The following is a 111,530-nucleotide window of genomic DNA, read 5'->3' as shown; positions in this document are numbered from 1 at the left end:
TCAGTGAGTAAAGAACAAAAAGTTTCCCTTAACCTTTAGAACCTACAGTCCGAACAGGTTGAGATGACGCTTGCCGGAGTAGGAAAGTACGCTTTTCGTTTCCATGTAAAGGTCAAGAGTTTCCGCGCATACTTCCCGTCCGATCCCGGACTGTTTGTATCCGCCGAATGGCGTACCTGCAAACACAGAGATCGGACAGTTTACCATAACCGTACCGGCCTGAAGACCGCCTGCTACTCTGGTGGCGCGCCCGTGGTCCTTCGTCCAGACAGCCGCAGCAAGGCCGTATTTGGAATCATTCGCCATTGCCAGACCCTCTTTTTCATCCTTGAACGGCATTACAACAACGACCGGACCGAAGATTTCCTCCTGTGCAATTTCCATGTCGTTTGTGACATTGGTAACGATCGTCGGCGCGTACCAGAATCCTTCTTCGTGGCCATCAGGTCTGATCTGCTCTCCACCGGTTACGACTTTGGCACCGTCCTTAACAGCACGCTGAACGTACCCGTCAATCACATCAACCTGATCCTGGCTGATAATGGACCCGAGGTGTGTCCCTTTGTCCAGAGGGTTTCCGACCTGAAGCTTTTTCGTTTTTTCCGTGAACTTCTCCATGAATTCATCATAGATGTCTTCGTGAACAAACAGGCGGGAACGGGCTTCACAGGACTGACCTGTGTTGTTGAAAATTCCGAACAGGCTGCCGTCTACGGCTGCATCCAGGTCTGCGTCTTCAAAAACGAGACTCGGAGATTTTCCGCCAAGCTCGAGAGTCACCCGTTTCAGTGATTCAGAAGCTTTCGCCATAATGTCTTTCCCTGTCTTTGTTTCACCTGTGAATGCAACTTTGTCCACACCGTCGTGGTCGATGAGAGCAGAACCTACGGTCGATCCCGGCCCGGTAATGACGTTTACAACACCTTCAGGGACACCTGCTTCATGGCAGATTTCAGTGAGAATAATAGCTGTGAGTGGTGTCAGGCTTGCAGGTTTCAGTACGATGGAACATCCTGTTGCAATAGCGGGAGCCACTTTCCATGAAGCCATCATGAACGGATAGTTCCACGGAATAATCTGTGCGGCCACACCAATCGGTTCTTTCTGGGTGTAATTCAGAAAACCGCCCGGCACATTGTTAACTGATCCTGTATTTGTACTGATGGCACCTGCGTAGAATTCGAACACCTCGATCGAAGCCATCACCTGTCCCTGGGCAGCACCGAGGCTCTTACCGCTGTTAAGCACCTCAAGTTCCACCAGTTCATTAAACCGGGAACGCATAATTCCGGCAATCTTATTCAGTACACGTGCCCGTTTCCCCGCCGGGAAGCGCTTCCACTTCCCATGATCAAAAGCCTGTCTGGCAGCAGCAACCGCCCGGTCCACATCTTCTGTGCCTGCCTTCGTTACTTCGGCAAGAGGCTTGCCTGTTGCGGGATTATACGTGACAAATGTCTCCTTGGACGTACTGTCCGTAGACTCTCCGTTAATAATCATCTGGTACATGTCACGCTTCATCGTTTCACTGCCAATTGTTTTCTCTTCTACACTTTTTACCACAATCGATCCCTCCAGGTAATGGATTACGGCTGATGCCGTTATGTTATTTTCCAGAATATTCCGGTGTGCGCTTGGCGAAAAAGGCGGTCATTCCTTCTTTATGGTCCTTTGTCAGCCCTGCCGTCCGCTGGGCATATGCTTCATATTCAAGCATATCGTTTAAATCATGGTCCCAGCTTTTGTATAAGTATCGCTTAATAAGTCCTACAGCCTTGGTCGGCATCGAAGCAAGCCTTTCAGCAAACTGCTTCACTTCATCGTGGTACGAACCTTCAGGATAAACAGCAGTAACAAGACCGATTTCCTTTGCCTCCGCCGCCTTGATTTTTTCACCCAGTACGGCCAGTTCCATCGCTTTTGCGTGACCGACGAGACGCGGAAGATAAAAGAGGTTCCCCGAATCCGGTACAAGCCCTATATGGATAAAAGCTTCCACAAAGCTTGCTTTTTCCGATGCAATCCGGAAATCAGATGCCAGGGCCACACTCATACCGGCGCCGGCTGCCACTCCGTTAACTGCTGCAACAATCGGCTTTTCAAGAGCTGCCATCTCCCTGATCATCGGGTTATACCTTTTGCGGAGAAATTCTGCATGATCGGTTTCCTCGTTTACTCCTGCGAGATCCTCCCCTGCCGAAAATGCACGGCCGCTCCCGGTAATGACAACACAGCGGATATCATCGTCTTTTCGGATCAGCTTCAGCGCCTTCGTGACTTCTCTGTTCATCGTTTCAGTAAAGGCGTTCAGCTTGTCCGGGCGGTTCAGCGTGATCCAGGCAACATGGTTTTCAACCTGATACTCAATTGTTTCAAACATGTATTTTCTCCTCTCTACTTTCCTGTAAACCGCGGTTTACGTTTTTCGAGAAACGCCTGCATGCCTTCTTTCTGATCAGCAGATGAAAACAGAAGGTAGAAGTTTTTCCGTTCCAGTTCCATTCCTTCCTGGAGCGGATGATCCACTGCTTTGTTGGCAGCTTCCTTAATAAGACGCAGGGAAAGAGGCGGCTGAGCGGCAAGACGGCGGGCAAATTTCATCGTTTCCTCCATGACAAGTTCAGGAGCGATCAGCCGGTTAACAATGCCATTATGCAGGGCTTCCTTGGGCGGAATCGGGTCACCTGTCCAAAGATACTCCAGTGCTTTTGTTTTACCCATCAGTTTTGTAAGCCGCTGGGTGCCGCCTGCACCCGGCATCACGGCGAGGTTCACTTCGGGAAAGCGGAAATCCGCCGTTTCCGAGGCAAACAGAAGGTCACAGTTGAGTGCCAGTTCAAATCCCCCGCCAAACACAAAGCCGTTTGCAGCCCCGATCAGCGGCTTTTTCAAGTAGGACAGTCTGTCCCACTGAGCAAACTGATTTAAAAGTTCAAGGCTCACTGCATCATCGTTGGCCATTTCCTCAATGTCGGCGCCGGCTGCAAACGCCCGCTCGTCACCTGTAAGAACCATAACTCTTATCGACTCGTCCCGGTCAAACTGAAACAGCTGTTCAACCACTTCGTCCACCATCTGCCGGTTTAATGCGTTATACACCTCCGGCCGATGAAGCTGGATGACGCCCACCGCTCCGTCTGTCCAGTATCTGATCGTTTCCCTACTCTTCATCAAGCTCTTCCCCGATCATGAGAGTGACCAGGTTTCCTGCAAAGCCCATCAGGTCCTTTCCGCTTGCTTTTGCTTCATCTGTTTTCATTGCTTTTTTCAATGCTTCGTGGTCGTCATAGTACATTTCACACATTAGGTGGTATTCGCTTTCTCCCATTGGGGAGCCGACTACTTTTGTAACTTTCATTTTTCTGAGTCCCGGAATTTCCTTTGTTATTGGAGTGTGGGTGTTAAAGTAATGCTCGTCAAATGCTTCCTTGTCTTCGGGCTGTCTGTAAAGTGCAATAAGTTTTACCATGATTGTTCATCCTCTCCTGGGAATAAGTTTATTCATTTATTGCTCTGCTTCACGCCGTACGCTCGCTTTCCGCGGCGGTCCGGGGAGCCTCCTCGGCTTCGACTGTGGGGTCTCCCCCCTGGCCCCTGCTGCCGCAGGAGTCTCGCTCCCGGCGTGGAGCTCCGCTCGTAATCACAAGAATATTTCTCCCCTAATGAAAAGGCTGTTTTCGGAAAGATTGTTGTTTTATTCCGCTGCAGGCGGACGCTTTCCGCGGGCATCGCTTCAGCCTCCTCGGGAGAATTCCTGCTTCTTCCTCTGCCTGATAAGCTACGCAGCCAGGTACGTCGAAGCAACTCGAAGATTAATCACGCAGTAACCGCTCGTCGCTGGAGTCGCCGCCTTTCGCTGCATCATTAATTTGGTCAATAACAACAATCAATACGAACACAGCAAATGAAAAAGAGGGGAAGGCGGTGGCCTTTCCTTAGATCATCCCTCAGCAACGGAATGCACTACTGGCTGTCCCTGTTTAAATGCCGGCATACAGTAACCGGGAATTTAAAGATCCAGGTCGGCTACCGGTTTCATGGCTTCGAACGGGTTTTTACATGACCTGCAGTACAGAATGCTTCTGCAGGCAGTCGGGCCAAAGATATTTTCCATCGTGGTATACGTGGAGCCGCAGTAAGGGCAGTCAATCTTCCAAGGTTCGCCGGGCTCATGTTCAGCCGGAGGCGGGGAAATACCGTACTCTTTCAGCTTTTCCCTTCCTTCACTGCTGATCAGGTCCGTCGTCCATGGAGGATTGTATACATACTTCACTTCTGCTTCGTCAATTCCTTCCACCTTTTTGACAGCGTTTTCAATATCCCTCTTAATAATGTCGAGTGCAGGGCAGCCGACAAATGTAGGAGTGGCTTTAATCAGGGCTTTTTTACCCTCGATGGAGACTTCCGCAATCATTCCCAGCTCCATCACGCTGATAGACGGAATTTCCGGATCCTTTACATTCTGCAGAGCGTGCTGAACCGCCTGTTTCAGTTCGATTCTGTCAATCACCATCGAATCACCCTTTCCAGATGCCTGTTACCATTGTGCTGCCGGGTCCTTACGGTATACTTCTGACAGGATGGCCAGTGCTTCAGTGAGATCCTCTGTATGTTCACCGGTCCGTCCGTTTCCACTTTTCATACCCGGTTCACCTTCCGGCTGAAATCCTGTTTCATTAAGAATTGCTGAAACTTTTTGGATCCACCTTTCAGTGAGTACCTCTTCACTTTCCATCAGTCCGGCAGCTGCAATCTGTTTCCCTTCAGGGCCTGTTGTCAGGACGCCGCCAAAATCACTCCATACCCGCCGTATTGCCTGTTCCATGCGCTCCCTCGCTTCCGGAGTGCTTGTCATGAGCTGTCTGAACCACATTTCCCAGTGCATGAGATGATAGTACTCTTCACTGATAATCCGTCTTGCCATATGAGCGAGCGGCTCATAGGAAGAGGATTTCAGGGACTGGAGTCTGATCATTTTGGCATAGTCATAGAAGAGATTTCTTACAACTGCAAAAGCCCAGTCATAATCAGGTTTTTCCACATAGCTTCCTTCCCCGTTTTTCATCTCAAGAAGAATCGCGTTTCTGAATTCAGCCGGTGTACGGAGGTGGCTGATCCGGTCAGCTTCACCCTCACCCAGTTCCTCCAGCAGCTGATAAAACATTACAGCATGGCCCATTGTGTCCTGACTGATGGAGGAAAAAGCCACATCCTCTTCAATATGAGGGGCCAGACCCAGCCATTCAGACCCTCTGTACGCCAGCAGAAAATCATCATCGGCAAGCTGGTACAGCAGGGCTTTACAGGCAGATAGTGCTTCTTTGTTCTGACTGAGTGTTTCTGCATTTTCAAACGTCATCGGGTCAACTCTCCTTTAACAGGTTCTTTTCGGTAAACTGTTCCTGCTCATACTGGCGCCATTTCTTTTTTAAATAGCCGTAGCCGGCCGTTTCACGGTATTTCTTATTATCCAGCCGGGTGAGTACCTGCCGCTCGTCTTCCCCGAGACCGGCAATATCACTGCGTTTCACAACCCATATATTGACGCAGGGCTCACGGCGCAGAAAATTCTCCTTGGCCATCATCATTGCCATTTCACGATTGGGCGCGAGCAGGCTGAACTGATGCTGAAAGGGTGCCATCTGGTTACGTTTACTGAACACTTCGTATTCTTCATAGAACTGACTGCTTTTTTCCTGATCCATTCCTTACGCCTCCTTTCCCCGTGAAGCAAGGGCATCACGGACCCACCGTGTGTTTTGGTACGAATCCCTTCTCAGGCTTAGCCGCTGTTCTGACATTGGCCCATGGCCTGTCACAATCTTCTTGAATTCGTTCCAGTCAGGCTGCTCATACACCCACTCGCCTTTTTCCTCATCGAAATGTATCGTTTTATCCGGAATCTCCAGCCCGATGGACTTGATACGCGGAATGTATTTATTGAAGAATTCCTGACGGAGATCTTCATTTGTCTTCGTTCTGATTTTGTATTTAATGTTTTTGTTTACGTGCGACTTCCCGACATTTTCCTTCGATTTTGGTCCAAAGAACATGAGGAGAGCCGGCCACCACTCTGTAAGGGATTTCTGGAGCATACTGCGCTGCTCCTCCGTTCCTTCAGCGAGAGCGAGAATGATGCTTTCCCCGTGCTGGGCATGAAAAACCTCCTCCGCACAGATCCGCTGCAAAGCCCGGGCATAGGGACCGTAGGAACTGTTCAGGGACATGCTCTGGGTAATGATGGCAGCTCCGTCAACGAGCCAGGCAATAATACCTGCATCTCCCCATGTAGGCGCTTTCATATGAAACACGTTATGAAATTTCAGCCGCCCGCTGAAAAGATCCTGCATTATATCCTCACGGTTTTTACCGAGAGGTTTCATCAGATCCTCCGCCACTCTCAGAAGCAGCTGGCCGTGGCCCATTTCATCCTGTACTTTCGCCATGATAGCCAGTTTTCTGTGAAGCGTCGGTGCTTTCGGGGTCCATTCCTTTTCCGGGAGGGCCCCCATAATTTCACTTACTGCGTGCATACTGATCAGCCTGATCAGTGCCTCCCGGTAGTCATCCGGCATCCAGTCGTCCGCTTCGATCCGCTCTCCTGCTTCAATCCGTTCCATAAACCGTTCGTATTTCTCCTCGTAGGAAAGGTCCCGCGTAAGTTCGAGCACCATATCCATTCCTCCTTGATATAACGTTTTCTTAACGACATTATATTTTACTGCAATACAAAAATCAATCGTTATCAGAAAATTAATTCACTTTAAACCCGGTTTTTTCAATTGTTCACTCTATAACAACGGTTGGAATATGACCAAACTGTCACGGCAAATACAAAAAAACACCGGCCGAATGACCGGTGATTCTCGTTAATTCAGAAATTACTTCAGAGGAGGTCGGCTGCCATCTGTGCAAGACCTGAACGCTCTCCTTTTTCAAGTTTAACGTGGGCTGTATCACCCTGGGATTTCAGCCGCTCTGCTACATAGGTCAGCCCGTTTGTATATTCGTCCAGATAAGGATGATCAATCTGCTTCGGGTCACCCATGAGGACAATCTTACTTCCTTCTCCCACCCTCGTAAGAATGGTTTTCACTTCATGCTTTGTCAGATTCTGAGCTTCATCAATAATTATAAACTGGTCGGGTATACTGCGGCCCCTTATATAGGTGAGGGCCTCAACCTGGAGCGATCCCATACCTGCAAGAATTTTATCAAGTTCACCGGGCTTCTTTGCATTGAAGAGATATTCAAGATTATCGTAAATCGGCTGCATCCACGGCCTCAGTTTCTCTTCCTTCTCCCCGGGAAGGAATCCGATGTCCTTGCCAACAGGAACAACGGGTCTTGCAACGAGCAGCTTCTTATATTTCTGAAGATCCTCCGTCTGATAAAGGCCTGCAGCCAGAGACAGCAGAGTTTTTCCTGTGCCGGCTTTTCCGGCGAGAGTAACCAGCGGAATGTCATCTCTGATTAAAAGATCCAGAGCCATTCTCTGCTGTACGTTTCTCGGACGTATACCCCAGATTGGTTCTTCACCCGGAATAAACAGAGAAATCGATTCATTATCCCTGTCCACTTTGCCGAGAGCAGAACGGGAAGGAGATGATTCATCCCTGAATACGAAAAACTGATGGGGCTGCGTCCCCGTTCGAATCAGATCTTTTTTGGGAAGTTTTCGTTTCTCGTACAGCTCATCCATCTTTTTCGGAGCAAGAAACTTTTCATCGTATCCTTTATACATCCGGTCAAACTGTACAACTCTGTCACTCAGAAAATCTTCGGTAAAAAGCCCAAGGGCATCTGCCTTAACCCTCATGAGAGCATCTTTACTTACAAGAACAACTCTTCTCCCGTCTGACGGTTTCTCTTCTTCTTCTATTTTAATATTCAGCGCGACAGCAAGAATGCGGTTATCGTTGGTCACTTCAATAAATGTCTGCTTCATTTTTTCAAAAGACCGGTGGTTCAGTTCCACAGTAAGCGTGCCGCCCGAAGGAAGGTCAACGCCAAGATGAAGTTTACCTTTCTCCCTGAATTCATCCAGCAGTCTGGCAACCTGACGGGCATTTCTTCCTATTTCATCCATATAGCGCTTTTTGGAATCCACTTCTTCCAGAACAACAGCCGGTATGATCACGTCATTCTCGTGAAAGGAGTAAATGGCCAGTGGGTCCTGCAGCAGGACGTTAGTATCGAGGACGTAAACGTTCTTCAACTTCTCGCCTCCTGGTTCCGGATCGAATGTAGTCGGTGCCTGATTGAAATGGTTATCTCTCTTTTAAGCCCTTTCCTTACTCCAAATGTATGTGCCTGAGAATAAAGATAGACGCCAAAACAGACAATAGGTAAAACAGCTTTTGAAAAGAGGGATTTCTGTGAAAAAGTGGATGATAGCATTTCTTGCAGTATCAATAGGAGTAACAGGCTGTCAGGCCGGCGGCAATGGCGATGAAGACCCCCTTGAAGGGCAGACAGTTAATGAGCATGGTACAACGGGTTACAACGACTGGGACGGACACAGTCCCAATGAAATCGCTAATCACCTTGCAAACCTCTGTACTGAACTCCCAGAAGTCAGACACGCAACTGCAGTCGTTATTGGACCTTATGCTGCTGTAGGTCTTAATCTCGATGCTGAAATGGATCAGTCTGATGCCGGTGCAGCTAAATACGCAGCGGCTGAAGCTCTGCAGGATGATCCGTATGGAGTTAATGCATTTGTAACAGCAGATCCGGATATTACAGCCCGCCTGGGAGAAATGCAGCAGGAGATTGCTGCCGGTCACCCGGTGAGCGGTATAATGGAAGAGCTTGCGGCAATCGTAGGACGGATAATGCCTGTGACACCGGGTCCTGAACACCGGAAGCACCAGGGTGATGAAAGCGATGCCAATGATGACAGACTCGAAGGACAGGATCAACGGGAAATGGATGATATTCAGAATAAACAAAGCAAGGGCCGGAAAAAAGAAGTGAAAGACAATAACTGACCCGGATGGTGTCCCTCAGGTTATTCAGCCTTTACGGGGGGCACCTTCTTCCGGATAAAGCCGGAAAAAAGCGGTCCCCTCCTTCAGCCCCTTACATTCGCCGTTAAAACGCCCTCGGAACACATAAAAGCTGCCTGTAACGGGATCCATCCCGTTCAGACAGCCTGTTTTTTATTCACTGAACGTACGCATAGCGTTTAATACCTGACGGTCAAGCTTATCGGCAGCTTCTTTGTCGTACGTTTTTTCATACTTCGGTTCCTGGGAAATACGGGATCCGTAGAACATCACATCGCGGACTTCCTCAATCCCCATTTCAATCAGAGCAAGCTTAAGGGGAACATCCTCCAGGGAGTCCGCCAGTACCTGTGCATGTCCGGTGACTGAATATGTGGAACCCGCACCAATCACCGTAAGTGTGACAAGCGGCTGGTTCCGGATATTTTCTGCAATCCTGGATCTTTTATCAACACAGAAACGAATGGAATCCTTATCCGGAGCATAGATCCAGGAGATTGCATTTACGTTCGGTCCTCCGGTTTCGTGATCCACTGTTGCGATTGTTACGAAGCGTTCCTGCTGCAAAAGGGGAAGCAGTTCTTCGGAAAGAGATGTTTCTACCTGATTTGCCAAGATAATCGCCACCTTTATTCAATATACCTATACTATACCTTTTTTATTTTGCAGTTTAAACTGCAGGTCCGTTAGAAAACGGTAAAGAAGCCTATCAGTGTTTAAAGGGAGGCATGCTGATGAAAAAGCAGGATACGCACGAAAAACTGGATGAAATTATTCGTCAGCTTGATCGTTACACAGCAAAGCTCGAGAAGGAGGAAAAGACAGCCAGGCGGCTGGAAAAGCTATCCTATGCCCTTGAAAAAGCACGGATCAGTGACATTCTGATCAACTATACGAGCCCGCACCGGATTTTCTGGCTTAACATCCTGGTCGGGATCGGCCGCGGCCTCGGCCTGACGATTGGTACAGTTATTGTTCTCTCTCTCCTTGGACTCATACTTCGCCAGTTTGTCGACCTCCCCCTTATTGGCGACTGGATTAACACCCTTCTTGAGTATGTAAATGCGAACCGGGATTCAGACCGTTAACAAACACTGAGATCGTGTTATAATTAGTGAAAAGAGATTATGATTGAGGTGCCGCATGAGAGTACAGTGTGTTTTATGTAATGTAGTGGAAGATATTGAAGATTATTCCCCGCTCGCAAAACGCCTCAGAAACAGACCGATTCATACTTATATGTGTGACTCGTGTTATGACAGAATTGAAAAACGGACCAACGAGAGAAAGAGTACGGGGAATTTTAAAACCTATGAGGAAAAAAAAGACGAAGACGAGTGGCTGATTTAGCTTCGTCTTCGTCTTTCTCTGAATATAAAGGGTTATTTTGCCTCGCCGTCTGTTTCAACGGGATTCTGCTGATTCTCGTCCCTGCGCTGTTTCATACGCAGCCGGTAAATACCGAGCACTAAAGCCGCTACAATCAGGGACTCGGCTATTGGAAGAAAAATAGCCAGAACCGTCAGAAGTATATTTCCGATAATCATGACAGTATAAACGATTATATTTTTCAAAAGAGGAAGTTTGCGGGCGAATCCGAGATTAAATACAATAATGGACAAAACAGTGACAATCAGATATAAAACCGGAAATACGAAAGCAAAATTCTCGGGGTTTGATCCGCCGATAAAATCAGCCATCGGTGACACATTAAAATTCGTCTGCTGTGCAGCAGCAGTATATAACATCCTTCATTCCTCCAGTCAGTTTCACGTTGCACATTCAAAACATGCTCATTATACCACATTTAAACGATCCCGGAAAACAGGGTCACCGTCTTTTCAAACAGCGCGATTTCAGGTAGTATAATGGAAGAAAAGAGAGGAGTGTCCCGTTATGAAAACGTTTAACTGGCCCATTTTTTTCGTGGCTATTATAACTGCATGCAGCGTTGCCGGCGTTGGAATCGGCCTTGCTGAAAGAAGTTCGTTTATTGTTATCCTGTCCATCGTCACAGCACTGGCTGGTGTTGCTGCCGGGCTGAGAATCCGTAAAAAGAACTTCGAAGCCGAAAGCCGTTCATAAATCAGCAGCTCAAACGCCCCGAGGGGCGTTTTTTGTTAATCACTCTCTGTGACACTTCCGTGTGGCGTCTGAATACCATAATATAAATGAAGCGCGGAAGGTCGTGAACGTGTATGTACTATAATTATGGTCAATTCCCTTACCGCCCCGATCACTCCTATCCCCCTGTGGATATAGGCGCTTTTCACGAGTCTCTCTCGGCCAATATCCTGCTTCTGCAGCACGGATACCTGATTGTCAGCCGGCTCTCATCATCCCCGTCTCTTATGCACAGACTCATGAGTGCAGCACAGGAGGGCAACGATGAAGAAGTGGACAGGATTGTTGACTCAACCGGGGTACCTACTATCGTTGAAACAACCTATACACCTACTTCGGTCACGTTCCGCCTGCAGACGGATGCCCAGACATTCCCCAGGTGCTGCACTCTGACCATGAATCTAGTCTGGGGGCTGAGACAGACCGGATTTTACGGAATAATGGGCTGATATATACAGAAAATAGTTGTGCATGACTATTTGAAGGGAGCTGCACTATGTATGAGTAAAAAAAACGTTCCATTTGAAAACGAGGCCTACCCTGCTGCACAACTGAACGAGGATGGACTCACAAAGCTCCGGGCTCTTGAGGATGAACTCCGTAACGAAACGGGCTCTGATGTGGTGCTGATTGCCTATGAGGATCACCGTGATCAACTGTAATCAGCCGGAACGGCAGGCGCACAAACGCCTGCCGTTTTTATAATTTTTTCCTGCGGAAAAAAGCGGCACGGAAGTTCCCCTCCGCACCGCTGAATTGAGCCTATCGGGTTTCATTTCCTGCCTGTTCAAGAAGGTCTGTAATTGTATGATACACTGATGCATTCGCTGCAAGCAGCGTATCTTTTTTCAGGAATGTGAGCGGTTCCCCGGTATAATTCGTGACAGTCCCTCCTGCTTCAGTAATCAGCACATAGCCGCCCGCCACATCCCAGGGGGCCAGGTTAAAGCTGATGTAGGCTTCAATTCTGCCGCAGGCTACATAAGCCATCTCCAGAGCGGCTGCTCCGTAAGACCGGATTCCCCTTGACTGACGCACAAGCTCTTCAAGCCGTCTGTCCTTCATCATCCACCCGTTATTGAAACTGAGCAGAGCTTCATCAATGGAGGTATCTGCAAGTTGAGGAAGAGGCTTTCCATTCAGCCACAGTCCCTTTCCGGCGAGAGCAGAAAACATTTCGTCAGCCATAACATCATAGACGATGCCTGCTACCGGCTCACCGTTATGAAAAATTCCGACGGAAACTGCAAAATAACATCCCTGATGGACAAAGTTAACGGTTCCGTCAATAGGATCAATAATCCAGACTGTTCCTTTCAGATCCTCCACATTTTCTCCAAGACCTTCCTCACCCATAATTCTGTGGGCGGGAAAGCTTTTCTTCACCCTGTCCCGGAAAAACTGTTCCACAGAACGGTCCACGTCCGTGACAAGATCATGCTGGTGGGCTTTAATGTCCACGTTGTATGTATTCTCCATTTTTTCACGTATATGTTTCCCTGATTCATAAGTCCACTCAAGTGCGGTATCGTAAAGTGCCTTGCGGCTCTGTTCATTCATCAGTAATTTCCTCCCCTTTTATCCAGGTACTTCTATCAATTTATCCTAAAATGCTTACCTGATGCAAATTTACGACAGCATTCGATCCAAAAAAAATGAACCCGGAAAGGCTCATTTTTCAGCATCTTCGATTTTTATGCTTCCAGTCGCATAAGTTCACTGCGAAGTCGCTCCAGGATGCGCTTACTCTTTTCAACCTGTTTCTGATCGCTGGCTTGCATTGCGTCAAAGAGCGTCTGGAGTTCGTAGTCTATTTCCATTTTCAGAACTGGTATACGTCGTTCTCCGTCTCTTCGCTTTAACGTTTGAATGACTTTTTCCATCTCTCCACACCCCTTTTCGTTTACTGTGTCGCGACCAGCGATACTGTTCGCGCCGTATTATGGATTACTATACTTTATGAATATAATCTGCATGTTGCAACAATTTATTTGATTTATTTTTTTCATTCCACTTTTTCGGTCAACTTAAACCAATGGTGCTCACAGAGCGCAACTTTTTTAAAAACCAGGTCCCTGTGATAAACTATCCACATACAGCCGGATCATCACGTTTCACAAGGAAGGAGCCGCAGGAAGATGTCATTTCAGGGTTTTACCGAAAAAGATTTTAACGTATTTACCATTGATGGCCTCGAACCGAGAATGGATGCAATTAAAACCAGTGTCCGTCCTAAACTGGAGGAACTCGGTAATCATTTTGCCGGGTGGTTAACTGAGAAAACAGGTGAGGACATGTTTCCTCATGTAGCAAAACACGCCCGCAGGAAAGTGAACCCTCCTGACGATACGTGGGTGGCGGTTGCACATAACAAGCGCGGCTACAAAAAACTGCCCCACTTTCAGATCGGACTTTTCGAATCACATGTTTTCGTCTGGTTTGCTGTCATTTATGAATCACCGATTAAAAGCCACTTTGCCGGGCTTCTTAAAGAACAGAAAGATGAACTGATCAGTCACATTCCGGATGATTATGTGTGGTCTGCCGATCATACTAAACCGGAAGTTTCTGTTCAGGAGGAAATGGCTGAAGCGGATCTTGATCAGCTTTTTAACCGGCTTGAAACAGTAAAAAAAGCCGAAATTCTGTGCGGCCGCCATTTTCAGAAGAATGATCCAGCTCTTGGTGATGGGGAAACATTTATCAGGGAAGTTGAGAGGACATTCGAAACCGTCCTTCCTCTTTACCGGATTGCAAGACAGGCTGAAGAAGAATAGCATACTGAACCACTGGGGGTGCCGAAAAAGGCTGAGACAACTGCGGTTGATCCCTTTGAACCTGATCCAGTTCAAACTGGCGTAGGAAAGTGGGAAAATGAAAGCCTGCGTATAATCAAAGGTGCCATTTCCCTCTGGAAACGGCACCTTTTTTCATCTGATTTTCCAGGCTTTAACGAATCCAGCTTAAGGGTAACATGAAAGACAGAAGAAACTTTATCAGTAAAGGGTGATACGAAATGGATGAAAAATTACTGTCACTAAAAGAGAAGATTGTCACACAGTCTCCGCTGATCCACAATATGACCAATGTAGTTGTTACAAACTTTACTGCAAACGGCCTTTACGCTCTGGGTGCATCACCTGTAATGGCCTATGCTGAAGAGGAAGTCGGGGAAATGGCGGCAATCTCCTCCGGCCTTGTTCTGAATATAGGGACATTGACAGCAGATCAGGTGGCGGCTATGCATCTGGCCGGCCGGGCTGCAAACAAACACCGTGTTCCTGTCTTTGTAGACCCTGTGGGAGCAGGAGCCACATCTTACCGGACAGAAACATCCCGTCAGCTGCTGGAGGAGCTTGATATCTTTTTTCTCCGTGGCAATCTCGGGGAAATCAGTAACCTTGCTGGAGAAGAGGTGGAAATGAAAGGTGTGGACTCCCGGGAGAACCGTGCAAACGCAGCAGAGATTGCAAAAAAAGCAGCCCAGATGTACAGAACCAACGTAGTTCTTACAGGTGAAACCGATATAATTACAGACGGGGAAACGGTATATTACGGCCATAACGGCACCCCCGAACTTACGAAAGTCACCGGTACAGGCTGTCTCCTCACTTCCGTCCTTGCAGCTTTCATGGCAGTCGATTCAGAAGCACCCCTGGAAACAGCCGTCTGTGCACTCGGCTATTATGGTATCGCAGCAGAAACGGCAGCCGCTGGAAGTGAAGGACCCGGCTCTTTCCAGGTCCGGTTTCTTGACAAGCTTCACAGCCTCAGCAGCACTGATATTAAACAGCGTTTTCGTTATTCCGGAGAGGAGGATCAATAATGCAGAAAACCGCTTTAACCATCGCGGGATCTGATTCAGGCGGCGGCGCAGGAATCCAGGCAGACCTTAAGACATTCCAGGAACACCTCGTTTTTGGTACCAGTGCCCTGACTGCAGTCACTGCACAGAACACAGCAGGCGTCCAGGGAGTTTATCCGGTGGAAACGGAAGGACTGAAGAAACAGCTTGAATCAGTCGGGTCTGATTTTCAGGTTGATGCCGTCAAAACCGGCATGCTCTTCGACGCAGAGAGAATCGAGGCGGTCGTCTCGGCCATCCGTCAATATAATTGGAAAAATATCGTCGTAGACCCTGTTATGATTGCAAAAGGTGGCGATAAACTTCTTAATGACGAGGCACATACAGCTCTTATCGAGCGTCTCCTTCCAGTGACGGATGTCATTACCCCGAACATACCTGAAGCGGAAGTGCTGACGGGAATGGAAATCCGGACACTCAGTGAACGGAAAAAAGCAGCTGAAACCCTGTATAAGGCAGGCGCCTCCAATGTCGTCATCAAAGGTGGGCATGCGGAAAGCTCGGGCTCAGACAGTGTAATCGATCTCCTGTTTGACGGAAGTACGTTCACTTCTTTCGAACTGCCCCGCATACCATCAAAAAACACCCACGGAACAGGCTGTACTTTCGCAGCTGCCATTACGTCCCGGCTTGCACTTGGCCATCCGGTCAAAGAAGCTGTCAGGCATGCTAAAGTTTATGTACAGCTGGCAATCAAATACACTTCCCCACTGGGGAGCGGGCACGGGCCAACCCATCACGGGGCGCACCGCCAGTTTCCTGACAAGGGTGTTGAATTGATGGAAGAGGTCAGACAATGGGAGGATTAAACCATTCTTCTGTCCGGGACCAGCTGAAAGTTTACCTTGTGGCCGGTACCCGCGACTGCAGCAGTCCCCTCCCTCACGTTCTTAATGAAAGTCTTTCTGCCGGAATTACCATGTTTCAATTCCGGGAAAAGGGGCCGGGCTCTCTGGAGGGAGAAATGAAAAAAGCTCTGGCTCTTCAGCTGTTTAACCAGTGCAGGGAGGCGTCCGTTCCTTTTATTGTTAATGATGACACAGATCTTGCGGAGCAGATTGATGCGGATGGCCTTCACGTCGGGCAGGAGGATGATGACGCTTATGAAGCCCGAAAAAGAATAGGAAAACACAAAATACTCGGGGTATCTGTTCATACCGTCGAAGAAGCTTACAAAGCCATCGAAGCCGGTGCAGACTATCTCGGAGCCGGCCCTATTTATGCAACCGGCTCCAAAGCCGATGCAGAAAAAGAATCAGGACCGGAATGGATTTCGGAACTTCGCCGGAATGGCGTTGACATTCCAATCGCTGCCATCGGAGGAATCAGCCAATCCAATGGTACTGCTGTTATCCGGGCAGGGGCTGACGGTCTGGCAGTAATTTCGGCTATTACAAAAGCCGGTTCCCCGTATCAGGCAGTTAAAGAGTTCCGGGGACTGTTTACAGAGTAACGAATCTCATTCTGACCTGAAAATAGAATGAGGCTGGGATAAAAGTATTTAGGAGAGAACCCGGACAAAATGCGAAGAAAGCGGATGAAAAATGCGCAGGTGAGCCCCCGCAGTGCAAAGCACGTGGAGGCTCAGCCTCATATTTTCTGTTTGGGATACTGCGTACGGTTACTGGGCTGTGTAGCCGCCGTCAATAATGACCGGCTGGCCGGTCATGCCTTTTGCTTTGTCGCTTGACAGGAAAATGGCCAGGTCCGCAATTTCCTCTACCTGAAGAAGGCGGTTCTGAGGGACAAGGGGATAAATAACTTCCTCGAGTGCCCCTTCAAGATCAACTCCGCGGTTCTTTGCCAAATCTTCCAGCTGATTTCGTACTAGCGGTGTATCCACATAGCCGGGACAAATCGCGTTAACAGTAATTCCGTGCTCAGCTCCTTCAAGTGCCGTTACCTTTGTCAGGCCAATAACCCCGTGCTTTGCACTGTTGTATGCGGCTTTTCCTGCAAACCCAATCACCCCATTAATGGAAGCCATATTGAGTATGCGTCCGAACTTCTGTTCTTTCATATGGGGAAATACTACTTTTGTGGCGATGAATGGGCCTGTAAGCATAATTTTAAGCATGAGCTCGAACTTATCAACAGGAAAATCCTCCACTGCAGCCACGTGCTGAATTCCTGCATTGTTAATAAGAATATCAATGGTTCCATAAGTATCGATCGTTTCATTTACAGCACGCTTAATATCTTCTTCATCGGTTACATCGCAGGCAATTCCCATCACATCGTGACCTTTACTTTTGAGTTCTTCGACTGTTTTATTGAGCTCCTCTTCTTTTACGTCAGAAAAAACCACTTTTGCATTCGCTTCAGCAAACCGGATGCCGACTTCAAGACCAATACCACCGGCAGATCCTGTAATAAAAGCCACTTTCCCTTCTACCATTCTTAATCATCCCTTCTTTTAATTATATTCAGAACGCTGTCCAAATCAGTAAATCCCTATTGCCCCCATGATGACTGCAACTATTACAGCAATAGTCGGTATGATCAGACCTACAGCTGCAATATCACCATAGGAGTCTTTATGCGTAAGACCAGTTACAGCAAAAAGTGTAAGCAGCGCTCCGTTATGGGGAAGGATGCTTGCTCCGGAAGCTACTGACGCAACACGGTGAAAGGCATCGAGATTGTATCCCTGCTCCTGGGCAATCTGATAATACTGCTCCCCAAGAGCTTCCAGCCCAATCCCCATACCGCCCCCGGCGGAGCCTGTAATTGCGGCCATCACCTGGATGGAGAGGGCCTGGGAAATCAGCGGATGCCCCGGTATTCCGAGCAGTATGCCGGCCAGGTCATCAAAGGCGGGGGTGGCTGTGATTACCACACCGAATCCTACAGCTGCACTCGTATTGATAACGGCCATTACAGATCCTTTTGCCCCGTCGTTCACCGATTCACTGAACTGCTTATATCGCTTATAGTTAAAAAGCATCAGCAGTAAACTTCCTGCGATCAGAGATACAATAATCGACCAGTTCAGTACATTGAGCGTCAGTACAACTACAAAGAGTGGGATAAGGGAAAGCCAGACATTCGGCAGTTCGTCCTCATTTACTCCCTCCACAGCATTTTCCTCCTGTGGCTCAGTAAACCTGTCATCTTTTCGAGTCAGCCTGTTCTCCCGCCACTTCAGATATAAATACCCGCCAACGGCCATCACGATGGCTGATGCAATTCCCATAAATGGCGCTGCCAACGGAGTTGTGCCGTAATAATCCATGGGGATCAGGTTCTGAATCTGCGGGGTTCCCGGAAGTGCCGTCATTGTAAACGTAAAGGCGCCAAGTGCAAACGTGCCGGGAAGCAGCTTTCTTGATATATCTGCCTCACGGAACAGTGCTACCGCCAGAGGATAGATCGCAAAAACAACAACAAAGAGACTCACGCCGCCATATGTAAGAACAGCAGCTGCGATCAGTACGCCCAGAATCGCCCGTGTTTTCCCGATCACCCGGGTAATGGAAAATGCTACAGACTGCGCTGCACCTGTATCTTCCATTAACTTTCCAAAAATAGCTCCCAGAAGGAAGACAGGAAACCACTCCTTCGCAAAGTCAACAAAACCTGCCATGTAGGTTTCACGATAGGTTGCAAGTATGTCCATTCCGCTCATCAATGCTACAATTCCACTGATCAGCGGGGCAATCCAGATGATGGACCATCCAAGATATGCGAGAATAATGAGGAGTACCAGACCAATTAGAATACTTAACACGTAACTTCAACCCCTTATGCCTCCAGTTACCGTTAGTTTCCATTGTTAACTGAATTTTATTCGGCGCATCTGCCACTGGAGATTTTTGGAGGTTTGGAAAGAGGCCGGGTAAAATCCGGCAGATAAGAATGGTGGCCGGGTAAAACCCAGCCATTAAGAAGGGCCCCCACCAACGGTGAGAGCCATTTCCTGTATCCAGTATGCTATAGTTGATTATTCAATATTACACGCGCATTTTACATTCATCGACTGAAAAGTTAACCCGGCAAAACTTCCCCAATTATTGAAAGTCGATAATCAGAAACGTATCTAAACTGTGGGAGGCTGTATACCCCAAAATCCATTTAATGCATTTTTACCAGTTTTTCCTCGGTTTCCCTGGCCTTTTTCACTACGTGGTACGGAGATTGGCCTGTCTGTTTTTCATACTCCTTAAAGGCCTGTTTTTCTTCGGATTTGGATGGTACAACTTCTTTGTACCGCTTGTAGAGCGCGGCGATTACCTCGCGTTCGGCTCCTTTCCCGTATGCGCTGTCCACGGTTTCAAAAAAATTGACGACATCAATGACTTCATCTTTTGACCAGTCTGTTGAGATCGGAATACTCACTTCACCTTTCATGGTCTTCACCTGCCTTTTGAAATACCTCTGCTGCAGAAGTAAAGAAAGCTTTTACTCCTGGCTGTAATCTGGTATACTCTGTGTGTTTTTATATTGCTGTTTTCAGAAAGATTGTTGCATTATGACGCTGCAGGCGGACGCTTTCCGCGGGCATCGATTCAGCCTCCTTGGGAATACTTCTGCTTCTTCCTCTGCAAGGTAATCATCGAAGCTGTATGCGTCGAAGCAGCTCGAAGCGATCACAGGATGTAACGCTCGCAGCTGATGCTATTCCCGCTGGAGTCGCCGCCTTTCGCTCCATAATTAATTCGTCTATATGAACACAGCCTTTTATATTAAGGATACCAGAGAGTCCGGATGTTTTAAAATGTCCGGTACTGACTGCTCACGAGGTGATCGTATTGAAAAATAACAACCAGGAGCGGATGCCGCTTTTTGAAGGCCTTCTCACCCATAAACAGGCAGGGCCGGTTCAGTTCCATATTCCCGGCCATAAGAAAGGGACAGGCATGGAACCGTCATTCAGGGAATTCATTGGTGAAAATGCCCTGGGAATTGATCTGATAAACATTGCTCCCCTTGATGACCTTCACCACCCCCAGGGAATGATTAAGGATGCACAGGACCTTGCTGCTCAGGCATTCGGGGCGGATCACACTTTCTTTTCCGTTCAGGGAACCAGCGGCGCCATTATGACTATGATCATGAGTGTCTGTGGTCCGGGAGATAAAATTATTGTGCCACGTAATGTGCACAAATCCATCATGAGTGCCATTGTATTTTCCGGTGCCACTCCCATTTTCATCCACCCGGAAATCGATCCTGAACTGGGAATCTCCCATGGAATTACAACCAGTGCTGTTGAGAAGGCTATCCGGACCCATCCCGATGCAAAGGGTCTGCTGGTCATTAACCCGACATATTTCGGTGTCTCTGCCAACCTGAAAGAGATTGTCACCATCTCCCACAGGGCCGGAATTCCCGTTCTCGTTGACGAAGCCCACGGTGTACACATTCATTTTCATGATGACCTTCCTCTTTCCGCTATGCAGGCAGGAGCAGATATGGCTGCAACCAGCGTGCACAAACTCGGAGGTTCACTTACTCAGAGTTCAGTGCTTAATGTGAAGGATGGACTTGTTAATGCGGACAGGGTTCAAAGTATTATCAGTATGCTTACTACAACGTCCACTTCCTATCTTCTGCTGGCTTCACTTGATGCAGCGAGGAAACATCTCTATACGAGCGGACGAGACCTGATCGAACAAGCCATTAAGCTGGCTGACGAAACAAGGGAGCGGATTAACCGTATTCCCGGTTTCACATGTTACGGAATGGAAATGCTTGACGATCATGCGATCTATGACATGGATCCGACAAAATTGACGATTTCAATTAAGGAACTTGGCATCAGCGGCTATGAAGTTGAAGTCTGGCTGAGGGAAAAGTACAATATTGAGGTTGAACTGTCCGATCTGTACAACATTCTCTGTATTATTTCTTTCGGTGATGATTCAGCCTCTTCTGACCTCCTGGTTGAAGCACTGACGGTGCTCTCCGAACAGTACCGGGAAAACATCGCAGTATACAGGAAAAAGGACGTTCCGGTGTCGGTGCCGAACATTCCCACTCTTGCATACTCTCCCCGTGAAGCATTTTATGCGGAAACCGAACAGGTACTGCTGGCCGAATCTTCCGGGCGCGTGAGTGCAGAGTTTGTCATGGTGTATCCTCCTGGAATACCCATTTTAATTCCAGGCGAAATCATTGAAGAGGAAAACCTTGACTATATCTCAAAGAACATAGAAGCGGGCCTCCCCGTTCAGGGGCCGGAGGATGCAAGTCTCACATATATTCGGGTAATCAGGGAACGAAAGCCGATTCTTTAATCCCTCCTGCCGAATACAGGGTTCACTTCTTTAATGAAGTTTCCACGGACCAGCCTCACAAAAAAAGCTGAATCGCACGCAGGTTATTGGCCCGCAGCGATTCAGCTTTTTTATTCTTTGACAGCGATTTATTCTTCGGAAGTGCCAGTTAAGGATGCTTCGTCGGCGCACTGCTCACAGCAGTTACCGTAAAGCGTGGAAACCTTCTCGTTCTCAAAATGTTCGATTACCTGGTCACAGCACTGGCATACAATAACACCCATTTAAGCTCCACTCCTTATGTTTTGTTTGAAAGCGCTTTCTGTCTTGTTGATTTAATTATAGTATAGCCTAATTTACAAGTCAACATATTTTATACATTATAATATGATCAATCAGCGTTAATGTGTCATACTAATTAATCAATCTCGTCCGTAAAATTAAAAAAATGTAAACAAAAAGCGCCTGGAGCAGGCGCCTGAAAAGTGATAATTTCTAATTATCGGAAAAATAATTGCGTAGTGAGTATCCTATAACAGCTTTCCTTTGGCTTCAATAAACCTGGAAAGCTCTTCAGCAAAAACAAAATCCTGTTCTGTCAGTACATAAATGTCTGCTGAGATCCGCAGTGAAAGAATATGTTTTACTCCATCCGCTTCACGAACCGGCAGCAGTATTGTCTGGTCCCTGTCCCTTTTCAGCACAATTGGCTTTCCACTTCTGCAGACCTTCAGCCAGCCTTCGCCGAATGTTCCTTCTCTACCCAGCATCATGGAATTTCCGAAATAATGTACCGGTCTGATTTTTTCTTCCTTCTCCACAAAGTAAATGGATATCGTAATGTTTCTCCAGGCACCTTCAAACAGAGCGCGTCCAATTCTGCCTATAAAATCATCACGATCGCGGGCATAGTCGTAAGCCAGCCCCACTTCAAGCCTTAATTCATCCAAAAGATCTGATTTGTTCACTTCCATCACCTGCCGTATTATCCTTTATCCGATCTTTTAAAGATGCTAAGAGCATATCACAGCTAAGTAAAAATTGAAGTCATCTTTTGTCGAATGTGTTGAATTCACAAAAAAGAATTAGAGCTTTTCCCACATTGTGGTAATAAATGTGTAATGTTTGAAAACTCCCCGTAAATAACCTTTTCTGTTCACTGATCTGCTTCTATTTCTATGCAGACCTCTGCAGTTTAATCCAGATAAAATAGAAGATGGGACAGAAGTGTTTAATTCATAAGAAAACGACCAGCGGCCATGCGGTACAAATAAGCCCCTCCTGAAAATCACCCCGCTTTCAGCGGGAAGCCGGTGAGCCTCCCCGCGCTTCGCACTGTCGGGTGCTCATCGTCCTTTTTACCCCGCAGAAGCTGCATCTGCTAAGACGGTTCACTCTCAGGATTCTCTGATAAACTTTCTTTCCTTCTATCCCAGCCTCACTTATCCCTGGGGTCCCCAGATTTCCTGGAGGATTTCCCTTGTTTCCTCAAGTGTAAATGGTTCCCAGAAAAAGTCCCCGTACACAAGAAGATCGTGATGCAGGTGAAGTCCGCTTCCATCCTGATTGACCGCTCCGCTCGTGCCGGAGTTGCCGACGAATCCAATTACAGTTTCGGCGTCCACACGATCCCCAAGACTGAGATCTTCCGGAATATCGTCGAGATGAGCAAATCGGTTCATAACTCCATTGTCATACTGTACCCAGACCTGCTGTCCTCTCAGTTTATCCAGAAGATATTCAGGAGTAAATCCAAGCTCGTAAGTAATACTGAGCCTCTGGTTACGTGCTTCGGGTGATTCAAACTCTTCATAGCCATGATCCACTCTTACAACCGTGCCTTCTCCCATTCCGTAGATTGGCGTATCCGTATTGATCACTGCATAGGTTGTCCAGTCATACCAGTCAACTCCCTCGTGATACCCGTTCCTGTAATCCCTTGGTGCTCCTGGGAGGTGGCTGGCCTGTGTGCTGACTTCTGCTCCTTTAATAGGATAATCGAGGAATGAAAGATAGTCGATCATCTCCTCAACTGTTTTACTGTGAAGGTCGAAAGTCTCATCAGGAGCTGCCATTGCTGCCACTGCTTCTCCATTTGGGAATACTTCGGCACGTTCATTTTCCAGGTTAAATTCCGCTCCCAATCCGTATTCCAGAAAGCTCACGGGCAGATAAGGCGTTTTCTCTTTCTCATCAAGAACAATAAAAACCTCATCTGTGTCAAGGTATATTCCGTTTTGTTCAAGAACGGGCACACCATAAACAAGGTAGTATCTGCTGCCGCCAACTGTCATTTCAAGCGTTCTGTGAATTTCATCGTAGGAAACGGAACCACCAGTCTTTTCTGCAAGTTCCACCGGTGATATAACCTCTAATTCATCCACGGTGTAAACATCCAGAATAAAATCCGGTTCTTCCTGTTCACGTTCCGCTTCTGCTGTATGCTCGTCTGTGTCATAGTCCAGAATTTCGTCTGGATCCTGGCCGGCTTCCCCTTCCTGATGCTGGCAGCCTGCAAGCACCAGCGGGACTGCCGCCAGTAAAATAATCCTTTTCATGATCCTAACCTTCCCTTATATAGTAGTCCCTGTAATTATTCCCGTACTATTCAATTCTCTCCGGATCAAGAGGTTCGTATCCATTCTCACGCAGACCTGTCACTATCTGCTCAAGGGCTTCACTGGTAAATGAGCGGTCATGCATAAGCAGGTTTGCTCCGTTTCTCAGAAGTTCTGTTTCAACCATGATTTCGGCAAGAGGCTCTGCCTCCATATAGTCGGCATCAAAATCATACCCGTAAGTCCAGTTCATCCACTGCATTCCCTTTTCCTCGATCAGTTCCTTGGAATAGTCAGTATTCACTCCAAACGGCGCCCGGTAAAACCTTGGCCTTTCACCGGTGATCTCCTCTATGAGATCATTCAGTTCGACAATCTCGGCGTACTGCTCCTCTTCACTCAGATTACTCATGTTTGGATGGTTCATTGTATGATTACCGATCTCAAACCCCAGATTATGTATAGCCTGCAGCTGCTCCCTGCCTTCCTCGGAATTAAGGAAATGACCATTCACAAAGAAAATAGCCCCTGCCTCAAGCTCTGCAAGAGTTTCTGCCATCTCCACGCCGTGTTCGTCCGGCACATCATCGATTGTAAGCAGAACAACCTGTTCGTCGTTTTCCTCATCGAGAGGGCGGACAGTATGATCTGACGCAAGATAATGAGTTACCTCAGGTTCGTCTGTCTCATCTTCTGCGTTTTCATCATCTTCGTCCCCGGTTCCAGCAGCGGACCCCTGCTCTTCCCCTTCAGGATCCTCAGCGTCAACTTCTTGATCTTCTTCCCCGTTTTCGCTGTCTTCTGTTTCGTCCGTATCTACAGATTCTTCGTTTTCCAGCCGGTCCGCTGCTGGGTCTTCACCATCATTAGCTGTACATGCTGTAACAAGCAGCGTCGAAATTGCGATTCCCCCGATAACTTTTTTCAATTGTACCGTCTCCTCTGTTTTCTAATTCCTACTTAATTTTAACAGATTTACCACACCGATTGAACTGTACAGGGATATGATTTGACAAAATCCGAGATAATACGGGTAGATCTCCAAACATATGGGACAATCTGCTTATTTGGTCGTTTGATAAGGGTAGAGTCGGGTATGTATATACGTGTAACGGGGAAGAGGTCCGTCTTATGGATTTACCTGAATAGACAAGTATGCTATTTTAAGGATTGCTGATTTATTATCGATGCAATTATCACATTAACACAACAGAAAGGTGGACTTACAATTGAAAAAGCTGACACCAGTTTTCTGGATCTCTCTTGTCATAGCTGTTGCCTTTATTATCTGGGGTGCACTTCTTACAGATAATATGAATGCTGTTACAGGCGAAATTCAGGCTTTTATAACCGGACAGTTCGGCTGGTTTTACCTGCTGGCAGCAACGATTTTTGTGGCATTTGCCATCTACCTGATTTTCGCTCCGGTTGGCCGGATCAAGCTCGGGGATCAGGACGAAGAACCTGAATACAATTACTTAACCTGGTTTGCATTTTTATTTACAGCCGGTATGGGAATCGGTCTCGTGTTCTGGGGAGCCGCGGAACCTCTGTACCACCTGTTTGACCCGAACCCTGCCGAAAGTGCTGCTGATGATGCCGCAGCAGCCGGGCTGGCTCTCAGGTATTCGTTTTTTCACTGGGGAATTCACCCATGGGCCATTTATTCCGTCGTAGCCCTTTCACTTGCCTACTTCAAGTTCCGCAAAAAATCACCTGCAGTCATGAGTGCGGCATTTGAACCACTGCTCGGAGACCGTGTAAACGGAGGAATCGGTACAGCAATTAACACAATCGTCGTTTTTGCCACGGTTTTCGGTGTAGCCACATCCCTCGGCTTCGGTACCGCGCAGATCGGTGGGGGGCTTTCTGAACTAGGCTTATTTGATAACACGACGTTTCTACAGCTGATGATTGTTCTCGTAGTGACTGTTCTGTACATGATTTCTTCTCAGACCGGTCTGAATATGGGAATTAAATATCTGAGCAGAGCCAACATCATCCTTGCCGGTCTACTGATGCTTTTCCTTCTGTTTGCAGGGCCGACAAATTACATTATGAATGCGTTCACCCAGACTCTGGGGGGCTATTTCCAGAACTTTGTCGGTATGAGTTTCAGAATTGATACATTTAACCCGGAAAGCACATGGGTTGAAGACTGGACAATTTTCTACTGGGCATGGTGGATTTCATGGGCTCCATTTGTAGGAACATTTATCGCCCGTGTTTCCAGAGGAAGGACCATCAGGGAGTTTGTTCTGGGCGTAATCGCAGTACCGACAATCTTTGGTGCCCTCTGGTTCTCTGTCTTTGGTGGAACGGCGATCAACCTTCAGCTCGAACAGGGTATTGACATCTACAGCACAATTGCTGATTCCGGCGAAGAATCCGCTTTGTTCGCCGTACTTGCCCAATTTAATTTCGGTACAATTATGAGCGTTATTGCTATTCTGCTGATCGCTTCATTCTTTATCACGTCGGCAGACTCGGCTACCTTTGTTCTGGGGATGCAGACAACCAACGGCAGTCTGAACCCTCCAAACTCCGTGAAGTTTGTATGGGGAATTGTCCAGTCCTCCACAGCTGCGATTCTTTTAATGGCGGGCGGACTCGGGGCGCTGCAGACAGCTGCCATTATATCAGCCTTCCCGTTTGCAATCATCATGATCTTTATGAGCATCAGTCTCATGAAAGCACTGAGAGCAGAAAGTCTGCCACCGAAGAGAGACAGAAGATAAAACTAATATTTGTGAAGACTGACCGGAGGCAGAGACTGCCTCCGGTTTTTTATTCTCAAGCTGACGGGCTGGTACTGCTGTTACACTGTTTGAACATTTGTGGCATTGCTTTCAATTAAGTAACAGTTCTATTACGTTGGATTTTTTTGCTTCCCGGCATGTTAGGATACGGGTATCCAAGAAAAGAACAGCTGAGAAATCAAGGAGAGGATAAAACATGCTCCGAACAAAAATGCTGATATTCAGCGGTGTACTGGCAGTTATCTGGTTATGCTCAGGCTGTGATTCAGCCCGTACCAGCGCCGATCACTCTCTTTTGGGAAAAGAGAATGAAACCGTAACCGTTCTCTTTTCCGATAAAATGCAGGCCAGGGAAGAAGCCGATTACTATGACGCCATTCTTGACCTGCACCGCACCTATTCAGACGAAATCAACCCGGTAAAAATCATAGAGGCAGATGAATCCGATTTGATTGCGTCATATGAAATCGAGCGATTCCCAACACTTGTCATTATTGAAGACAATAAAGTTACTAAAAAAATTGAAGGTGATCTGAGCAGCGATCAGATCCTCAGTGAATTAAAATCAGGCCTTCGTCTCAACAGAGCAGTTGATGAGCCTGAAGAAAACATCACGTATTTAAATCGAAGTGAATTAGAATGACGCCGCAAAAAACCAGCTAGATAGGAGGCTGGGACAAAACTCAGCTAAAGAGAAAGGCCCTCACCGACGGTGAGGGCCTTTTTCTGCAGGCAGTATTATAACGGTTGATTGTTCAAAAATACACTCGCTTGCCGCGGGCAAGGCTTCAGCTAACCGGGGAAGATCGCCCCGGTGGATCTTCAGCTCTTGCTTTTCCCGCAGGCGTCTCGTGATTTTTAAACAATCAACGAATCTGCAGGTTTTATATCAGCAAAAAAAACGGCCCGATTATCAAATCGGGACCGTTTTACTAATCAGAGGCTTTTTTGTCTCAGCCTCGTCATTTTCATCCTGTTTAAGGGATGTCTGTGTTTATTTTACAATGTGGATCGGCATGCCGAGAGCCACTTCTGCAGTTTCCATTGTGATCTCTCCCAGTGAAGGGTGAGCATGGATTGTAAGGGCAAGGTCTTCGGCAGTCATGCCGGCCTCAATTGCCACACATGCTTCTGAAATCATATCTGACGCATGCTCTCCGGCAATCTGAACGCCTAGAACAAGACCGTCTTCTTTACGGGTAATCATTTTCACAAAGCCTTCGGTTGCATTAAGGGAAAGAGCACGGCCGTTTGCTGCAAACGGGAACTTGGCTACTTCAACATCGTAGCCCTGCTCTTTTGCTTCTTTTTCCTTAAGGCCAACGGATGCAAGCTCAGGACCGGAGAATACGACTTCAGGAATAGCTGTATAGTCGATTTCAGCAGGTTCCCCTGCAATGGCTTCTGCTGCCACTTTCGCTTCGTAGGAAGCTTTGTGTGCAAGCTGAGGACCTTTAACAATATCACCGATCGCATAAATGTTTTTCACAGATGTGCGGCACTGGTTGTCGATTTCGATAAGTCCTTTTTCAGTAAGGCTGACACCGGCCTGTTCAAGACCAAGTTCATCAGTGTTTGGTACCCGGCCTACTGTAACAAGAAGATAGTCGCCTTCGAACTCTTCTTCCTTGCCTTTAATTTCGGCTTTCACTTTCACACCGCTGTCTGTTTCTTCAACACCCTGAGCCATCGCCTCGGTTTTAATGGTTACACCGTTCTTCTTAAGGCGCTTGGAAACAAGCTGGCTCATCTGCTTTTCGAAACCTGGAAGTATGGCTTTGCCGCCTTCAAGGATCGTTACTTCAGCACCGAGGTTCGCATAGGCAGAACCAAGTTCGACCCCAATGTAGCCGCCGCCGATAACAACAAGCTTTTCAGGTACTTCCTTGAGGTTAAGAGCACCCGTGGAAGATACGATACGATCACTGTATTTGAAGTTGGGAAGCTCGATTGGACGTGAGCCTGTTGCAACGATACAGTTGTTGAACTTGTAGGTCTGTGAGCTCTTTTCGTCCATGATGCGTACTGTTGAATCATCCACAAAGTACGCTTCACCTTTTACGATATCCACGCTGTTTCCTTTAAGAAGGCCTTCTACCCCGCCTGTCAGCTTTTCAACAACGCCCTGCTTCCATTCCTGAACTTTTGAAAAGTCCAGGCTTACTTTATCGACGCTGATTCCCATATCATCAGAATTGCCGGCATCATGAAAACGATGACCTGCCTGGATAAGTGCTTTGGACGGGATACAGCCTACATTCAGACATACGCCGCCGAGGTTATCTTTTTCTACAACCGTTACCTTCTGTCCGAGCTGTGCAGCACGGATTGCTGCAACGTAGCCTCCCGGACCGGAGCCGATGACGAGCGTATCTACTTCAACCGGAAAATCTCCTACTACCATGAATTAGCCCTCCATTACTAGTAATTGTGGATCGTTCAGTAAACGCTTGATGTGATTCAATGCGTGCTGAGCAGTCGCACCATCAATGATACGATGATCAAAGCTTAATGACAAGGCAAGAACTGGAGCAACAACCACTTCCCCGTCACGTACAACCGGCTTCTCAGCAATGCGGCCAAGACCGAGAATCGCTACTTCAGGGTGGTTAATGACCGGTGTGAACCACTGTCCGCCTGCAGATCCGATATTCGTAATTGTGCAGGAAGCACCTTTCATTTCATCCGACCCAAGAGAACCTTCGCGGGCTTTGCCTGCAAGTTCATTGATCTGATCGGAGATTTTGAAAATGGACTTACGATCCGTGTCTTTTACGACTGGTACGAGAAGCCCTTTATCAGTGTCTGCAGCAATACCAATGTTGTAGTAGTGCTTATGCACGATCTCGTCTGTTGAATCGTCCACAGATGTGTTCAGCGCAGGGTACTCACGCAGAGCAGATGTAAGAGCTTTTACCACGTACGGAAGGTACGTAAGTTTAACCCCTTTGTCTGCTGCAACAGGCTTGAATTTCTTACGGTGAGCAACGAGTGCAGAAACATCAATCTCATCCATAAGGGTCACGTGTGGTGCTGTGTGCTTGGAGTTAACCATTGCTTTGGAGATCGCTTTACGGATTCCGGACATCTTCTCACGTGTTTCAAGCTCTTCATTTGCAGGCTGGTAAGCGGCAACGCTCTGTTTCTCCTGCTTCGTATCTTCTGATTTCTGCTCTTCCTGTGCAGGAGCCTCGTCAGCCTGTCCTCCTGAAAGGAAGCTGTCAATGTCATCTTTCAGGATGCGGCCGTTTTTACCGGATCCTTTCACTTTGCGGATATTAACATCTTTTTCACGAGCGTACTTGCGCACGGAAGGCATGGCGATAATACGGCGGTCTTCGTCCATGTCTTCTTCCTGTGCAGCAGGCTCGGAATCTTTTTCAGTCTCCGCCTGTTCATTTGAAGCTGCTTCTTCTTTTTTCTCGTCTTTTTTCTCTTCTTCGGCTTCCTCTTCACCGCCGCCGTGAGCATCTTCCGGCTGTTCGGCGTCTGTGTCGAATGTAATGATTACTGTTCCGACCGTTGTTACTTCGCCTTCTTTTACGTGAAGTTTCTGGATGGTTCCATCTACCGGAGACGGAATTTCAACAACGGCTTTATCGTTCTGGACCTCAGCCAGGACATCATCTTCCTTGACTTCGTCCCCTTCTTTCACTTCCCACTTTACGACTTCACCTTCGTGAATTCCTTCACCGATATCCGGCATTTTAAATTCGTAAGCCACTCTAAACGCCTCCGTTTCTTATAGCTGAATCGCTGAAAGGGAAGGCCGCGTGCAGTTTCCTGCCCGGCCATCCCGAATATGGTCTGTTATGAATTAAAAGTTGATAACCTGTTTTGATTTTTCAACAATATCCTTGTAGCTTGGAAGCCACACATCTTCCGCTGCACTGAACGGGAATACGGTGTCAGGTGAGGTGACACGCAGTACTGGTGCTTCGAGACTGAGGATTGCGCGGTCATTAATTTCAGCAACAACGTGTGCAGCAATTCCGGCCTGTTTCTGAGCTTCCTGTACCACGATAGCACGGTTTGTTTTTTCAACAGACTCGATAATGGTTTCAATATCAAGCGGGCTGATCGTACGGAGGTCGATGACTTCGGCATCGATACCGTCTTTTTCAAGCTCTTCCGCAGCCTTAAGAGAAGAGTGAACCATCGCACCGTAAGTGATGATAGTGATGTCTTTACCTTCACGTTTTACGTCCGCTTTTCCAAGTTCCACTGTATATTCTTCCTCAGGAACTTCATCACGGAAAGAACGGTAAAGTTTCATGTGCTCAAGGTAGACAACCGGATCGTTGTCACGGATCGCAGAGATGAGAAGACCTTTTGCATCGTAAGGATTAGAAGGAATGACAACTTTCAACCCAGGTGTCTGTGCCATGAGACCTTCAAGACTGTCTGCGTGTAGTTCAGGTGTTTTTACACCACCGCCGAAAGGAGCACGGATTGTTACCGGTGAATGGTAAACACCGCCTGAACGGTAGCGCATCCGCGCCATCTGAGCTGCAATTGCGTCAAATGTCTCGAAAACGAAACCGAAGAACTGGATTTCCATAACCGGACGGAAGCCTGTCACACTGAGACCGGCTGCAAGTCCGCCGATTCCGGACTCCGCTAGTGGCGTGTCAAACACACGATCTTCGCCGAATTCCTTCTGAAGACCTTCAGTCGCACGGAAAACCCCGCCGTTTTGACCTACGTCTTCTCCGAACACGAGCACATCTTCATTATTTTTCAGTTCTGTGCGCATCGCATCCGTAATTGCCTGAATCATTGTCATTTGCGCCATAGCTTACTTCGACTCCTTTTCTTTGTATTCTTCCATTTGCTCCTTAAGGTTGTATGGAAGCTCTTCTCCCATAATGCTGATGAGGTCCGTTACTTTCTGTTTAGGAGCGCCGTCTGCATCTTTGATTGCTTTTTTAATATCTTCTTTTGCCTGTTCCACAATCTTCTCTTCCTCTTCTTCCGTCCAGAGATCTTTGCTTTCAAGGAACTTGCGGAAACGGACAAGCGGATCTTTCTTCTCCCATTTATCGTCCTCATCGCTCGTACGGTAACGGGTAGGATCGTCGCCTGCCATTGTATGCGGACCGTAACGGTAGGTAAGTGTTTCAATCAGTGTTGGACCGTTTCCGTCAAGACCGCGCTGGCGAGCTTCTTTTGTCAGGGCGTAGACAGCGAGGATATCCATGCCGTCCACCTGAACACCGTGAATACCGGCTGCGACTGCCTTCTGGGCAATCGTTTCGGCAGCACTCTGCTTTTCAACAGGGACAGAGATCGCATAACGGTTGTTCTGCACAACAAATACAGCAGGCACATTAAAGGCCCCTGCGAAGTTGATCCCTTCGTAAAAGTCTCCCTGGGAAGCTCCGCCGTCACCTGTATATGTGATCGCAACAGAATCCTTCTGTTTACGCTTAAGACCCATCGCCACACCTGCAGTCTGGGTAATCTGGGCACCGATGATGATCTGAGGCATCATAACGTTTACGCCTTCAGGCATCTGGCCTCCCTGATAATGACCGCGGGACCAGAGAAATGCCTGGTGAAGCGGTACTCCATGATAGACAATCTGAGGGATGTCACGGTAACCCGGAAGGATCCAGTCCTGTTTTTCAAGGGCAAACTGGGAACCGATCATAGAGGCTTCCTGACCTGCTACAGGCGCATAAAATCCAAGACGGCCCTGACGGTTTAGGGAAATCGCACGCTGATCCCAGATGCGCGTATAAACCATGCGCGTCATGAGCTCCTTAAGTTCTTCATCTGAAAGGTCCGGCATCGCATCTTCGTTTACGATTTCACCGTCTTCATTAAGTATCTGGAAAGTTTCAAACTGGCTTTCAATGTTTTGCAATTCTTTCGTTTTTTCCATGAATCCTTTCACCTCTTCCTTTCTTTTCACGTTAAGGCTGCCTAAAACAACACTGCTGCAGATCCGCACGCAAATCCAGGGCATATTCAGGAAGCCTTGAGGCCTCTGTATACCTTCTGGTCCCGCGTATTATCTGCACTCTGTGAAATAAGCGCTGTTCATCATTGTTTAGAATACCCATCTTCCAAAAAAACAATGAGAAATCCGGCTGTTCCGACAAAAACCTATAAAGGTTGTATACCCAATACGTTTCTCCCCTAATCAAATGGGAGGGTATGTGTCATGAGAACCACCCGACTGTATCAGTCATAATCGTTTTTGAGTAATACAACTTTCTTTTCGTTGATAAGTTTACATGAACGTTTTTCCTTTCGTCAATCCTTTTGCACAGGTTTTATCGTTAAATTGAAATCCAGAAAGCAAACGGACTTTTAAAACTGTTATATCAACAAAACAATACTGTTATATATTCCGGTCTTCATTTACCTATGACAATTATCACAAAAAAAAGACACCCTTGGCGAGTGTCTTAAACCGGTTCTTCCACATTAAGTTCGGCTTCCTGATAAAACGTGCGTTTAGCTTCATTGTACTCCTGTGTACGTTCATTAAACTCCGAATTGAGCTGATTCACTCTTTCATAGGCTTCGTTGACACGGTCATGCTGGCCCTGGAGTTCCTCAAGAAGTTCGTCAGGACTGTTAACCACTTCCTGTGAAATCAGGTTGTAAAGCTCTATATCAAGCTCAATTGTATTCAGATATTCTTCATAAAGTTCCTGATAAACCTCATAGCGGGCATCCATTGCCGCAGTCATATCCTCAGCTGCATTCCGGGCCTCTTCTTCCAAGTCCTCAGTGTAGCCTGTAATTTCCTGAAACTCGCTGTAAGCATCATCAATACTCTGCTTTTCTGTCTCAATTATGGAACGGCGTTCTTCAGCAGACTCGATTGCCTCTTCAGCCAGCGGTTCGATCTCCTCCACCTCTGAAAGCTCAAGCATTTCCTCGTAAAGTTCATGCTCCCTGACTTCGGCCTCAGTCAATGGTGACTGCTGCTCCTGGAAAACCTGCTCTTTTTCCACGGCATTCTCGAGATGCTCATGAATATCCATTGCGGCACTGTTACCGAAGCATCCGCTCAGTACTGCTGCAAGACCAATTGACCCGAGCATCATAAAACCTTTCTTCACTTAAGATATCCCCCTTTTATGTATCGTCCAAAATGACATCCACTAACAAATTATCCTATTTTCATGCAATTTACAAGGTATTTCTGGAATTGTACCGATCTTCCTCTCCCCTTTATTCTGCACTTAATCCGGAATCCGCCAGCCTGAAAGTTAAAGAAGGATCTGCTGCAGATCTGGGTATTCATCCATTCACTATCGGGATGAGCGCATAGCATGTAGTAAATCGCTGAGTAACAGCGGTGAACAAAAAGGAGGAAATGCAATGTACGGACATGGATACGGATGCTGGGACCCTTGCGGATACGGACATGGATACGGTGGGCAGGTGGCAGGAGCAGGATACCCTGGACACCATGGAGCAGGTAAAGGATTTGCCCTGATCGTCGTTCTGTTTATCCTGCTTATCATTGTCGGCGCGTCCAAATTCGGATGCTAATGCCAGCACGGGAGCGTCCTGCTCCCGTTTTTTTATTTCTCGGTTCATTTTGACCTGTTCCCAAAGTTTATAATAGTATAGTATTAACATTGGCCCGGATTAATCATGCAGACGCGGCCTGGAACTGAGTTTTTACATATCTGCAGGGCACCGCCCCTGCAGCACGGTAAAAGGAGTGCAGACAGATGATAACTATGGACAGTATTATCCGTGAAGGTCACCCGACGCTGCGAAAAACCGCAGAAAAAGTCGCTATGCCTCCAACGGAAGAAGAGAAAGAAGTTCTCCGCAGTATGTTGGAGTACCTTATTAACAGCCAGGACCCTGAAACAGCTGAAAAATTTGGCCTGAGACCCGGCGTCGGACTTGCTGCACCACAGATCAATGTAAGTAAGCGGATGATCGCCGTACGCACAACAGACCACAAAGAGGAACTGCTTGAACTTGGGCTTTTCAACCCGAAAATCGTCAGTCATTCCGAAGAGACCACATACCTGGAATCCGGAGAGGGGTGCCTGAGCGTGGACCGCATGGTTGAAGGGGAAGTTCCGAGATATGCACGGATAAAAGTAAAAGCCACGACACTCGAAGGAAAGGAAATTACACTGCGGCTGAAAGGTTTTGCTGCAATCGTCTTCCAGCATGAGATCGACCATTTAAACGGTATTATGTTTTACGACCGAATTGATAAAAGCGACCCTTATAAAGAGCCGCTCCCACCTAAAGAAGTTATTAAAATCAGCAAGTTTCATGGACCTGCCTCGTGATCCGGAGGCAGGTTTTTTCTTTTTACTGTTTTCGGATAGATTGTTTTTTATTGCGCTGCAGGCGGATGCTTTCCGCGGGCATCGCTTCAGCCTCCTGGGGGAGTGCTTCTGCTTCTTCCTCTGCAAGGTAAGCTTCGAAGCTGTATGCGTCGAAGCAGCTCGAAGCAATCACAGGCTGTAAACGCTCGCACCTGATGCTTTTCCCGCTGGAGTCACCGCCTTTCGCTCCATTAATAATGTGACTAATAGCAACAATCTATACGAACACCGCTTTTCTTTTAAGTCCTTGGACAATGGACGCTTTACTTCACGTCCTGATCCGCCGGCAGCCTATTTACTGATTAAACCGAGCTTTACAAGGCCATTGAACAGGCCGTCCTCATCGACGTGATCCGTTTCCATATCAGCAGCCTGTTTTGTTTCGGCAGCTGCATTACCCATTGCAACTCCGGTTCCCACAAAACGGAGCATCTCAACATCATTCAGGCCGTCCCCGAACGCAAATGTGTTCTCCGGGCGGATGGCCAGTTTTTCAAGCATGGCTTCAATTCCCTTTGCTTTGGAACCACCCGGAGGCAGTACGTCGATTGCCTTTTCATGCCAGCGCACATAATCAAACCCAAGGTGGTTATCGTAGTAGTATTTTTCGTGATGGTCTTCACAGAAAAGCAGTGCCTGATATATATGACGGTTTTTGTGAAACTCAGGGTCATGCGGTGGGTGAGGCATTTCGAGACTGCCCATTGACTGCCTTATAAATTCGTGGGATCTGTGATTTGCCCGCCCGGTTTCATGATCCAGGAATACCATTGGATGCTCGTTACTCCATGCATCATTTTCAAGTTTGTGCAGGTGTTTTTCCGCCAGCGGGGAATCAAAGATAACTTCACCTTTATAAACAACGTAGGACCCGTTAAAGCTTACGAACGAGTCAATCTCAAGATCTTTCAGTATATCTTTAAACATAAAAGGGGCTCTGCCTGTTGCAATAGCAACATTTACGCTGTTTTCACGCAGTCGCCTGACAGCTTCCCTGGTAGGGTCGGGAATCCGGTTCCGGTGATTTAGAATTGTTCCATCTATATCCAGAAATACAACTTTATCTTCTCCCGTAGTCACTGTAATCGCCTCTTCCTGCTTAATAGTCACATAAATCGTAACATGCAGGCTGCATACCGTCTATTACACTCTCCTGAAAAGAGAGTTATACAGACGCCGGCACCATCACTGATATTCCCATGTTCTGCACAGGAGAGATATAACACCATAAAAAAAGACCGGAAAGCGTACAGCCGCCTTCCGGCCAATAGTCAGGCACCGGTATTCTGTTTCTGAAGCTCTTCCAGTTCCCTGCGCGTCTTTTCAGTCCCGTGTTTATAGATCAGCTCATACAGGTAGCGCGTATCGTATTTCACACTTTCTTTCTCCCTGTCCGATGCAGGTTCATCGAATGGGTGGGAAAAAATCTGCTGTGGTTCAACATCTTTGTCCCTGAATCTTTCGATCAGCTGTTTAAATTCCTCCACCTCTGCCTCGTCCACTTCCACGGCAAACTGAATCAGCTGGGGATCCGTTTTTTCTGTATACAGTTCCACCCGGCTTCCCTGGTTTATGGATACATAGAATGTCTGTTTCATCATAATCCCTCCCGTTTATGCTTGGTTACCCTTTACCCTTTCCAGGCCTATCATATTCGTGAAATTTCTCTGAACGGTTCAACGTGGGTCTGGCAACGATTTCCTCGTAACGTAAACCAGTTTCACTCCCATACTAAAAATAAAATAGGAGCGCCACTCTTGAATAAGTTGAAAGGAGGGTTTAAAATGTTGAAAAGGTGGAGAGAACGGTTATTAAAACGATGTCGCGATTTATTTCCAAAAAAGATATACGCGTAGCCATCGTAATGATCCTTCTTTCTCGATCCGAGAAAGAAGGTTTATCATTTATGGCTTCGCACCAAGCCGGCACCTGATCAGTGCCGCTGAGCACCGGACTTCACGGGACAGAAGGAACCGGTGACCGCAGCTGTAAAAAGGCATACATACGTATAATCCATTATCTTAACACTTACATCATGAAAAATTATAAAGGAGAGGATCCTATGATATTTAAGGTGTTTTACCAGGAGACTACGAATGAAGTACCTGTCCGCGAAAATACGCACGCGATTTACGTGGAAGGCACTTCTGTTGAGGATGTCCGGAAAAAGCTTTCGGACCGCAAATACAACATCGAATTTGTTACCCCGCTGAGTGATGATGTATTGGCTTATGAAAAAGAAAATGAAGATTTTAAAGTGGAGCAGCTGTAAACGATGAAAGCAAAAAATCATCAGGCTGCCGTATTCGCTCTCGGGGGTCTGGGCGAAATCGGAAAAAACACATATGCAGTACAGTTCCAGGATGAAATTATCCTGATTGATGCAGGTATTAAGTTTCCGGAAGACGAGCTTCTCGGAATCGATTATGTTATCCCGGATTATACGTATCTTGTTAAGAACGAAGATAAAATTAAAGGCCTGTTCATTACACACGGCCATGAAGACCATATCGGCGGCGTTCCCTACCTTCTTCGCCAGATTAATGTCCCAATCTACGCCGGCAAACTGGCAATTGGTCTTCTGCGGAATAAGCTGGAGGAGCACGGCCTTCTCCGTACAACCAAGTTCCATGAAATCCAGGAAGACGATGTAGTTAAGTTTCAGAAAACGTCGGTGTCTTTCTACCGTACTACCCACAGTATCCCGGATTCCTTTGGAGTAGTCGTGAAAACACCTGCTGGTAACATTGTGCACACTGGTGACTTTAAATTTGACTTTACACCTGTGGGCGAACCTGCAAACCTTAACAAAATGGCCAAGATCGGCGAAGAAGGTGTACTCTGTCTTCTCTCCGACAGTACAAACAGTGAAGTGCCCGGCTTTACAATGAGTGAACGCAAAGTTGGTGAATCCATTGATTCAATCTTCCGCAGTGTGGAAGGTCGTATTATCTTCGCTACCTTTGCCTCAAATATTTACCGGCTTCAGCAGGCAGTGGAAGCTGCTGTTAAATACCGCCGGAAAATTGCTGTTTTCGGAAGAAGTATGGAATCAGCCATTAATATCGGCCTTGATCTCGGTTATATCCGTGCACCGAAAAACACGTTTATCGATGCATCACAGCTGAACAAAATTCCAAATGACCAGGTTGCCATTCTCTGTACGGGAAGCCAGGGAGAGCCAATGGCTGCCCTGTCAAGAATCGCCTTTGGTACACACCGTCAGATCCAGGTCATTCCGGGAGACACAGTCGTATTCTCTTCTTCTCCTATTCCGGGGAATACACTGAGTGTCAGCAAAACGATCAACCAGCTATACCGTGCCGGTGCAAATGTTATTCATGGATCTCTTAACGACATTCATACTTCCGGTCACGGCGGTCAGGAAGAACAGAAACTTATGCTTCGTCTTATGAAGCCTAAATTCTTCATGCCGATTCACGGGGAATACCGTATGCAGAAAATGCATGCGCACCTTGCTGAGAGCTGCGGAGTACCTGAGGAAAACTGCTTCCTTATGGATAACGGGGACGTTCTTGCCCTGGATAAGGAAGATGCACGTCTTGCAGGCAAGGTTCCTTCCGGGTCTGTCTATGTAGATGGCAGCGGGATCGGCGATATTGGAAACATCGTTCTTCGCGATCGCCGCATTCTATCCGAAGAAGGCCTTGTTGTCGTCGTGGTAAGCCTTAACATGAAGGAATTTAAAGTCACAGCCGGACCTGATCTGATTTCACGGGGATTTGTTTATATGCGTGAGTCGAGCGACCTTATTAATGAGGCACAGAAGATGCTTGCTGCACACCTTCAGGGTATGATGGACCGCAAAACAACTCAGTGGTCGGAAATCAAAAACGAGATCAGCGATGTTCTCGGTCCGTTTCTGTACGAGAAAACCAAGCGTAAACCAATGATCCTTCCAATTATTATGGAAGTCTGATGTATAATGCCGGTACAAAAACCGGCTGATAAAAAGGGCCCTCACCATAGGTGAGAGCTCTTTTTTGTATTCGGTATTCTAATGTTTGATGGTTCAAAAATACACCCGCTTGCCGCGGGCAAGGCTTCACCCAGCCGGAGAAAACCGCCTTTTTCAATTGCATACACTGGCTTTAATCATCATCATCAAACAGGGACTGCTCGAGACGGTTTATATCGCTGTCCGCTCCAATAACAATCAGAATGTCTCCTCTGTTGAGTATTTCATCAGCCTGGGGTGACACATTGATATGATCTCCCCGTTTAATTGCCATAATGTTACAACCGTACCTGGCACGAATATCGAGATCGATTATCGTTTTTCCATGTACAAGACCTCCAGCCATCAGTTCAACAATACTGTATTCATCCGAAAGCTCAAGATAATCAAGTACGTTTTTTGAGACCACGTTGTGCGCTATACGAATCCCCATATCCCTTTCCGGATGAACGACCTTATGTGCGCCTATTTTATTCAGTACTTTTTCATGGTAATCATTCTGGGCTTTGACTGTAATATGGTTCACTCCCTGCTCCACAAGCATGAGTGTTGTAAGAATACTTGACTGGATGTTGTCCCCGATCGCGACAATTACGTGGTCGAAGTTGCGGATACCCAGGCTTTTCAGTGTATTATCATCTGTTGCATCCGCAACAACGGCGTGCGTGGCGATACTGGCAAATTTATTAATGCGGTCCTCATCTGTATCAATCGCCAGAACTTCCATCCCCTGTTTGGAAAGAGCCTGGCAGATACTGCCACCAAAACGGCCGAGACCGATTACTGCAAACTGCTTCTTCATATTGTCCCCCATCTTCACTGTTTTCCTTAATCATAGCAATCCGCCGGGATGAAAACAATCATCATATCATACTTGGAACGGCGTTTATCACTGGCCGGTCCAGTTTTGGTATAGATATTCACCGCCACCCGTTAATAATGTAAATCCAGGTTTTACTTCCTACAATGCCGTCGGGTGTTAACCTTCTCGATCGCTGATACCCTTTAACGGAAGCCGCGGTTTGTGGACCGAATATACCGTCCTGCTTTACATGAGTGGTCTGCTGTACAATCAGGACATCGTACCCCCTCTGCATGGGTATTTGTTCCCTGAGCGTGCGCCTGGCGGCTCTCAGTGCTTCATTGGTGGTACTTACGTAGACACCATCCGGTATAATTCCGGCAGAGGACTGAAACTTCTTCAGTGCGGTTTCGGTGAGCGGTCCAAATATCCCGTCTATCTGCCCGGGGTTGATTCCCGCCGCCATAAGCTTTTTCTGAAGCCGGATTACGCCTGCTCCACGATCTCCTTTTCCGATGCGGAAAAAAAGCGACTCCCCGAGCTGCTGACGGAGCACAGCCACATCGAAACCCGGACAAATGGTAGCGGCTCCAGGCTGCTCACGGTGACCAAGAATCCTGTTATCGGATATGGAAAAATCGGAGCTCAGTTTTCTGCACAACTCTTTCAGGGCTGTCCATTGGGAGTAACCCGGCTTTCCTGAAGTAAAATCCCCTGTGAGACAGATCCCGATACTGAAACGATTAGCCTGACCTGCGTGGTAGCTGACCGTGTCCGCACTGTTTGTCTTCACGATCGTGCCGTCGTGACTTATGACGTAGTGATAGCCTATTCCCGGCCATCCCAGCCTGTTAACATGGTAGGAAGCAAAAGATTGGGCGCTCCCGCCTTCCGTTCCACTGTGATGAATGGTCAGGGACGTTATATTCCTTAATGAGCGTCTGCTGTACTTTTTTGTACTGTGTTTTTCAAGTGCAGCGGAAATATCTCTTATATACATTTCAATCACCTCACTCTCTAAGTAAGCGTGAGGGCTGATTAAAGAGGAAAAGAGACTGAACAAAAAGCAATTCACCTGCTTTTCGTTCAGTCTCTTTTAATTTGGTCATCTGTTTTACTGCTTTATTCCGAGAACGCGATTTACCCTTTTGGTAAGCATCTTCATACCGCCGCCGCCTGCCTGAAAATGACGGAGGTTCCCTTCTTCATCAAATACATAGTAGGCAGGTACGTACTGATTTTCAAACGCGTCAGTCAGTTTGTGCTCACTGTCAACGAATGTCGGCTGGGTAATATCGTGCTCGGCTGCGGTCTTTTTGATCTCCTCAAGATCAAGATCCTTTTCCGACCGGGGCATATGGACACTCATAACATTCAGTTTGTCCCCGTATTCATCCCTGAACTGGTTAATGTCAGGCATGGCTTCCTTACAGAGATGACAGCTGATGGACCAGAAATGAATAAGTGTTGGTTTATCTCCCACGAGGTCCTCCCGTGTTAACTGTCCATTAAGCCATTCTGTGGCACCATCCAGTTCCGGCATTGGTGAACGAAGTTTCATACTAATCCCTCCATACAGAGTTTGTTTTAAGCGCTTTCTTTATGTAGCGAAAGAAAAGGCCTGACATCGCTGCAGGCCTTTTCCATTTAACTTATTTTATCCATGCCGGTGGTTAATTACACTTTTAGTGTATCCTGACCAGGCTTCCAGTTTGCCGGGCAAAGGCCGCCTGTCTGAAGTGCCTGAAGTACGCGAAGTGTTTCATCAACGTCACGGCCAATGTTGTTGTGGTTTACAACAGAGTACATGAGCTCTCCTTCAGGACTGATGATGAACAGTCCGCGAAGCGCTACACCCTCATCTTCAATCAGTACGCCATACTCGCGGGAAACCTGATGGTTGGTATCCGCAGCAAGAGGGTATTTAAGGTCGCCGAGACCGTTGTCGTCGCGGTCTGTGTTAATCCACGCAAGGTGCGTGTGGACAGTGTCCGTTGACACCCCGATTACTTCTGCATCAAGGTCTTCGAACTCATCATAACGGTCGCTGAGCGCTGTGATTTCTGTCGGACATACAAATGTGAAGTCCATTGGGTAGAAGTAAAGAACAGTCCACTTGTCTTCTTTCATGTTCTGCTCGAGGCTTACTTTACCGAATTCCTTATTTGGAAGTACAGCATCCATTTCAAAGCGTGGAGACTGTTTTGCAACCATACGTTTTTCTGACATATGTAATCCCTCCTGAGTTGTGTTTGATGTTTAATAACAATGATTATTATAAGAAAAGTATTATAATCAGTCAACATCCGACTCGATTTTGTACTTTTCCTGATAATCATCACATTCCGTCAGTATTTCCAATACGGCAGTTTTTAACCGGATCCGGACACCAACGTTTCCCATTATATCGAACGTTTCTGTTCATTTAAAGTAAAATGCCTTTCTGTTTTCTTTTAAAGCCCGTATGGGTATGATAGAATGTGTGACATTATTCGTCAAAAGTGTATACATACCACCCTGGAAAAAGGAGTGACGCAGGTGAATGATTTTATTGCCAACATAAACTGGGAAGCCATCCTCGTGGCAGCAGGAATAATTGCTCTTCAGCTGATCGCCATCTTTATTGCCTATTTTATTGTAAAAGCCATCGGAGGCAGGATCATAAGCTCAGGCTTTGAGCGCATGAGCAGACAGAAAAATATGTCTCCCGGGAGAACAAAAACACTTGAAAAGCTGACTCAGAATGTCTTTGCCTATGTACTTTTATTTATTTTTGTAACGATTGTAATCGGCCTTTTTGATTATAATGTGACTGGTCTGATTGCCGGTGCCGGTATTGTGGGCCTTGCCATCGGATTTGGAGCCCAGGGTCTCGTGAGCGACGTTGTTACAGGGTTTTTCCTGCTTCTTGAAAAACAGCTGGAAGTGGATGAATACGTTACAGTTGCCGGGATTGACGGTGTAGTAGAGGAAGTGGGCCTTCGTACAACAAGAATCCGCGGTTTTGACGGGACGGTTCACTACATACCGAACCGGGAGATCGGAACACTGAGCAACCATTCCCGCTCCAACATGCGGGCCCTTGTGGACATTGGTATTTCCTATGACGATAATATTGATGAAGCGATGAAAGTGATTCAGATCGCCTGTGACCGTGTAGCAGCAGAGGAAAATGAACTAATCGTCGACGGTCCCAACGTAGTTGGCGTACAGGCACTGGATGACAGCGATGTAGTGATTCGTGTGATCGCCCAGACAGTCAATATGGAGCAGTGGGGAATTGAGCGTAAGCTGCGTAAGGAAATCAAGGAAGCCCTTGATGCCAATGGAATTGAAATTCCGTTCCCACACCAGGTTTACATCGAGAAAAAAGAAGCGTAAGACACAAAAGCTGACTCTAAGTTCGAAGAGTCAGCTTTTTTAAGCATTTAAAAAAGCCGGGAGAACCCGGCTTCCACTAAACGATTACTGCTGCTGGGTGCGCTGTTCCACCTGCTGGCATACTTCATCGGCTGACATACCGTGAGCATTAATTACAGAACCCTGCTGCTGGGTATCCTGCATGCCCATTACATTCTGATCCTGTCCGCTGATGACACAGCAGTCACAGCCGTCCTCGTCACCCTGCTGCTGAAGCTGAACGATTTCGTGCCCTTTTTCCTGCAGTGCCTGCTGAATCGCAGACAGCGATTGTTCCACACCAACTCTGGCCATTGTAAATTCCTCCTTGGCTGTAATAAAATCAGGAATCATCTTCCAGAGTTTACTATCTCCAAAGAGCGGGGATTTATGCAGATGTTCAAAAAACACCTGATTAGATGTTTTTTGATACTGTATTTTGCCTCCTGACTGTTACACATGCTTTAAAGCATTCTCAATGCTCTCCTATTTTCACTCCTCCGGATTACACATGCTTTTTAGGCGGTCTTAATGCTCTGCTTTTTTACCCCTTCTGATTACACATGCTTTAAAGCTTTCTTAATGCTCCCCTATTTTCACTACTCCTGTTTACACATACTTTATAGCATCCCTAATGCTCTCCTATTTTCGCTCCTCCGGATTACACATGCTTTAAAGCTTTCTTAATGCTCTGTATTTTCTCTCCTGCCCAATACAGGTCCATTTCAATAACCTCACCTCATCAATTTCTCCCCTTAAATATAAAAAAGTCTCACCCGTCAGGATGAGACTGAAGATAAGTATTCGCTGATAAAATCCACTGCCACCGGAATGGCTCCTTCATCCGGGTTCAACCCCGGGGTGTGAAGGCCGCTTTCGCTCGCCACACCAAGCCAGAACATCAGTCCGGGCACTTCTTCAAGGAAGTAGCCGAAATCCTCGCCTGTCATGGCTTTCTCGCATTCTACCAGGTTCACACCGTTCCGGCCGGCGGCGAATTGCATAAACCTCTCTGCAATGGCCGGATTATTGTATACCTGGCAGTAATTTGCCCCATAATCAATGTTGGCCGTACAGTTATAACCTGTTTCAATTCCGGCTGTCAAAGCTTCAATACGGTCCTTAACCGTTCTCATGGACTCGATGGATAATGTACGAATCGTCCCTTCAAGCCTCGCATGCTCAGCGATGATGTTCTGCTTTGTGCCGCCGGTAATTTTTCCGACTGTCACAACAGCCGAGTCAAGAGGGGCAACGTTACGGGCCACGATTGTCTGGAACTGGGTGACAAGCTGGCTGCAGGCAACAACCATATCATTAGCCAGGTGCGGGAGTGCCGCGTGGCCTCCCCTGCCTTTAAGATCAATGAAAAGCTCACTCGTATTGGCAAAGAGAAGTCCGGGCTTTGTGGCCACTGTGCCGACCGGATATTCCGGCGCGATGTGCAGAGCCAGCATTTCATCGGGTTTCCACTGTTTAAATTCATCGGATTCAAGCATTGGCTGCGCTCCGCCGGGTCCTTCTTCTGCAGGCTGGAAAATAAACAGAATGTTATCTTTCGGCCTGCTTGCGGAAACACGGGCCAGAACACCGAGGGCAATCGTCATGTGAAAATCATGGCCGCACGCATGCATATACCCCTCATGCTCGGATGCAAACGGATAACCTGTTTCCTCCGTAATCGGAAGCCCGTCGATATCAGCACGGTAACCGAACGTTTTTTCGGGAGAATGGCCTTTTACCATAACAAAAAGACCGGTACGCCACTCCTTCATTTCAAGGTGGCTGCCGGCAAAAGAAGCAATCGTTTTTTTCAGATAGGACTGTGTTTTAAATTCCTCAAATCCGCCTTCCGGGATCCGGTGAAGATCCCGGCGGATTGAGATCAGACGAGCCTGATCGAGTGTCATGTCATATCTCCTTTTTACTCGTCGTTAAGCTTGCGGAGCTCCTGCTTGATTTCTGTTTTGCCCTTTGTTTTCTCATCAATTTCCTTGATGACACGGGCAGGCGTGCCGGCAACGACACTGTTTGGAGGAACGTCTTCTGTCACGATGGCACCGGCTGCCACAACAGAACCTGCTCCCACAGTAACCCCTTCAAGGATGACTGCATTTGCACCAACGACAACGCCGTCCTCGACAACAACAGGCTGTGCGGATGGCGGCTCGATTACGCCGGCAAGTACAGACCCTGCACCGATGTGACAGTTCTTCCCGACTGTTGCACGGCCACCCATCACAACGTTCATGTCGATCATCGTACCTTCTCCGACTACAGAACCGATATTGATGGAAGCGCCCATCATGATGACTGCCCCGTCACCGATTTCCACCTGGTCCCGGATAATCGCACCAGGCTCGATACGAGCTTTAATATTTTTCATGTCAAGAAGCGGAATCGCTGAGTTTCTGCGGTCGTTTTCAACAACGTAATCCTCAACCTGGCCGAGAGCTTTTTCGATGTCTTTCCATTCACCGAAAAGAACCCCGGTGTTCCCCTGAATAAAGGTTTTTGTATTTGCACCAAAGTCGATGCTCTCAAGGTCGGATCCCTTGATATGTACTTTTACCGGTGTTGATTTTTCAGCATTTGAAATGAACTGGATAATTTCGTTTGCATCCATTTGTTTCATTTGTAAATCCTCCTCATTGTTAACGTAGTAAAGACTCTCCCTAATGATAGTCACTGCAGGGACAAATTGCAATCATGAAACTTTAACGGCAGGCAGGAAAGGACTGGAATCCTTTCCTGCGGACAAATCCGGTGCCTGCACCAGGGAAAATGAGTACTAAAAAGCCCTGAAGGCTCAATCGCGCCTTAAGGGCTGAATGTATTCGTTATTCGTCGTGAAACAGGCCCGGTTCGGTTAGCCAGATGAAGGCCGGAGCAAGATCCTTTTCCTCTCTTTCAACAACCAGGTCCCCGCCTTTGACACTGTATATTTCCATCCATGTTCCGTCCATTTCGTTCCATCCGGAAGTAACGAGTTTACCATCCAGCTGATCGAAGAATAGTTCTTCATCGATATCGGCAGCTGTTTCATCCCTTACAGCTACAGCATTAATCCGCTCTTTTTCAGGATCCGCAAAATAGGTGAAGGTTCCGAAGTCGTAGTAATTGCCGCCGTTATACATGCCTTCCTCCATCGGTTCCTCTCTCGTACTGTGCACCGCTTCCTCATTTTCTCCTATTCTGAATGACGCCTCATGAAAAAGCCGTTCATACTCAAGTGTTTCCTGGGTGGAAGCCCCTTTTACCTCCGCAGTGGGCTCAGTCAACTGTATTTCTTCCTGCGTATAATCAGAAGCTGCTGTCAGATCACCGGTACTGGGCTGAACGACTGCAGCTGTAAATAACAGCATCAGACTCAAAGTTAAGAGGCTGCAGGTGATGTGTAGTTTTTTCATATGTAGTCCCTCCTCTATGGTTATTTTCTACCCGTTTTACCGGGACTTTAATCGGTCTATGTACAAAATGATATTTTTATGCATGAAAATTACCATCTGTGGCATAACTAATTCCAACACGGGATGAAGCCTCCTGTAAGGCAGTGTGCCGTTTTCATGCAAATCGGCCGTATCAGGTGCAATCCCTGACCATCCCGCCACTTTTTGAGTGTGGGCTTTATGCTTGTATAGCCCCACAGCTGCCGGTGCTTAAGACCTTTCGTACCTGTGCAGCAAAAAAGAGAGCCTGCCGTGATGGCAGGCTCTCTTTTTATATACGCACTTTTCATAAAGAATACTGTTCCAATTCCGCTTCAGGTGGACGCTTTCCGCAGGCATCGCTTCACCCTCCTCGGGAATACATCTGCTTCTTATTTGGAAGCTTTTATTAACTGTGTTCCCTTTCACCTGATTTTTCCGCGCTCGTCTCATGGTGAAGATACAGACTCTGGCTTGGAAAGGCAACTTCCACATTTTCTTCCTCAAGGATCTTCATGACTTCAAGGTTCAGTTCCTCTTTTGCTTCAAGGTACTCCGTCCAGGCGGTAGTTTTAGTAAAGAAATAGATGAAAATATTCAGGCTGCTCGATCCAAATCCATCGAAACGGACCATAATGAGCTCCTGGTCCACCTGGGGACTGTTTTTCAGCAATTCCTCTATCCGGCTGACACATGTCTGAAGCTTCTGCCTGGAAGTGGAGTATTTCAGACCGAGCTTAAACGTAATCTGACGTTTCCCCATTTTGGACCAGTTCGTAATCGGCTCGTTAGCCAGTGTCGAGTTTGGTACTGTAACAAGAGCCTGGTCAAACGTCCGGATCTTCGTACTTCTAAACGATATATCCTCAACAATTCCCTCCACGCTCGGGGATTGAACCCAGTCATCAATGGAAAACGGCTTTTCCGTGATAATGACGATCCCGCCGAAAAAGTTACTGATCGTATTCTGAGCCGCAAGGGCAAAGGCAAGACCCCCAAGACCGAGACCGGCAACAAATCCGTTCACATCATAATCCCACTCGCTGGCAATGATGCTGAGCGCCATGGCAATAATGGCAAAACGCACGAGTTTGGAGAGAAACGGCAAAAGGATCTGATCGATCTCAATGTCCAGCCTTTTTCCCACTTTTGTAAATACCTTCGATGTAGAGGACGAAAGGTTAAACAGCCCCCATGAAATCAGAGCGATGACCACCGTCCTGAAAATCTGCACCATAGGCTCGTTAAATCCCTCAGGCAGCGGCAGGTAAATAAGGGATGCGTAAATACCGATAATAACGAGGAAAAAACGCATCGGCTTTTCAAAAGCAAGGAGTGCATAGTAAAGAAGGTCTGTCTTCCCCTTGTTTGACACCGTAACGATGAATTTGAACAGATACCGGGTAAACAGCCTCCGGAAAACAAAAAACAGGATGAAGATAGCAAGAGCTATCCCGTATTCCTGCAGCGTTATACCGGTTACAGTCTCCATCACAGCTTCTGCATCAATCAGTGGTTCGTCTTCAACGACTGCTTCATTGCCGTTTCGATTTATGCTTTCATTTCCATCATCTATCATGTACAGCTCATCCTTTATCGCGAAAGTAAGAATCAATACTGTATATTGTACAGAGAAACATGCTCCTGTCCATAGTTCGACAGTGCTGTTTATGGCTGAAATAAAATCTCGGGCCGGCCAGCAAGGGACCTTAAGGAACGCCTTGATACCGCCTGTTCAGGAGTGGTATACTTCTTCCAATGATATCAGAGAGTAGAGGGAACCATCCATGAAAAAACAGTTTGTCATCATCGGAATGGGCCGCTTCGGTTCTAGTATGTGCAAAGAACTGCACCGCATGAATCACGAAGTGCTGGCCATAGATAAAGACGAAAACAAATTAAAGGCCATTAAGGATTATGCCACGCATACAGTTAATGCCGATGCAACAGATGAAAAGGTGCTTCTTGATGCCGGGATCCGCAACTTCGATCATGCAATTGTAGCGATTGGAGAAGACATTCAGGCGAGTATCCTCTGTACCCTGCATCTGAAGGATTTCGATATCCGCCAGGTCTGGGTAAAAGCACAGAATGATTACCATCATAAAGTTCTTGAGAAGATCGGTGCCGACCGAGTCTTCCATCCGGAATCGGATATGGGACAGAGAATAGCGGAATTTCTCACGTCGGAAAAAGTGATCGATTATATTGATCTGTCCAACGATTACAGTATCGTGGAAACACTGGCCACCACTAAGGTAAAAGGTAAATCACTGGCCGACCTCGATATCCGGGCGCGCTACGGCTGTACAATTATCGCCATCAAGCAGAAAAACAAAGTGGATGTAACCCCTCATCCGGAAGACACGCTGAACCCCGGTGATCTTCTCGTTGTGATCGGCCACAAAAACGACCTTCGCCGCTTTCAGCAGGAGGCCCTGTAATCAGTGGCACCAGGGGTTATTTCAGAGGCTCACACGAAAAAAGCAGTTCCCGATTTAATTGGGAACTGCTTTTCCCTTGTCGAATTCCGCCTGCTGTCAGGCTCGCTCATCCTTATCCCGCAAGGCCTGCCACGATCGAAGCACCAATCATCACTACATGAGCCATGATGTGCGCAGCCATAGCCGTTTCCAGCCCTTTTTTCCAGTACAGCCAGCCGAATATGATTCCGGCCGCGCCGTTAAGAAGCATCATTCTCAGGAAGACGGTTCCCGTCATCTCAACAGAGGCAGCTGTAACACCGAAATGACCGAGAGCAAAAAAGAACGATGATACGAAAATAGCCACCCAGAACACAGCAGTTCCCGGTACTTCCCTCTTCCTTTGGAACAGCTTCCAGATGAGCCACACAATCACGGTCATCATTCCCCAGCGGATCATCAGTTCTTCCACGATCCCGCCATAGACGAAAGCCATAAGCACATGGGACAACCCGGGGAACTCCCCACCTGTTACGAGTTCATCAGGCACCCACGGCCGGAAAATGATGTCCGCCACCACAATAATCAGCCCCGCTGCTGCTCCTCCTGCAATCCCGGTTTTAACTGCTGGAAGAAACCGCGAAAAAAACGGTGTTCCACGGCGGTCCCAGTCGTAGGTAAAAGAAGTCAGGCCTGTTTTCCTGACCGTCAGGTGACCTGCTGTAACAGCAGCAAAAGCAATCAAAAACGGATTGATAAGTGAAAGCCATGCCAGAGTTTCAAGTGACATTGGTATTTCAAGATCAAGAGTCTGAAGCTGCACTTCCACAGTTTCCAGCATCATAGGGTAAAGTGTCAGTGTACCTGCTGCTGCGAGTGCAAGGAAAATAAGATAAGAGCGCCATGGTTTTCGATCTCTTCGATCTATTCCATCTTTTCCTGTGTTTTCTGCTGATTTATTCATAAACTCCCCCAGCCTTTCCATGTTCGATTGCTTCCCATGAAAGACTATACGTCTAAATCCGGCAGAAGTTTCACAGAAAAACCTGTACTTGTCCTGCCTGTTTCCACATACAGATCAATAAACAGGGCCTGCAGGACGAAAATGGAGGTGAGTAGTTTGTATGCCGTTGAATTATCAGACGTTTTAAAAAGGTTTGCATGTGAGGGCGGACTTAAAACCGTGTTCACCCAGGCAGATCTTAAAGTAAGAGAAGGAGAGTTTATTGCAGTCCGGGGCAGCAGCGGGTCCGGCAAAACGACGCTGCTGAATATGATTGCCGCCATGACCCCACCAAATAAAGGAACCGTTTCGGTATTTGGAGAAAACCTTCTGAAGATACCGGACAGACCCGAATGGCGTCTTAAAACGATCGGATTCATTTCCAGGGAGGCCATTCTCGCACCGTACCTGTCCCCGAGACAGCACCTTCTTCAAGGTATTCCAGCCGGAAGCACGAGCTATAGAAATGCTTCAGCAAAAGCAGACGGAATTTTAGGGGACCTCGGCCTTGGGGCTGTTTCAGATGAAAGTCTGGAGGGGCTCAATGAAAGGGACAGGGTTCTGACTACGATTGCCCTTGTGCTGATGAATACACCACGCCTTATTCTTGCCGATGATCCAGCCCGAACCCTGACAGGCAGTCAGGGAACGGATGTCCTCTGCCGCCTCATTACGTTCGCAAGAAGAAACCGTATTACTGTCATCATTGCAGGGAATGACCGTATACTCCATGAGGAGGCGGACAGAATCTTTACATTAAAACAGGGAAGAGTCGTTCCTTATCCGGAAGAAACTCCCCTCAAACAGGCAGAGTAAATATCGGAAATGAAAAAAGAAGCTCACCTACTGCCCTGGTGGAGCTTCTTTGTTTTCCACACCAAACAGCAGACCAAAGATCACATAGACAATGTACATGACCATTACAGCCCCCGTTCCGAGCAGAAAGAATAATATAAGAAATTTGTGGAACTTCTCCATTGGCCCGGCTCCTTACTGAATAACGTTACCTTCTATTTTAGCTGGAATTACCGATGATTTAAAGCATTGTTCTATCCGGCTCTTCCTCGGTATATTTGAGTATTTCTTTCATAAACAAATCCTCCTCGTCCGGAGATGTGATGTCCAGAGTTCCAAAGCGTCCGTAGGTAATCCGGATCTGCCTTGACTTGAAAGCAGGCGGCCAGGTACTGTGATACCATCTATTCTGGATAATTTCAGCAGACCTTACATCCTCAAGTGAAATCTCCCATTTTAAAACACCGTAGTAAACGGTCAGCACGCTGCCTTCGATCCGGTGATATCCCCGGAAAAAGACGCCGCAGAAAAAAATGAGAAGCGGAAGATCAACTAACAGTACAATCCCAATTATCAGCCGCGCCTCTCTGTCATCAGTAAAAAACAGCAGACCGATGATGAGAAGAAAAGATGCCGCCACCAGGATCATCACCCATGCCGGTTTATGTATATCAAATTTCAAATGCCTCTCCCCCGTTTTAATTTCCTATTCCGGTAATAAAGTAGGCAAACATGGAAAAACCGATAACCAGCAGCATGCAGGCTGCGTTCTGCCGGTAAAATGTTCTGTTCTCACGCTCAGACCTTAAACGTAAAAAAAGTTCCTCCTCGGCCCTCTGGTAACTGTACGCACTTTCATCTTTCGTAAAAGTAAGTCTGGCGTTGTCCGGCCTGTTGTCATTTAAAAATGATGTCGACCATTTAATCTCGAGTTTCGCCTTTGACTCACTGTGGCTGTAGATTACCTGTTTCCCATCAACTTTCTCCTCTTTTTTATCAAAGGGGAGAATATCCTTATCTTTTATTGCTTCAACTGCATCCACAACTTCCCCGCGGGAACAGTTCTTTACATTTATCACACTTTTAAACCCGGACCCGATCACAGCTGCCGCCACACTCAGCAATACGACGCCGGCAATAAACCACGGGTTTGATTCCAGAATAAATGCAGATGAAAACGCGATCAGCGAACCGGCCTGAAGGATCAGATTTACAGGTTCTCCAAATCTGGAAACACCCCGTGTTTTCAATACGAACATTTTCTCGTACATGTACACCCCCAGGCACATCAATCCGACCATGTTCCAGAATCCCATTACATACCAGCCACCTTTTCCATTGTTTCTCTCTACTCCATGTACGCAGAGCCCTTACATAAGGTTCCGGTTCAGGAAAGTTTCGGGATGTCCGCCTGAACCGCCCGCCCGTTTCTGCATATAGTAATTATGGAATCTATGGTTGAGGTGAGAAGCATGAAGGAACCAAACAGCGGAAAAAATGTGCCTAAACCGATTCATGAACAGCCGTTTGGCGATATTTTGAGCTCACTGGACGGCTTCTTTCAGAACACGGTCGAAAAAATCAGTATCCCCCGTTCAATTCCGGTATACGAATACGAAACAAAAAAAGAATATATTATCGAAGCAGAGCTTCCGGGAATTAAAAAAAGCCAGCTGTCTCTGGATGTGTACCATAATTACATTAAAATATCCGTAAACAGCAGAGCCGACACGGAAACCCGAAACGACAGAACCGGCTTCCGATCACGAAGCAGGCAGTTTCAGCATGCTGAAAGAACAATTACACTTCCTTTTTACGTTAACGAAAAGGAAGTCAGAGCTACGCTGAAAGATGGTCTTCTTACCATCCGTATTCCGAACCGGCGGAAACGTATCCCAGTGGAATAAGGAGGAATTATGAATGCATCCTCACGAATATCGATGGCAGACTCATCCTCAGTACTTTCAGCAGCAGAACACGCCGGCATATACGGGTTCACCTTCGTTTAACGGCTATTATCCCCATCAGGGATGGCAGCAGCACTACAGTCAGGGAACCTTCCCTGCACACCCTCATCAGCAGTCCGGCTACCCGGGTCAGCCCCCCCAGCCTTACGGAGGGTATTACCATGGGTATTATCCCGGACAGCAGGTAAAAAACGTCGGTCTGCTGGCCGCTTTTCAGACGAAGGACGGCAAATTTGATTACAACAAAGCTTTCGTTGCCATGGACCAGGTCATGAAAACAGCCAATCAGATTGGTCCTTTTATGAAGCAGGTTGGCAGCTTATTTACGATGCTCTCCCCCTAAAAGCCTGAAGCTGATCCTGCTTCCGGCTTTTACTCTGTTAAAATACCTGTCAAAATTACTGCAGCTGTCATTATAATGACAACGACCAGTCCCCACATCATCCATTTCTGTTCCTTCATATGTATCATGCCGCCTTTCTTTTTGAATCTTCATGGCTGGATTGTGCGCGCGGGGTTTGTAGTGCGTTACTGGCGTATACCTCACCTTATTTTACCACCATCTCCGCCTGTTTTCGAACGGACGAAATTGACACTGCCTCCATTCGCAAGTATAATGACTGATAGTCAGTCATTATTGGAGTGGTTGCAGAATATGAATAAAAAAGACGGCAAGTATAATCAGATTCTTGACGCCGCCATGAAGGTTCTTTCGGAAGGCGGATTTGAGAAAACACCTGTTTCAAGGATCGTAAAAGAAGCCGGGGTGGCTCAGGGGACATTTTATCTTTATTTTTCCTCCAAAAGTGAAGTTGTTCCTGCTATTGCAGAGAGGATTTTTAACGAACAGATGGCTGCGATTGCCAATCGTGATGAAGGCAGCCGCAGTTTTAAAGACACTCTGTCTGTTATGATCGATGAAACATTCAAGATCACTGAACGATACAGAAATGTGATCATTTTCTGTTATTCCGGCATGGCATTTTACCAGTCTTTTGACCGCTGGGAACAGATTTACCGGCCTTATTATGAATGGGTTCACGAACGGTTTGAAGCAGCCTGTACCCGCGGTGAATGCCACCCGGCCATCGACTCCATGAGCCAGGTGAAAATGATGATTAATACGATTGAAAATACTGCTGAGAACCATTTCTTTTCCCACTCACAAACCAGTAAACAGACAGTGGAAGAATTAAAAGATAACGTGTGGATCTTCCTAAAAAATACATTCTAAAGCTTGTCCCTTATGGGGAAAGCTTTTTTCACACACACGAATGACTGATAGTCAGTCATAAATTTCAGGAGAGTGAATTTATGTTTAAGTCAAAAGAAGACAGGCTTCTTTTTATATCCGTTGCCGGGGCACTGCTTTTCGCCGTTACCGGACTTGTATGGGGGCTTTCAGCGAATTCCCGGATGATCTTTTTTGACGGCGTGTACTCTTTTATCAGTGTCATCCTTTCTCTGATGACCTTTCTTGCAGCCAGGTACGTGAAGAAACGAGATGACAGAAACTTCCCGTACGGGAAACTGATGATTGAACCGTTTGTCATTCTGATTAAATACGCTGTCATTACAGTACTCATTCTGCTTGCCGGTATATTCGCTGTCTCCGATCTTGCTGCCGGCGGCCGTGACGTGGCGCTTGGCTCCGCTCTTGCATATTCGGTTTTATCGACCGTGGCCTGTTTTGGCTACGTCTTTTATATCAGATTTAAGAACAGGGAAGCGATTACGAATTTTGTCAGAGCCGAAATGAATCAGTGGCTGATGGACGGTTATCTGAGCCTTGGTGTTTTCGCAGGATTTATTGGTGCCGTTCTGCTTCAGGGCACAGGTCTGGATGCACTGGTTCCGTTTGTGGATCCGATACTTGTACTCATCGTTTCCCTCCTTCTTCTTAAAGTGCCTCTTGTCTATATGTACAGGAGTTTCCGCGAAATCATAGGAATGTCCGATACTGACGAAACGGCAGGAAGAGTAAAAGCGGTGGTACAGAAAATGGAAAGGCAGTATAAAATGAAAGAATCGTTCACCAGAATTTCAAGGGCCGGAAGTGGAATCTATATTGATATTGACTTTGTCATCACAGCATCATGCTCCGCTGCATCCGTCAGGGAACAGGACAAACTGCGGGAAATTCTTTCAGCTGAGCTTAAAGAAATCACCGGGGACCCCTGGCTCACTGTCACATTTACGGCAGACCGGAAATGGGCACTATAGAAGGCACTTCGCTCCTTTTATGGTAGACTGAACGTAAATGCCCTGTCTATGGAGTGATGTCATATGAACCCTACTATTCAGACCCTGCTTTCGCACAGGTCCGTGCGGCAGTTTACAGAGAAAAAACTGTCTCAGGAGCAGATTAACACAATTGTGGAATGTGCCCAGATGGCCTCCACGTCAAGCTTTATCCAGGCTTATACCATCATCGGAGTTAAGAACCCCGATACAAAAGCCCGCCTGGCCGAGCTTGCAGGTAATCAGCCCTACGTGGCAGCAAACGGGCACTTTTTTGTTTTCTGTGCCGATCTGAACCGTCACGAAGCAGCCGGCGAAATGGAACAGACCGACGTCACCGCCTCCCTTGAAAGTACAGAGAAGTTTCTGGTGGCTTCGGTGGATGCTGCACTGGCTGCACAAAACGCTTCTATTGCCGCCGAATCGATGGGCCTCGGAATCTGCTACATTGGAGGAATCAGAAATAATATTGAAGAAGCTGGCGAGCTTCTCGGACTTCCGGACCGTGTGGTGCCATTGTTCGGACTTGCTGTGGGAGAACCTGCAAAAGAAACATCCCAAAAACCACGCCTTCCGTTGAAGAACGTGTATCATGAGGAAAAGTACGAACAGGATCGGGAGCAGTTCAAAAAAGGTCTCGAAAAATATAATGAAACCATCTCCTCCTACTACAGCGACCGTACAGGCGGCAAACGGTCGGACCGTTGGACGGAACAGATGAGCGGCATGCTCTCTGAACCTAAGCGTATGCATATGAAATCATACCTTGACAAAAAAGGATTTATGAAAAGCTGATACAAAAACAGCTGAAAAAAGAGAGCGGGAACAGTATCCTGCTCTCTTTTTTTAATGCTCTTTTCGCAAAGATTGCTGCTAATGGTATTAATAAATTCGGAGCGAAAGGCCGCGACTCCAGCGAAGAGCGAGCACCTCGAAGTTAGAGCATGATGCGGATGCTCGCCACTGCCGCAGGTGTCTCGCTGCTGGCGTCAGCTGCGCAAGAGATCGATTTGCTGACTAAGAGTAATACTCATTATTAAATTTAAGCATGAACGGCTGCAGCAGAAATGCCGGATACAGTCATAATAAGAGACTGATTTTTCACTTTACCTCCGCTCTGTCCATGCCGATTCATGCATCCCCCTCCAGCTCTCCGTGAATACTCGTAATCGTCTGATCCAGCGTATGTGCTGCAAACATGTGCGGATACTTCTTCTTCCAACCTGCTCTCTCCAGCAGATCGCGAACGGGACCTTTAACTTCAGTAAGATAGATGGAGATTCCCTGTTCTTCCTGGTCATCAATCCATTTCTCCATCTCATCAATCGCGACAGCATCCATGTCATTTACACCTGAAAAATCAAACACCACTTTTTCAGCTTCTTTTTCCTCCAGAAGAAATGAACGGAGCTGCTCTTCAATATACCCCATGTTGGCAAAGTAAACCGGTGCATCAATTCTGACTAACAGCAGTGCCGGATCAGTCACAGCATCCGGAAAACGCTCTGTATTTCTGTAGGCCCCGATACGGTCCACCCACCCGAGTCTGGCCATATGGGGACTACCGCTCCGATAGATAAAAGTCAGCAGGGAAAACACGATACCCGCAGCAATTCCTGCCTCAATACCAATCACAAGTGTGGCAGCGAACGTGATGATAAATGCGGCCGCATCGGCCCGCTTGATTTTCCACAGATGCAACAGTTCCCTGAAATCAATCAGGGCATATACAGCCGTAAAAATAATCGCCGCCAGCACGGCCTGAGGTAAATAGTAAAACCAGGACGTGAAAAATAAAAGTGTCAGTACAATAAAGATTCCTGTAATGACTGTGGCAAGACCGGATCTTGCACCGGCAGAATAATTGACCGCTGAACGGGAGAATCCCCCGGTGACCGGAAAACCTGAAAACAACCCGGCTCCGGCATTGGAGATCCCCAGCGCCCGCAGTTCCTGATCGGCACTGATTGGATAACGCTCTTTTCCTGCAATGACTTTAGCCATGGCATAGGACTCCACAAAACCGATAATGGATATAGTAACTGCGATCGGGAGCAGAGTCTGTAAAACACCAAAATCAAATGCAGGAATTGAGAATGATGGAAGGCCGGCAGGGATCTCCCCTACAATACTTACCCCTTTTTCATCAAGACCCGCGCTCCAGACAAAAAGGATGGAAATGATAACTACAGCAAGAGGGCCGGGAATCTTTTTTACGTATTTTTTCAGAAGAACAAGGGATACAATGGCAGCCGCTCCGATGGCCAGTGTCGGAAGATGTACACTGCCGGCCTGACTGAGAGCTTCATAAAGAATTACAAAAACATTCTTGGATTCCCCCAGATCCACACCGAGCAGGTGCTTGAGCTGACTGAGTCCGATAATGATGGCTGCAGCGGATGTAAATCCGCTGATTACCGCATGGGAGATAAATTTAGTCACCTTACCGATTCGAAGAAGCCCCATTACCAGCTGAATGATCCCGGTCATTACCGCAAGAAGCACCACATAGGATATATATTCAGAGGAACCCGGTTCCGCCAGTCCCGAAACTCCGGTAAAAACAAGAAGTGACACCATTGCAACCGGTCCCACGGCCAGCTGCCGCGACGTTCCGAAAAGCGCGTATAAAAAGAGAGGCACTGTTGAAGCATAAAGCCCCATTACCGGCGGAAGGCCGGCAAGCATGGCATAGGCCATCCCCTGCGGGATCAGCATAATCGCCACAATCAGACCTGCGTTCAAATCCCCTTTCAGATCACGCCTTAAGTCATAGTCTCCTTTTAACTGCTGAAACAGCGGAAACCATCTGCTCATCAATCACTCCTCCTTTCATAAAGGAAGAGGGACCCCGCAGTGAGGTCCCCTTCCAAGACAGCTGCTGCTATCTTTCTTGTTGGCATAATCAGGACTTTTTAAACCAGAATTTCAGCACACCTTCTTCTTCTGTTTCCTTGAGAAGTTCGTGACCTGATGATTTGCTCCATGCAGGCAGATCGGCTTTGGCCCCTTTGTCGGTGACGTGCACTTCAAGAACGTCGCCTGTCTCAAGTGTATCCATTTCCTTTTTCACCTTTACTACAGGCATTGGACATGCCAGTCCTTTTGCGTCGAGTACTTTAGTGTTTTCCATGTTTATCTCTCCTTTTTTTGTTCACTTATAAAATGAGCCGCTTTCTGAAAGGCTGCTGTTTTATGACGCTTTCCGCGGGCATCGCTTCAGCCTCCTGGGGAGTGCTTCTGCTTCTTCCTCTGCAAGGTAAGCTTCGAAGCTGTATGCGTCGAAGCAGCTCGAAGCAATCACAGGCTGTAAACGCTCGCACCTGATGCTATTCCCGCCGGAGTCGCCGCCTTTCGCTTCGTAATTAATTTGGTGAATAGCAGCAATCTGTACGAACACAGCTTAAGGGTTATAACCGGCAAAATCCCAACCGTTTCTTTTTTCAGGTATAAAAGCTGCTGACCATCAACTTACAGCGCAGCGGTTCGGTCCTGTTTCCATATCCGTCTGCTCTTCTTCTGATGGATCCATTTTCCCCATGTTGGTCTGACGGATTTCCTGATAGGCATTCGGCTGCGGCGGCAGGTTCTCCGATACGGTTCTGCGGAATTCTCCCTCATCCTCAATGTTCAGCCCGCTGTTTTTTTCGAAAAGAACAGCGAGTTTTTCCATTACACGGCCCCGTTCATCCATTTCACTCTGCTTTGCGAAGTGGGCGGGAAGTACATACAGTTCATTGCTGAGATCCGCATATACCCGGTAGAGGGTATCGCGCAGATCGCCAACCCAGTCCTCTGCCTTTCCAGCGAGATCAGGACGTCCGATGGAATCAACAAAGAGAATGTCACCTGAAATCAGGTACTCCCCGTCAATGACCATCGAGGTGCTTCCGATCGTATGCCCCGGAGAGTATACTGGATGAATCGCAACTTTCGTTTTACCAACAGTAATATCACGTCCGTTTTCGAGAGCCTCATATTCAAAGGTAACTTCTTCTGCATCCTTTGGAGGAAGCCAGTAGGAAGCACCTGTTTTGTCACGGAGTCTGCGTCCGCCTGAAATGTGATCCGCATGCAGGTGCGTATCAATGACATGCGTTAATGTGAGCCCTTTTTCCTTAAGAAACGTTTCATAAGGTTCGGTCGTTCTGCTTGAATCAATCAGTGCAGCTTCTCCTTCTGAAGCAATCAGATAGGAAAGGCACCCTTTTCCGATTCTTACAAACTGGTAAAGCTCTCCCCCGTCTTTCAGGTCCCCTACTTTCACAGGTTCCAGGTGTTCACTCCATGCACGCATTCCGCCTGTGAGGTAGAACAGTTCCCGCCCTGCTGCTTCAGCAATCATCTCGCCTACAAAAACAGATGACTTTTCCTTGGCACAAACCACAACGACAGGCTTATCTTCCGGAAGGTCTCCAAGGATTTCCTCCACTCCGTCCATTAGATCGAAGTATGGCCGGTTCATGATGCTGACGCCTTCACCTTCAATTTTCCAGTCTTTAAATGCTTCCTCAGCACGTACATCGAGAATAAAAACTTCCTCATTACGGTCCATTACCAGACCGGCAAGTTCTTTTGCTGACATCGGTTTAAGACTCATTAAGCATACCTCCTGAAATCTTCTCTGATTTTTTAAAACAGACCTGAAAAACTCCGTCTCTACTGATCAGACTCTGTATCGCCCGACCAGCCGCTCATACCCGGTTTCACATTGGTCACTTTTTCAAATCCTGCTTCTTTTAAAAGTCCTGCTGCCATCCCGCTGCGGTTACCTGTACGGCAGACCACATAGATCTGCTCCTCTTTGTTCAATTCACCGGTTCTGTTTTCAAGTTCTCCAAGTGGGATGGAAACGGCTTTTGGAATCCGGGTGAATGCATACTCAGCCGGTTCTCTTACATCCACAAGTGTAAACGTCTTGTTGGCTTTCAGCTCGGCTTCCAGCTGTTCATTTGAAACTTCCGGTTCGTAAGGGCTGTCTTCCTTCACTTCATCGGGATTTGCCTTCCGGATGTAGTGGATCAGAACATCCCCTTCTTCTTTCGTTCCGAGATAGTCATGTCCCGTGTTTTTTGCCCAGCCTTTCATGTCTGCAAGTGACCCTTTGTCGGTTGCCTGGATTTCGAGAACAGCACCTGGAGTTAATCGATCGATTTCCTTTTTCGTTTTGACGATTGGCATCGGGCATGCAAGTCCTCTGGCATCCAGTACGTGATCTGATTTTATTGTCATTACCTGTTCCTCCTTTATACCCCAACGGGTATAATTTTATTTAAATTTTTTTGGTGACCATGTCACCGGCTTTTTACAAGCATCTTTACTGCTTCTTCAATAAGTTCTTCACGCTGTGTGTCAGTTTCCGTCTCCTGCTCAAGACAGTTTTCAAGGTTTTTGGCCACGACATAGGCGGTAGCACGGTCTACGGCCGACCGCACAGCTGCCATCTGTGTAATGATCGCCTTGCAGTCTTTCTCATCTTCCATCATCTGCAGAACTCCGCGGATCTGACCTTCCGCTCTTTTGACGCGGTTTTTCATTTCCTTTGAGTATTCCATTAATACGGCCTCCTTTCTGCCGCAGGGGTCCTCTTCCGGACTGCAGCTTCTTTTATTCAACTAAATGAACAGGTTAATGTTGGCATCTTCAGCTTCTGAAAGGTACGATGCAACTCCTGCGTACTCAAGGCCTTCGATCAGCTCTTCTTTCTGAAGACCCATAACGTCCATCGACATTGTGCAGGCAACCATTTTAACGTCCATTTCCTGAGCCAGTTCAATAAGTTCCGGAAGCGAAGTCACATTGTGCTGCTTCATCATTTTCTTCATGAGTTTTGAACCTGCACCGCCGAAATTCATTTTTGATAGGCCAAGTTTTCCAGGTCCCCGCGGCATCATCTTCCCGAACATTTTCTCAAGGAAGTTCTTGTTTTTCACGTTGACTGCCTCGTCTTTTCTGAGAACATTCAACCCCCAGAATGTAAAGAACATGGTCACCTGTTTACCCATGGCAGCTGCTCCCGTGGCAATGATGAAACTCGCCATCGCTTTATCAAGATCACCATCAAAAACGATCATTGTTGCATTGTTTTTTGTGTTGTTTTCCATTTTATATTCCCCTTTCGTTCTTTCTGCTTTATACCCGATGGGGTATGTCGCTTACATGACTATCATATACCCTCATGGGTATATTGTCAACCGCAGTTTTTTATTTTTTTCTTAACCCGTACGAGGCTATTCTGCTTCTTTTCCCTTTCAATATACCCCACGGTGTATTTTCCGGACAGTTGCATTTTATACCCCTCGTGGTATAGTGTCAACCATGGAAACTCTACCGGGGGAGAAGGATATTCATCCATTCATCAAATTTTCATATTCCTCTGTTACACTTCCAAGCGGAAAGGATGTTCAATTGTGTACAACGTTTTTCAGGCAGGTTCACTTCTTATTCCATACTGGATGTTTTACTTGGCAGGTTCTCTTGCAGCAGGTTTCCTTTATCTGAAGTTTTTTTCTTCATATAAAGAAAGCAGATGGCATCATGTACGGGACAAAACAGCCGATACCGTGATTATCTTTGTGCTCGTGTTTCAGTTTGGTACCGCTGTACTTCATCTGCCCATGCTGCTGGAAGATCCTCTGGCTGTACTCAGTTATCCAAGTGGATCAGCGGAATTTTACACAGCTTTGCTTTTCACTTCTGCTTATGTGATTTACCTTCACTTCAGAAATATCAGCCGGCTGAAACATACCCTGACCGGCATCTTTCTGGTGCTGGTTGTATCCGATTTTGTTTTTTCTTTCCTCGCGCAGCGCAGTGGAGAGGAGATCGGCACTCCCCTTCAAGCCCTGTCCCATCATCCTGTCGGCCTTTACACAATGCTGCTCTGTACGTTGGTTCTTGTTCTTACCTCACAGAACCTGTTGAGTATTAAACACGCATTCGCTTTATGGGCTTTTGGGAAATGGCTGATCAGCCGGGCAGACCCTTCGAATATGTTTTTTCATTTATATGGAATGAACTATTTTCTTCTTGTGCTCTTATTTGCCGCGATTGTATTGAATGCAGTTTATTTTGGCAGAAATCTATTGAAAAAAAGCAGGTGATTTTTATATGGAAGAATTCGCAAACTTAACAATCTGGGCTGCCTTTGCAGCTGGAGTGATCTCATTTATATCTCCCTGCACACTGCCCCTGTTTCCGGCCTACTTGTCGTATATAACCGGAGTCAGTGTCAAAGAACTGGAAGAAAGGAAAGATGTCAGGATTCGCAGGCAGCTGATGACACACAGCTTCTTCTTTCTTCTCGGTGCGTCATCCATCTTTCTTGCCCTGGGTGTAAGTGCCACGTACTTTGGACAGTTTCTTCAGGAACTCATCTTCGGGCAGACGGGGAATCTGATTCAGCGTTTTGCCGGTATCTTTATTATCTTCATGGGACTCGTTGTATCAGGAGTCATTCAAATCGGGTTTCTGCTCCGGGAAAAACGTTTGAATGTAATGAGAAAACCAGCGGGCTATGCCGGGACAACTTTCGTTGGAGTCGGGTTTGCTGCCGGCTGGACACCGTGTATCGGTCCTATTTTTGCATCCGTTCTGCTTCTCGCTGCCAGTCATCCGGCGCAGGGGCTCACGTTTACCATTGCTTATATACTCGGCTTTACTATACCTTTCTTTGTGCTCACATTTTTTATCGGTTCGGCGAAATGGATCGTTAAATACAGCAGCATCATTATGAAAGGCGGAGGAGCTTTAATGGTACTTATGGGTGTTCTTCTGTTCAGCGGAAAACTGACGGAAATCTCCATATTCATTCTCCGTCTTATTGAAGGTACCCCGTTTGAAAATATTGGCTAACTCGGAAAGGAAGTATGCTAAAATGAAAAAAACAGTGCTGATCCTGGCTTTTACCGTTCTTATTGGGTGGACTATTTATGATACGGTAGACTGGGAGACTGACGGCGAAGAGTCGGCACAGGAAACGGAAGAATTCGAAGCAGTACAGGAAACGTCCGGTACAGAAGCTGAAGAAACAGTCGAGGAACCTGGAGAAGAAGAGAGTAATACCGGGCTTGAACCGGGAAATACAGCCCCGGATTTCACCCTGACTACATTAAGTGGTGAAGAGACCAGCCTTTCTGACTACCGCGGAGAAAAGGTAATGGTAAACTTCTGGGCTACCTGGTGTCCTCCCTGCCGGGCGGAGATGCCGGACATGGAACAGATTTATACAGAAAACGACGTTACCATACTTGCCGTAAATCTTACGGAAACAGAGCCCGGTAAGGACTATGTGGAATCATTCAGGGAGGAACTGGATCTTTCTTTCCCTATCCTTCTCGATGAAAATATCGAGGTTGCCGGACTGTACAATATTCAGCCGATCCCTACCTCCTATTTTATTGATACAAGTGGCAGAATCCACAGCGCCTCATTTGGTCCGATGAATCACGAAATGATCAGGGAGCGCTTTAATGAGATGGATTAGCCTCCGTCAGTATTAGAAATGATGTGCTCTTTTCGTAAGGATGATTGTAATTACTCCGCTGCCGGCGGAAGCTGTCCGATCCACATTCTAAATTGTGGAGCAGGACCAATCTTTACGGAAAAAGCCTGATGTAAAGGGGATGACGATGAAACAGAGGGTACTTGTAGTGGAAGATAACGACAGAATTCGTTTCCTCGTATGCACCTATCTGAAAAAATACGGTTACGAGGCGGTAAATGCCTCAAATGTACAGGAGGCTAAAGATATTTTCCTCGCTTCCTCCCCCTGTCTTGTCATTCTGGATCTGAAACTTGGGGGTGACAGTGGTGAAGACCTTTGCAAATGGATTCGGGATCAGGAAAGAAATGAGGTATCTGTCATCATGCTGACTGCAAAAGCCAGCAGTGACGAAAAAATAAATGGTCTCAGACTGGGTGCAGATGACTATGTAACGAAACCATTCAGCCCGAAAGAACTTATGGCCCGTGCCGAAGCGGTTCTCAGAAGGGGTGGCCAGTTCTGTCAGAAGATCAGTCATTCAGGCCTTGTTATCAAACCCCGTAAAGGCCAGGCTCTTCTGTTCGGAAGACCTCTCAGCCTGACAAAGCACGAATTTAATCTGCTTTATTATTTCATGGAAAATCCGGGGCAGGTACTCACAAGGGAACAGCTGGTCAATCAGATTCATCCTCATAACGGCCGTGCCATCCTGGACCGTACAATCGATGCCCATATAAAAAAGCTGAGGGAAAAGATTGAAGATGTCCCCTCCAATCCAGAACGTATTGTTACAGTAAGGGGAATGGGCTACAAGTTTAATAACCGGTAAATAAAGGCCGGGACAAACTCCGGCCAATAAGAAGGGCCCTCACCATCCAGTGAGAGCCTTTTCCTTATTCAGAATTCTCATTGCACTTTCTGTTGGAAACCACACCAATAAAGCATTCAGTGGCTTCCTGCCTTCCACGGCTGCTGAAAATTAACTCTCAATGGACTGTTCGGCATTAACATACCCTGCCCCGTACACATACGAATCACGGTTCCGCCATTGAACTGTCCCTTTTATCAGGTTCTCTTTCACTTCATCAGGTGTCAGATCAGCATTATGCTGGAGCATAAGCGCTGCAATACCCGCAACAATTGGTGTTGCCATTGATGTCCCTGAAAGTGCCACATAGCCGGTGCCTACGCGGGCCTTCTTCTGCATTTTATCGAGGAAGGATCCCGGCGACCGCAGAGAAACGATATTTACTCCCGGTGCAAGAAGATCCGGCTTCGGCTCACCGTAAACTGTCGGGCCCCTGCTTGAAAAGTCAGCGACTTCATCATCAGCACGGGTAATTGTGTCATTATCATCCAGGGCTCCCACAGTCAGAATTGTACTGCTCACTCCGGGAGTTGCAATTGACCCGGCTCGCGGACCTTCATTTCCAGCAGCAGCACAAACAACAATACCGCTTCTCCAGGCTTCATTAACAGCTTTCACCACAGGATCTTCTTCTTCTGAATCAAATGATTGAGCCGTGCCGCCAAGGGAGAGGTTCATAATCCTAATCGGCCGGTGCGGAAACTCTTCATTATAATCCATACACCAGTCAATTCCCCGGATCACAGTTTCCAATGAGCCAGCCCCTACTTTATCAAGCACTTTAACACCGACGATATTTGCCTCCGGTGCTGATCCTTTGTAACGGCCATTTGAAGCTGTACCGTTACCGGCAGCATCACCGGCACAGTGGGTGCCATGACCATTATCATCATATGGTTCCGCCTCGTCGTTAATAAAATCCTTAAATGCGGTTATTCTCCCGTTAAGATCTTCGTGTGGATCTACACCCGTATCCAGAACAGCGATTGTGATCCCCCTGCCGGTAAGCTTTTCGCCATCCCTGACTACATTTTCGGCCCCGGAAGCGGGCACAGCAGTATCAAGCAGGGCCGTAACCTTTTTGTTCAGGTGAACTTTTTTCAGGGTTGAGCAGCCGTCAAGCAGCTTTTCAAGTCCCTCCAGAGTAATGTCGGCGCTGCAGCAGGAAATGCGCGTAAACGTGTGGCGCACGGAGCAGCGGAAATGAGCGGCAAGAACCTCAGCAGCCTCGTTCACTCCTTCATGACACTTTCCTTCTTCAAATTCCAGGATCACTGATACAGCCTTTGTTTTACTGACCCACTTTTCATAGAGAGAATGAAAGAAGCAGGGCATCCAGCGTAAAGGCCTGATGGATTTCAGCAGTTCATTTTTAACTTGATGGTCAACCCGGTTCCCACGGGAACGAAGCAGTCTGACCATACGGTAATGAAACATTATGTTCCCCCCTTTCACACAGTTTTTATAAACTATGTAAATTCAGGGGAACAGGAACGGCAAAAACACTACGGCATGTACACTAATCATTTTTGCCTTCAGGCATGGTTAAAAGGGGAGCTGATCCTCCTGATAATCAATGCCAAGTTCCTCAAACCAGATATTCAGCCCGGTCCAGAGGTTCTCGCAGCGGTCGTACACTTTATGAGAGGGGTGCAGCTGTCCTTCCAGAAGAAGTTCCAGCAGGCGTTCGTAGCCTTCCGGTCTTGAAGGGAACGACAGGGAATCTTCAAACATACGCGCCCGTGTCCGGTAATACCGCCTGTTTGCAAGACCGATCAATTTTGCTGTCTGATAGGCAAGATCCTTCGCTGCCAAAGGAAGATAACGGTGGTTACCGGAGGCATAGTTGTTTCTGATTTTACCCATGGTTTCATAAGGCTCCCAGATCATAAACTCCCTCATTACTGTCTTCACCTCTTCATATTTGATATTCTGGACAGTTTTTTGAAGTTCGTCAAAAAAGCCATCCGGATCGTAAAGAGGCTTTACATGCACGTACGCCCCAGCACGAATCGGCCAGCTGTCGTCAACGCGGCAGGCTTTTTCCAGGAGTTCGGTCTCCTGGGCAGTGCTCAGTTCAATTTTAAATCCGCCGTATATGAACTCATACTCCTGAATGGTTTTACCCTCTTTAGTGACAACGTGAATTTCAATATCAGAAAACGGACCTTCGCTTTCCTGACCCACCGACCCGTAAACACCGACAGCGGTAATATCCTTTCCGAACCTGTCAAGGAGCCGGCGGCTGATCACCTCAATCATTTCGCTCTTTTCCTTCCTGGTTGACGCCTTTGGAAAAGAAAGCCTCTCCTTCTGGCGTTTTACAGGATTAATCGGCTCCACCTCTTTTCCTTCCAGCCGGAAACTGAAGCGGCGATAGGGGTCACTATCAAGAATTTCTTCTATAAACCTGGCTTTTCTGTTTCGGTATTCGTCCATGTCCAGACCTTCCGCACTCTGTTTGAGTGCATTATACTGCTCATTAAATTCCGGGTGTGTCTGCAGAAACGCGGTCAGTTTCCAGAAATGATCCACTTCTGATGAAATCACGGTAAGCTGAACACCCAGAGGCAGTAATTCATCTTCTTTTTCAAAAGCACAGAAACAGGAACTCTGAAAGCTTCCTTCGTTTATTTTGTAGTGGCGTGCCAGGGCTTCCTTTGCTTCGGGAAAATCCCTCTGGCTTACTCTCACCTGAAGATCCACGTCTCCCTTAGTGAGGGACCCCGGCACTGCAGTACTTCCGATATGATAAATCAAAGCCGCAGGCAGGATACTTTTAATCAGCTTTTCATGCCTTTTGGCAATTTCACTTGCTTTTTCCCTGTAGAGATTTTCATCGGCAAACGTCACGATATCCGGCATTGCTTTTTCCTCCCTGTTCATTCAGATCATTTATGTATTCCGGCCTGCACCGGGACTCAGAATAAGGTTTCGAAGTAAATAAAAATAGGCCGTACGCCGGCCTATACCCTGTTTTAAGGAGTTGAAATCACGATTCAGGTGAACCAATAGTAAAAAGGGGCATTTCGCCTCACTAATCAAATACACCTCTTATTTTCTTTACAAGGTTGAGGTAATATTGATGGCCATGGGGAAGAAAATCGTCAGCGGATGCTTCTTTATCAGGGCCAGCCGGTACGCTGCAGCACTGCAGAAGAGCGGTCTCCTGTTTTCCCTCGAACAAAGCTTCCACTTCATCCAGTGAAACTCTGTAAAATCCATCAACCTCCCCCTGCTGGGGCACAAGCCGATCAGTGCCGCCGGTATATTTATAGAGGAAAGTATGAGCAAACTCGTTGTCGGAAAATCCTCTCCTTATACCGGGATCTGTCAGGCGGATCACTCCTAAAGAAATGAGATCGTCCATTGAAACGGAAACGCCTGTTTCCTCCTTCACTTCCCGGACACCGTCTCTGACAGATTCATCGGCGAGAAGATGTCCCGCAGCTGTTATATCGAGGAGCGAGGGATAGTCTTTCTTTTCGCTGCTCCTCATTTGAAAATAAAGCCCTATGTCCTCTTTTTCCTTCGCCACGAACCAGCAGTGAAACGTCTCGTGCCAGAAGCCTTTCCGGTGAACCTCTTCACGGGGGGCGGTCCCGGTCTGTTCGTGTTTTTCATTAAATGTTTTCAGGATCTCCACCACTTAATCACTCCTACTGTGCCCTCTGAAGTTTTCCCGGCTTTTAAACAGGGCCCGGATGCCTTGCCCACTGTATCGTTCATCACTGTATCTTGGTAAAACATGAAAATGGGCATGGGGGATATGCTGTCCCGCCATCTCCCCGCAGTTCCATCCGAGATTGTATCCATCAGGAAGGTGTCTTGAATCGATATAAGCTCTAGCTTTATGCAGCAGTTCATAAGTAGCCTGCCATTCTGCAGGAGTAAGCTCAAAGGGAGTCTCTTTATGTAACTTCGGTACAATCAGGCCAGCGCCTTGCAGGGCTTTTCCCGGTTCAGCTGAATGTCTCAGCTGCAGGAAACGGCAGTGAGTGTTTTCAAAAACTATTCTCTGATCGGGATTTTGTTCCGGTACACACAGCTCACAATCGATAATCATCCATCATACTCTCCTTTACCGGAAGAATGCCGTGCTCATGCCCCCACTTGAGAACTGCTTCATACGGGTCTCCCCTCAGGTGCAGTACTGAGGCAAAAGCAGGTTCGGTTTTCATGCCCTTTATTTTAAGTTCAATGACCTTCTCTTTTATTTCCGGATGCATCCGAAGCATGGCAGCTTCAGTGACCATATGCTCAAATGCGCGCTGCCTGTGTGAGGGGACCGGCTGACCGAAAAGTTCAAACTCAAAACCGGCGAATAGGAAATTGGCTTTTACTACAGACGTGCCGTGAACGTCTTTTTCCTCAGCAGTAAATTCCTCCATAGTACCGTACAGAGAAGTAACTTCCTTTTGAAACCTGTTAAAGTTTCTTTCGGAAACAAACAGTACAACATCCAGATCCGAGTGTTCAGTTTGAATTCCAAGAGGGATCGTCCCGCAGACCAGTGGAGTGTACCCCGCCAGATCGTGCAGAATGTTCAGCTTTTGTACAGCATCGTATGCTTTCTGCTGAATGGTACTTCCTGTCTTAAGTGTGCCGGGATATCTCTTCAACGGCGGACTGCCTCCCTTCATTGTAAAATCCATAAGTAAAAATATTCCAGATAAAGCGTAAATACCGGCAGCCGGGAAAAAGTGTTAAAAATTGATCTGTAAAAATTTTACCACTTGCCGGCAGTACCTTCCATTTATTTATCTGAGCGTCAATCAATAACGTTGAAGCAGACCTTTGCATATGATAAAATAAATCTAATCCCGACCTTTTCAATGCGGATTATCAGGTTTTTATATTCAAAGGGGTTACTCCCCGGGAGGGAACGAACATGGGAAGAGAATTTGTTGATCTGTTTGACCGCTGGGCCGAAAGCTACGATGATACGGTTCACGGTGTTGACGAAGAATATAAGGAAGTTTTTTTAAATTACAATACAATCCTTCAGGCTGTTGCCGACAGTGCACGCGGCCATGTTATTGAATTCGGCGTCGGGACCGGGAATCTAACGTCAGTGCTCAAAGCAAAAGGTCTCCGGGTTACCGGCGTGGAGCCCTCCGGCAAAATGCGGGACATTGCCCGGGAAAAGCATCCTGACGTAACGATTCACGAAGGAGACTTTCTATCCCATCCTGCTGTCGAACGCGGTGCTGACACGTACGTGTCCACCTATGCTTTTCACCATCTGACCGATGAAGAGAAAAAAGAAGCGGCTAATCTGTATTTCCGAACCTTAAACCGTGGCGGAAAAGTGGTATTCGCTGATACAATGTTTACAGATGACACCGCAAAGCAGCGAATGATCAGGCGGGCAGAAAACCACCAGTTTTACAATCTGGCTGAAGATCTGCGTACGGAATACTACACGACCATTCCTGTTCTGTCCGACATCTTCCGTGAAGCCGGCTTTGAGGTTGAGTTTACAAACCTTAACCCGTACGTCTGGCTCATGAGTGCGGTGAAGAAACACGACAATTAATTTACAGGAGGCTGTTAATGATGAGTAAGAAAATGAATGTTGAAAGCTTTAATCTGGATCACACGAAGGTAGCGGCACCTTATATCCGCCTCGCAGGTACGACGGAGGGAGCAAACGGAGACACCATTTACAAATACGACCTCCGCTTCTGCCAGCCGAACAAAGACCATATGGATATGCCGGGTCTTCATTCCCTTGAGCACATGATGGCCGAATTCAGCCGAAATCATCACGGACAGATTGTAGATATTTCCCCAATGGGCTGCCAGACAGGTTTCTATCTGAGCATTATTAACGACGAAAGCTACGATCACGTAGTGGAACTTGTTGAAAATACACTGAACGACGTGCTGAAAGCCGATGAAGTGCCGGCATGTAACGAAGTACAGTGCGGCTGGGCCGCCTCCCACTCTCTTGAAGGAGCAAAAGAGATTGCCCAGCGGATGCTTTCCAGAAAAGATGAGTGGACGCAGGTATTTGCGGACGAGCACCTCTAAGCCGGAGTCTGCTCATGACAATCTACCAGGGAATACACTCACTGATCGGAAATACACCGTTATTTGAACTCACCCAGGTCCCCCTTCCCAACAACTGCCGGCTGTTCGCCAAACTCGAATATTTTAATCCCGGCGGCAGCGTAAAGGATCGTCTCGGTCAGGAATTGATCCGCGATGCAATTGAAGGGGGACATATTTCCGAAACGGGAACCATTATTGAACCGACAGCCGGCAATACCGGTATTGGGCTCGCCCTTGCCGCTGTCGGTAAAAAAGTAAAAGTTATTTTTGTCGTGCCCGAAAAATTCAGTCAGGAAAAACAGACACTTATGCGGTCACTTGGCGCAACTGTGGTGAATACGCCGACTGAAAAAGGAATGAAAGGGGCCATTGCCCGTACCAGGGAGATGCTGAAGGAAATTCCCGACTCCTATTCCCCCGCCCAGTTTAACAATAAAGCAAACCCTGATACTTACTATAAATCTCTCGGTCCGGAGCTGGTCTCTGACCTGGACGGAAAAATTGATATTTTCGTGGCAGGTGCCGGTACCGGTGGAACATTCATGGGTACGGCTCGTTACCTGAAGGACCACCTGAAAAATGTGAAAACCGTGATTGTGGAACCTGAAGGCTCAATCCTTAACGGGGGCGAATCAGGCCCTCACCGTACAGAAGGAATCGGCATGGAATTCCTTCCTCCGTATATGGACACATCCTATTTCGATGCGGTTCATACAATTACTGATAAGGAAGCGTTTAGGCGTGTAAAGGAGCTTACAGAACAGGAAGGGCTCCTCGTGGCAAGCAGTTCCGGAGCTGCCTATGCTGCGGCTCTCAGGGAAGCGGAAACAGCACCTGCAGGATCACATATCGTAACCGTATTTCCTGACAGCAGCGAGCGGTATTTAAGCACAGGTATTTACGAAGGGAATGAATCCGAATGAAAAAGAAAACTCAAATGATTCACGGGGGCGTATTTGGAGACAAGCATACCGGCGCAGTGAGCACCCCGATTTACCAGGTATCCACCTACAAACAAAATGGTGTCGGCAATTTTTCCTACGAGTACTCCAGGACGGGCAACCCGACACGTGAAGCACTCGAGAAACTGATTGCGGATCTTGAAGGCGGACACCGCGGCTTTGCCTTCGGTTCGGGTATGGCTGCCATCAGTGCCGTTATGCAGATGTTTAAAGCCGGTGACCACGTTGTTTTTACCGACGATGTTTACGGCGGCACGTTCCGTCTTATGAGTAAAGTGATGAGCCGCTTCAATCTTGACGTGACGTTCGTCGACACGAGTGACGAAAATAGTGTTCGTGAAGCCATTCGTGACAATACTGTAGCCATCTACGCGGAGACACCTACAAATCCGCTGCTGAAAGTCACCGATATCAAGGCAATGCGCAGTCTTGCAGACGAACACGATCTGCTTTTAATCGTGGATAACACGTTCAGTACACCTTACTATCAGACTCCTATTGCACTTGGCGCCGATATTGTCATTCACAGTGCAACAAAATACCTGGGCGGTCACAGCGACGTAGTAGCCGGCCTTGCTGTCGTCAACAGTGACCAGCTCGGCGAGGAACTGCATTTTGTCCAGAATTCATCAGGCGGTGTGCTCGGTCCCCAGGATTCCTGGATCGTTATACGGGGAATTAAGACACTTGCCCTTCGAATGGAACAGACGGAAAAAAACACTGCAAAAGTGGTCGAGTTTCTTGAAAGCCGTGAAGATATCGAAAAAATCTACTACCCGGGTCTGGAGAGCCACAAAGGCCATGATGTTCATAAATCACAGGCCACTGGATTCGGCGGAATGATCAGCTTTGATGTAGGCAGCGGTGAGCGTGCGGAACATATTCTTGCACAGACGCGGTACTTCACCCTGGCTGAAAGCCTCGGAGCCGTTGAAAGTCTTATCAGCCTGCCTGCAAAAATGACACATGCGTCAATCCCGGCTGACCGCCGTAAGGAACTTGGCATCGCCGACGGACTGATCAGGGTATCCATCGGAATTGAAGACGCTGATGATCTCGTGGAAGATCTTCGCCAGGCACTCGATAGTAAAAAAGACTAACTGGAACGTTTAAGAGCCTCCCGGCAATGGATTATGCCGGGAGGCTCTTATTTACGCAGCATTTGTGTCCTCAGGAACCGATTGTTCCTTCATTTCTTTTCTTTTGGACAGGCATAACGGATAGGATGCTTTCACGCCTGAAAGTTCTAAGTGCCTTACGAAGGTGACAGAATGCCGTCACCTTTCCTGCACTTACACAGTGAATCGAGACTACCCGTTTCGTTACTGTCCCGGATTTATTCATATAAATCATCTCCACCGGTTCACGGCTGATCATGGCGCGCCTGAATATTCCTTCCATCCTGCATCCCCCGTTCGTTTTTTCTACTATCCATTATACGAACAAACGTTCTGTCACTCAAGAGGATTCCCCTGCCAAATCGTGGTTAAACCTTACTTTACCAGATTTAAGAGCAGCCCTTATGACCGGAACTCTCTTTCCTCGTCCTGTTTTGCACGCATGGCAAGAATGTGGTTCATCCTGAGGACCCGGGCTCTTTCTGGAGCTCTAAACTGGTTCTTTTCATCCTGTTCCTCACTGATTGCGATCATTTCATCGATCATCTCCCCTGCAGTAACGAAAGAGTTTTCCCGGGGGGAGTCGGCTTCAGAGAGCACCTTTTCAGCAGCGATTCCCATCATCCCGGGTGTACACTCGTGAACAAGGGGATGCTTTTTCAGCCGGAGGATATTCTGCTCTTCCTGTCCCGGGAGCGGAGCGGTCACGAGGATAGGTATTTGCGCGTGTAATGCTCCGGTGACGGTAACGCTGTCGGGTCTTGTTATGAGTAGATCCGCAGCTTTTACGTAATCCTCATAAGCAGGCGTAAAAGGAAATACCCGCACGTCATGACTGGAATCTGCTTTAATGAGCCTGCGGGCATCCCGTCTGTTTTCCCCGGTAAAACAAAGGAGAGTCCACCCTCCTGCTGCATCGCGGTCAAATGCACGGATGATTTTTCTGAAAGGCAGAAGTCCTTCCCGTCCCCCGCTCACAGCAGCTGCCTTAGCGTGCAGCGGCAGACCAATCTGCCTTCGCAGTGCCTCTTTGTCCACAGGTTCAGACCACGTGCCACGAATGCTGATGCAGCCACGTGCGAACCTGGAAAACGGATAGCTGTCCTGCCCACTTCTTATTTCCTCATCATCCGGAAGAAACACGCCATTCACTTCCTTTGAGAGACTCATCCCATGCATGGAATAGTCATTCACCACGGAAAAAAGTGCAGGTCTCTCATTTGTCCTGCACCGCCCAACCCAGCCGCCAGCCACAGCGGCAGCCAGAGGATGCGTGGTAACAAGCATATCAGGCTGTATACGGTCCAGTGTTTTACAGGCCTCTTTACATAGAGGGGAAAGTAACGGTGAGAGAGGTGTATAAGGTCTGTTACTGCGATGGTAAAGCTTCCGCCACAGTGCCGGGGCATGCTGTATCATCATTTTATAAAGCTTCGGAAGGCAGCTGCCCAGTCTTTCCGGAAGACAGGTGATTAAGTTGATTACGGTACAATCCGCGCCCCGTCTGTCCCATTCACGTTTTAATTTTCCCCAGACAGCCTCGCCGTCTGCTTCAGCCGAAAAGATCAGTAATACCACCTTTTTTCTCAATTCTCTCACCCGCCCCTCTGTTATTGTCCCCCTGTAAAATGGTCAGTGAAAACAGGGTATTATTAGTTTAGTGTAGGATCAGGTAAAAGATTCCATACATAGTGGACTGCTTTCCCGATGGCAGGTTTAAGTTCTGCAGTGCAGGGCATGAATGGAATAAGTACATTCAAAAGGGAGCCTCTGCATAGGCATAGACAGAGTGTTCCAATCTGATGAGGGAGGTGTGCAGGATGCTGAAAAAGTATCTTCTCTACTTTGCTGTCGGTACCGGGATCGGCTTTCTGTTCCAGATTATCGGCTGGGCTCTTTATCATATGCCGGAAGGTGCCCTCAATCATGCCGGTATTTATGCTCTGGCTGTGCTTCCAATGGCACTGATGCTGTATTTTCTTTACCGGAACGGAACAAAAGCCGGAAAAAAAGGGACCTGACCACTTTCTGCGCGTCAAAAAAAAAACACCCTCTTAATTAAGAAGGTGTCTTACCCGGTATTTTACGCATAGCCACGTGAGGAATTCCTGCATCGAAAAACTCGCCGGAAATGGTTTCGTAACCAAGGCGTTTGTAGAAGCGCTCGGCCTGAACCTGTGCATTAAGCTTTAGTTCTTCAATAGGATGGCGCTCGGCTTCTTCTTCAATTTTCTGCATAATTCGATCTCCCACGCCCTGTGTCCGGAATTCCTTCAGCACACAGATCCGCTCCACTTTCCCGATATCATCAAGAATCCGCAGTCGTCCTGCACCTACGGGTTTTTCACCCTCGGAATCTGCATACGCCACAAAGTGAACAGCCTCTTCTTCAAATTCATCGATTTCCTCTTCTTCAGGTACATGCTGCTCGTCCACAAAAACGGTCCGCCGCACCTGAAAAGCATCCTCTTTTTCCTTTTCTGATTTCACAACTCTTATATCCACAATTACTCTCCTTTTCCAAGCCGGAACGTTTCGTATACAGTCCACATATTGTTGTCCAGCTGATACAGAAGTGAGATCCGGTCCACTTTCTCTTCATGGTTGATCGATTCGAGTCTGAGACGGCCAAAAACATCCGAACACTCGTCGTTGTCAAGTTCCTGCCCGATTGTGATATGAGGGACAAACTGGTACTCATAATGATGTTCCAGTGGTCCTGTGTTCAGCTGTTCACGAAGGGAACCCAGTGCTTCATTCTCTCGGACTTTCATGTAAATTGTATTTGTTACCGGATGAAAAGAACCAAATTTATAAACCTCCAGGCTGAATGGCTCCACAGTGTCCGCCACTTTCCTGATCTCTTTCAGAATGGCCGGCAGCTCTTCCTCCTCAGCTGTAAATGACTCCTTGAGAGTCACATGCGGTGGAATGAGGGAGTAGTGGGAATCATAGCGCTTTCGGTATGAATTCGCGATATCCTGAAGTTTTTTTGATGGGAATATAGCAATGCCGTATTTCATGTAGAATGCCCTCCTTCTGTGTCCTACTTTATCTTTTTTCCTCTGCTTTTTCCAATCATATACGAAACGGATGAAAAATAAAATCCTGCCTCTGTCGCTAATTCAACACTCACCGGGGAAATCCCTTTTTTTCTTCCCATGTTTGCACATTGTATTTCCGGGAATACCCCACAGGGACAGTATAACGCCCTTTATTTGTCAATCTATTTTGAAAATATGCTACAATAAGCTCATACTACAGGAGATACAGGAGGAATACATTATGACCAGAGAACGAACACCTGTACACTGCCACGTCGTCGAGAACGCAGCCCGTAAACTGATTGAGGAACGGGGCGTCACACTGGAGGACATTGCGCGCATCGTGTACGATATGCAGGAACAATACAACCCGGACCTCCAGATGGAAGACTGTCTCGACAGTGTCGACAAAGTACTTCAGAAACGTGAAATTCAGCATGCTGTACTGGTCGGCATTGAACTCGATAAACTTGCAGAACAGAAAAAGCTGTCCGAACCGCTTCAGTCCATCGTGGAAATGGACGAAGGCCTGTTCGGCGTAGATGAAACCATTGCCCTCGGATCCGTCTTTGGCTACGGAAGTATTGCTGTCACCACTTTCGGTTACCTGGACAAGGAGAAAACCGGGATTATCCGAAAACTTGATCAGAAAACAGACGGTCAGTGTCATACTTTCTTCGACGACCTGCTGTGCAGCATCGCTGCCAACGCGTCAAGCCGCCTGGCACACCGACTGAGGGACCGCCAGGAGCGTCTCAGAGAGGAAGAAATTAAGGAACGCGACCGGGAAGAGCGCATCGGATAATGTTGTTTACCGGCTCGGGGTCGATGTCTGAGGTCTGACAGTAAAATCAACCCAAGCCGCTTTTAAAGGGTACGAGCCGGGAACTAAACTAAGCTGTTAAGAATGGCCTCACCGCAGGTGAGAGCCATTTTTTTCAGGACTTTTCCTGTTAAATTCCCGAAGGCGCGCCAAGTACCCTTTTCGCTTCTTCCCACTCTCTTGCTTCAACTGGAAAGAGGTGGTATTCTTTCTTACAATGCATATACTATCGACAACAGCCGTACAGAATGAACAGAGGTGAAGCAGATGGAAACGACAGTAAAAACGCCGAGATGGATCTATTTAAAGGAGATTTTCACATCCAGATTCCAGGCAGGCTGCCTGAAAGCAAAACTTGAAGAAAACTGGCATAATGGGTATGAGCGTCCACCCTGGGTTGAAATCCGTAAAAGAAAAGATAACCGCTACGTCGTCCGTTATACGTTCGATGAGTAATAAATCTATTGACACTTAAGCAGTTTTCCATTATATTATTAATTGTCGCCACCGTAACCGGTAGGCGGCTGAATAGATTTTATCAAGTTGTGAGAGCCGTTAGCTCAGCGGGAGAGCACTTGCTTGACAGGCAAGGGGTCGTTGGTTCAAATCCAATACGGCTCACCATTTATCTGAAAATTATTCTCATTACATAGCAGCAGCGCTTCACGCGCAAATACTCCGTTATTCTGTTAAATCAGGATAGCGGTTTTTTGCATTCTTTTCCCCACCGGCATTTGTAATTGTCGGCCTGCAGCTTCCTCCGTGCCCACGGGAAGAGTCCTCCTGCCGCATAATAGAAGAACATCCTTTACTAAAACGTCCTTCTGTTAACGTTTCCTTTCCGGTAAGCTGCCTTGTGGAGCTTTCCCCCTCCTCCCGTTAATTACAATTACCATCTGCCGTGAACTCAGTCATCTTCACTACATATATGCCTTGTACTTAGTAAAAGATAGAAAAGAAATTGTCAAACCAGCGAATTAAAGGAGTGAGCCGGTTGGATCTCAGCTTTATCTGGAAGGCAGTCCTGATTGTTTTTGGCGGCGTGCTGATTTTAAGGATTGCAGGAAGAAAATCAATTTCCCAATTAACAGTCGCCCAGACAGTTATGATGATTGCCGTCGGTTCCCTGATCATTCAGCCGGTTGGCGACAGAAACATCTGGACGACCCTCGTTATTACATTGATCCTTGTGCTCAATCTCCTGCTTATCGAATACCTCGCGTTAAAAAACGATGCGCTGGAAAAATTCTTTTACAGTAAATCAATTATGGTTATCGAAAACGGAAGGATCAATACCAGGAACCTTAAAAAAATGCGGCTTACAGTAGATATGCTCGAATTAAGATTAAGACAGCAGGGTATTCAGAATTTCAGTGATTTACAGTGGGCAACGATTGAGTCAAACGGCCAGCTTGGCTATATGCTCAAACCGGAAAAACAGACAGCAACGAAAGAGGACATTCAGCTGCTGATCAGACTGCTCAGTGAAAACACGAATCTGCATAGTGCCGACCTCCGCTCTTTGGAATCGAATATTTTTACGGAAGTAGCTAAGAAAGGGCATGAGAAACAACCCAAAGATGATCTGAGTTGAGGAAGGGGATGAAAAACTATGGGCAGGTTCTTTTTCATAACCCTTGCCAAATGGATCTTAACAGGGGGAATAATCGGTCTGATCATAGGGTCAGCCACTGCCTTCCTGTTAACTGTCAACGATCATCTCGGGAATACGAGGGAACAGCACTCGTGGCTGATTTTATTGCTTCCGCTGGCGGGTCTGCTCCTCGGATATTTATATATGCGATTAGGGCCCGGAGACGGGTATAACTTATATAAAGGCAACAACCTCGTCATAGAAGGGGTGCACGGAAAGACAAAAGTGCTGCGCAGGCTCGGTCCTTTAGTTTATATAGGCACGTTTCTGACTGTCCTGTTTGGCGGGTCTACCGGCAGGGAAGGTGCAGCTATTCAAATGGGTGGAAGTGCTGCCGAAACAGTAATCGGTTTTCTAAAGGTGAATCCGGCTGACAGAAAGATTCTGCTGAGGAGCGGCATCAGTGCCGGGTTTGGAGCAGCCTTCGGTACCCCGATTGCCGGGGCTGTTTTCGGAATGGAAATGACTGATATAGGAAAACTGAAGTATGAAGCCCTATTTCCCTGTCTTACAGCCAGTTTTATCGGCCATTACATAACGGAGAAAGCCTGGGGAGTGGAACACGAATCGTTTGTAATTCAGGCTGTGCCGGAGTTATCGCTCATCACGTTCTTAAAGGTAATTCTGCTGACTATACTCTTCAGCCTGCTGGGTATGGTGTATTGTCAGCTCCGTCATGCCATTCACAGGATTTCGGAGAAATACACGAAAAAAAATCATATGATCCGGGCATTTACCGGTGGTATTATCATAGTCCTACTCACCTTTTCACTTGGCACATATGATTATAACGGCAGAGGTCTTGATATGCTTGAAGCGTCATTTAACAGTGAAGTTCCCCCCTTTGCATTTCTTGCAAAGCTTGTTTTCACTGCCGTAACCCTGGGCACAGGATTTGTCGGGGGAGAAGCCATCCCACTGTTTTTTATGGGCGCCACTTTAGGAAATGCTTTATATCCGTTCTTTGATCTCCCCCTGTCTTTTCTGGCCGGACTCGGTTTGATATCTGCTTTCTGCGCAGGCGCAAATACACCTGTCGCTGCGTTTCTGCTGAGTATTGAGATGTTTGGCGGGGAAGGGATTGAGTATTTTTTTGTGGCCAGTATGACCGCATTTATTTTTTCCGGACATCACGGATTGTGGCCTTCCCAGAAAATTCACCGCCCGAAAAGCAGGTTGTTCGGACTGCCTGAAGGGGAAACAATTGAAAATGTGGAAAAGAACAAACTAAAGCGATAACGCGGCATAAATAAAGAAGCTTCGCTTCACGTCGTCCGTCCGCTTTACGCGGCGGTCCGGGGATCCTCCTCTGGCTATCGCCATGCGGGGTCTCCCCTAGGCCCCGTCTGGCGCAGGAGTCTCACTACCGCCGTGAAGCTTCGCAAATTGAAATTATATCTGTCCATACAAAACAGATTTTATAGTTAAAGGAGAACAAAAAAAGACGGCAGCATTTGCCCCGTCTTCGCTCTATTCCTGAAAAAGGCTGGAAGAGATGCCCCATTTACTAACGATCCCTCATTCCCCGCGGGGACTCAAAGTTGCCCGGTTCGTCATATGCCGGATCACCGCCTTCATTGCCCATCTTTGAGCTTTCAGGCGACTGGGAAGGAATGTTGTTGCACCCTGCTGAAAGGACCGAGACCAGCAGTACCCCGCACAGTACATTAATCACTTTTCTTTTTCCTGAAGAAACCATTGCAGAACCTCCTTTTTTACTCCATTTGACTGTATTTTCTCCGGAGGTCCGCCATTGTATCCGTTCTATCTGTGTACATAAGGGGTTCTGACTGAATTCATGAACACGTTCATGAAGAGGTAATAAAACCCTTCGTAGTCCATGTCCATGGCAATCTTATGCCTGAGATGCTCTTCTTCGGCTTCTGCTGCTGCGATACCGTAGTTCGGTCTGAAATCAGCTATACTTGCTCCACGTGCAGGCCCGGTACTCGTTTCAATAAAAATCTCCCGCTCAATCATGGTGAACAGTTCCGGATTGGTAAGGTACATCAAAGGAAGCAGATCATGAATATATGCCCCCTGAATTCCAGGCACAAATTCCTGATACTTTTCTGCGTAAAAGGTGAACATTTCCTGTAAAGGGCCTCTCAGCCTCTCAATAGGGGACCATTCTGCAAGATACCCGATCATCTCCTGGGTGACGAGAGCTTTTTCAGTCGCATCCAGGGGAAAAACGTGGGACCTGATGTTTTCAAATACAAACTTGGATGCTACCGGATCACCGTAAAAATTGGCCTCCGCAGCCGGAGTCACATTCCCCGGTGTCAGAAAAGCCCCGCCCATCAGAAAACAGTCCGTTGCCTTCTCCATTTTCTGTTTCCCGAGCATATACGCCAGCATCAGCCCGGTGTTCCGTCCCACATCCACAATAGCTACACCTTCATAACGGTCAAAAACCTCATAGAGATCAGTAAAATTAGTCAGCTGGAAGCCAATTCCCTCAGGCTCAAACTGACCAAGCCCTCCCACTCCATGCACTTCCGGATAAAATTCCACATAAACGTCGGATGCCGGCTGATTGGCCCCCCCAAAAACCGGAACATCCATGTCCAGCATATTGAGAATCGCATATATATTGCGGGTTGTAACTTCCACCTCCACATTCCCGTAACCCGATACAATACCGACTACGTTGATATCGGGATGCAGGAGTGCATAAATAAGGGCAATCGCATCGTCCACCCCCGGATCTGCAAACATCAGCACGTTTCTCGGCATCATCATAAGCCCCCCCTGTTTCAATTCTTACATAGTATTTATGCTCAAAAAGGCCCTGAAATGAAAACACCCTGGAGCTGCTGTGCTCCAGAGTGCTGACATGGCTATTATTCTGTTTTTTCCCACATGAGTGCAAGTGTTCCTTCACCGGCATGGACAGCAATTGTTGAGCTGATTTCACCGGTAACCACTCTGATGGAAGGCATTTTTTCTTTTATCTTTTCCTCAAGCTGCCGGGCTTTTTCAGCCACATTTCCATGAAGGATCTGGACCTCCTCCACCTTTCTCTTTTCGTACGAAGTGTGGAGAAGTTCAACAAGGCGGTTCACCGCTTTTTTTTCTGAGCGGATTCTTTCAAACAGTTCAAAAGTTCCCTCAGGTGTAATACGGAGCATTGGTTTAATTTTGAGCACGCTGCCGAGCATATACTGCGCTCCGGACATGCGCCCTCCCTTATAAAACTGTTCAAGACTTCCAAGAAGGATGTAGTTTTCTGTCATCCCTGCGTACGCACGAAGTTCATTTCCTATTTCCCGGACATCATTCTTTTCCCCAGCCAGTTTCAGTCCCCGGTGAAGAAGGTGCGTGATGGCATAGCTCATACACTTCGAGTCCACCACTTCAACCGGAAAACCCTCTGTGATCTCACTGCCCTGCACGGCACTGGAATACGTACCACTCAGTTCGCTGGATATATGAATAGCCACTGCACCGTCATATTCCTCTTTCAGCTTTTCAAAAAGAGCTGCAAATTTCCCGACAGACGGCTGCGATGTTTTCGGCACTTCCTTTTCTGCCCGGATCCTTGTATAAAGCTCATCTGTGGAGAGGTCCACGCCATCCTCATATTCCCCGTCTTTAAACATGATGTTTAACGGGAGGACGTATACATCGGGATGATTTCGAAGCTCATCGGTAATGTAAGCCGTACTGTCCGTTACAAATGCTGTTTTTTTCATATCCCCATCCCATTCCCTTTATAATCAATTTAAATTTTTAACTTTATCTTTAAAACCATTATAGTTTAAAACTCCTTTGATACCAAGTACTAATTGCAGGTGCTAATAAAAAAAGGAAGGTTGTTCTCCTGCGCCATATTGGTTTCCTAAACGCCCTCCTCCCGCTTTCCGCAGGGGTGACAATCCAGCACAAAAAATGGCTCTCACAGCGCGGTGAGGACCATTTCCATCAGGCGGGTTCTGTACCAGCCTTTTTTCAGTTTTTAAACGGCTGCTTTTTTCCGTAGGTCAGACTGCGCCAGAACCATTCTGCAGGGCCAAAACGGAAACGCTGAACCCACCAGTTGCTGATCACAATCTGAAGCGCAAACAGAACAAAAGCAATAACGATCCAGTAAACAGGCCCCACTTCACCGTAAAGTCCCAAACCGTAATTATAAAAGATCAGGGTACAGACGACTGACTGGACCAGGTAGTTGCTCAGTGCCATACGTCCAACTGCCCCCAGAGGGCTGAGCAGGCGTTTCCCGGCCACTGTCTGGTGCAGCAGGATCAGTGAGGTGATGTAAAAAAAGCAGAGAGCAGGACCTGCAATCATAGTTGCTGCCACCTGCAGAAGTGAGTGATGTGACAGCTCCGCTCCCTCTGCAGTATAACTGTTAACATAAACAAAATTAAACGGCAGACCTATAATGAGACTGCCTGCCCACACCTTCCTGAAAAAGGGGAGATTCTCCTGAATCCTTGTATGCTTTTCCGTCTTCGCAGCATAAACCCCGAAAAGAAACATAGCCAGAATCATTGGCGCCATAAACAGGTAGTTCGAAAACATAAACCAGTAGTCTGCCGTACGCTGGGTCATGATTTCGCCGAAGCTTCCACTGCCGTAGGCCGCCATACTGTTTTCCGCCATTTCCATATAGAAACGCTGTGTTTCAGCAGGGTTGGCAAAAGTCTCACCGGATAAGTACAGCGCAAGCGTGCCCAGAAAAAGAAAGACAGCAGGAACCCCAAGAAGAGCAAACGCCCAGATCAGACAGGTTTTCGCCTTACTCCTGTAAAACAGCAGCAGGACAAACCCGGTAAGGGCATAAATAATGAGAATATCGCCAAACCAGATCCCGAAAGCATGGATAATTCCGATTGCCAGCAGGAAAAAAAGTCTTCTGGCAAATAGACTTCCTGGCCGGTCCGTTTTTTCCTCTGCCCGCTTCAGAAAGAGAATAAAACCGATCCCGAACAGGAAGGAAAACATGGTGAAAAATTTTGACGATGCAAAAAATGCGATTGCCCATTCCGCTGCTCTGCTTGCCTGATCAGTAAAAAGCGAAACATCAAGCAGCATATTGTAAACAAAAGGAGTTGCAAAAAAAGGCATGTTGGCCAGGAGAATGCCGAGGAGTGCAAAACCCCTGATAATATCGATCTGTCTGACCCGGTCCCCCTGGAGGACCGGTGCTGTTTCATGAAGAGACATCTATTCACTTCCTTTCATTCCTAAGAGCTGTTTCCTGGCCGGGTGATGCAATTACTATACGTCAAAAAAAGCCCGCTTATCACCTTCGTGCCAGCTGTAATTTTTATCGAGAGGATCGGTACGCATTTTCACCTGCAGTTTCGTAAGTGCTACGAACAGTTCCTGCCGGGCCTCCTCTTTCATAATAAATTCAAGTCCATATGTATACAGTCCGCCTTCATCCTGTCTTCTCTTTATTTTTCCAAGGGAAACGAACTCCTGATCCGCGAGGGCAAAATTCACCTGAAGGACCAGACCGGGGTGTGCCGGCAGATCTATATTCGACGAAAAGCACATGCCGCCAAGTCCCATATCTTCTATAAGAACCGGTGTACTGTTCATGTCCACACTTTTTCCATTCACTCCGACTACCTGCATCGACCCTTTTAGCAGAGCGTGAAAGATCACTCTGAAGAACTCTCTCCTGTTGGCTGCAGAAGATCTGTAAACCGAGCGTACTGTTTTTTTATCTTTGTCTTCGATTGCCATCTCCCCCATTAAGCTTCTTTCATCCTACTACAGTACCATTATTATACACACCATCACAAAAAAGAGGCCGGATGAATCTTCATTTCGAAGAAAGTCCTAATCAGGGCAGTAAAAAAACTCAGAATTTAACACTGAATCCTTCAAACCGGTGAACCCCTGTCCCGAAGTGGTCGAGATTTTTCCTGCGGAGCAGCCGCGCAGCAGCTCCCGCTTTTTCCAGAATTGAGGCATCCAGTCCAAGGCGGTTATGACTTCCGAAAACGCACTTAACCCTATTTAAATCTGCAATTTTCATCCAGGAACTGACCAGTGCTGCCGGGTCCGTAGACGGATAAAAAGCATACACAGGTGTGTCACTGTACAAAAGATCGCCCGTAAATAGAAGTTCGTATGTTTCATCGTACAGACAGATGTGACCCGGGGAATGGCCGGGGGTATGAATAACCCTGAGGGTACGATCCCCAAAATCCAGCCGGTCACCATCCCTCAGCAGGGACGACGGCTTTCCGGTGAAGGGAACGTAGGCTTCGGCATTGAACGATTCGGGCACAGGGCCGGTAATATCTCTCCCCACATCGTGTCTGATCTGCGAAAGAGGGAGGCCTTTAATTCCCTCCTCAAGCCATTCCCGTTCTGCTTCGTGGACCATAAGTTCGTCAAATGAACCGTGGCTGCCTATGTGATCCCAGTGTACATGGGTCGTTACCACTGTAACCGGCAGAGCGGTCAGTTTCTCCACTACCGGTTTTATATCCGCTATACCCAGACCGGTGTCAATCAGACATGCTTTTTCCTTTCCCGTCAGAAGAAAGGAATGAACCTTTTCCCAGTGACCGTACTCGCTGATGGCATATGTATTTCTGCTGATTTTCTGAACGGTAAACCATTTATCAGACATATTTTTTCTCCCCTTAAAAATATCTTCTGTATTTCGGACAGTAAGGGGATGTATCTCCCCCTTTTAATGACAGTATTGCACCTGCTGCACGTGATGTGCCCGGTCTACTCGCTGCCGAGGGAACCGAAACCTCTGGTAAGGATCCGGTTAAACAGATTCATGGACCATATCTCATATAAACCCAGCCAGATACCTGCCGCAAGAATTATTAAAGAGATGATTGCAGCTGATGTTATCATGACGTTCCCCCTCTGTTTACTCTACGTACAGCCGATGAAGCGGTTTCATTTTTTTACAGAAGCTTTTTGCATGGTCATTGACAACCGTCTGTCATCTGGTGGATACTGAAACTGTTACGTTAACCAAAGTAATAAATAAGTTTACAATAGGAGTGTGACTTATGCAGACAACCGTACATAACCAATGGAATGACTATGCAGAACGGGTACTTTCCGGGAAACAGCTTACCAGGGAGGAAGCCCTGTCCATTCTAAAAGCAGACGACAGGGAAATACTTCCCCTCCTTGATGCCGCCTACAGGGTACGCAGTTATCACTACGGCAACAAAGTAAAGCTGAACATGATCATTAACGCCAAGAGCGGCCTCTGTCCGGAAAACTGCGGATACTGCTCCCAGTCTATTGTATCCGATGCACCAATAGAAAAATATTCCTTCCTTGATAAGAAAACCCTTGTAAACGGGGCAAGGGAGGCTGTAAAACGACAGGCAGGAACCTATTGTATCGTTGCCAGCGGCCGGGGAGCCACGGATCGTGAAGTCGACCAGGTGGCCGATGCCGTAAAGGAAATTAAAGCAGAAATGCCCCTTAAAATCTGCGCCTGTCTCGGGATCGTGTCCGAGGAGAAAGCCAGGAGGCTGCAGCAGGCAGGTGTTGAACGGTATAACCACAATCTCAATACCAGTGCCGGCCACCATAACGAGATTACCACCTCCCACACATACGGGGACCGGGTTGAAACGGTTCAGAACGTGGCGCGTGCAGGTATTTCCCCGTGCTCCGGGGTAATCGTTGGAATGGGAGAGACAGCCCACGATATCTATGACATGAGTATGGAGCTGAGAGGTCTGGATGCCGACTCGATTCCTGTTAATTTCCTCAATGCCATTGAGGGGACCCCGCTTGAAAATATGGATGACCTGAACCCGCGTTACTGCCTGAAGGTTCTTGCCTTCTTCAGGTTTATGCATCCGGATAAGGAAATCAGGATCAGCGGAGGACGTGAAGTAAATCTCCGGTCTCTTCAGGTAATGGGGCTTTATGCTGCAAATTCAATTTTTGTCGGTGACTACCTCACAACGGAAGGGCAGGTCGCCACCACTGATCATGAAATGATTGAGGATCTCGGCTTTGAGATTGAGAAGTGTGCGCTTTAGGGTACCTGGTGCACCAGAGCACTCGTTCGGGTGTCGACATAAATAGACCAGTCCTAATCTGTTAGTAAATCCCAATTTGACCAAAATAGAAACAATAAACAAGGACCGGACAGTGCCTCAGCACCGAACCGGTCCTTCCTTAATCTAAAGACTAGTACTTACACGCACACGCGATGATCACAAGAAGGATGAACAACACGAGGATTAAAGCAAATCCTGTGCCGGCACCACCTACTTGACCACAGCCATAACCGTAACCGGAGTATCCCCACATAGTACTCACCTGCCTTCTGCTTGGGACTACACTAACAATATAGTCAGCTCCCCCACTTTTGCCTGTATATTAGCCCGGTTTTTCGCAAATCGCAGAAAAAAATAAGGCAGCTGACCCGGTTTATTCAGGCCGCCCAATGCGACTCAAAGCAGTTTTTCATGGAACTTCTTCTAAATACCATACTTTCCTCATTTAATTTACAGACAGGCTTTTGAGGCGGAGGCGGTAATAATGCTGCTTTTACTTGTAAGACAAATCGTTCTGGGGCTGTCCATAGCAGCACCAATCGGGCCAATCAATATAGAAATTATCCGGCGCGGCATCCATTATGGTTTCTGGCCGTCCCTTCTCGTTGGTGCCGGAGGAATGTCTGCTGATCTCCTTCTTATGTTTTTTATGTACCAGGGCCTTTCTGCCGTTCTTACACTGGGAAGTGTTCAGCTGGGGCTGATGATCCTCGGTGCTGTCATACTGACCTGGACAGGCATATCCGGACTACGCAGCAGTACAAATGCGGCCGGAGCTCATGAGGGCATGCAGTCCGGGCCCGGGGATGAACCCGAAGGAATCGAAAATGGCACACTGCTTCGATCCTATGCCACGGGTGCTTCTATAGCCATGTTCAACCCGCTGAACATATTATTCTGGCTTGGAATATATGGATCTGTTCTGAGTGACACATTCAGCGATGAGAATAAACTTCGTGCATTTCTGGTCAGCAGCGCCGTATTTCTCGGTGTAGGCCTGTGGAACCTCAACCTGGCATTTACGGTTCATTTCGGCAAGCGTCTTCTGCACCCCAATACCGTCCGATGTGTCTGTGTGGTGGCAAGCCTGGTTATCCTCGGATTTGGCGTTTATTTTGCCTCGAAAGCTGCGCTTCGGATTATCGGAATGATGTAAACTTCGACGTAAACTTTTAAGCAGAGACGCGGGTTTTCCGGTTATTATGCTGAGCCTCCATCCGCCGGTACAATCAGAAAGAGCGCCCCGTATGAAGGGACGCTCTTTTTTTATATGCTTTGGTATTTTTCCAGAAATCCGAGTATGGACTTATAAACTTTGATTTCATTTTCCTTTTTGGAAAAGCCGTGACCTTCATCTTCAAGCACAAGGTACTCCACTTCAGTTCCCTGCTTTCTCAAGGCTTCCACGATCTGGTCACTTTCCTCTTTCACCACACGTGGATCGTTGGCCCCCTGGATGACAAGCATCGGTCTGGACATTGTATTCAGATAGGTGATCGGTGAATCTTTTTCAAGGCGCTCCCTGTCTTCCTCAGCATCCCCGAGCCAGCGCTTCATTACCGGTTTCCAGTGATCGGGCACTGAATTCAGGAACGTAAACAGGTTGGATACGCCGAAAATATCGATTACTGCGCGGAAATAGTCCGGGTGTCGGCCGTGGAGGAGCAGAGCCATGTATCCGCCGTAACTTCCGCCAAGAAGGTACAGTCTGTCACGGTGACACTTGCCTGTTTCAAACAGCCATTCGATTCCGGCGACACAGTCGAGACGCGGCCCTTCTCCCCAGTCTTGCTCAACAAGTTTCGTAAAAGAGGCGCCGTAGCCGGTACTTCCTCTGAAGTTAGGTGCAAAAATTGAGTATCCTTCATTCAGGAAACACTGGAACATGGCGCGGAACGTCTTCCGTTCAGCCGCCTGGGGACCTCCGTGAGGCCAGAAAATCACGTGGCCATTATCATTTTCCGGCTTAGCCTTAAACCATAAGGCTTCAATCTCCATATCATCAAAGGAACGGTAGCTCACAACTTCAGGCGCGACCATATCCTCCGTCTCCACACCGGGAACGCGGTTTTCCGTCAGCTTCTCCCACACTCCGTCATTACTGCAGATGTAGAGATTTACCGGCTCTGCCGCGCTCGTCCCCTGAACATAAATCCGCCCGCTTGCTGCCACATGGATCTGTCCGAGAACATCGAGTGGGCAGTTCAGATTCTCTGCCTCGCCTTCACCGTTTCCAAGGCGGTAAAGGCGGTCTTCCACTCCCTGTTCAGTATGAATGAAGAGCGTTTTGGAATCCTTATGCCAGTAAATTGCAGCTGCACTTTCATTTTCAAAGTCCGCGTGGATTGTCCGTTTACCGGAAGGGATATCGTATTTTACAATATAACTGTATTCAGCTTCATCGTTCGATACAAAATACAGTGTCTTTTCATCCGCGAACACTGCATCACCGGTTATATGCACCCGTTCAGGGTCTTCGCTCAGAAGTGTTTTCTCCCCGCTCTTTATATCGAGCAGATAGGAAAGAGCGTACGTGTTTGCCAGATGAACCCGGATTACCGCCATGGTCTCATCCGGTGAGACAGCTGTAATGGAAGTGGCGCCGTTTTCCCCTTCATAAATCTGCACCTCTTCACCGGTCTCAAGATCTTTACGGAATCCCCTTAGGAAATTCGGATTTCCTTTACTTGTACTGTAATACAGGTGCTTACCGGCTTCATTCAGGTGGGCAAAAAAGAATTTGTCTTCTTTTTCCCCTTCAACAAGCTTCGTTTTCTTTCCACCGGCACGGGGCATAGCGTAGAGGTGATAGTTTTCGTCGCCGTCGTGATCGAAGGAGCCGAGCACAAAACGTCCCCCGGAATCCTCCTTAAGAGCTCCGCAGCTCTGTTCGGTCTGTGTAAACAGGTATGGGAAGCCATTTGGCAGGTCCATCGCCCACACGTTCATTTTACCGTTCAGATTGGTTGAGAAAAGCAGTCTGGATTCATCCTTTGAAACGGTGAATCCCGTAATTGCGTATGTACGGAAAAATTGTTCAACTGCATGTTCCGGAAATTGCATGATTCCCTGCACCCCTTTATATGTTTGAATGTTTTGAACAATAAAATTATATCACTGATGGCAGAAACGTTCGACCAAAATGGCCGAACGCCTTACGCATACATCCCTTTCTGACGCTGCACGATATTCCAGATCATCACAAGGAGAAGCGGCACGGTCATGCTTCCAATCGCAGTATTAACTGCCGTAAGAGTCTGGGCATATTGGTCCGCTGCTGTTACGTAGGCCGGATCAACAAACCGGACGAGGACTGTGCTGTAAACAAGCAGGCCTGCTGCAACCGCGATCCCGGTCTGAAGAAAAAGGCGTTTATATACTTTGCCAGGTTCAGCAAGGTAATCACTGAGCATTTTATAGGAGATTCCTACAATAAATATACTGGCTCCAAGCTGAGCAGTGATCAGCAGAAACAACATGGCTGCCTGCTGTGACATCAGCATACCTGTTAGAAAAATCATGTAAACTCCCTCCTTTTCTCATAGTTTAGTTACGGCTGAGGAAGGGGTAAGTTTCATTTTTCTGACAATTAGGGCTGGGACATAAGGAAAGTGTTTAGATTAGAATCCGAACAAAAAACTGATAAGCGGATGAAATATTCGCCGACTCCTGCGGGAGGGAAAGCGCAGGTGAGACCCCTTAAGTAGCGAAGCCCGCGGAGGCTCAGCCGCTTCCCGCGGAAAGCGGCGAATATTTCAGGAGCGATTTACCTCCACCGCATATTGGTTGTTCGGATTTTCGTCTGTAAAAATACTTCTGTCCCAGCCACTGATTGATCCTGATTAGATTGTAAACGATATTTTCCCAAGCTGTTCTCCCCGTTTCAGCTTTTCAAAAGCTTCACGGAACTGCTCAAGGGGAAATGTGCTGTCCATAACCGGCTTAATACCATGCTTTTCTGTAAACGCAAGCATCCCCCTGAACTCCTCATGACTGCCCATTGTGGATCCGTGCAGATTGTACTGGCCATAGAAGAATTTCCGGAGGTTGATCTGAAGCTCATCTCCTGTCGAGGAACCAAAGCTGACGATCGTCCCTCCCTTTCTCAGCGTGTCCATGGAGCGGTTGAATGTAGCTGCACCTACAGATTCGATTACAAGGTCCATTTTCGTTCCCTTAAGTGCCTCATTCCAGTCTTCACTGCTGTCGAGTGCCATTTCCGCTCCCAGTTCCAGTGCTTCCTTCCGTTTGTAAGGGGATCTGCTCGAGACAAACACCCGCGCTCCGGCAGCTCTGGCAAACTGAAGAAGTGTGGTCGCCACTCCCCCTCCGATCCCTGGAATAAATACGTTCATGTTTTCCTTAACTCCCCCTCTTGTAAACAAAGCGCGGTATGCAGTCAGACCGGCTAGGGAGAGTGCTGCACTTTCCTCCCAGCTGAGATGTGAAGGCTTTGGAGCCGTACAGGCAGCCGGAACCGTAACATATTCGGCAAAGGTCCCGTCGTTTGGAAAACCGAGGACCTCAAAGCTGTCCGGCGGGGCATCACTCTGTTTTTCCCAGTATAGCCCCGGATTGATAATGACTTCCTCACCTTTATTGAGGTCTGGTACATTTTCACCGTGATCATCTATTACGCCTGCACCGTCTGATCCGATAACAAATGGCGGATCGTCGGGACTGTGACGATCGAGTACAAACAGGTCTCTGTGGTTGAGGCCGGCAGCCTTTAAGCGGATCCTGACTTCATCTGGACCGGGTTCAGGCTTAGGATGACGGTCCGTAAGTACGAGCCCGTCAAAACCTTTAGGTCTTGTATGCGTGAGTGCTTTCATTTTGTGACGCCTCCTTGTTGATCAGGGTTTGTCCTATTGTAGTAAAAAGAAGCAGGAAAATCGAGTAAAGTCCTCCATGTATAACCTCTCCGAAAATACAGAAACTATAAAACTGAATAACGGATTGGAGGTGAGGGCAAATGGTCAAGCAGACTGCCGATATCGAGGAAGTTATGAAGGTTTACGATGAACCTCTTTCCGGAAATGCAGAAAAGGACGTGGCGAGACTCACGGCCATGCTTGGTCAAAGCGATGATATCCAGGTCGGACACTTCCTTAAAGGCAGAATTCCTTTTTCAGTTGTACATCTGGAAGCGATGAACAACGAGGAGATGATCGCCGATGCCATCAACTCTCCTCTTCTTCACGTTCAGAATCAACCTGACATTCTTCCTGAATTCCTGTTTGAAAAAATTGAAGGAACTCAGTCAGGCCCGTATTATTCGTTTAAAGAAATCATCCGTTCTCTTCTTCACGGGGAAGTTATCGTTTTTGTCCAGGGCTGTAAATTTGCAGCCGGTGTGATCGGGCTTCTGGTGGAAATGAGGAATGTGGACGAGCCGGCAAATCAGACCGTGATCCGCGGACCAAAAGAGGGTTTTGTTGAGGGAATTAACGTAAATACCTCACTCCTTCGAAGACGGCTCCGAAACCCCCAGCTCAGGTTCAGGAAATTGTCTGCAGGCAGAAGCACACAGACAGAAATTCGCCTCTGCTACCTCGAAGACGAGGCGGACAAAGAGGTGCTTGCTGAGATTACCCGTCGAATTGAAAGTGTTAAGACTGAGGAAGTCTATGAAAGCGGGATGCTGGAGGAACTGATCGATGACTACGGTACAAAACACCGCTGGTACTCTCCTTTCCCCACCGCCCAGGTAACAGAACGTCCGGACACGGTCAGTTCCGAAATTCAGGAAGGGAAAATTGCCGTTATTGTGGATGGTTCTCCCATGTGTCTCGTCTATCCCATGACGTTTCTTTCCTATTTTCATTCAGCCGAAGATTTTTACCAGCGATTTGACTTTGCATCTTTTATCCGTTTCATCAGGTTTGCGGCTTTTCTGATCAGCCTGTATCTCCCTTCCATCTATATATCTGTAACTACTTTTCATCCGGAACTTGTTGCAACCGATCTGCTTATTAATCTTGCTGCGCAGCGGGAAGGCATTCCATTCCCCGCTTTCGTGGAAACACTGCTCATGGAACTGATTTTTGAAATCCTGAGGGAAGGCGGCGTGAGAATGCCAAGGACAATCGGGCCGGCTATATCCATTGTTGGAGCGATTGTACTGGGGGATTCTGCCGTAAGAGCGGGGCTTGTGAGTCCGGCTATCGTCATCGTTGTATCCCTGACTGCCATTTCAAGCTTTGTGGCACCTGCCTATAATTTCTCGATAAGTGCACGAATACTCCGGTTTGTGATGATGGCTTTTGCAGCAACTACCGGTCTTTTCGGGGTGATGATTTTCTCTGCGCTGCTTCTCATTCACCTCTGTTCGCTCGAATCGATGGGTAAACCGTATTTTTCACCTTTGGCACCGATTAACCTGAAACACCATAAAGATGGTTTCTTTCGTTTCCCGCTCTGGGCTAAAAACGTACCTTTCCTGAAACCGTGGATCCGGCATGACGGAAAAAAGGAGAACAGAGGGACATGAAGACAATCCGTCTATTACTGCTGACTGCTATATTCCCCACAGTACTTCTCAGCGGGTGCGGGGACAAAATGGAGCTCGATCAGCTGGCCATCGTCGTAGCTATGGGGATCGATCAGGTGGAGGATTCCGACGACATTGAGGTTTCGTTTCAGATTATAAATCCCCACGGCGCCTCCGCCCGTGTGGCAACTGAAGGGGGCGGAGGCGAGGACGCTTCGGTCTACACTTTTACCACCAGGGGCAAAACGATCGTGGAAGCATTGGATAAAGCGAAAAACATTACGCCAAGAAGACTGTTTTTCTCCCACATTTATTACCTTGTGATCGGTGAAAGCTTTGCAAGGGAAACAGGAATCAGCAGGTTGTTTGACTTTGTTGAAAGGGACGAGCAGATGCGGATGGAGTTCCTTGCATTTATCGCAAAGGAGGAGACAGCCCGCAACATTCTCCGTACCTTCACCCCGCTTGACGAAAACCCGGCGAAATCAGTGAGGGACAGGGTACTGGTCGCTTCAGGATCCCTCGGTATTAAGAAAAATATTTCTCTGTCTGATGCGCTCCGGGCATACGTATCCGATAATGAACATCCTATCATTCTTGGTCTCAGAAACATCTCAAGTGAAGACAGCTCGGAAACCGATGTCCTTCATCGTATTGATGAGCACAGCTTTTCCCTCGACGGACTGGCAGTGTTTGAAAACGACAGACTTAAAGACTGGTTTACTACGGAAGAATCCCAGGGGTGGGTATTTCTGAACGGCATGGTCGGCGACCGTACAGTATTTGACACTCCGTGTGAGGGCGGATATGCCGGCGTGAGGCTTCATAAGCTCACCCAGAGTACCAACGCCTCTGTAAAAGACGGACGACCGGTTTTTGAAATCAGCCTGGACGGTACAGGCTACCTTCTTGAAACTACGTGCACTCTCGACCTTACAGATCCTGACGATATGGAAGCGTTAAAAGAGGCTGTAAGTAACGAACTGGAAAAGGAAATCAGGTCGACTATTGAAAAAACCAGAACTCTCGGTTTCGATGCGACCGGTCTTTCCGGCGTGTTCAGGGACCACCATCCCGACAAATGGCAGGAATGGAAAGACAGCTGGTTTGGTCATTTTATGGAAGCCGAGTTTATCTACAATATTAATGTTGACATTAATCTTACAGGAATGAGGTACAACGCTGCCGATGAAGAATAATACAGCATCTGCCAACCGGAAAACATCATCTCTGTCCCTGACCGTTCTGGCGGTCTGGACCTTTACCGCTCTGTATACTGTAAGTTTCCTGTTCGGCCGTACATGGTTTCCGTTAACCGAAAGCATCCGGGCTCTGTTTGAGCCTCTTTATCACTGGCTTTTTGAAGGATGACAGCAGTATAAGACTGTCATATCAGGAGGAAGAAAATGAAAAACAGTATTAACCGTTGGCAGTTTGGCCTGCTGATCATTAATTTTATTGTGGGAAGTTCCCTGCTGATGGCACCTACCGCCGCCACCTCCCTGGCAGGTGAGGGAGCGTGGCTGAGTATGCTGCTGGCCACAGGTGCCGGAGTAACTCTGAATGTGCTGCTCTACATTCTTCTCCGAAAGTACCGGTTTGCCTCGGTGTACGTTATTTCAGAGCTGGTTACAGGTAAAATAGCAGGCACACTATTAAATATTCTTTTTATATGTGCTGTTCTTCACCTTACGTCCCTGATTATGCGTAACTTTGCCAATTTCACAAACACAGTGGCACTTACAGAGACTTCCTCCCACGTGGTGGTGTGGATGCCTATTGTACTTATGATTTTTTCCGTCAGTAAAGGTGTCCAGAATATCGGCCGGGTAAATGAAGTACTTCTTCCACTGATGCTGACTGTGGTGATCGGCACCTTGCTGCTGGTGCTGAATAACTTTGAAACTTCGCACCTGGTTCCATTGTTTGAAGATGGCTTGTTTCCCCTCGTGCACGGCGCCTACCCCATACTCGGTTTTCCGTTTATTGAAATGCTCGTGTTTACTGCCCTTGCGACGTTTGTAACAGATAAAAAACATCTGATTACCTATACGGCCTGGTCAATCGGCATTTCCGGCATCATTCTGGCCCTGGCCATTGTTGTGACGATCGGCGTGGAAAGTACGTACTTTGCCTCCAGGGAAACGTACGCCACCTATTCGATGGCGAGAAATATTGAAATTGGAGAACTGTTTCAGCGTGTGGAGGCTGCCATCGGCATTGTGTGGCTCCTGTCTCTTTTTATAAAAATGACCGTCTGTCTCCTCGGTGTTCTTCTCGGTCTGCAGCACATATCAAAAAAAGACGGCTACGGAGCGTTTATCTTCCCGTGTGCCGTGCTCGTCTGGGCCATGAGCCATCATCTTCATCCGGATATTGTGGACTTCTCAGATTTTGTCCTGAAAAACTGGACGCTTTACTGGGGGGCTATTTATATTGTCATGACCGGGGTACTTATGACCGGGATTCTTCTTGGAAAACACCGTAAGATCACTCATGAAGGGAATCGGTTATCAGGGTAGATGTTCATACGAGCATCCGTATTTCAAAGGGTGAAAAGCGTTCTCTGCCGGCGATTAGCGGAATCTCCCAATCCAGCTGTAAAAAGCATCAAGAAATTCTGTCATTAAGCTGATCGTTGTTTCATCCGTTACCCGCCCGTCACCGAGACGCTTGTGGGCTGTGCCAATAAACAGCTCTGGCCGGGCAAGAACATGGGAGCCGCACGCAGCAAGAGTCTGTTTGACCTGCACCTGGGCAAGAGAGGTCCCAAGTGCACTCGGAGAAGCTCCTGTTACCGCTGCCGGCATGTTTTCCAGCACGTTTTCATTTGTCATACTTCCCGCCCAGTCAAGGGCGTTTTTAAGTACCCCGGGGACGCCATGGCTGTATTCCGGCGTAATGATGATAATACCGTCCGCTGATCGGATGGCGGCTTTAAATTCCGCTGCCGCCTCCGGGTCTCCCCCTTCTTCCAGATCACCATTAAAAAGCGGCAGATCCCCTATATAAGCTTCCGTAACGTTAGACTGATCCGAAGCAAGCCTCATTATTTCCTTCATAACGGTTCTGTTAATCGATTCTTTTCTCAGACTGCCTGCAATAACAGTAATATTGTTCATCGGGAAGCCTCCTTTTCCGCTACTATTCCCCCGTTTCTTCATTAAAAACCATTCCGTTGACGCTATCCGGACCTTCCGATAAGATGAAGGGAGTGTTTTATTTCCGGTTACGAAAGAACAGCCATGCTGTACACCGGGAGCCGATATCTCTTTCTGAAAGAAGGCCATATAATGACAGACAAAGACTCCCACGAAAAGAAACAGGCACCCGCAATTGACCCTAAACTTAAATCAAAACTGATCCTTCTTATATGCGCCATTTTAACTTTTACTGTTATGAACGGAACGATGTTTAACGTTGCTATTCCCGATATCGCAGAACATTTCGGACTGCTCCCTTCAGAAGTAAGCTGGGTGATGACGGGATACATACTTGTATTCTCAATAGGTTCGCTTATGTATGGAAAACTGGCTGATATCTACCCGATAAAAAACCTCCTTACATTCGGTCTGATCCTGTTTTTTATCGGAGCTGCACTGGGCATTGTGGCACCGAACTATCCGACACTTCTTGCAGCCCGTATTATTCAGGCACTCGGGGGAGCTACAATACCCGCCCTCGCCTTTATTATCCCGGCACGCTTTATACCGGATGAACGGGGACGTGTTTTTGGTATTGTATCTGCCACTGTGGCTTTTGCATCAGGTCTCGGACCTATTGCCGGTGGACTCATCGGCGGCTTTCTGAGCTGGCGGTTTCTGTTCCTTTTCTCCATGCTCTCAGTTGTCGCCATTCCGTTTCTCAGAAAATGGATTCCTGATGAGGAAAAAAGAAAAGGTGTTGTGGATATTCCCGGCGCCCTTTTTATTGCCGTGACTGTAGCAGGACTGCTTCTGTTTATTACCACGGGAATCTGGTGGTCCCCTGTTGTTTTTGCAACAGCTCTTACCCTTTTCATCTGGAGGACTGCGACTGCCCGGCACCCGTTTATTGAACCGTCCCTTTTAAGAGACGGCCGCTACTCAACCACGGTTATAACAAGCTTTCTTGGAACCAGTGTTTTATTTGGTATGATCTTTATTATTCCGATTATGCTCAGGGACCTCTATGACCTGACCACGCTTGCCATTGGACTTGTTCTGTTTCCCGGAGCCATGGCTGCCGGCCTGATCGGCCAGTCCGGCGGACGTCTTGTTGACCGAATCGGCAGTGTGCCTGTCGTAAAAACAGCCCTCATTATTGTAGGATGCGGTACAGTGCTTATCTCCACATTTGCCGGCTTTCACCCGGTTGTGGTTGCCCTTTGTGTTCTTGTCACTTATCTCGGTTTCCCACTCGTGCAGAGCTCAACGGCAAACCTTCTCTCAACCATCGTTCCGGCTCACCAGACCGGAGTGGGAATTGGCATGTTCAACCTGCTTAACTTTATGAGCGCAGCCATAGGAAGTGCTGTTTACGGCCGGATTCTTGATATTGATGACGCGTCGGTTCTAATGAATCCACTGGCCCGGGCAGAGGATAACATCGTTTATTCCAATCTGTTCCTGAGTCTGGCGGGCGTTGCCATTGCAGCTCTGATTGTATTTACACTCCGCTTCCGGAACACAAGGTATGGCGAAAGCTGACTGTTTAATCGATACCTTAAGAACGAACCCGGATCCTGTCGTGAATTGAGGATTTATTTTGCTCCCCATCCCCTTTTCAGCACAATGTAAGGGCTTTACAATATTCTTAACTGCTAAGTGGGCACTGTTTTGTGAAAACTCCTTAGGGGTCGGGGGGCCGAAAAATGAAAAGGACATCAGTTGGGCTGGGCGTCGTTTTTCTTTTTGCTGTTGTCGGGCACTTCTTTATGTAGACGAACGGGAGCTGAACCCGGGGCAGAGACGCCTTCAGGGATCAGCTCCCGCCGTTTTTCCGTTTCAGATCCGTTCATCAACATGGAGGCCTTTACCTGTAATGTCCCGCTCGCATTCAAGGACTAATTTTTTCAGCCGCATGTTTTCATACTGCCTTTCAAAATAGCTCCTCTTCCTGATTGCCTGCGCTTTTTGAAGAGCGGCCACCCGTGCCGTAAGTGGTGCATCAGGTTCCTGGCGTACGGCATACAGGAGAAACTGTTCGTCTCTGAGCGGTGGAATATATCCCATTACAATCACCTCACTTTTTATTTACCCTTTCCCACAGGAAACATTCGTAAATCAGGCCGGAAATCGGATGCTGTATGGGCATGAATCTGATAAGATAGGACAGGCCGGCCCCCCGGCCTTAATGAATATCGACGGAGGCTGATTTACATGCAGCGTGCAATACATAACAAAACCACCTGGGAGCTTTCCAGTCTTGAGCGCGGAAAGCTCTCTTTTCTCGACCGGAAAAGCCGGGCGGGTGAACTGGTCTGCCCGTACTGCGGCTTACCTGCAGTTCTGCAGGTAAGCCTGAATGAGCCCCCTGTATTTGTCCATAGAAATGGCGGAGAGGATCCTGCCTGTGAACAAAAGGACAGAGATGAATCTCTAAGGTCAGAGGAAGTTTCTGCTGCTGTTCAGGAACAGGCTGCATCGAGGGAAAAAACAGCCGTTACCGTCGGGGCATTCAGTCTCCCCGCATCCAAACCAATCGGTACAGCAGTTTCGGACAGCCCATCGAACCGATCGGGCGTATGGAAAAAGCCCGTCTATTTTAAAGAGTTTCAATCCAGCCTGACCGAACCTGAATTGCCGGCATCCCCAAACCCGGTACTAAGGGAAATTACGTCCGCAAGTACGCCGCTCAACGACCGTCAGCAGGAGGCAGTCCTTACAACAGATGGCCCTCTTCTTCTACTGGCCGGAGCAGGCAGCGGAAAAACCCGTGTAATTACTGCCCGGGCCGCCTATATGCTTAAATCAGGCGCGGTACGCCCTGAACAGATGATGCTTGTTACTTTTACCCAGAAAGCAGCGGCTGAAATGAAAAACCGCCTGGCTTCCTCCTATGGGCTGGAACAAAACAAAGTCAGACGGATTGTATCAGGAACCTTTCACAGTCTGTTTTATAAAATGCTCATGCATGACGACTACAGCCGCTGGCAGCCGGAACGGCTGCTTAAAGCACATTGGCAGAAGGAAAAAATTGTGATGAACGCCCTGCGCGAACTTAAAATAGACGAACGTGATTTCGCAGTCGATCAGGCACTGACAACAATCGGAGCATGGAAAAACGCAGGACTGTCTCCGGAGAAGATCAAACCTGAAGATGCCTTTGAAGAACAGGTAAAAGACGTCTATGCCTATTATGAGAAAGAAAAAGCGGAGATGGGAAAGTTTGATTTTGACGATATGCTCACAGGCTGCAGGGCTCTGCTGGATGATAACCCGGAGCTTCTCGCTAAATACCAGAAAAGGTTTACCCATGTCATGATCGATGAGTTCCAGGATATCAACCGGCTTCAGTATGAAATCATAAAAAAGCTTGCCGCCCCGGAGATGAATCTCTGTGCAGTCGGCGATGATGATCAGTCCATCTACCGTTTCAGGGGAAGTGATCCTGAATATATTCTCCGGTTTGAATCCACGTTTCCAGGAACAAACAGAATTCATCTTGACGCCAACTACCGGTCTGAGCCGGCGATCGTCAACCTGGCTAATGATGTAATAAAAAAGAATACCGACCGCTACCCTAAAAAGATGAAACCGGTAAAGGAAAACGATCATCTTCCGCTCCTGTTTTTCCCTTACGATGAAGAGGAAGAAGCGATCTTTGTTACCGAGCATATCAGAAGAGAGCTTAAAAAAACGTCGAAACCTGAAGACTTCGCCATTCTTTACCGATCCCACGTCCAGGCCCGGGCCATCTTCGAACGTCTGATTGAGTCCGGTCTTCCCTTTACGATGGAACAGGGCAGTGAATCGTTTTACGACAGAAATATTGTCCGTAAGGCTCTCTCGTACCTGAGACTTGCCGTAAATGGTGACGATGTGGACGCGATGCAGGACTGGCTGAGAGTCATGTTCCTGAAGAACAGTCTTCTTAACGAACTGAAGCGCCATACAATTTTCCACGGGGAAACGATGCTTGGGGCCCTGCACCGGACAGAAGATCTGATGAGCGGGTTCCAGACGAAGAAGGTACGGAAAGCAGCAGCGGAAATCCCGCACCTTGCTTCCCTTCCCCCTGAAAAAGCCCTCTTCAAAGCGTATGAAGAGCTTGGCCTGAAGGATTTCATAAGGAAAAATGGCCGTGAAGGAAATAAAATGGAGCGGGGCTCGGATGACTATCACGAGCTTTCTGCCATCGCCTCGGGGTACAGCTCTGTGTCTGAATTTCTTGCCTACGTGAACCATATCAGAGCAAAAGTGAATGCTCACAGAAATGAATCCGGGAACGGAAAAGGTATCCAGCTGATGACCGTTCACCGGGCTAAAGGCCTGGAGTTCCCTAACGTTTTTGTGCTCGGCTGCAATGACGGGTCTCTCCCCCATGAATACGCCCTTGAGAAAAACCGTGAGGGAGACTGCACTTATATGGAAGAAGAACGGAGGCTGATGTATGTAGCAGCCACCCGGGCCCAGCAGCGCCTGTTTCTGTCATCAACCGATCAGCGCCGGGGAAAAAAAGCCTATCGTTCAAGGTTTCTGAACGACCTCCGTTTCAGGACAAGCGAACATCTTTAGGCCTGGCGCCAAACCATGGAAAACGTGCGTAAGGTGTACACCGGAATATGGAAATACCGGCAGGAAGAAGGCTGACACGTCTTATAATTCCAGAGCTTTAATCCACGACGTCCGTTCGCTTTCCGCGGCGGTGGCGCTGAGCCTCCTCGGGCTAAGCCCTGCGAGGTCTCACCCTGCCAGCCCACTGCCGCAGGAGTCTCACTTCCGGCGTTTCGCTTCGGCAAATTTCATAAATTCTCTCCTTAAAAAAGAGTGTCTCCTTTTTCAAGGACACACTCTTTTTAAATCCACCAGAACGGCGGCTGATCTTCTTTTGGTTTAACCGGCTCTTTTTCGGAGTCACCCTGATTTTCATTGTTTCCGAGCATCACCTGTTTCCAGCTGCTCCAGAGCGTTTTCCGTTTTTCTGTATCTTTCATACCGTCACCGGCACTATTTTTAGGATCCTTCCCCAATTAAAGCCCTCCCTTATCCTGGCTGATACCAGCATATGCTGCTTTCGGCAGGACGGTACGGGCTACGGACACTATTTTGTTTTTTTTCCTCCGCAGCCGCAGCCGCGCTTTTTTAACCTTGACTGACCATCTGTTTTGCTGGTGTGGGGATTACTGACTGTTAAAGGACGCTTCGTTTTGCGCTTTTCTTTTATCTTCTTTCTTTTTTCGCCGCTCATTCATACCTGCTCCCTTCATAGCTCACCTGTTTAGTACAGACTATGATGAAACGGCCAGGCTGGTTATGCTGAAGCGGAGAAAGGAGAAATATTCGGTAAAAACTCAGCTCTCTTTGTTTTCTTCACCCTCAATAACTTCATTTTCCCGGTCTGTTGTCTCATTATGCTGAGTGGTCTGCTCAGCTGCAGCTTCTGGGGATTCACTTACATACCCGCCTCCGCTTTCTTCCTTATCTTCTGATGCCTGACTGTTGTCGTGTTTGTGTTTTCGAACTGATCTGGTTCTCCCTTTTACCCAGCCTTCCTCACTCTCATTTTCCCGCATATAATCTGCCGGCACAGGTGCACGGGGCACAGCATTTGCGAGTTTCCCGGATGTCGGAAAGGGAAAAGGCTTTCGCTTGTCAGCTTCCTGTTCGGCAGACGTCCAGGGAGATGAAGGAGTCCGCGGTCCACCCTGTATGAAAGGCTTATAGGATCTCAGCTCTGCTTTCAGAAGTTCAACTTCCTTTTCCATTTCAATGAGGGCACTCTTGTTCATCAGTAAATCGGCTTTTTCGATTTCCCAGTTACTCTTTGCGGTCTCAAACTTCTTATTTAAAGTTTGGATTTCCTCTGATTTCTGCCGGCCAAGTTCCTCAGATTTATGTTTCTCTGCTTCACAGGCATCAGTTAATTCCCTGATCCGGCTGCGGCACTCCCTGATTTCATTCATCTGCAGCTCTGACTGTTCTTCGTAATCCTTTAGTTTCCTCTGTAACTGCTCATTCATTTCCTTAAGAAAGTCCCGCTCTTTATTTACTGTATCACGCTGATAACGCTCTACTTTCCTTCTGTATTCACTAAGCTCCGACTGTAGATGAATGATCCGCTGCTTAAGCTGTACCGAAGACAGCTTTTCCAGCGACATAACCTTCTTCATCAGACATTCCCCTCCCGCCAAAAGCAGAATTTCACATGAACTCGGATTCCCCATGTGCATTTGTACTATTTATATGTAGGAACCGGTCAATCTTTCTTAAAAAGCCCAAGTGCGTTTTTCATTCTGGGATTATGCACAATTTTACACCCAACTCATACTATGAAGTAGTCCCCGATAGAGGAACTACCATGAATGAAAGGATGATTAAGGCATGGCAGAGTTTCACCCTCTCTGTATCAGAGCTGAGAAATTATATGACTGGGTAACACGTCAGGTTGATAAAGAACTAACATTCTCCGGGCCGGCCGGGCTTGAAGAGCTTGATTTTGACTGTAACGGAGAAGAAGGTGCAGACGACCCGTGTGACCTGCTTCCTCCAGGAGAAGATTTTATTGTTACCGTAGTACCTGTTGAGGGTACTCTGGAGTGTACAGCGGTAGGCCCACGGCGGAATGTATTTATCCAGGATCTTGGTATTGAACTTCAGGAAGTTAAGATCCGCAAACAGGGATCTTTCGTAGTTGAACTTCGGCTGAACGAAGATGACGAAGAACCGATTTGTACATCCGGCGAAGTTGATTTCTGTCTTTTTGAAAAGTTCCTTCTCTGCGCGCCTGAAGGAACAGATGTGGACTGTGAAATCTTTGATTTTGCAGGTAACGGTGTGGTCTGCTGCATCAACGGTGAATTCAGTTCCCTGCAGCTGTCGCTTCATATCTGTCAGTCTGTTCAGGTTGTTGCAAATGTGATTCTTGAAATTGAAGGTGCAGAATGCCGTCCGCGTGAAGATATTATTCTTCCAATCAGCAGATTCTGTCCTGAAATTACTTTCCCGCCGCAGTGTCCTGAAATTTTTCCGGCTCCACATGATAAAGACCACTGTAAACACAAGGTCTGACACAAATAAGCACCATAGTTAACCGGATTTGATGCATACCCGCATCAGTCCGGTTTTTTCATGCAGGAAAAAGGCCATCTGCTATTTTGACTTCTGCCGTGATTCAGACGTGCATACAATTTTGTAACAAGGCAAAATCCGGGGTGATTACAGGTGAAGTCAAGACACTCTTATCAGCAGAAAAAGCAGGATGACTCCAAACTGCAGCTGGAACAGAAGATCCTTCATTACCGTTCCGAAATAAGTAAATATAAGCAGCAGATTCAGGAGCTGGAATCCCGTCTCACGATGCGGGAAAATCCTGAAAAACAAAGCAGCCGGGAAAAAATCGAAGTGAAACAGGAGCCCGTTATATCAGCCAAAGCCTATTTCAGTCACTCTGTGTTTCTCCCAAGACAGGAAGAGGAGCAGGATCACCAGATACACATCATCGGTCATCTTACTCTTGAGAATACAGGAAATCAGATTCTCCACGACCCGGTATTCTGTTTCCGCACAAAACCGTCCAGCAGGATTAATATCGGCGGTAAAATCAGGATGCGTCAGCAGCAGGAACGGACCTGGCTGAAACCTCAGGAAGAATGGATTTACGTTCAGAACGACTGGAGAGAGTGGGTGAAAACAAGAGGAGAGCACTGGCTTAAGCCTGTTCATATAGACACTGTAAAGCCTGGCGAGCGTGCAGTGTTTACAAATTTTGATATCACTGCCGAGCCCGGTCCTGAAGATGAGCACCTTCTTATAGAGGGGTTCTGTTACACCAGGGAAATGCAGAAGGGCATATCATCGGTGAATACCATTAGTCTTTATCTATGAACGGGGCGCTTGCAAATGCGTCCCTTTCTTCGTTTACAAGGTATTAAGGAGGATGTCCCATGAAAAAGATCGCCTTCCTGGTCTGCACTGATTACGGTTTTCCGGTATATTCAGCTGAATCTGTCTGCCGGTCACTGAAAAACACGGGCTGCTCCGTAATGCCCCTTGATTACAGGGAAGATGACAGTACACTTCAGCAACAGATTGAGATGTTCTCACCTGCTGCCGTCTTTATGATTTTGTCGGGTACGGAGTGGGGCCAGATCGTTTCCCGTCTGTCGGATTTAAAAATTCCACTCATTGGCTGGATTACGGATGATCCCATCTGCGTGGATTACAGCAGACGTTTTATTCACTACTTCCATACTGTTTACACTACGGAGAAAAATGCCAGCTTTGTATACCGGGGTCTTGGACACCGGAGAACAGCCTTTCTCCCCCACTGTGCTGATCCGGGCCTCTATTATCATGATCCACGGGAATCGTCTGTATATCATAGTGATGTCTGTACCGTCCTCCCCCCCAGTTCTCTCCTCATGGAATACATTACGTTTCTTCTCGACTACACTGACTGGACGATTCAGACAGTAGGTAAAGGCTGGCACGAAGCACTTGCTCACCGTATCCCACAACCAAAGCTTAAGGTTGTAAACTACTGGGTTCCTCCGAGGATTGCCCGTCACTTCTACTCCTCCGCTAAGGTGTCCCTTACCCTTTCACATAGGGACAATCCATCCCATAATCAAACGGGGATCCCCGCAGGGAGTCCTTCCCACGAAGTTTTTGCAGCAGGAGCATGCCGCGGGTTTCAACTGACCTCCAGACGAAGGGAAAACTCCGGCCTTTTTTCCACCCCTTTTACTCCTCTTCAGGTCGGTTCCAGGGAAGAAACCCTCGCCCTGATCAGTCACTACCTTACTGATGACCGGACAAGGGAACTTTCAGCAGAAGCATGTTTCAATGAAATTATGAACCGCAATACACTGGATCACCGCATTAAATATGTGATAACACACCTGGACTCAGAAGAGATACCTCACTACAACTGAATGGAGGACAGCTGCAGCACCGGCAACTGCGAAGATCACGATAACCGCATTGAACCATGCAGGAAAAAGGAAATAACCTGCCGTAAAGAACACACTTACCCACATGCCGGTACACCAGTGACAGCTGAGGAGGCTGCCGACATGGCGGATTATGGGCCCTTCCCGGGGCTCATAAAATACCTCCCCCTCTTCTTCCACTTCTTTGAGGAAAAAGTTCCGGAACCGTTCTGTAATGGTGTCATAAACGATCAGATGAGTCACACGGAACACAGCAAGGACCAAAAGAACCATCATAAGCCACGACAATGCCATTTCATACTTCCTCTCCCTGTAAACGCATAAACTCCACTGATTTCCCTGTGGGATTCCTACTCATAAACTATGAACATTCTGTCCGTTCCGTCCCGGATAACAGACTAATTCAAACTGAGGATGCGTGCCCAAATTCCTTTCCATGCAACTGGTTAAAAATCCAGTCAGATTTCCCCATAGTGAATATAGTGAAGAAATATGATTGGAGGAGATAACATGTCTGATCAGCAGATCACACCATGGGACCTCGACGGCACTCTCGGTGAATTTTTTGTTCCGGATTATATAACCGAAATGGCTCACGAGGTAAACGCCCAGTATGATATGAACGTATCATCCATGGAAGTGATAACGACAAAGGCGGACAAAGGCGGGCTCATCTGGAAGCTTGAAACCGACCGCGGACCAAGAAGTCTGAAAATCCTTCACAGGCGGCCGACAAGGAGTCTGTTCAGTATTTACGCCCAGGAATACCTCGTTCATGAAAAAAATGCGAGGATTCCTGCCATCATTCACAGTAAAGCCGGGCTTCCATACGTGGAAAAGGGAGGGAAAATCTGGTTTGTAGCGGAATGGATCGAGCCACTCGTACCCGTGAGCAAGGATCTTGCAGGTGCCGAGCAGCTCTGCCACGCCATTGGGGAATTTCATACCATGTCAAAGGGGTATACCCCGCCTCCCGGGTCGGAAAATGCAACACGTCTTTACAGGTGGCCGAAAACGTATCAGAAGGTTGTTAAAAAGATGAGCTGGTTCAGAAACATCGCCAACGCTTACAAGGATATGCCGGCCAGCGCAGCGATCCTGAGTTACGTGGATAAATTTGAGGAGCAGGCTGTCAATGCCTGTCAGGCTCTTCAGAACTCGGCCTACAGTGAGTTGGTAAAAAGAGGCAATAAAGAATGGGGACTCGTTCACCAGGACTACGGCTGGTCAAACGGGCAGTCCGGTCCGGACGGAATGTGGATTATTGACCTTGACGGTGTAGCCTACGACATTGGCATACGTGATCTTCGCAAACTGATAACCGGAACAATGGATGACCTCGGAGCGTGGGATGTCAACTGGATGAAAGGAATGGTGGAAGCGTACCATCAGGCTCATCCTATCGAACCTGAACTGTATGATTTACTGGTTGTGGATATGATGCTGCCTAACGAATTCTATAAGAATGTAAAAGAAATGGTCTATGAACCTGAGCTGTTCATGGACGGCGAACTTGAGGCTCTCTGCCAGCGGATCGCAGCAACCGACGATACCAAATGGCCGGCCATCGAAGAGCTCCGCAATATGAAGGGGGACATACTGAAATGAAAGTAGCCATCGTCTGTACAGAAAAACTGCCGGTGCCTCCTATTCGTGGAGGCGCGATCCAGACGTACATTGCAGGTGCTCTGCCGGCACTTAAAGGGAAGCACAGTATAACAGTTTTCGGCCGGACCGACCCCGATCTTCCGGATCAGGAAACAGCTGATGGTGTCCGGTATGTCCGGGTACCAGGCGGGTTACTTGAAACATACAGGGATGGAATTGGGGAAGCATTAAAAAGTGAAACTTTTGATGTTATTCACATCTTTAACAGGCCGCGGCTCGTGGGGAGGATCCGGGAAGCACAGCCCGGTGCCCGCCTCATCCTGAGCATGCACAATGACATGTTCAAGCCTGAAAAAATCAATCATGATGAAGGAGCTGCGGCAATAGCCGAAGTGGATAAAATAATCACTATAAGCGATTACATCGGCACCTCCATCACTGCTGATTTTCCGGAGGCAGCTCCTAAACTGAAAACAATCTACTCCGGCGTGGATGTGAACCGTTTTGTTCCGGCCAGTACTCCTCAGGGGAGAAAACTCCGTGAAGCGATTCGCAGTGAACATCAGATCGGTTCCCGTAAACTCATCATGTTTGCCGGACGTCTCAGTGCCAATAAGGGTGCCGACATTCTTCTTCAGGCCATGCCGATCCTGGCTGAAAAACATCCGGACGTAGCACTTGTTCTTGTAGGAAGTAAATGGTTCAGTGATGATAACATAACAGATTATGTTGCCTACGTCCGGGCACTTGCCCAGCGGATGCCAGTCCCCGTGATTACAACCGGGTTTGTCCATCCGGATGAGATTCATAAATGGTTTGCCGCTTCCGATGTGTTTGTCTGTCCATCCCAGTGGGAGGAACCGCTGGCCAGGGTCCATTATGAAGCCATGGCAGCGGGGCTTCCCATTGTCACGACTGCCCGCGGGGGTAATCCCGAAGTCATTGAGCCGGGTAAAAACGGCTATGTTGTTGAAAACCCGGAAGACCCTCAGGAGTTTGCCGATAAAATCAGCCGGATTCTGAGCAGTTCATCTGCTGCCCGTACAATGGGGACCCACGGCAGACAAATCGCTGAATTACACTTTGTATGGAGCCGTGTTGTAAAAGACATTCTTACTGTGTGGAACGAAGTGGAACAGAACATGGCAGCCGGGGCACCACTCGGTCTGTCCGGAGGTTCTGAAGAAGGTTTTGCCCCGGCCGGACCTGAATTGGAGGCACCGGAAGAAACGGTGGATCTTTCAGAGGAATTTACTGCCGAAGAAGCAGTTGAACCTGAAGTTCCTGAACACGTATACCGATTTACAAACAACCCTCCCTCAGATCCAAGAATCTTCATTCCTGACAGCACTCAAAGCAGACGGAGAAAAACAGGGTAGAGATATTAAGATGGAGGCTGGGACATAAAGAAAGTGTCTAGATTAGAATCCGAACAAAAAGATGATAAGCGGATGAAATATACGCCGACTCCTGCGGGAGGAAAAGCGCAGGTGAGACCCCGCAGGGCGAAGCACGCGGAGGCTCAGCCGCTTCCCGCGGAAAGCGGCGTATATTTCAGAAGCGATTTATCTGCATCGCATATTGATTGTTCGGATTTTCGTCTGTAAAAACACTTCTGTCCCAGCCTCTTTACTTTTTCACTGAAACCTTTTCTTTTCCGATCCGTAGATATACTATAGAGATATAATTTACATAATTGATCTGGAGGAAAATCATGTTTATCTACAGTCTTATTACCGCCCTGCTCTTTTTAAATCCTTTACTGGGACTCTGGGGCAAAGCCCTCAAAAACAGAAATGCCGCCCGAGCTTTCCTGGCGGAAAACGTCCTTCGCTACGTTACCGGGGTTATAGTCAGTTTTTTCATTTTTTATGTGGGACTGATCGATTTTACATGGCACGGCATCCTGAATTCCTTTGCTGTGATCATCATTTTAAACCTGATTCTGTCAGCGACCGCTTCCTTTTACTACTATGACAGAAAAGTGACCTGGTCAAACCGGGCTGCTTTTACACTCGGGTGTCTGGCGGCAGTTGGTATGGCCTACATGTGGCTCATTTATCCAATGCAGACCGCTTCGGACCGTCACGCTCTCCCGCAGGCTGAAACCGAAGTGGAAGTTATGGAGAGTGCAGATGAGGAAAATATCCGGGTAGTCCCGTACGGTAACGCCCGTTACCGCTCGGAAATTGTCTTCGGGGACCTTGATAACTCCGCCCGATACCATCTCGGGGAATCCAGCATTCAGACAATTGACGATGAGCTGTTCTGGGTAAGCCCAATCGAGTTTGACGGTTTCTTCCGCTGGCTAACAACGGATCACGTGCCGGGCTACATTAAAATTTCAGCCGAAGATCCGAATGATCAGGCAGAGCTTGTCTCGGAATATGAAATGTCCTATGTACCGAGTGCGTATTTCGGCTCGAATGCAAAAAGGATGGTCAGACAGGAACACGAAGACATCATTATTGTGAGTGAATCGTTCGAGCCTGATGATGATGGACATCCCTACTACGTTTTTTCCTACGGTTATTATGAGTTCTTCCGTCACGGGAACAAGGCAGACGGGGTCGTAGTCCTCGATGCCGTCACCGGGGAAATGGAACGTTATTCACTTGAGGACATGCCTGAATTCATCGACCAGGGTGTGGCTGAACAGACGGCTCTCAATTACGCAACCTGGTACGGCCAGTACGGCGGCGGTTTTATCAATCGGTTTATTGGTCGTGACGGTGTCACCGAGCCGCGCAGAGACGAGATGATCGGCGTATTTGGCGCGGAAAGGGAAATGTACTGGTTTGTGGATCACGAACGTCCTAGAGGCTCAGGTAATACGATGGTCGGTTTTTCCATGGTGAATGCCCGCACTGGTGAAATGACGTATTACGGCGGTCAGGAAGCCAGGGGAATTCTCAACGGAAACGCCGCACGTGACCGGGTGGACCGCGCCTTTGAACGTGAGCGCTGGGTCGGGACACAGCCGGTTCTCTACTCCATCTACGGACAGTATACTTGGGTTGTACCGGTAGTGGACCGCAATAACGGCTTTCAGAAGATTGCTCTGGTCCATGCGGACTCCGGCCGCGTGGTGAGTGCCGATTCACGGAGGGAAGTGTTTAACGAATATCAGAACCTCCTTGCCACCGGTCTTGATCCTGATATGGACATCCCGACTGACCTTGCTGATGAAGTGGAGGAAACACTGACAGTGGAGCGTGTTACACAGTCGACTGATGAAGGCGGTACAATAGTAATGATTCTGTTTGAAGAACGGAACCAGATCTTTACCGTACCGGTGAACCGCTCACAGCTGGCACTCTTTATTGAACCGGGTGACGAACTGCTTGTGGAGTATATTGATACAGGGGAAAATATGATTGCAATTCAGAATTACAGTAATCTGTCGCTGAACAGGTAAACTGCCTGGAATAAAGAAGAGTCCGGGAAAAACACTGCTGATTAGAAGGGCCCTCACCGTCGGCGAGGGCCCTTTTTTTGCATGCAGTATTATAACGGTTGATTGTTCAAAAATACACTCGCTTGCCGCGGGCAAGGCTTCAGCTATCCGGGGAAAATCGCCCGGTGGATCTTCAGCCCTTGCTATTCCCGCAGGCGTCTCGTGATTTTTGAACAATCAACGAATATGTACACAAAATGGATACCTTCTGATAAAGTTATCCACATAACAGATTCGGAGTTATCCTTATGGAAGGCTAATTTTTATTTCACCCGAATTACGGTGAACTTGAGAAAGTACAGAGCCCAACAGGATTATCGAACATTCTTAAACAACAAAACGGTGCCAACGCTCGAAAAGCGATCATTGGCACCGTTTTTTATTCCTTACTGTCCTTATTATTTCCCAGGGCCCTCTTACTCCATGTTTTTTTCAACCTGTGGACCGCTTGCTTCCTCCGCCCGGCGAAACCTATTCCAAAGAATTACGTTTCAATTACCGGCTCCATTACATATGCAAGGAGCAGGCGTGTCGTCTCTTCAATGGAATCCATGTGTGTCCGCTCGTAGGCGTGTGAGGAGTCAATCCCCGGCCCCACGAGTCCGTGAACGATATCGTGGCCGGAGCGGATCGCAGCTGAGGCATCCGACCCGTAATACGGATATATATCAAGCTTGTACCCGATTTCATTTTTCTCTGCAAGGGAAGTGAGGTTTTTACGGAGACCGTAGTGATACGGACCGCTTGCGTCCTTTACGCAGATGGAAACAGTGTACTCGTCCGTTGTCTGCCCATCACCCATGGCACCCATATCGACTGCCAGGTATTCCACTGTTTCAGCAGGTATGCTCGCATTTCCCCCGTAGCCGATTTCCTCGTTATTGGAAATGAGGAAATGGGTGGTGTGAGGCAGTTCCAGCCCCTCTTCCTTTACCTGGCGCATAAGCTGCATGAGGATCCCGACGCTCGCCTTGTCGTCCAGGTGGCGCGATTTGAGATAACCGCTTTTTGTTGTTTCCACCCGCGGATCGAATGAAACAAAATCGCCAACTTCGATCCCAAGGTCCCTTACTTCTCCCGCACTATGTACTTTCTCATCGATCCGGACTTCCATATTTGCTTCGTTCCGCTCCGCTTTCCCCGCATCCTTATATACATGGACACTCGTCTGGTGCATCAGGATCGTGCCGGTATATTTTTTTCCGGCGGAAGTTTCAATCTCACAGTACTCCCCTTCTATGGAGTTAAACTTAAATCCGCCGATCAGGGACAGTTTCAGCCGTCCGGATGGCTTGATTTCCTTTACCATAGCCCCGAGCGTGTCCACATGGGCGGTCAGCATCCGGTGCTGTGAATCGTCTTTTCCCGGAAGCGTGGCGATAAGTCCGCCTTTACGATTCCTTTTTGTTTCGACGCCCAGTTTCCCCAGGTAGTCTTCCACATAGGAAATCACCCGTTCCGTATTCCCTGAAGGACTCGGGATTGAAACAAGCTCCCTGATCAGTTCAATTGTCTGGTTTGTATCCGGTTTATTCATGTCGATTCCCCCTTGTCTGGTTTACAATGCTTTCTCAAGTATAGCAGAGCGGGGCTCATTTTTCCGAAAATGTGTATACCCTTCCGTCAGTTTTTATCAGCTCCGCTGAACGCCAACCGCTCGCTTTCCGTGGCGGTGCCGGCGAGCCTCCGCGAGCTTCGCCCTGCGGGGTCTCGCCTGGCGAAAAGACTCCCTGCTTCTTCCTCTGCAGGTGTAGCTCTGAAGCAAAATACGTCGAAGCACCTCGAAGTTAGAGCATGATGCGGATGCTCGCCACTGCCACAGGAGTCTCGCTACTGGCGTCAGCTACGCAAAGGATCGATTTACTGCCTATGAGGTATGCTCATTTTTCCGAATCTTCCGAGCGGATCTCACGGAGGCGGGTCTTTACTTTTTTCATATCTGCAGCGGTAATCAGA

At 47.6% G+C, this 111,530-nt stretch carries 125 protein-coding genes, 1 tRNA gene and 1 riboswitch (1 of these 127 only partly in view); of the genes, 53 read left to right on the top strand and 73 right to left on the bottom strand.

Annotated elements, in window-relative coordinates; all coding sequences use genetic code 11:
• Window positions 1-42: 42 nt before the first annotated feature.
• The 9 genes from FGB90_RS01765 to FGB90_RS01725 form a co-directional block, all read right to left on the bottom strand.
• Window positions 43-1,521: an aldehyde dehydrogenase family protein gene (locus tag FGB90_RS01765; protein ID WP_138809935.1), complete on the bottom strand. Its 1,479-nt coding sequence runs from the start codon at window positions 1,519-1,521 to the stop codon at window positions 43-45.
• An 85-nt stretch (window positions 1,522-1,606) separates the two neighbouring features.
• A complete protein-coding gene (locus tag FGB90_RS01760; protein ID WP_138808852.1) occupies window positions 1,607-2,380 on the bottom strand; it encodes an enoyl-CoA hydratase-related protein in 774 nt (257 codons plus the stop codon).
• 14 nt (window positions 2,381-2,394) lie between these two features.
• The gene (locus FGB90_RS01755; RefSeq protein WP_138808851.1) at window positions 2,395-3,171 is read right to left on the bottom strand and encodes an enoyl-CoA hydratase/isomerase family protein; all 777 of its coding nucleotides are present in this window, start codon (window positions 3,169-3,171) and stop codon (window positions 2,395-2,397) included.
• The gene (locus tag FGB90_RS01750; protein ID WP_138808850.1) at window positions 3,161-3,469 is read right to left on the bottom strand and encodes an EthD family reductase; all 309 of its coding nucleotides are present in this window, start codon (window positions 3,467-3,469) and stop codon (window positions 3,161-3,163) included. The genes FGB90_RS01755 and FGB90_RS01750 overlap by 11 nt, the downstream gene beginning before the upstream one ends.
• Window positions 3,470-4,009: 540 nt before the next feature.
• Entirely contained in the window at window positions 4,010-4,513 is a 504-nt protein-coding gene (gene paaD / locus FGB90_RS01745; RefSeq protein WP_138808849.1) for a 1,2-phenylacetyl-CoA epoxidase subunit PaaD, read from the bottom strand.
• A 24-nt stretch (window positions 4,514-4,537) separates the two neighbouring features.
• Entirely contained in the window at window positions 4,538-5,359 is an 822-nt protein-coding gene (paaC, locus tag FGB90_RS01740) for a 1,2-phenylacetyl-CoA epoxidase subunit PaaC (protein ID WP_138808848.1), read from the bottom strand.
• 4 nt (window positions 5,360-5,363) lie between these two features.
• Window positions 5,364-5,705 carry a 1,2-phenylacetyl-CoA epoxidase subunit PaaB gene (gene paaB / locus FGB90_RS01735; protein WP_138808847.1) on the bottom strand — a complete coding sequence of 114 codons (342 nt, stop codon included), beginning with the start codon at window positions 5,703-5,705 and terminating at the stop codon, window positions 5,364-5,366.
• Between the two features lie 3 nt (window positions 5,706-5,708).
• The gene (gene paaA, locus FGB90_RS01730) at window positions 5,709-6,680 is read right to left on the bottom strand and encodes a 1,2-phenylacetyl-CoA epoxidase subunit PaaA (protein ID WP_138808846.1); all 972 of its coding nucleotides are present in this window, start codon (window positions 6,678-6,680) and stop codon (window positions 5,709-5,711) included.
• 206 nt (window positions 6,681-6,886) lie between these two features.
• The gene (locus FGB90_RS01725; protein WP_138808845.1) at window positions 6,887-8,218 is read right to left on the bottom strand and encodes a PhoH family protein; all 1,332 of its coding nucleotides are present in this window, start codon (window positions 8,216-8,218) and stop codon (window positions 6,887-6,889) included.
• A 160-nt stretch (window positions 8,219-8,378) separates the two neighbouring features.
• On the opposite strand from FGB90_RS01725, the gene FGB90_RS01720 reads away from it, so the two are divergent.
• Window positions 8,379-8,993, top strand: a complete 615-nt coding sequence (locus tag FGB90_RS01720) for a YhcN/YlaJ family sporulation lipoprotein (protein ID WP_138808844.1) — start codon at window positions 8,379-8,381, stop codon at window positions 8,991-8,993.
• A gap of 171 nt (window positions 8,994-9,164) precedes the next feature.
• On the opposite strand, the gene FGB90_RS01715 is transcribed toward FGB90_RS01720, so the two are convergent.
• Window positions 9,165-9,626: a pyridoxamine 5'-phosphate oxidase family protein gene (locus FGB90_RS01715; RefSeq protein ID WP_138808843.1), complete on the bottom strand. Its 462-nt coding sequence runs from the start codon at window positions 9,624-9,626 to the stop codon at window positions 9,165-9,167.
• Window positions 9,627-9,745: 119 nt separating this feature from the next.
• On the opposite strand from FGB90_RS01715, the gene FGB90_RS01710 reads away from it, so the two are divergent.
• The gene (locus tag FGB90_RS01710) at window positions 9,746-10,099 is read left to right on the top strand and encodes a DUF5665 domain-containing protein (RefSeq protein WP_138808842.1); all 354 of its coding nucleotides are present in this window, start codon (window positions 9,746-9,748) and stop codon (window positions 10,097-10,099) included.
• 55 nt (window positions 10,100-10,154) lie between these two features.
• Window positions 10,155-10,361, top strand: coding sequence for a YlaI family protein (locus FGB90_RS01705; RefSeq protein ID WP_138808841.1), 207 nt, complete (start codon window positions 10,155-10,157; stop codon window positions 10,359-10,361).
• Between the two features lie 32 nt (window positions 10,362-10,393).
• On the opposite strand, the gene FGB90_RS01700 is transcribed toward FGB90_RS01705, so the two are convergent.
• Complete coding sequence (locus tag FGB90_RS01700; RefSeq protein ID WP_138808840.1) at window positions 10,394-10,759, bottom strand: YlaH-like family protein; 366 nt, start codon at window positions 10,757-10,759, stop codon at window positions 10,394-10,396.
• 148 nt (window positions 10,760-10,907) lie between these two features.
• Between FGB90_RS01700 and FGB90_RS01695 the strand changes: the two genes are divergently transcribed.
• From FGB90_RS01695 to FGB90_RS19545, 3 genes are all read left to right on the top strand, one after another.
• Window positions 10,908-11,096, top strand: coding sequence for a DUF5325 family protein (locus tag FGB90_RS01695; RefSeq protein WP_138808839.1), 189 nt, complete (start codon window positions 10,908-10,910; stop codon window positions 11,094-11,096).
• A 113-nt stretch (window positions 11,097-11,209) separates the two neighbouring features.
• Entirely contained in the window at window positions 11,210-11,584 is a 375-nt protein-coding gene (locus FGB90_RS01690; RefSeq protein WP_138808838.1) for a YuzC family spore coat inner layer protein, read from the top strand.
• 51 nt (window positions 11,585-11,635) lie between these two features.
• The gene (locus FGB90_RS19545) at window positions 11,636-11,797 is read left to right on the top strand and encodes a hypothetical protein (RefSeq protein ID WP_171051632.1); all 162 of its coding nucleotides are present in this window, start codon (window positions 11,636-11,638) and stop codon (window positions 11,795-11,797) included.
• Between the two features lie 100 nt (window positions 11,798-11,897).
• On the opposite strand, the gene FGB90_RS01685 is transcribed toward FGB90_RS19545, so the two are convergent.
• A complete protein-coding gene (locus tag FGB90_RS01685; RefSeq protein ID WP_138808837.1) occupies window positions 11,898-12,695 on the bottom strand; it encodes an inositol monophosphatase family protein in 798 nt (265 codons plus the stop codon).
• A 134-nt stretch (window positions 12,696-12,829) separates the two neighbouring features.
• A complete protein-coding gene (locus FGB90_RS01680; RefSeq protein WP_138808836.1) occupies window positions 12,830-13,018 on the bottom strand; it encodes a YkzI domain-containing protein in 189 nt (62 codons plus the stop codon).
• A gap of 255 nt (window positions 13,019-13,273) precedes the next feature.
• Between FGB90_RS01680 and FGB90_RS01675 the strand changes: the two genes are divergently transcribed.
• The 4 genes from FGB90_RS01675 (at window position 13,274) to thiE (ending at window position 16,453) form a co-directional block, all read left to right on the top strand.
• A complete protein-coding gene (locus FGB90_RS01675; RefSeq protein WP_138808835.1) occupies window positions 13,274-13,912 on the top strand; it encodes a YktB family protein in 639 nt (212 codons plus the stop codon).
• A 4-nt stretch (window positions 13,913-13,916) separates the two neighbouring features.
• Window positions 13,917-14,017: riboswitch (TPP riboswitch) on the top strand.
• A 134-nt stretch (window positions 14,018-14,151) separates the two neighbouring features.
• Window positions 14,152-14,961 (top strand): hydroxyethylthiazole kinase, encoded by an 810-nt coding sequence (thiM, locus tag FGB90_RS01670; RefSeq protein ID WP_138808834.1) that lies wholly within the window; start codon window positions 14,152-14,154, stop codon window positions 14,959-14,961.
• Window positions 14,961-15,809, top strand: coding sequence for a bifunctional hydroxymethylpyrimidine kinase/phosphomethylpyrimidine kinase (gene thiD, locus FGB90_RS01665; RefSeq protein ID WP_138808833.1), 849 nt, complete (start codon window positions 14,961-14,963; stop codon window positions 15,807-15,809). The genes thiM and thiD overlap by 1 nt, the downstream gene beginning before the upstream one ends.
• Window positions 15,797-16,453 carry a thiamine phosphate synthase gene (gene thiE, locus FGB90_RS01660; RefSeq protein WP_138808832.1) on the top strand — a complete coding sequence of 219 codons (657 nt, stop codon included), beginning with the start codon at window positions 15,797-15,799 and terminating at the stop codon, window positions 16,451-16,453. Before thiD ends, thiE begins: the two co-directional genes overlap by 13 nt.
• Before the next feature lie 168 nt (window positions 16,454-16,621).
• Here thiE and FGB90_RS01655 read toward each other — a convergent pair whose 3' ends face one another.
• From FGB90_RS01655 to FGB90_RS01645, 3 genes are all read right to left on the bottom strand, one after another.
• Entirely contained in the window at window positions 16,622-17,398 is a 777-nt protein-coding gene (locus FGB90_RS01655; protein WP_138808831.1) for a 3-hydroxybutyrate dehydrogenase, read from the bottom strand.
• Window positions 17,399-17,443: 45 nt separating this feature from the next.
• Window positions 17,444-18,730 (bottom strand): GntP family permease, encoded by a 1,287-nt coding sequence (locus tag FGB90_RS01650; RefSeq protein ID WP_138808830.1) that lies wholly within the window; start codon window positions 18,728-18,730, stop codon window positions 17,444-17,446.
• A 344-nt stretch (window positions 18,731-19,074) separates the two neighbouring features.
• Entirely contained in the window at window positions 19,075-19,350 is a 276-nt protein-coding gene (locus FGB90_RS01645; protein WP_138808829.1) for a UPF0223 family protein, read from the bottom strand.
• Between the two features lie 425 nt (window positions 19,351-19,775).
• On the opposite strand from FGB90_RS01645, the gene FGB90_RS01640 reads away from it, so the two are divergent.
• Complete coding sequence (locus tag FGB90_RS01640) at window positions 19,776-21,239, top strand: aminotransferase class I/II-fold pyridoxal phosphate-dependent enzyme (protein ID WP_138809933.1); 1,464 nt, start codon at window positions 19,776-19,778, stop codon at window positions 21,237-21,239.
• Between the two features lie 128 nt (window positions 21,240-21,367).
• Here the strand turns inward: FGB90_RS01640 and FGB90_RS01635 are convergent, their stop codons facing one another.
• The 4 genes from FGB90_RS01635 to FGB90_RS01620 all read right to left on the bottom strand — a co-directional run bounded on the left by FGB90_RS01635 (window position 21,368) and on the right by FGB90_RS01620 (window position 24,704).
• Window positions 21,368-21,502: a GapA-binding peptide SR1P gene (locus FGB90_RS01635; RefSeq protein ID WP_138808828.1), complete on the bottom strand. Its 135-nt coding sequence runs from the start codon at window positions 21,500-21,502 to the stop codon at window positions 21,368-21,370.
• A 246-nt stretch (window positions 21,503-21,748) separates the two neighbouring features.
• Complete coding sequence (locus tag FGB90_RS01630; protein WP_138808827.1) at window positions 21,749-22,186, bottom strand: hypothetical protein; 438 nt, start codon at window positions 22,184-22,186, stop codon at window positions 21,749-21,751.
• A gap of 474 nt (window positions 22,187-22,660) precedes the next feature.
• Window positions 22,661-23,776, bottom strand: coding sequence for a M23 family metallopeptidase (locus FGB90_RS01625; RefSeq protein ID WP_138808826.1), 1,116 nt, complete (start codon window positions 23,774-23,776; stop codon window positions 22,661-22,663).
• A 46-nt stretch (window positions 23,777-23,822) separates the two neighbouring features.
• Window positions 23,823-24,704 (bottom strand): polysaccharide deacetylase family protein, encoded by an 882-nt coding sequence (locus tag FGB90_RS01620; RefSeq protein WP_138808825.1) that lies wholly within the window; start codon window positions 24,702-24,704, stop codon window positions 23,823-23,825.
• Window positions 24,705-25,005: 301 nt separating this feature from the next.
• Between FGB90_RS01620 and FGB90_RS01615 the strand changes: the two genes are divergently transcribed.
• Both FGB90_RS01615 and FGB90_RS01610 read left to right on the top strand, forming a co-directional pair.
• Window positions 25,006-26,514 carry a glycine betaine uptake BCCT transporter gene (locus FGB90_RS01615; protein WP_138808824.1) on the top strand — a complete coding sequence of 503 codons (1,509 nt, stop codon included), beginning with the start codon at window positions 25,006-25,008 and terminating at the stop codon, window positions 26,512-26,514.
• Between the two features lie 217 nt (window positions 26,515-26,731).
• Window positions 26,732-27,178 carry a thioredoxin domain-containing protein gene (locus FGB90_RS01610; RefSeq protein ID WP_138808823.1) on the top strand — a complete coding sequence of 149 codons (447 nt, stop codon included), beginning with the start codon at window positions 26,732-26,734 and terminating at the stop codon, window positions 27,176-27,178.
• Window positions 27,179-27,529: 351 nt separating this feature from the next.
• Here the strand turns inward: FGB90_RS01610 and lpdA are convergent, their stop codons facing one another.
• The 5 genes from lpdA to FGB90_RS01585 form a co-directional block, all read right to left on the bottom strand.
• A complete protein-coding gene (gene lpdA, locus FGB90_RS01605; RefSeq protein ID WP_138808822.1) occupies window positions 27,530-28,939 on the bottom strand; it encodes a dihydrolipoyl dehydrogenase in 1,410 nt (469 codons plus the stop codon).
• A 3-nt stretch (window positions 28,940-28,942) separates the two neighbouring features.
• A complete protein-coding gene (locus tag FGB90_RS01600; protein ID WP_138808821.1) occupies window positions 28,943-30,259 on the bottom strand; it encodes a dihydrolipoamide acetyltransferase family protein in 1,317 nt (438 codons plus the stop codon).
• A gap of 93 nt (window positions 30,260-30,352) precedes the next feature.
• A complete protein-coding gene (locus FGB90_RS01595) occupies window positions 30,353-31,330 on the bottom strand; it encodes an alpha-ketoacid dehydrogenase subunit beta (protein WP_138808820.1) in 978 nt (325 codons plus the stop codon).
• A gap of 3 nt (window positions 31,331-31,333) precedes the next feature.
• The gene (pdhA, locus tag FGB90_RS01590; protein WP_138808819.1) at window positions 31,334-32,422 is read right to left on the bottom strand and encodes a pyruvate dehydrogenase (acetyl-transferring) E1 component subunit alpha; all 1,089 of its coding nucleotides are present in this window, start codon (window positions 32,420-32,422) and stop codon (window positions 31,334-31,336) included.
• A gap of 529 nt (window positions 32,423-32,951) precedes the next feature.
• A complete protein-coding gene (locus FGB90_RS01585) occupies window positions 32,952-33,614 on the bottom strand; it encodes a YkyA family protein (RefSeq protein ID WP_138808818.1) in 663 nt (220 codons plus the stop codon).
• A gap of 262 nt (window positions 33,615-33,876) precedes the next feature.
• Between FGB90_RS01585 and FGB90_RS01580 the strand changes: the two genes are divergently transcribed.
• Window positions 33,877-34,050 carry a YjcZ family sporulation protein gene (locus FGB90_RS01580; protein WP_138808817.1) on the top strand — a complete coding sequence of 58 codons (174 nt, stop codon included), beginning with the start codon at window positions 33,877-33,879 and terminating at the stop codon, window positions 34,048-34,050.
• A 185-nt stretch (window positions 34,051-34,235) separates the two neighbouring features.
• Entirely contained in the window at window positions 34,236-34,817 is a 582-nt protein-coding gene (gene def, locus FGB90_RS01575; protein WP_138808816.1) for a peptide deformylase, read from the top strand.
• A 330-nt stretch (window positions 34,818-35,147) separates the two neighbouring features.
• Here the strand turns inward: def and FGB90_RS01570 are convergent, their stop codons facing one another.
• Entirely contained in the window at window positions 35,148-35,936 is a 789-nt protein-coding gene (locus FGB90_RS01570; RefSeq protein ID WP_138808815.1) for a Cof-type HAD-IIB family hydrolase, read from the bottom strand.
• A gap of 191 nt (window positions 35,937-36,127) precedes the next feature.
• Window positions 36,128-36,457, bottom strand: coding sequence for a hypothetical protein (locus tag FGB90_RS01565; RefSeq protein ID WP_138808814.1), 330 nt, complete (start codon window positions 36,455-36,457; stop codon window positions 36,128-36,130).
• A gap of 461 nt (window positions 36,458-36,918) precedes the next feature.
• On the opposite strand from FGB90_RS01565, the gene FGB90_RS01560 reads away from it, so the two are divergent.
• Window positions 36,919-37,128 (top strand): DNA-dependent RNA polymerase subunit epsilon, encoded by a 210-nt coding sequence (locus tag FGB90_RS01560; RefSeq protein WP_138808813.1) that lies wholly within the window; start codon window positions 36,919-36,921, stop codon window positions 37,126-37,128.
• 3 nt (window positions 37,129-37,131) lie between these two features.
• Complete coding sequence (rnjA, locus tag FGB90_RS01555; RefSeq protein ID WP_138808812.1) at window positions 37,132-38,796, top strand: ribonuclease J1; 1,665 nt, start codon at window positions 37,132-37,134, stop codon at window positions 38,794-38,796.
• 172 nt (window positions 38,797-38,968) lie between these two features.
• Here rnjA and FGB90_RS01550 read toward each other — a convergent pair whose 3' ends face one another.
• From FGB90_RS01550 to FGB90_RS01535, 4 genes are all read right to left on the bottom strand, one after another.
• On the bottom strand, window positions 38,969-39,637 hold the full coding sequence (locus tag FGB90_RS01550) for a potassium channel family protein (protein ID WP_138808811.1): 669 nt from the start codon (window positions 39,635-39,637) through the stop codon (window positions 38,969-38,971).
• A gap of 118 nt (window positions 39,638-39,755) precedes the next feature.
• Window positions 39,756-40,637, bottom strand: a complete 882-nt coding sequence (locus tag FGB90_RS01545; protein WP_138808810.1) for a peptidoglycan recognition protein family protein — start codon at window positions 40,635-40,637, stop codon at window positions 39,756-39,758.
• Between the two features lie 114 nt (window positions 40,638-40,751).
• A complete protein-coding gene (locus FGB90_RS01540; RefSeq protein ID WP_138808809.1) occupies window positions 40,752-41,198 on the bottom strand; it encodes a TlpA disulfide reductase family protein in 447 nt (148 codons plus the stop codon).
• 116 nt (window positions 41,199-41,314) lie between these two features.
• Window positions 41,315-41,866 carry a peroxiredoxin gene (locus tag FGB90_RS01535; RefSeq protein ID WP_138808808.1) on the bottom strand — a complete coding sequence of 184 codons (552 nt, stop codon included), beginning with the start codon at window positions 41,864-41,866 and terminating at the stop codon, window positions 41,315-41,317.
• 309 nt (window positions 41,867-42,175) lie between these two features.
• On the opposite strand from FGB90_RS01535, the gene FGB90_RS01530 reads away from it, so the two are divergent.
• Window positions 42,176-43,018, top strand: a complete 843-nt coding sequence (locus FGB90_RS01530) for a mechanosensitive ion channel family protein (protein WP_246056015.1) — start codon at window positions 42,176-42,178, stop codon at window positions 43,016-43,018.
• 84 nt (window positions 43,019-43,102) lie between these two features.
• Here the strand turns inward: FGB90_RS01530 and FGB90_RS01525 are convergent, their stop codons facing one another.
• The 5 genes from FGB90_RS01525 to FGB90_RS01505 form a co-directional block, all read right to left on the bottom strand.
• Window positions 43,103-43,351, bottom strand: coding sequence for a YkuS family protein (locus FGB90_RS01525; protein ID WP_138808806.1), 249 nt, complete (start codon window positions 43,349-43,351; stop codon window positions 43,103-43,105).
• Between the two features lie 464 nt (window positions 43,352-43,815).
• Window positions 43,816-44,946, bottom strand: a complete 1,131-nt coding sequence (locus FGB90_RS01520; protein ID WP_138808805.1) for an N-acetyldiaminopimelate deacetylase — start codon at window positions 44,944-44,946, stop codon at window positions 43,816-43,818.
• Window positions 44,947-44,960: 14 nt separating this feature from the next.
• The gene (gene dapD / locus FGB90_RS01515) at window positions 44,961-45,671 is read right to left on the bottom strand and encodes a 2,3,4,5-tetrahydropyridine-2,6-dicarboxylate N-acetyltransferase (RefSeq protein WP_138808804.1); all 711 of its coding nucleotides are present in this window, start codon (window positions 45,669-45,671) and stop codon (window positions 44,961-44,963) included.
• A gap of 205 nt (window positions 45,672-45,876) precedes the next feature.
• Window positions 45,877-46,446 carry a hypothetical protein gene (locus tag FGB90_RS01510; protein WP_138808803.1) on the bottom strand — a complete coding sequence of 190 codons (570 nt, stop codon included), beginning with the start codon at window positions 46,444-46,446 and terminating at the stop codon, window positions 45,877-45,879.
• Window positions 46,447-46,873: 427 nt separating this feature from the next.
• Window positions 46,874-48,043: a mechanosensitive ion channel family protein gene (locus tag FGB90_RS01505; RefSeq protein WP_246056013.1), complete on the bottom strand. Its 1,170-nt coding sequence runs from the start codon at window positions 48,041-48,043 to the stop codon at window positions 46,874-46,876.
• A gap of 208 nt (window positions 48,044-48,251) precedes the next feature.
• Here FGB90_RS01505 and FGB90_RS01500 point away from each other — a divergent pair, with 208 nt between their 5' ends.
• The gene (locus FGB90_RS01500; protein ID WP_138808802.1) at window positions 48,252-48,908 is read left to right on the top strand and encodes a potassium channel family protein; all 657 of its coding nucleotides are present in this window, start codon (window positions 48,252-48,254) and stop codon (window positions 48,906-48,908) included.
• A gap of 112 nt (window positions 48,909-49,020) precedes the next feature.
• On the opposite strand, the gene FGB90_RS01495 is transcribed toward FGB90_RS01500, so the two are convergent.
• Window positions 49,021-49,851: a CPBP family intramembrane glutamic endopeptidase gene (locus tag FGB90_RS01495; protein ID WP_171051662.1), complete on the bottom strand. Its 831-nt coding sequence runs from the start codon at window positions 49,849-49,851 to the stop codon at window positions 49,021-49,023.
• A gap of 36 nt (window positions 49,852-49,887) precedes the next feature.
• Between FGB90_RS01495 and FGB90_RS01490 the strand changes: the two genes are divergently transcribed.
• Entirely contained in the window at window positions 49,888-50,706 is an 819-nt protein-coding gene (locus FGB90_RS01490) for an ATP-binding cassette domain-containing protein (protein WP_138808800.1), read from the top strand.
• Window positions 50,707-50,733: 27 nt separating this feature from the next.
• Here FGB90_RS01490 and FGB90_RS20055 read toward each other — a convergent pair whose 3' ends face one another.
• From FGB90_RS20055 to FGB90_RS01480, 3 genes are read right to left on the bottom strand one after another with little or no spacing between them, the layout of a single operon-like run.
• Window positions 50,734-50,868 (bottom strand): hypothetical protein, encoded by a 135-nt coding sequence (locus FGB90_RS20055; RefSeq protein ID WP_281280005.1) that lies wholly within the window; start codon window positions 50,866-50,868, stop codon window positions 50,734-50,736.
• Between the two features lie 58 nt (window positions 50,869-50,926).
• Window positions 50,927-51,367 carry a PH domain-containing protein gene (locus tag FGB90_RS01485; RefSeq protein WP_138808799.1) on the bottom strand — a complete coding sequence of 147 codons (441 nt, stop codon included), beginning with the start codon at window positions 51,365-51,367 and terminating at the stop codon, window positions 50,927-50,929.
• Between the two features lie 16 nt (window positions 51,368-51,383).
• Entirely contained in the window at window positions 51,384-52,001 is a 618-nt protein-coding gene (locus FGB90_RS01480; protein ID WP_138808798.1) for a hypothetical protein, read from the bottom strand.
• Between the two features lie 156 nt (window positions 52,002-52,157).
• Here FGB90_RS01480 and FGB90_RS01475 point away from each other — a divergent pair, with 156 nt between their 5' ends.
• The 5 genes from FGB90_RS01475 to nfsA all read left to right on the top strand — a co-directional run bounded on the left by FGB90_RS01475 (window position 52,158) and on the right by nfsA (window position 55,688).
• Window positions 52,158-52,592, top strand: coding sequence for an Hsp20/alpha crystallin family protein (locus FGB90_RS01475; RefSeq protein ID WP_171051660.1), 435 nt, complete (start codon window positions 52,158-52,160; stop codon window positions 52,590-52,592).
• A 13-nt stretch (window positions 52,593-52,605) separates the two neighbouring features.
• Window positions 52,606-52,995, top strand: coding sequence for a YppG family protein (locus tag FGB90_RS01470; protein WP_138808796.1), 390 nt, complete (start codon window positions 52,606-52,608; stop codon window positions 52,993-52,995).
• A 312-nt stretch (window positions 52,996-53,307) separates the two neighbouring features.
• Window positions 53,308-53,886, top strand: coding sequence for a TetR/AcrR family transcriptional regulator (locus tag FGB90_RS01465; protein ID WP_171051659.1), 579 nt, complete (start codon window positions 53,308-53,310; stop codon window positions 53,884-53,886).
• Window positions 53,887-53,966: 80 nt separating this feature from the next.
• Complete coding sequence (locus FGB90_RS01460; protein WP_138808794.1) at window positions 53,967-54,875, top strand: cation diffusion facilitator family transporter; 909 nt, start codon at window positions 53,967-53,969, stop codon at window positions 54,873-54,875.
• Window positions 54,876-54,938: 63 nt separating this feature from the next.
• Complete coding sequence (nfsA, locus tag FGB90_RS01455) at window positions 54,939-55,688, top strand: oxygen-insensitive NADPH nitroreductase (RefSeq protein WP_138808793.1); 750 nt, start codon at window positions 54,939-54,941, stop codon at window positions 55,686-55,688.
• A gap of 336 nt (window positions 55,689-56,024) precedes the next feature.
• Here the strand turns inward: nfsA and FGB90_RS01450 are convergent, their stop codons facing one another.
• The 6 genes from FGB90_RS01450 to FGB90_RS01425 form a co-directional block, all read right to left on the bottom strand.
• Window positions 56,025-57,710 carry a SulP family inorganic anion transporter gene (locus FGB90_RS01450; RefSeq protein ID WP_138808792.1) on the bottom strand — a complete coding sequence of 562 codons (1,686 nt, stop codon included), beginning with the start codon at window positions 57,708-57,710 and terminating at the stop codon, window positions 56,025-56,027.
• An 88-nt stretch (window positions 57,711-57,798) separates the two neighbouring features.
• Window positions 57,799-58,026, bottom strand: a complete 228-nt coding sequence (locus FGB90_RS01445) for a sulfurtransferase TusA family protein (RefSeq protein ID WP_138808791.1) — start codon at window positions 58,024-58,026, stop codon at window positions 57,799-57,801.
• Window positions 58,027-58,359: 333 nt separating this feature from the next.
• Complete coding sequence (locus FGB90_RS01440; RefSeq protein ID WP_138808790.1) at window positions 58,360-59,493, bottom strand: MBL fold metallo-hydrolase; 1,134 nt, start codon at window positions 59,491-59,493, stop codon at window positions 58,360-58,362.
• Between the two features lie 59 nt (window positions 59,494-59,552).
• Window positions 59,553-60,125 (bottom strand): sulfurtransferase TusA family protein, encoded by a 573-nt coding sequence (locus FGB90_RS01435; RefSeq protein ID WP_138808789.1) that lies wholly within the window; start codon window positions 60,123-60,125, stop codon window positions 59,553-59,555.
• A gap of 62 nt (window positions 60,126-60,187) precedes the next feature.
• Window positions 60,188-60,448, bottom strand: coding sequence for a metal-sensitive transcriptional regulator (locus tag FGB90_RS01430; RefSeq protein ID WP_138808788.1), 261 nt, complete (start codon window positions 60,446-60,448; stop codon window positions 60,188-60,190).
• Between the two features lie 60 nt (window positions 60,449-60,508).
• Window positions 60,509-60,997, bottom strand: a complete 489-nt coding sequence (locus tag FGB90_RS01425; RefSeq protein ID WP_138808787.1) for a DsrE/DsrF/DrsH-like family protein — start codon at window positions 60,995-60,997, stop codon at window positions 60,509-60,511.
• 306 nt (window positions 60,998-61,303) lie between these two features.
• Here FGB90_RS01425 and FGB90_RS01420 point away from each other — a divergent pair, with 306 nt between their 5' ends.
• From FGB90_RS01420 to FGB90_RS01405, 4 genes are all read left to right on the top strand, one after another.
• A complete protein-coding gene (locus FGB90_RS01420) occupies window positions 61,304-61,996 on the top strand; it encodes a hypothetical protein (RefSeq protein WP_138808786.1) in 693 nt (230 codons plus the stop codon).
• A 7-nt stretch (window positions 61,997-62,003) separates the two neighbouring features.
• Window positions 62,004-62,747, top strand: a complete 744-nt coding sequence (locus FGB90_RS01415; protein WP_138808785.1) for a cytochrome c biogenesis CcdA family protein — start codon at window positions 62,004-62,006, stop codon at window positions 62,745-62,747.
• Window positions 62,748-62,769: 22 nt separating this feature from the next.
• Window positions 62,770-63,378: a redoxin domain-containing protein gene (locus FGB90_RS01410; RefSeq protein WP_138808784.1), complete on the top strand. Its 609-nt coding sequence runs from the start codon at window positions 62,770-62,772 to the stop codon at window positions 63,376-63,378.
• Window positions 63,379-63,523: 145 nt separating this feature from the next.
• Window positions 63,524-64,207 carry a response regulator transcription factor gene (locus FGB90_RS01405; RefSeq protein WP_138808783.1) on the top strand — a complete coding sequence of 228 codons (684 nt, stop codon included), beginning with the start codon at window positions 63,524-63,526 and terminating at the stop codon, window positions 64,205-64,207.
• Window positions 64,208-64,357: 150 nt separating this feature from the next.
• On the opposite strand, the gene FGB90_RS01400 is transcribed toward FGB90_RS01405, so the two are convergent.
• From FGB90_RS01400 to FGB90_RS01380, 5 genes are all read right to left on the bottom strand, one after another.
• A complete protein-coding gene (locus tag FGB90_RS01400; RefSeq protein WP_138808782.1) occupies window positions 64,358-65,683 on the bottom strand; it encodes a S8 family peptidase in 1,326 nt (441 codons plus the stop codon).
• Window positions 65,684-65,791: 108 nt separating this feature from the next.
• On the bottom strand, window positions 65,792-67,111 hold the full coding sequence (locus tag FGB90_RS01395) for a kanamycin nucleotidyltransferase C-terminal domain-containing protein (protein ID WP_246056011.1): 1,320 nt from the start codon (window positions 67,109-67,111) through the stop codon (window positions 65,792-65,794).
• A gap of 172 nt (window positions 67,112-67,283) precedes the next feature.
• Window positions 67,284-67,892 (bottom strand): NUDIX hydrolase, encoded by a 609-nt coding sequence (locus FGB90_RS01390; RefSeq protein ID WP_246056008.1) that lies wholly within the window; start codon window positions 67,890-67,892, stop codon window positions 67,284-67,286.
• A gap of 3 nt (window positions 67,893-67,895) precedes the next feature.
• Window positions 67,896-68,312: an HIT family protein gene (locus FGB90_RS01385; protein WP_138808779.1), complete on the bottom strand. Its 417-nt coding sequence runs from the start codon at window positions 68,310-68,312 to the stop codon at window positions 67,896-67,898.
• Complete coding sequence (locus tag FGB90_RS01380; RefSeq protein ID WP_246056006.1) at window positions 68,296-68,868, bottom strand: DUF4269 domain-containing protein; 573 nt, start codon at window positions 68,866-68,868, stop codon at window positions 68,296-68,298. Before FGB90_RS01380 ends, FGB90_RS01385 begins: the two co-directional genes overlap by 17 nt.
• A gap of 269 nt (window positions 68,869-69,137) precedes the next feature.
• Here FGB90_RS01380 and FGB90_RS01375 point away from each other — a divergent pair, with 269 nt between their 5' ends.
• The 4 genes from FGB90_RS01375 to FGB90_RS01360 are packed head-to-tail and all read left to right on the top strand — an operon-like array spanning window position 69,138 to window position 72,365.
• A complete protein-coding gene (locus FGB90_RS01375) occupies window positions 69,138-69,785 on the top strand; it encodes a class I SAM-dependent DNA methyltransferase (protein ID WP_138808778.1) in 648 nt (215 codons plus the stop codon).
• Window positions 69,786-69,805: 20 nt separating this feature from the next.
• On the top strand, window positions 69,806-70,282 hold the full coding sequence (locus FGB90_RS01370) for an S-ribosylhomocysteine lyase (protein WP_138809927.1): 477 nt from the start codon (window positions 69,806-69,808) through the stop codon (window positions 70,280-70,282).
• Window positions 70,283-70,296: 14 nt separating this feature from the next.
• A complete protein-coding gene (locus FGB90_RS01365) occupies window positions 70,297-71,226 on the top strand; it encodes a PLP-dependent cysteine synthase family protein (RefSeq protein ID WP_138808777.1) in 930 nt (309 codons plus the stop codon).
• A complete protein-coding gene (locus FGB90_RS01360) occupies window positions 71,223-72,365 on the top strand; it encodes a bifunctional cystathionine gamma-lyase/homocysteine desulfhydrase (RefSeq protein WP_138808776.1) in 1,143 nt (380 codons plus the stop codon). The genes FGB90_RS01365 and FGB90_RS01360 overlap by 4 nt, the downstream gene beginning before the upstream one ends.
• 70 nt (window positions 72,366-72,435) lie before the next feature.
• Here FGB90_RS01360 and FGB90_RS01355 read toward each other — a convergent pair whose 3' ends face one another.
• Both FGB90_RS01355 and FGB90_RS01350 read right to left on the bottom strand, forming a co-directional pair.
• Window positions 72,436-72,666 carry a WYL domain-containing protein gene (locus FGB90_RS01355; RefSeq protein WP_138808775.1) on the bottom strand — a complete coding sequence of 77 codons (231 nt, stop codon included), beginning with the start codon at window positions 72,664-72,666 and terminating at the stop codon, window positions 72,436-72,438.
• Window positions 72,667-72,785: 119 nt separating this feature from the next.
• Entirely contained in the window at window positions 72,786-73,973 is a 1,188-nt protein-coding gene (locus FGB90_RS01350) for an MGDG synthase family glycosyltransferase (protein WP_171051658.1), read from the bottom strand.
• Between the two features lie 230 nt (window positions 73,974-74,203).
• On the opposite strand from FGB90_RS01350, the gene FGB90_RS01345 reads away from it, so the two are divergent.
• The gene (locus FGB90_RS01345; protein ID WP_138808773.1) at window positions 74,204-74,404 is read left to right on the top strand and encodes a hypothetical protein; all 201 of its coding nucleotides are present in this window, start codon (window positions 74,204-74,206) and stop codon (window positions 74,402-74,404) included.
• Window positions 74,405-74,441: 37 nt separating this feature from the next.
• Here the strand turns inward: FGB90_RS01345 and FGB90_RS01340 are convergent, their stop codons facing one another.
• Both FGB90_RS01340 and FGB90_RS01335 read right to left on the bottom strand, forming a co-directional pair.
• A complete protein-coding gene (locus FGB90_RS01340) occupies window positions 74,442-74,888 on the bottom strand; it encodes a GNAT family N-acetyltransferase (protein WP_138808772.1) in 447 nt (148 codons plus the stop codon).
• A gap of 2 nt (window positions 74,889-74,890) precedes the next feature.
• Window positions 74,891-75,406, bottom strand: a complete 516-nt coding sequence (locus tag FGB90_RS01335) for a YjcG family protein (RefSeq protein ID WP_138808771.1) — start codon at window positions 75,404-75,406, stop codon at window positions 74,891-74,893.
• Window positions 75,407-75,668: 262 nt separating this feature from the next.
• On the opposite strand from FGB90_RS01335, the gene FGB90_RS01330 reads away from it, so the two are divergent.
• The 5 genes from FGB90_RS01330 to FGB90_RS01310 all read left to right on the top strand — a co-directional run bounded on the left by FGB90_RS01330 (window position 75,669) and on the right by FGB90_RS01310 (window position 79,143).
• On the top strand, window positions 75,669-76,232 hold the full coding sequence (locus FGB90_RS01330; protein WP_138808770.1) for a phosphatidylglycerophosphatase A family protein: 564 nt from the start codon (window positions 75,669-75,671) through the stop codon (window positions 76,230-76,232).
• A gap of 285 nt (window positions 76,233-76,517) precedes the next feature.
• Window positions 76,518-76,706, top strand: a complete 189-nt coding sequence (locus tag FGB90_RS01325) for a hypothetical protein (RefSeq protein WP_138808769.1) — start codon at window positions 76,518-76,520, stop codon at window positions 76,704-76,706.
• 93 nt (window positions 76,707-76,799) lie between these two features.
• Window positions 76,800-76,874, top strand: a tRNA-Val gene (locus tag FGB90_RS01320).
• A 361-nt stretch (window positions 76,875-77,235) separates the two neighbouring features.
• Window positions 77,236-77,844: a DUF421 domain-containing protein gene (locus FGB90_RS01315; protein WP_306419224.1), complete on the top strand. Its 609-nt coding sequence runs from the start codon at window positions 77,236-77,238 to the stop codon at window positions 77,842-77,844.
• A gap of 18 nt (window positions 77,845-77,862) precedes the next feature.
• Window positions 77,863-79,143, top strand: coding sequence for a chloride channel protein (locus FGB90_RS01310; protein WP_138808767.1), 1,281 nt, complete (start codon window positions 77,863-77,865; stop codon window positions 79,141-79,143).
• Between the two features lie 268 nt (window positions 79,144-79,411).
• Here the strand turns inward: FGB90_RS01310 and FGB90_RS01305 are convergent, their stop codons facing one another.
• The 7 genes from FGB90_RS01305 to FGB90_RS20050 all read right to left on the bottom strand — a co-directional run bounded on the left by FGB90_RS01305 (window position 79,412) and on the right by FGB90_RS20050 (window position 84,744).
• Window positions 79,412-79,603 (bottom strand): hypothetical protein, encoded by a 192-nt coding sequence (locus tag FGB90_RS01305; RefSeq protein ID WP_138808766.1) that lies wholly within the window; start codon window positions 79,601-79,603, stop codon window positions 79,412-79,414.
• A 65-nt stretch (window positions 79,604-79,668) separates the two neighbouring features.
• Window positions 79,669-80,649 (bottom strand): nucleoside hydrolase, encoded by a 981-nt coding sequence (locus FGB90_RS01300; protein ID WP_138808765.1) that lies wholly within the window; start codon window positions 80,647-80,649, stop codon window positions 79,669-79,671.
• 101 nt (window positions 80,650-80,750) lie between these two features.
• The gene (locus tag FGB90_RS01295) at window positions 80,751-81,602 is read right to left on the bottom strand and encodes a DegV family protein (RefSeq protein WP_138808764.1); all 852 of its coding nucleotides are present in this window, start codon (window positions 81,600-81,602) and stop codon (window positions 80,751-80,753) included.
• A gap of 256 nt (window positions 81,603-81,858) precedes the next feature.
• Window positions 81,859-83,079: a DUF418 domain-containing protein gene (locus tag FGB90_RS01290; RefSeq protein ID WP_138808763.1), complete on the bottom strand. Its 1,221-nt coding sequence runs from the start codon at window positions 83,077-83,079 to the stop codon at window positions 81,859-81,861.
• A gap of 54 nt (window positions 83,080-83,133) precedes the next feature.
• Window positions 83,134-83,616, bottom strand: a complete 483-nt coding sequence (locus FGB90_RS01285) for a PilZ domain-containing protein (protein ID WP_138808762.1) — start codon at window positions 83,614-83,616, stop codon at window positions 83,134-83,136.
• Between the two features lie 109 nt (window positions 83,617-83,725).
• On the bottom strand, window positions 83,726-84,505 hold the full coding sequence (locus FGB90_RS01280; RefSeq protein WP_138808761.1) for an MBL fold metallo-hydrolase: 780 nt from the start codon (window positions 84,503-84,505) through the stop codon (window positions 83,726-83,728).
• Between the two features lie 104 nt (window positions 84,506-84,609).
• Window positions 84,610-84,744, bottom strand: a complete 135-nt coding sequence (locus tag FGB90_RS20050; RefSeq protein ID WP_281280004.1) for a hypothetical protein — start codon at window positions 84,742-84,744, stop codon at window positions 84,610-84,612.
• Between the two features lie 161 nt (window positions 84,745-84,905).
• Between FGB90_RS20050 and bioB the strand changes: the two genes are divergently transcribed.
• A complete protein-coding gene (bioB, locus tag FGB90_RS01275; RefSeq protein ID WP_138808760.1) occupies window positions 84,906-85,901 on the top strand; it encodes a biotin synthase BioB in 996 nt (331 codons plus the stop codon).
• Window positions 85,902-86,052: 151 nt separating this feature from the next.
• On the opposite strand, the gene FGB90_RS01270 is transcribed toward bioB, so the two are convergent.
• Complete coding sequence (locus FGB90_RS01270; RefSeq protein ID WP_138809925.1) at window positions 86,053-86,175, bottom strand: YjcZ family sporulation protein; 123 nt, start codon at window positions 86,173-86,175, stop codon at window positions 86,053-86,055.
• Between the two features lie 231 nt (window positions 86,176-86,406).
• Here FGB90_RS01270 and FGB90_RS01265 point away from each other — a divergent pair, with 231 nt between their 5' ends.
• A complete protein-coding gene (locus FGB90_RS01265) occupies window positions 86,407-87,078 on the top strand; it encodes a LysE family translocator (protein WP_138808759.1) in 672 nt (223 codons plus the stop codon).
• A gap of 110 nt (window positions 87,079-87,188) precedes the next feature.
• On the opposite strand, the gene FGB90_RS01260 is transcribed toward FGB90_RS01265, so the two are convergent.
• The 3 genes from FGB90_RS01260 to FGB90_RS01250 all read right to left on the bottom strand — a co-directional run bounded on the left by FGB90_RS01260 (window position 87,189) and on the right by FGB90_RS01250 (window position 90,757).
• Entirely contained in the window at window positions 87,189-88,985 is a 1,797-nt protein-coding gene (locus FGB90_RS01260; protein ID WP_306419213.1) for a S9 family peptidase, read from the bottom strand.
• Between the two features lie 92 nt (window positions 88,986-89,077).
• On the bottom strand, window positions 89,078-89,443 hold the full coding sequence (locus FGB90_RS01255; protein ID WP_138808758.1) for a hypothetical protein: 366 nt from the start codon (window positions 89,441-89,443) through the stop codon (window positions 89,078-89,080).
• A gap of 321 nt (window positions 89,444-89,764) precedes the next feature.
• Window positions 89,765-90,757 (bottom strand): zinc-binding dehydrogenase, encoded by a 993-nt coding sequence (locus tag FGB90_RS01250; RefSeq protein WP_138808757.1) that lies wholly within the window; start codon window positions 90,755-90,757, stop codon window positions 89,765-89,767.
• A 140-nt stretch (window positions 90,758-90,897) separates the two neighbouring features.
• On the opposite strand from FGB90_RS01250, the gene FGB90_RS01245 reads away from it, so the two are divergent.
• From FGB90_RS01245 to FGB90_RS01230, 4 genes are read left to right on the top strand one after another with little or no spacing between them, the layout of a single operon-like run.
• Window positions 90,898-92,415, top strand: coding sequence for a spore germination protein (locus tag FGB90_RS01245; RefSeq protein ID WP_138808756.1), 1,518 nt, complete (start codon window positions 90,898-90,900; stop codon window positions 92,413-92,415).
• Window positions 92,412-93,614 (top strand): Ger(x)C family spore germination protein, encoded by a 1,203-nt coding sequence (locus FGB90_RS01240; RefSeq protein WP_138808755.1) that lies wholly within the window; start codon window positions 92,412-92,414, stop codon window positions 93,612-93,614. Before FGB90_RS01245 ends, FGB90_RS01240 begins: the two co-directional genes overlap by 4 nt.
• Complete coding sequence (locus FGB90_RS01235) at window positions 93,604-93,786, top strand: hypothetical protein (protein WP_138808754.1); 183 nt, start codon at window positions 93,604-93,606, stop codon at window positions 93,784-93,786. Before FGB90_RS01240 ends, FGB90_RS01235 begins: the two co-directional genes overlap by 11 nt.
• A gap of 35 nt (window positions 93,787-93,821) precedes the next feature.
• On the top strand, window positions 93,822-94,937 hold the full coding sequence (locus tag FGB90_RS01230) for a GerAB/ArcD/ProY family transporter (RefSeq protein ID WP_138808753.1): 1,116 nt from the start codon (window positions 93,822-93,824) through the stop codon (window positions 94,935-94,937).
• Between the two features lie 54 nt (window positions 94,938-94,991).
• On the opposite strand, the gene FGB90_RS01225 is transcribed toward FGB90_RS01230, so the two are convergent.
• The gene (locus FGB90_RS01225) at window positions 94,992-95,537 is read right to left on the bottom strand and encodes an NADPH-dependent FMN reductase (RefSeq protein WP_171051657.1); all 546 of its coding nucleotides are present in this window, start codon (window positions 95,535-95,537) and stop codon (window positions 94,992-94,994) included.
• A 171-nt stretch (window positions 95,538-95,708) separates the two neighbouring features.
• On the opposite strand from FGB90_RS01225, the gene FGB90_RS01220 reads away from it, so the two are divergent.
• Window positions 95,709-97,103 carry an MFS transporter gene (locus FGB90_RS01220; RefSeq protein WP_171051656.1) on the top strand — a complete coding sequence of 465 codons (1,395 nt, stop codon included), beginning with the start codon at window positions 95,709-95,711 and terminating at the stop codon, window positions 97,101-97,103.
• Between the two features lie 297 nt (window positions 97,104-97,400).
• Here FGB90_RS01220 and FGB90_RS01215 read toward each other — a convergent pair whose 3' ends face one another.
• The gene (locus FGB90_RS01215) at window positions 97,401-97,628 is read right to left on the bottom strand and encodes a hypothetical protein (protein ID WP_138808750.1); all 228 of its coding nucleotides are present in this window, start codon (window positions 97,626-97,628) and stop codon (window positions 97,401-97,403) included.
• Window positions 97,629-97,775: 147 nt separating this feature from the next.
• Here FGB90_RS01215 and FGB90_RS01210 point away from each other — a divergent pair, with 147 nt between their 5' ends.
• Window positions 97,776-100,133 (top strand): ATP-dependent helicase, encoded by a 2,358-nt coding sequence (locus FGB90_RS01210; RefSeq protein WP_138808749.1) that lies wholly within the window; start codon window positions 97,776-97,778, stop codon window positions 100,131-100,133.
• 281 nt (window positions 100,134-100,414) lie between these two features.
• Here FGB90_RS01210 and FGB90_RS19540 read toward each other — a convergent pair whose 3' ends face one another.
• Both FGB90_RS19540 and FGB90_RS01205 read right to left on the bottom strand, forming a co-directional pair.
• On the bottom strand, window positions 100,415-100,588 hold the full coding sequence (locus tag FGB90_RS19540; protein WP_171051655.1) for a hypothetical protein: 174 nt from the start codon (window positions 100,586-100,588) through the stop codon (window positions 100,415-100,417).
• Window positions 100,589-100,909: 321 nt separating this feature from the next.
• On the bottom strand, window positions 100,910-101,728 hold the full coding sequence (locus tag FGB90_RS01205; protein ID WP_138808748.1) for a hypothetical protein: 819 nt from the start codon (window positions 101,726-101,728) through the stop codon (window positions 100,910-100,912).
• A 211-nt stretch (window positions 101,729-101,939) separates the two neighbouring features.
• Between FGB90_RS01205 and FGB90_RS01200 the strand changes: the two genes are divergently transcribed.
• From FGB90_RS01200 to FGB90_RS01190, 3 genes are all read left to right on the top strand, one after another.
• On the top strand, window positions 101,940-102,626 hold the full coding sequence (locus FGB90_RS01200; protein ID WP_138808747.1) for a BMQ_0737 family morphogenetic spore coat protein: 687 nt from the start codon (window positions 101,940-101,942) through the stop codon (window positions 102,624-102,626).
• A 153-nt stretch (window positions 102,627-102,779) separates the two neighbouring features.
• On the top strand, window positions 102,780-103,442 hold the full coding sequence (locus tag FGB90_RS01195; protein WP_138808746.1) for a hypothetical protein: 663 nt from the start codon (window positions 102,780-102,782) through the stop codon (window positions 103,440-103,442).
• A 59-nt stretch (window positions 103,443-103,501) separates the two neighbouring features.
• A complete protein-coding gene (locus FGB90_RS01190) occupies window positions 103,502-104,491 on the top strand; it encodes a glycosyltransferase family protein (protein WP_138808745.1) in 990 nt (329 codons plus the stop codon).
• Here the strand turns inward: FGB90_RS01190 and FGB90_RS01185 are convergent.
• Entirely contained in the window at window positions 104,465-104,803 is a 339-nt protein-coding gene (locus FGB90_RS01185) for a DUF1360 domain-containing protein (protein WP_138808744.1), read from the bottom strand. The genes FGB90_RS01190 and FGB90_RS01185 overlap by 27 nt on opposite strands.
• Before the next feature lie 216 nt (window positions 104,804-105,019).
• Between FGB90_RS01185 and FGB90_RS01180 the strand changes: the two genes are divergently transcribed.
• From FGB90_RS01180 to FGB90_RS01170, 3 genes are all read left to right on the top strand, one after another.
• Complete coding sequence (locus FGB90_RS01180) at window positions 105,020-106,117, top strand: CotS family spore coat protein (protein WP_138808743.1); 1,098 nt, start codon at window positions 105,020-105,022, stop codon at window positions 106,115-106,117.
• Entirely contained in the window at window positions 106,114-107,496 is a 1,383-nt protein-coding gene (locus tag FGB90_RS01175; RefSeq protein ID WP_138808742.1) for a glycosyltransferase family 4 protein, read from the top strand. Before FGB90_RS01180 ends, FGB90_RS01175 begins: the two co-directional genes overlap by 4 nt.
• A 335-nt stretch (window positions 107,497-107,831) precedes the next feature.
• A complete protein-coding gene (locus tag FGB90_RS01170; protein WP_138808741.1) occupies window positions 107,832-109,535 on the top strand; it encodes a type II secretion system protein M in 1,704 nt (567 codons plus the stop codon).
• A 523-nt stretch (window positions 109,536-110,058) separates the two neighbouring features.
• Here FGB90_RS01170 and FGB90_RS01165 read toward each other — a convergent pair.
• The gene (locus FGB90_RS01165) at window positions 110,059-111,111 is read right to left on the bottom strand and encodes a M42 family metallopeptidase (protein WP_138808740.1); all 1,053 of its coding nucleotides are present in this window, start codon (window positions 111,109-111,111) and stop codon (window positions 110,059-110,061) included.
• Between the two features lie 343 nt (window positions 111,112-111,454).
• Window positions 111,455-111,530: the final stretch of a DUF1648 domain-containing protein gene (locus FGB90_RS01160; protein ID WP_138808739.1), read on the bottom strand. 422 nt of this gene lie beyond the right edge of the window; only the last 76 of its 498 coding nucleotides appear in the window; the start codon falls outside the window, past its right edge — the gene reads right to left on this strand; the stop codon is at window positions 111,455-111,457.

This window comes from Alteribacter natronophilus (assembly GCF_006007885.1).
Taxonomy (GTDB): domain Bacteria; phylum Bacillota; class Bacilli; order Bacillales; family Salisediminibacteriaceae; genus Alteribacter; species Alteribacter natronophilus.
This window is presented reverse-complemented; position numbering and strand designations above follow the sequence as displayed.

Excerpts from the sequence above, each read along its gene's own strand:
- FGB90_RS01755 (WP_138808851.1), bottom strand. The coding sequence starts at position 3,171 with ATGAAGAGTAGGGAAACGATCAGATACTGGACAGACGGAGCGGTGGGC.
- FGB90_RS01655 (WP_138808831.1), bottom strand. The coding sequence starts at position 17,398 with ATGGTAGAAGGGAAAGTGGCTTTTATTACAGGATCTGCCGGTGGTATT.
- FGB90_RS01365 (WP_138808777.1), top strand. The coding sequence starts at position 70,297 with ATGACAATCTACCAGGGAATACACTCACTGATCGGAAATACACCGTTA.
- def (WP_138808816.1), top strand. The coding sequence starts at position 34,236 with ATGATAACTATGGACAGTATTATCCGTGAAGGTCACCCGACGCTGCGA.
- FGB90_RS01235 (WP_138808754.1), top strand. The coding sequence starts at position 93,604 with ATGAAGAATAATACAGCATCTGCCAACCGGAAAACATCATCTCTGTCC.
- rnjA (WP_138808812.1), top strand. The coding sequence starts at position 37,132 with ATGAAAGCAAAAAATCATCAGGCTGCCGTATTCGCTCTCGGGGGTCTG.
- FGB90_RS01520 (WP_138808805.1), bottom strand. The coding sequence starts at position 44,946 with ATGACACTCGATCAGGCTCGTCTGATCTCAATCCGCCGGGATCTTCAC.
- FGB90_RS01760 (WP_138808852.1), bottom strand. The coding sequence starts at position 2,380 with ATGTTTGAAACAATTGAGTATCAGGTTGAAAACCATGTTGCCTGGATC.
- FGB90_RS01240 (WP_138808755.1), top strand. The coding sequence starts at position 92,412 with ATGAAGACAATCCGTCTATTACTGCTGACTGCTATATTCCCCACAGTA.
- FGB90_RS20055 (WP_281280005.1), bottom strand. The coding sequence starts at position 50,868 with ATGGAGAAGTTCCACAAATTTCTTATATTATTCTTTCTGCTCGGAACG.
- FGB90_RS01635 (WP_138808828.1), bottom strand. The coding sequence starts at position 21,502 with ATGGGTGTTATTGTATGCCAGTGCTGTGACCAGGTAATCGAACATTTT.
- FGB90_RS01450 (WP_138808792.1), bottom strand. The coding sequence starts at position 57,710 with ATGAGCAGATGGTTTCCGCTGTTTCAGCAGTTAAAAGGAGACTATGAC.
- FGB90_RS01295 (WP_138808764.1), bottom strand. The coding sequence starts at position 81,602 with ATGAAAAAAACAGCATTTGTAACGGACAGTACGGCTTACATTACCGAT.
- FGB90_RS01750 (WP_138808850.1), bottom strand. The coding sequence starts at position 3,469 with ATGGTAAAACTTATTGCACTTTACAGACAGCCCGAAGACAAGGAAGCA.
- FGB90_RS01230 (WP_138808753.1), top strand. The coding sequence starts at position 93,822 with ATGAAAAACAGTATTAACCGTTGGCAGTTTGGCCTGCTGATCATTAAT.
- FGB90_RS01540 (WP_138808809.1), bottom strand. The coding sequence starts at position 41,198 with ATGAAACTTCGTTCACCAATGCCGGAACTGGATGGTGCCACAGAATGG.
- FGB90_RS20050 (WP_281280004.1), bottom strand. The coding sequence starts at position 84,744 with ATGATAACATCAGCTGCAATCATCTCTTTAATAATTCTTGCGGCAGGT.
- FGB90_RS01685 (WP_138808837.1), bottom strand. The coding sequence starts at position 12,695 with ATGAATGAACAGAGCCGCAAGGCACTTTACGATACCGCACTTGAGTGG.
- FGB90_RS01510 (WP_138808803.1), bottom strand. The coding sequence starts at position 46,446 with ATGAAAAAACTACACATCACCTGCAGCCTCTTAACTTTGAGTCTGATG.
- FGB90_RS01430 (WP_138808788.1), bottom strand. The coding sequence starts at position 60,448 with ATGGAATACTCAAAGGAAATGAAAAACCGCGTCAAAAGAGCGGAAGGT.
- FGB90_RS01610 (WP_138808823.1), top strand. The coding sequence starts at position 26,732 with ATGCTCCGAACAAAAATGCTGATATTCAGCGGTGTACTGGCAGTTATC.
- FGB90_RS01490 (WP_138808800.1), top strand. The coding sequence starts at position 49,888 with ATGAAAGACTATACGTCTAAATCCGGCAGAAGTTTCACAGAAAAACCT.
- FGB90_RS01280 (WP_138808761.1), bottom strand. The coding sequence starts at position 84,505 with ATGTCTGATAAATGGTTTACCGTTCAGAAAATCAGCAGAAATACATAT.
- FGB90_RS01220 (WP_171051656.1), top strand. The coding sequence starts at position 95,709 with ATGACAGACAAAGACTCCCACGAAAAGAAACAGGCACCCGCAATTGAC.
- FGB90_RS01185 (WP_138808744.1), bottom strand. The coding sequence starts at position 104,803 with ATGGCATTGTCGTGGCTTATGATGGTTCTTTTGGTCCTTGCTGTGTTC.
- FGB90_RS01625 (WP_138808826.1), bottom strand. The coding sequence starts at position 23,776 with ATGAAAAGGATTATTTTACTGGCGGCAGTCCCGCTGGTGCTTGCAGGC.
- FGB90_RS01645 (WP_138808829.1), bottom strand. The coding sequence starts at position 19,350 with ATGAAAGGTGAAGTGAGTATTCCGATCTCAACAGACTGGTCAAAAGAT.
- FGB90_RS01460 (WP_138808794.1), top strand. The coding sequence starts at position 53,967 with ATGTTTAAGTCAAAAGAAGACAGGCTTCTTTTTATATCCGTTGCCGGG.
- FGB90_RS01675 (WP_138808835.1), top strand. The coding sequence starts at position 13,274 with ATGTCATTTCAGGGTTTTACCGAAAAAGATTTTAACGTATTTACCATT.
- FGB90_RS01700 (WP_138808840.1), bottom strand. The coding sequence starts at position 10,759 with ATGTTATATACTGCTGCTGCACAGCAGACGAATTTTAATGTGTCACCG.
- thiD (WP_138808833.1), top strand. The coding sequence starts at position 14,961 with ATGCAGAAAACCGCTTTAACCATCGCGGGATCTGATTCAGGCGGCGGC.
- FGB90_RS01690 (WP_138808838.1), top strand. The coding sequence starts at position 11,210 with ATGTACTATAATTATGGTCAATTCCCTTACCGCCCCGATCACTCCTAT.
- FGB90_RS01595 (WP_138808820.1), bottom strand. The coding sequence starts at position 31,330 with ATGGCGCAAATGACAATGATTCAGGCAATTACGGATGCGATGCGCACA.
- FGB90_RS01560 (WP_138808813.1), top strand. The coding sequence starts at position 36,919 with ATGATATTTAAGGTGTTTTACCAGGAGACTACGAATGAAGTACCTGTC.
- FGB90_RS01480 (WP_138808798.1), bottom strand. The coding sequence starts at position 52,001 with ATGGGATTCTGGAACATGGTCGGATTGATGTGCCTGGGGGTGTACATG.
- FGB90_RS01325 (WP_138808769.1), top strand. The coding sequence starts at position 76,518 with ATGGAAACGACAGTAAAAACGCCGAGATGGATCTATTTAAAGGAGATT.
- FGB90_RS01710 (WP_138808842.1), top strand. The coding sequence starts at position 9,746 with ATGAAAAAGCAGGATACGCACGAAAAACTGGATGAAATTATTCGTCAG.
- FGB90_RS01680 (WP_138808836.1), bottom strand. The coding sequence starts at position 13,018 with ATGGAAAAAGTCATTCAAACGTTAAAGCGAAGAGACGGAGAACGACGT.
- FGB90_RS01535 (WP_138808808.1), bottom strand. The coding sequence starts at position 41,866 with ATGTCAGAAAAACGTATGGTTGCAAAACAGTCTCCACGCTTTGAAATG.
- FGB90_RS01205 (WP_138808748.1), bottom strand. The coding sequence starts at position 101,728 with ATGAAGAAGGTTATGTCGCTGGAAAAGCTGTCTTCGGTACAGCTTAAG.
- FGB90_RS01345 (WP_138808773.1), top strand. The coding sequence starts at position 74,204 with ATGCTGAAAAAGTATCTTCTCTACTTTGCTGTCGGTACCGGGATCGGC.
- FGB90_RS01545 (WP_138808810.1), bottom strand. The coding sequence starts at position 40,637 with ATGTATATAAGAGATATTTCCGCTGCACTTGAAAAACACAGTACAAAA.
- FGB90_RS01375 (WP_138808778.1), top strand. The coding sequence starts at position 69,138 with ATGGGAAGAGAATTTGTTGATCTGTTTGACCGCTGGGCCGAAAGCTAC.
- FGB90_RS01415 (WP_138808785.1), top strand. The coding sequence starts at position 62,004 with ATGGAAGAATTCGCAAACTTAACAATCTGGGCTGCCTTTGCAGCTGGA.
- FGB90_RS01385 (WP_138808779.1), bottom strand. The coding sequence starts at position 68,312 with ATGATTATCGATTGTGAGCTGTGTGTACCGGAACAAAATCCCGATCAG.
- FGB90_RS01210 (WP_138808749.1), top strand. The coding sequence starts at position 97,776 with ATGCAGCGTGCAATACATAACAAAACCACCTGGGAGCTTTCCAGTCTT.
- paaB (WP_138808847.1), bottom strand. The coding sequence starts at position 5,705 with ATGGATCAGGAAAAAAGCAGTCAGTTCTATGAAGAATACGAAGTGTTC.
- FGB90_RS01290 (WP_138808763.1), bottom strand. The coding sequence starts at position 83,079 with ATGTCTCTTCATGAAACAGCACCGGTCCTCCAGGGGGACCGGGTCAGA.
- FGB90_RS01200 (WP_138808747.1), top strand. The coding sequence starts at position 101,940 with ATGGCAGAGTTTCACCCTCTCTGTATCAGAGCTGAGAAATTATATGAC.
- FGB90_RS01360 (WP_138808776.1), top strand. The coding sequence starts at position 71,223 with ATGAAAAAGAAAACTCAAATGATTCACGGGGGCGTATTTGGAGACAAG.
- FGB90_RS01225 (WP_171051657.1), bottom strand. The coding sequence starts at position 95,537 with ATGAACAATATTACTGTTATTGCAGGCAGTCTGAGAAAAGAATCGATT.
- FGB90_RS01305 (WP_138808766.1), bottom strand. The coding sequence starts at position 79,603 with ATGGTTTCTTCAGGAAAAAGAAAAGTGATTAATGTACTGTGCGGGGTA.
- FGB90_RS01270 (WP_138809925.1), bottom strand. The coding sequence starts at position 86,175 with ATGTGGGGATACTCCGGTTACGGTTATGGCTGTGGTCAAGTAGGTGGT.
- FGB90_RS01765 (WP_138809935.1), bottom strand. The coding sequence starts at position 1,521 with ATGAAGCGTGACATGTACCAGATGATTATTAACGGAGAGTCTACGGAC.
- FGB90_RS01425 (WP_138808787.1), bottom strand. The coding sequence starts at position 60,997 with ATGGAAAACAACACAAAAAACAATGCAACAATGATCGTTTTTGATGGT.
- FGB90_RS01370 (WP_138809927.1), top strand. The coding sequence starts at position 69,806 with ATGAGTAAGAAAATGAATGTTGAAAGCTTTAATCTGGATCACACGAAG.
- FGB90_RS01470 (WP_138808796.1), top strand. The coding sequence starts at position 52,606 with ATGCATCCTCACGAATATCGATGGCAGACTCATCCTCAGTACTTTCAG.
- paaC (WP_138808848.1), bottom strand. The coding sequence starts at position 5,359 with ATGACGTTTGAAAATGCAGAAACACTCAGTCAGAACAAAGAAGCACTA.
- FGB90_RS01265 (WP_138808759.1), top strand. The coding sequence starts at position 86,407 with ATGCTGCTTTTACTTGTAAGACAAATCGTTCTGGGGCTGTCCATAGCA.
- FGB90_RS01300 (WP_138808765.1), bottom strand. The coding sequence starts at position 80,649 with ATGATGATGCCGAGAAACGTGCTGATGTTTGCAGATCCGGGGGTGGAC.
- FGB90_RS01405 (WP_138808783.1), top strand. The coding sequence starts at position 63,524 with ATGAAACAGAGGGTACTTGTAGTGGAAGATAACGACAGAATTCGTTTC.
- FGB90_RS01355 (WP_138808775.1), bottom strand. The coding sequence starts at position 72,666 with ATGGAAGGAATATTCAGGCGCGCCATGATCAGCCGTGAACCGGTGGAG.
- FGB90_RS01400 (WP_138808782.1), bottom strand. The coding sequence starts at position 65,683 with ATGTTTCATTACCGTATGGTCAGACTGCTTCGTTCCCGTGGGAACCGG.
- nfsA (WP_138808793.1), top strand. The coding sequence starts at position 54,939 with ATGAACCCTACTATTCAGACCCTGCTTTCGCACAGGTCCGTGCGGCAG.
- FGB90_RS01190 (WP_138808745.1), top strand. The coding sequence starts at position 103,502 with ATGAAAAAGATCGCCTTCCTGGTCTGCACTGATTACGGTTTTCCGGTA.
- FGB90_RS01550 (WP_138808811.1), bottom strand. The coding sequence starts at position 39,637 with ATGAAGAAGCAGTTTGCAGTAATCGGTCTCGGCCGTTTTGGTGGCAGT.
- FGB90_RS01245 (WP_138808756.1), top strand. The coding sequence starts at position 90,898 with ATGGTCAAGCAGACTGCCGATATCGAGGAAGTTATGAAGGTTTACGAT.
- FGB90_RS01695 (WP_138808839.1), top strand. The coding sequence starts at position 10,908 with ATGAAAACGTTTAACTGGCCCATTTTTTTCGTGGCTATTATAACTGCA.
- thiM (WP_138808834.1), top strand. The coding sequence starts at position 14,152 with ATGGATGAAAAATTACTGTCACTAAAAGAGAAGATTGTCACACAGTCT.
- FGB90_RS01525 (WP_138808806.1), bottom strand. The coding sequence starts at position 43,351 with ATGGCCAGAGTTGGTGTGGAACAATCGCTGTCTGCGATTCAGCAGGCA.
- FGB90_RS01170 (WP_138808741.1), top strand. The coding sequence starts at position 107,832 with ATGTTTATCTACAGTCTTATTACCGCCCTGCTCTTTTTAAATCCTTTA.
- dapD (WP_138808804.1), bottom strand. The coding sequence starts at position 45,671 with ATGAAACAAATGGATGCAAACGAAATTATCCAGTTCATTTCAAATGCT.
- FGB90_RS01395 (WP_246056011.1), bottom strand. The coding sequence starts at position 67,111 with ATGCCGGATATCGTGACGTTTGCCGATGAAAATCTCTACAGGGAAAAA.
- FGB90_RS01215 (WP_138808750.1), bottom strand. The coding sequence starts at position 97,628 with ATGGGATATATTCCACCGCTCAGAGACGAACAGTTTCTCCTGTATGCC.
- FGB90_RS01640 (WP_138809933.1), top strand. The coding sequence starts at position 19,776 with ATGCCGCTTTTTGAAGGCCTTCTCACCCATAAACAGGCAGGGCCGGTT.
- paaA (WP_138808846.1), bottom strand. The coding sequence starts at position 6,680 with ATGGATATGGTGCTCGAACTTACGCGGGACCTTTCCTACGAGGAGAAA.
- FGB90_RS01500 (WP_138808802.1), top strand. The coding sequence starts at position 48,252 with ATGAAAAAACAGTTTGTCATCATCGGAATGGGCCGCTTCGGTTCTAGT.
- FGB90_RS01465 (WP_171051659.1), top strand. The coding sequence starts at position 53,308 with ATGAATAAAAAAGACGGCAAGTATAATCAGATTCTTGACGCCGCCATG.
- FGB90_RS01445 (WP_138808791.1), bottom strand. The coding sequence starts at position 58,026 with ATGGAAAACACTAAAGTACTCGACGCAAAAGGACTGGCATGTCCAATG.
- bioB (WP_138808760.1), top strand. The coding sequence starts at position 84,906 with ATGCAGACAACCGTACATAACCAATGGAATGACTATGCAGAACGGGTA.
- FGB90_RS01330 (WP_138808770.1), top strand. The coding sequence starts at position 75,669 with ATGACCAGAGAACGAACACCTGTACACTGCCACGTCGTCGAGAACGCA.
- FGB90_RS19545 (WP_171051632.1), top strand. The coding sequence starts at position 11,636 with ATGAGTAAAAAAAACGTTCCATTTGAAAACGAGGCCTACCCTGCTGCA.
- FGB90_RS01310 (WP_138808767.1), top strand. The coding sequence starts at position 77,863 with ATGGGCAGGTTCTTTTTCATAACCCTTGCCAAATGGATCTTAACAGGG.
- FGB90_RS01260 (WP_306419213.1), bottom strand. The coding sequence starts at position 88,985 with ATGCAATTTCCGGAACATGCAGTTGAACAATTTTTCCGTACATACGCA.
- FGB90_RS01335 (WP_138808771.1), bottom strand. The coding sequence starts at position 75,406 with ATGAAATACGGCATTGCTATATTCCCATCAAAAAAACTTCAGGATATC.
- FGB90_RS01705 (WP_138808841.1), top strand. The coding sequence starts at position 10,155 with ATGAGAGTACAGTGTGTTTTATGTAATGTAGTGGAAGATATTGAAGAT.
- FGB90_RS01505 (WP_246056013.1), bottom strand. The coding sequence starts at position 48,043 with ATGATAGATGATGGAAATGAAAGCATAAATCGAAACGGCAATGAAGCA.
- FGB90_RS01180 (WP_138808743.1), top strand. The coding sequence starts at position 105,020 with ATGTCTGATCAGCAGATCACACCATGGGACCTCGACGGCACTCTCGGT.
- pdhA (WP_138808819.1), bottom strand. The coding sequence starts at position 32,422 with ATGGAAAAAACGAAAGAATTGCAAAACATTGAAAGCCAGTTTGAAACT.
- FGB90_RS01495 (WP_171051662.1), bottom strand. The coding sequence starts at position 49,851 with ATGAATAAATCAGCAGAAAACACAGGAAAAGATGGAATAGATCGAAGA.
- FGB90_RS01165 (WP_138808740.1), bottom strand. The coding sequence starts at position 111,111 with ATGAATAAACCGGATACAAACCAGACAATTGAACTGATCAGGGAGCTT.
- FGB90_RS01255 (WP_138808758.1), bottom strand. The coding sequence starts at position 89,443 with ATGATTTTTCTAACAGGTATGCTGATGTCACAGCAGGCAGCCATGTTG.
- FGB90_RS01435 (WP_138808789.1), bottom strand. The coding sequence starts at position 60,125 with ATGACAATAAAATCAGATCACGTACTGGATGCCAGAGGACTTGCATGC.
- paaD (WP_138808849.1), bottom strand. The coding sequence starts at position 4,513 with ATGGTGATTGACAGAATCGAACTGAAACAGGCGGTTCAGCACGCTCTG.
- FGB90_RS01285 (WP_138808762.1), bottom strand. The coding sequence starts at position 83,616 with ATGGGGGAGATGGCAATCGAAGACAAAGATAAAAAAACAGTACGCTCG.
- FGB90_RS01565 (WP_138808814.1), bottom strand. The coding sequence starts at position 36,457 with ATGATGAAACAGACATTCTATGTATCCATAAACCAGGGAAGCCGGGTG.
- FGB90_RS01250 (WP_138808757.1), bottom strand. The coding sequence starts at position 90,757 with ATGAAAGCACTCACGCATACAAGACCTAAAGGTTTTGACGGGCTCGTA.
- FGB90_RS01410 (WP_138808784.1), top strand. The coding sequence starts at position 62,770 with ATGAAAAAAACAGTGCTGATCCTGGCTTTTACCGTTCTTATTGGGTGG.
- thiE (WP_138808832.1), top strand. The coding sequence starts at position 15,797 with ATGGGAGGATTAAACCATTCTTCTGTCCGGGACCAGCTGAAAGTTTAC.
- FGB90_RS01175 (WP_138808742.1), top strand. The coding sequence starts at position 106,114 with ATGAAAGTAGCCATCGTCTGTACAGAAAAACTGCCGGTGCCTCCTATT.
- FGB90_RS01440 (WP_138808790.1), bottom strand. The coding sequence starts at position 59,493 with ATGAGTCTTAAACCGATGTCAGCAAAAGAACTTGCCGGTCTGGTAATG.
- lpdA (WP_138808822.1), bottom strand. The coding sequence starts at position 28,939 with ATGGTAGTAGGAGATTTTCCGGTTGAAGTAGATACGCTCGTCATCGGC.
- FGB90_RS01580 (WP_138808817.1), top strand. The coding sequence starts at position 33,877 with ATGTACGGACATGGATACGGATGCTGGGACCCTTGCGGATACGGACAT.
- FGB90_RS01475 (WP_171051660.1), top strand. The coding sequence starts at position 52,158 with ATGAAGGAACCAAACAGCGGAAAAAATGTGCCTAAACCGATTCATGAA.